Source organism: Pelagicoccus albus, from assembly GCF_014230145.1.
GTDB classification, from domain to species: Bacteria; Verrucomicrobiota; Verrucomicrobiia; order Opitutales; family Opitutaceae; genus Pelagicoccus; species Pelagicoccus albus.
This window is the reverse complement of the sequence record NZ_JACHVC010000001.1, coordinates 1-115,343: the sequence shown is the minus strand read 5'-3', so window position 1 is coordinate 115,343 and position 115,343 is coordinate 1. Positions and strand designations below refer to the sequence as shown.

The following is a 115,343-nucleotide window of genomic DNA, read 5'->3' as shown; positions in this document are numbered from 1 at the left end:
AAAGGGCGAATACGATGGCCAAGCAGCCCCAAGCAGCAGTCAACGCTTTGGAGACAAATACAAAGTGCGCTTCGTCCCGATCTGGCTTGGCAAATTTGCGGTAAAAATCTACCATCGTGGTCGATCCCAAGGCATTCAGTTCCGATGCAGTCGAAGACATGGCGGCGGCAAAGATTACTGCCACTAAAAGTCCGACCAAACCGGCAGGCAGATAGTTGAGGATAAAGGTAATGAAAACGTAATCAGAGTCCTTAGCCTCCAAATCCTCTCCCGCTTTCCCTATCAGAGTCTTCACCTCCTCGCGAATCCCGAGAGCTCGTCCCTCCGATTCCAAAGCATGCTCCTTTGCTAAGTCTACTTCTTCAGAAGTTCCATTGTCTAAGGACTTAGCCAAGTCCCTGACGGCCTCCGCTCTTTGAGATACCGCTTCAGCGTATTCTTTTTCCAATGACTGCAGCTCGTCGGAGTATTCGGATTGGTGTACCGCATCAAGGCTCGCCTGATTGAAAAAGACAGGAGGCTTTTCAAACAGGTAGAAAACAAACACCATCACCCCTACAAACAATATGAAGAACTGCATGGGGATCTTGACCACAGCGTTCAAAAGAAGACCGAAGCGACTAGCGCTAGTGGAAGTTCCCGCTAGATAACGCTGAACCTGAGATTGGTCGGTTCCAAAATAGGATAACATCAGGAAGGTTCCCCCCAGCAGGCCGGTCCACACGGTATAGTCTTCCTTAACATCGGTCGAAAAGCTGACCACCTCCAACTTATCCATCACTCCCGCAACGGACAAAGCAGAGGCAAAGGAGACATCATCGGGCAAGCCTGCGATTATCATGCCGAATGCGATAAACATACCGACCATGATAACAGCCATTTGGTAGCGTTGCGTGATACTTACAGCCTTCGTACCTCCCGAAACGGTATAGACGACGACCAAGGCTCCTACCATGACAATCGTCAGATCCAGATTCCAATCAAGCAAGGTGGATACCACAATAGCCGGTGCATAAATAGTAATTCCTGCGGCTAGCCCCCGCTGTACCAAAAAGAGAAATGCGCCAAGGATTCGTGTCTTAGAATCGAACCGCTGTCCTAAGTATTCATAGGACGTATACACATTGAGCTTCCTATAGATTGGGATAAAAAAGGCGCAGATAATGATGATTGCAAAAGGCATCCCAAAGTAATTCTGCACGAAACCCATTCCATTATCATAGGCGACCCCTGGCGTTGACAGGAAGGTTATCGCACTCGCTTGAGTGGCCATCACCGAGAGACCGATTGTACCCCAGCGTATCGAATCGTCACCTTTCAAGTACCCTCTAAGGCCACCGCCTTCTCGAGTTCTCCAAATCCCATAAAGGGCGATACCTAACAGGGTGCCAACGAGAACGAAATAATCTAAGCCACTCATCTATAAAACCGTGTGAACAGGTAGAACAATACCACTTCTACCGCAAAGAAGATGGTTACAGCCCAATAGACTCGTCTCCAGCTTCCTAGTACAGGAGGAGCTTCCTCCTTCTCTATTCCATTCTTTTCCGGCATAGTGTTTTAAATACCCAGAGTCGCTATTCAGGTTGTCCCAAAGAAAGGATGTTGGCAAAAAGCCGATACGCTCCGGGCACACCCGCAGGCAGCTGTCGGAACCAGGAAATTCCTGAATAGACAAAATAACCATCTCCAAATTCCGCCACTAGTAGAGATCCGTCTCGCGAAGGTTCTCCGATATCGTTCATCCCTAGGATAGGCGTAAATTCCGCTCCCCAAGAATCTGGAAAGTAAAGTCCCCGTTCCTGCGTCCACCCCGAAAAATCGTTTTCTGTGATGTGGTTGGGTTTTGACAGCACTGGATGTTCGGGAGCAAGGAAACGTACCTCTGAATTCTCATCCGTAACTCGGTCCCGTGACAGCTGTAAATCAAAGGGAGCAAGCAGCGAGCCTTTCAGGCCCCGGGTCGTATTGTACTGAGCGACCACCGTGCCACCCGCTTCCGCATAGGAAAACAACCGTTCCAGCAGGGAATCAATCTCATCAACTGTATTGTAAGCGCGAATACCAAGGACAACTGCATCAAAGACTCCGAGATCAATCGCCCCGAGTTCTCCCGGGCTAAGTTCAGTGACTTCGAAGCCAATTTCCCTGATACTCTCTGGCATCGCATCCCCAGCTCCCTGTAGATAGGCTACCTTTTGACCAAGCCGCGCGACTTCGAGGCTTACCCCTTTCGAGCTAGCCGAGCCGAACAATGTCAGCTCCGGGATGTGATCGTAGCGAATCTGTTCCACCGACTTCTGGAAGGTTTCACTCTCCGTTACAAGTCGGGCCTGAATATCGATCTCCTGCGAGACTGAACTGGGCGAAACGCGAAACACATAGCTCTTCGAAGCTCCTTTGAGCAATCTCTCAACCGGCACGCTTTTAGGCACACTACTCCAACCTTCGGGCAACACTAATTCCAAATCACCTTCCGCGCCGTCTAGGAGAGCGGATACTTTAACTTCCACATCCCGCTCCTCAAAATTCGGAAATAACTTAACCGGGGCAGTAAACTCGACCGATGCGGCTGGCAATAGGGTCACGAGATCTATCTCTTCGCCTTTGGCGGGGTTTACTTCTCGGTAGACAACTGGCAAGGTCACTGGAATTTCCGTGCCCATTACCTCGATACTAATCGTCGAAACAAGAGAAGGCTCATTCTCGGGAAGTCCTATTAAAGTTTGATCATCCACCTCAAACATCCCGACAGTTCCCTTCTCTCGCAGCCAATAGGGCTGTCCATCTAAGGTGGTAGGAGCATCGAGCTCGAATCGAACACCTTGCAGGGAATTTTCACCTAGCGGATCGTCTCGTTTCTCAGAGACGGACGCGAATGGGATTTCGACTGAGCTTAGTTTCGCGGGAAGAGCCGAGCGGTTGATGAGCTCGAATGCGAGTTCGAACTTGTCTCCACCTTTTAAATACTTTTTCGAGCTTAGAGCACGAGCGTGGAACCCCATACTTCCCAGAATGATGGAATCGAGCTCCCGCAGCTTCTGACTGCCCCACTCGCCGAGCTCGGGCGAGGTAAGTTCGGTCCGCAACTCCAACATCTTCGCAACCGAGGCAGATGGATCAGATACATCAAACCCGCCCATTAACTCGTTAAGCATCTCCGAAACTTTAGCGGCGCCGCTTACTCTACTCCAAGTGGTGTCGACTCCGTCAAACAAGTCGCCCTTCCATTTATCTCCCGCCAAAAACTTAAAATATTCATTTCGGACTCCACGAGATACAAGAGTTCCAAAACCTTGGCTGCGGTGCATACTCCGACTCAATGAGGCAACTTCGTTGTAGGACTTTCCTAACAATGGGTCATATCCTCCGACTTCCATCTCCAGATAATTTTCCGGTTCAAAAACGACGTCGTTATTTCGGAAAAACCAGGAGCTAGTGTTCCAGGCAATCCGCTTCGCCTGCCAAGGCTCTACCCATTCCAGTTGCTCTGGAAATTTGCTCGGGTCGGCAGCCGCCTCGAAAGCCTCAAGGGCCAACATCGCTGAGGCAGTGTGATGACCATGAGTCGAGCTCGGCTGGGGATTGAAGCGAGTCACTATCACATCTGGTCGAAACTTGCGGATAGCCCAAACCGTGTCGGCCAGTACCGCCTCTCTGTCCCAAATACGGAAGGTTTCCCCAGGCGTTTTGGAATAACCGAAATCTCGTGCCCGGCTGAAGAATTGCTTTCCTCCATCGATAGTGCGAGCCGCTAAAAGCTCTTGAGTTCGGATAAGCCCAAGCTGGTCTCGCAGTTCGGGTCCGATGAGATTTTGCCCTCCATCTCCCCTAGTCAAAGAGAGATAGGCGGTGTCATACTTCCGCCCTAAGGAGAGGTAAGAAACCAGGCTAGTATTCTCGTCATCAGGATGAGCGGCTACATAGAGAACCCGCCCTAAAGTATTCATTTTTTGGATTTTCCAGAGTAGCTCCGATCCGGACACATTGTCCGTGATCTCGACCGGTGAAGAGGCGTAAGCGGAAACCGCTGCAGCGAATCCAAGCATGAGTGTTTTCGAATGTTTGAGAAAGCCTGTAGCCATGGCAAAAGCAGGTTGGGAAAGGAAACGGCAAAAAGAAGAAAGACCTAGAGGCTTTCCAAAATATCTTGAGCTATCTTTTGGTAGTCTGGATTTCCTCCTTCAGTCGCGAGTTTCAAAGTTTTCTCCGCGCTGGCTTTCGCTTCTTTCGTCATTCCAAGGTCCATCTCTATCTGAGCTTTGCGGGCGAGCATCCAGTAAGCAGGCTTCTCACTTTTCTCGCAGGCCGAGCTCACCCATTTCAGTGCAGTTTTTAGGTCCTTACCGGTCTCGTGATAATACGTCCCCGCAGCGAAAAGCGTACGCGGCGAATCGAAGCTGTCGGAGCTCTTGAGCTTCTCGATTTGCGACATGACCTTTTTATCGGTGGGAACAAGGATTGGAATTTCGATGCAGGTGTAATCCCATTCCAAATACAACACGGCTTGGTCGCTTTCGAGATCCTTAATCCCAAAGGACATAGATTCCACCTGTTCGTCAATGGTCATAGGCGTAACGGAAAAACGAACTACATCATTTTTCTCTTCATAGCCAAAGGCTCCCCACAATTCCGTGCTGCCATAGACGATGACCGTCCACTCCGCTTCTCCCGGTATCGTATAGAGGGCGTATTCACCCGCCGGTATCTTCTCTCCGCCAAATACGACGTCATCCGAGAAGCGAATTTTGCTAGGTTGATTCGCTCCTGTCCGCCAAACTTTGCCATAGGGCACAAGCTCGCCAAAAATCTCGCGGTCTTTCACACCGGGACGCGAGTAGTCCATCTCGACTTCCGTCAGACCGACCGTCTGTTTAAAGGAAGCGTGCGGGCTGGCTGCGGGAGTCTTGAGATTGGCGTTGGCGCTGGGAATGGAGCCAACAGCCAACAACGCACTAATTAAGAGTGTGGGCAAAGCAGGGAATAACTTCATGGGACCTAAGATGGGTTGGATAGGAAACGGCAAGGAGCCTACAGCAGTGCAGACCCGCTAGATAGACTCCGGAAGGCTTTGTTTGGCTGCAGATTTTTTGCTCTGACACCCTTCTTGTTGTCAGTCTTTGCCTCGCTTTTTTCCGAACCCCACAGAAACGCGTCGAAGGCGCAGAGCGGCACAGCCTTTGCGCTTGCCTGCCCTATCACCGCCCCTAATAAACGTCGCCCTTGAGCGGAAAACTGGAAAATTCATCGAGCAAAAACCTGTCCTTGGGCGTCATATTCCTGACGATCTTCATAGATCTGGTGGGCTTTAGCGTGATCTTCCCACTCTTTCCGTCCATGCTCGATTACTACTTCGAAGTAGACGGACAGAGCGGTTTGCTGGGCTGGCTGCTGGAGCAGCTAAACCAAGTCTCGCAGCTCGCCGACGGTTCCGAGCGCTTCACGCCTGTATTGTTCGGGGGGGTACTCGGGTCTTTGTACGCGGCGCTGCAGTTTTTCTTCGCGCCCTTCTGGGGAGCCATGTCGGACAGGAAGGGAAGACGCTCCATTCTTGTATACACTAGCTTGGGCACTTGCTTGAGCTACGTCCTTTGGATGTTCGCCGGCAATTTCGCCCTTTTGATTATCGCTCGGCTAATCGGCGGCGCGATGAGCGGAAACCTATCGGTGGCAACCGCTGCGGTCGCGGATGTGACTACCAAAGAAAACCGCTCCAAGGGGATGGGAATGATCGGGGCCGCTTTCGGATTGGGCTTTGTAACCGGCCCAGCCATCGGGGGAGCCTGCGCCCATTTCGTAAATCCAGTCGAGCTTTGGCCAGAGTTGGCCCGATTTGGAATCAACCCATTTTCATTTGTCGCGTTCGTAGCCGTAATACTTTCCCTAGGAAATTTCATCTGGATCCGGGCCCGTTTCGCAGAATCGCTTCCTCCTGAAAAACGAGGCCAGCAGCGGGTCATCATGAATCCGGTCAAAAGGCTCAAGCAGCCCCAGATCACTCCGGTCCGCAGAACCAACTTCGCCTACTTCGTGTACATTCTCGCTTTCGCCGGGATGGAGTTCACCCTTTCGTTCCTCGGCGTTGAGCGTTTCGGATACACGCCTTTAGACATTACCAAAATGATGGTCTTCGTCGGCTTCATCTTGATTTTGGTACAGGGAGGAATCGTTCGCCGGATCGCACCCAAAGTCGGAGAAAAGAAAACAGCATCCACAGGCTTGCTTCTAGTCGCCGTCGCACTCGCTATCCTATCCATGGCTAGCTCAGAGGGAATCCTCTACCTGGGACTCGGCTTCATGGCCTTGGGAGCAGGACTTTGCAGCCCAACTCTCACGTCGCTCATTTCGCTTTACGTGTCTGAGCAAGAGCAAGGTAAAGCTCTAGGCGTCTTCCGCTCTCTAGGATCTCTTGGCCGAGCAATCGGACCACTATCGGCGAGTTTCGTATTTTGGTGGTTTGGCTCCGACAAACTCTACCTCATCGGGTCGCTGATTGTACTTTTCGCCGCCTACCTGAGCATGCGCTTACCGCAACCAGACAAGACTTCATAAAAAGGGGATATACCCTACTACAGTTGAAGACTGTATACCTCGCCGAGGAAAATCCGGGGATTAGTGGGTGGATCAAGGCCTTCCCCAAAACCAAAGATTTAACGGGTGAATGGATTCATCTCGTAAAAAAGAAACGAATCTAACCATTCGGGAATCATATAGCCCCAAATAGGACATAACCCCTAAAAATCCGGAGTCTGGGTCGATACCTAGGAAAGGCGAATACCTAAGAAAACGGCTAGCCTAGAGTCAGCGAGCTACTCGCGGCCTCTCTACAGACCTAGATAAAATGAATCGAAAGACAGTCATCTCAATTGCCGCCGGAGCGGCTTTGGCAGTAAACAGTTTCGCGGCAGGAGACATCTCCTATGGAGGGTTCTTCAGCAACGGCTACCTTCAATCCTCGGCCAACAATTACCTCGTCGACTCGGAGGACGGAGACTTCGACTTCGTCGAGTTGGGCGTGAACGCTAGCTGGTCCCCCATCGAACGCACCACGCTGCGTGGACAGCTCTTTACCTTCGAGCTCGGTCCTTACGGCAACTTTGATCCCATCATCGACTACCTGTTTGTCGAATACAGCCAGTCTCCCGCCTTCAACCTGCGTCTGGGACGTGTGAAAAGACCGCAAGGCTTGTACAACGACATTCAAGACATCGACATCGCCCGTACCTCAATCCTTTTGCCGATGGGTATGTACGACCAGCGTTATCGCGACTTTTCTGCTTCAGCAGATGGGATCTCCATCTCCGGTAACCTCTCCTTCGGCACATTTCAGAGTTTGGACTACACCGCTTACCACGGAGCTTCGAGCCTGGAAATCGACGGCGGAATCGCTGGTTACGCTCACACCATCACAGCGCGTTCACTCCTAAATGGTAAGATTGATACCATCGACGCCGACACGCTATCGGGAATCCAACTTTGGTGGAACACTCCTGTGGCTGGACTCCGCACCGGAGCCGCCTACTCCATTCTGAAAGGGATCGATATCGACACCTCTGGAAATCATCCACTTTACGGAATTCCCATCGTAGTATCAAACCTCACAGAGGCTTCCGAGTGGCGGTTCTCAGGTGAATATTATTGGGAAAACTGGACTTTTACCGGCGAATACAACGTCTTGGCGACCAATGGGCTGGAGCAGCAAACCGTGGCCGGAAACCCAATGGGATGGGCGCCAGTAGCCAATACTGGCCATTCCTGGTACCTGGGAGCTGCGAGACGTTTCCTCGACCGATTTGAGGGCAGCGTCATCTACTCGGAATTCCTCAGCAACAATGACAGCACCGAAACGGCCCTCGACTATCAAGAGGACCTGCAATTTTCGCTTCGCTACGACGCAACCGACTTTTGGACCGTAAAGGGTGAGTTCCACCTCCTGAGCGGACAAAACCGACTGTTCAACCAGTTCGGGCAAAACCCCAGCCCTACTGACGAGAATTGGACCCTATTCGCCCTGAAGAGCACCTTCTTCTTCTAGGGCTTAAGAAACCGAACTCTCGGAACAAAGTTGAAAATGAAAAAGACACTATCTTCCCTCCTCTTGGCCCTGAGCGCGACAAGCTTCGCGTTCTCCTCTCCATCCGTAATCGTCAATTCCGAAAACTCGGACTCCATCGACACCGACACACTTGCCTCCGTCTTGGTCGGCAAACGTAAATTCTGGGAGAATGGAGCCGAAGTCGTCATCGCGGTGCTGAAAGACAATTCCGACTCCAACAACGCTTTGGAGTCGTTCGCCAAAATGAACGATTCACGTTTCAAAAGCCACTGGCAGAGACTTGCCTTCAGTGGACGCGGCACCATGCCAAAGAACTTCTCAGACCCGGCCGCACTTGTCGCATTCGTAAAAGCGAACAAAGGAGCCATCGGCCTAACTTCTGACGGTTCCGACCTCAGCGGGGTAAAACAGGTCAATTAATCGTCCTCCATCGCAATTCCCATTCATCCATGTTCTCGATCAAGAACCTCAACCTAAAGAGTTGCTTTCTCTTCATTAATGGGGCCTTGGCCTTGCTGACCGCTCTCATTGTCATCGAAGGAATTTACATGTTCAGATCCACCCGATCGGGTGGGGAAATCGTGCATTCCTTTCAAAGAGAGAGCGTGCCAAGCCAGCAACTGCTCAACGACCTGAAGCAAACGTCGCTGCAGTTCGAGATCGCGAACCTTGGATACATCTTCGGGCAAAGCGACGAGATAAAGGAGGCCAAGGAAAAGGAAGCTCTCTCGCTGAGCGCTGAAGCTCTCAATTCCATAGACACACTTGCTAGCCTCAGCTCCGATGCTGAAATCCTTCGGGACGTGGAAGAAATTCGGAAGTCTTTCAACGCCTACGCGGACAAAACGGAGGAAATTCGGTCCCTCTTAAAGGACGATATGTTCTTCGAGGCCATCGAGCTTTGGGATCAGGATATCCCCAAGCTCAACCAAGCACTTCGAGCTAGCGTTGCCCTAGGCGAAACCGCCGTCGCGCAGACCTATAACGACTCGGTCGCCACAACCACCAAGAGCTTCCAAAGCCTCTCGTCTAACATATCTCTCTTCAGCATGGTGAACGCAGCCTTGGCCTTGGTGATAATGGTCTTCGCCCTGCTTGCTTCGCAAACGACCAACAAAGTTCTCGCCCACTCGCTTCGGTCTTTGACTGGCAGCGCTAAACGCGTCGCCCAAACCGCCAACGAACTGGTGCACTCCGCCGAAAGGTCTTCCAGCGCCAGCGCAGCGGAAGCCGAAATTCTGTCCTCCACCAAGACGGCGATGAACGAGCAGGCCCACAGAACGCAGACAACTGCAGATAACACCCGATCGGCCGACAGTATTACGACAGAGTGCTTTGATAAGTTCGAAGACACTCGCAACACGATCCTAGATCTGGACAAGTCCATGCAGCAAATTTCCGATTCTGGATTCGAAACGCAAAAGATCATCCAGACCATCAACGAAATCGCCTTCCAGACCAACCTACTCGCCTTGAATGCTGCAGTAGAAGCGGCCCGAGCAGGAGAAGCGGGAGCAGGCTTTGCCATCGTTGCCGATGAGGTACGAAACTTGGCTATCCGATCTGCAGACGCTGCCAGCAACAGCTCCGCTTTGATCGAAAAGTCGGCCGATAACATTGCCAAGGGCACTGCAATCGTACGCCAAACATGCGAATCTTTCGACGAGGTTTCCGGTATGATGCAATCCGCTAGCAGTCACATTCGCGAAATCGCGGACGAAACCGACAAGCAAGCCGAGAACATTCAAAGCATGAACCACTCGATCAACGAGCTCACTGCTAGTACCGAAAACAACAAGCGTTTCGCCAACGAAACGGCGAGCTCCAGCATAGAGCTACAAGAGCAGTCCGGTAAATTGGACGAGGTCGTAAAAGAACTCCTACACTTGGCTGGAAACGGTGCTAGCAATACCGACAACTCCAATTCGGCGCCGAAAGTCCCGCCAGAGCCAAGCCCTTTGCCAAAGCGAGAAGCCTCCCCCACCACCTTGGCTTCAAACTCAAGAACCGAAAGTTTCGACGAGCTTTGGAATTAGGCTCCCGCCTTTTTTCTCAAAACAAAGATACCGGCCCCATCACGGCCCTGCTTCCAAGGCAAGCTGACTTCCGACGTCTCAAGTTCGAAGAGCTTGCCTTTTTCTTTGGCTAGAAAGCCGTCAATGATGCCATCATTTTCTGAGCTATCCACGCTACAGGTGCTGTAAACCAGAGCTCCTCCTTCTGCGACAAATCCGGAAGCCGCATCTAAAAGTTCAGCCTGCAAAGCAAGCAGATCCTCGAGGCCATCTGGGGACTGTCTCCAGCGGGCATCTATCTTATGCTGCAAAACCCCGGAGTTACTGCAGGGAGCATCCAGCAGCACCCCTTCGAACAGACCGAGCTTTTCACTTTCAAGCTTCAAAACATCAGCTGGCAAAGCACGGATTTTCTTTGCTCCATAACGGTGAAAGTTTGACTCCATCCTCTCGAATCGAGGTCCCGGCAAATCGACCGAGATAATTTCGGCCAGATCGGGTCCGCTCAATTGCTCGAGTAACAGCCCCTTCCCTCCCGGTGCGGCGCATAGGTCTAACCAACGTCCGATTGGGGCGGCCTTTGCCAAGCTTTTTGGAGCTAAGCTCGCCGCCGGATTTTGCACATAGAGTCGACCTGCTTCCACAAAAGGAGAAATTTCAGCCCATGCCCCCGGGTCTAGCTTGAAGAAACCTTCTACATTCGGGCAGGGAGACAAAGCCGTCACCTCTTCCGTGTCCCTTTGCCAGCGAGCGAAAACAGCGGACTCTTCCTGGTTCCACTGTAAAAAGGCGACCGTCTCTTCCCAACCAAACTGCTCAAGCCACCGATCAACCAGCCAACGAGGATGGCTGTACCTCCAGCACAAATCGGCAGGTGCAGAAAGGGGCTCATCCAGGAGCTCCGGAATCCGAGCGACAACTTTGCGGAGGACTGCGTTCGCCAAGCCCTTTTCTGCCTTGCTGAACCGTTTCCCGATCTCCCGAACCGCATTGTGCACAATTTTGGGAGAACGCTCGGGCTGCTCCATCAGCTCTCGAGAGGAAACCAGCAAAGCTGCCCAAAGCTGGGGCTTAGGACGCCGCCTGATAAATTCGTCGAGAGCCTTCTCCAACAAAGCTACGTGTCGAACCGTTCCGAAAAGCAGAGACTGGCAGGCCCTCCGCTTGCCTGGGGCCCAATTTTCTGGGATGCGTTCCAGTAGATGGCTCATACGGGCAGGCTTCCGGAGGAAAAATGCCACCAAATCCACTGCTTTACTCCAAGAATTATCACTCATAGTCAGGAAGCGACTTATTGATGATCTGCCTGTCTCATTGACAACTCCATAAAAAGGCTCCTGACTTAATTCTTTAGTCTCTTTACACGACGATGAACGAAGAAGCCGTATTGGAAATCATTTCGAGAAAGCCGGAGCTGAAGGCAGCCAAGGCAAAACTGGAGGCAATGCAGCCGGGCAACTACTGCATTCACCAAAGCTGGGGATTCGGTCAAATCAAAGACTACGACGAGCCAGAAAATAAGCTGATCATCGATTTCGAGGGAAAAGAAGGTCACCGCATGGATCCGGGATTCTGCGTGAACACGATGCAAGTTCTCCTCCCCGACCACCTTCTAGTCCGCAAGGAGCTCGACCCCGCATCAGTCGAAGCATTGATCGCAAATGAGCCAGCAGAGCTAATTGTAGAGCTGTTGAAGCAGTATCCGAACTCGGCCGCCAGCACCGCGGAAATCGAAAGCGTGCTCGCCCGCGTCATTGGGCCAATCAAGTACAAGAAGTGGTGGACCGCGACCAAGAAGCTCTTGGCGAAAGACCCTCGTATCTCTGTTCCTGCCCGCAAAACAGGCATGTACCTGCTCCGCGACGAGCCAGTTACTCTGGAAGAAGAGCTCATCGAGGACTACAATGCCACTCAGTCGGCAAAACGCCGCGTTGCGATCGCCGAAACCTTGCTTGATACGGTTGGTGAAAAGCTGGAAGAACACCGCGACGCACTTGGACTCATCCTTCATACATTGGCGACAGCGGTTCGCGAATCCAACCAGCTCACCTCTGCCGAAAAGCTAAAGGGAGCTTGGATCCGTAACGACGTGGCTCGTCTGCTAGAAATCGACGTAGAAACCTTTGAGCCATCCGTCGTTCAGATCCTTTCCGACATCGACGGCTTGGACCAGCTCATCGACGAGCTTCCAACCAACTCCCAAGGACGCGCACTCAAGGCAATCAAGGCTTCGCATCCAGCCGACTGGAAAGAAATCTGTTTCTCTCTTCTAAAGAACAGTTCCGGCAAGTTCACTACCGACAGCGTAAACTTCCTCGTCGAAAACGGCTTCGCCGAGGAAATCAAAGAGACGTTCACACGCTGGCAGACTGAACAGAACCTCAAGGAACCTGTTTTGCTTTGGATCGTTAAGAACCGTAGCTCCAAAAAGTACTCGGAACTGATTCAAGACATGATTCAGCCACGCCTTCTCAACTCGATCTTCTTCGCGATCGACTACGAAGCGCTGCAATCTTCGACCTCCAAGCGCATCCCTCTCGCCGATATCCTCAGCGAGGACAAGGAGCTCATCCCCGACCTGCTCGCTGAAGCCGACGCGGAAACCGCTCGCGACTTGGCTAACAACCTTCTGCTCAACCAAGGTTTCGAGGAACTGACCAAGAAGTCCCTACTCGCTCGTTTCATCAAGCTCTTCCCAAGTGTTCAGTCCTTGCTCGAAAGCGACGAAACACAAGAGAGCCAAGGCCTCATGGTTTCCAAGGAGAGCTACGAAAAGGCAGTTGCGGAATTCGACGACATCGTCACCAAGAAAATTCCAGAGAACTCCCAAGCCATCGCGGAAGCCCGCGAACTGGGCGACCTCAAGGAAAATTCCGAGTACAAGATGGCGAAGCAAGACCAGCAGATTCTCATGTCTCGCCGCAACCTTTTGGAAGCCGACATCAAGAGAGCGCAGATCACAGACTTCACTTCCGCAACTACCGAAACCGTTGGTATCGGAAATGTCGTTACGCTGAAAGACGACGCGGACGGAACGGAAGTTACCTACACCCTTCTCGGAGCTTGGGACGGCGATCCAGACAACTACATCATCTCTTACCAGACTCCACTGGGCAAGAGCATGCTGGGCAAGCGAATCGGCGACCAAGTATCCGTCACGGTCGGATCCACCGAAAACAAGCTTACCATCACCAACATCGAACGCTACATCGACAAGAAGTAGGAATCGTTCAGAAAAACGGCTTTTCAAGAACGCCACTCCAAGCGAGTGGCGTTTTTTTGTGTCTGAAGTCGGCGTTGGATGGAATTGCTTTGCCCACCTCAGAGATAAGCGATTCCAATTTATGAACATGAAGCCTGCCTGGGATACATTAAAGACGCTCGCTGACCCGACTCGCCTTCGCATCTTGAATCTCATTTCTCAAGACGAACTATCCGTCGCGGAATTGCAGGACGCCCTCGGCATGGCTCAATCCCGCATTTCCTCCCAGCTCGCCGTCTTGCGACAATCCAATTTGGTCGCCGATCGTCGCGAGGGCAAAAAGTCATTCTACTCTTTGAACCCAGAAATCCCCAAGAATGAGCTAGCGCTTATGCAAGCGGCTCTCGTCGCAGCGGCTGAATCTCCGGAACTTCAAGAAGACCTTGAAAACCTGAATCACGTAATCGCGAGGCGTCGCCAACAAGCGGAGGAGTATTTCAACCTTATCGCAGGCCGCCTCGGAAAGAACTATTGCCCTGGACGATCTTGGGAAGGCATCGGCCATTTCCTTCTCTACCTTGTTCCTCACATCCGTGTTGTCGACCTCGGGGCCGGAGAGGGTCTTATCTCTCAATTGCTCGCTCGAAGAGCGGAGCACGTCTATTGCGTGGATAGTTCCACCCGTATGGTGGAAGTGGGTACAGAGCTGGCTAAACGCAATAAGCTAGAGAATCTCGAATACATTCTCGGCGATATAGAAAGCACGCCCCTCGAAGACGAATGCGTCCACCTCGCCTTGCTAAGCCAAGCATTGCACCACGCGTCCCATCCAGAGAAAGCGATCCGAGAAGCCTTCCGCCTGCTCAAGCCGGGAGGGCGACTCGTAATCCTAGACCTGAAGGAGCATAATTTCGAAAAGGCGCACGAACTGTATGCGGACCGATGGCTAGGCTTTTCGGAAAACAAACTCCATGCCTGGTTAAAGGAGGCTGGCTTCGACAAAGTGGAAGTTACCACCATTTCGAAAGAAGAGGAAGAGCCTCAATTCGAAACCGTATTGGCCAGCGGAATACGGCCAGCTCAATAAAGCTGATCCATTCGAGAGGTGTAGAAATCTAAGAGCCGCTCCAAAATGATGGAACCATCCGTCGTCTCGAGAGCCATCTTGGCAATATCCTGAGCCTCGGCCAAATCCATGTTTTGGATGACGAACTTCACGTTCGGAATCAAGGTAGCTGACATGCTGAGGCTTTCCACACCCAGCCCCACCAGAAGCGGAACCATTACCGGATCGCCAGCGACTTCCCCACATATACTTACCCCAATATTTCCTGCCTTTGCGGCCGAAACGATGGAATTAAGAGTCCTGACTACCGCCGGATGAGTTGGCTCGTAGAGGTGGGCAACTCGATCATTCAGACGATCCACCGCTAAAAGGTATTGGATCAGGTCGTTGGTACCTACGCTGAAGAATGAAGATCCTGAGATAAGCGTATCCGCCGCTACGGCAGCACTTGGTATCTCAATCATGGCGCCCGCCTGAATCCCCTCATCGAAAGCGATACCACCTTCTCTCAAGTGACTCTTTGCGGTTTCGAGCATTTCATTCGCTCGATTAAGCTCCAATGCGCCACTGATCATTGGATACATTATCCGAGCTTTGCCAAAGGCGCTAGCTCGCAGAATTGCTCTAAGCTGACTGAGAAAAAGCGCCTCATGATCCAAGCAAAAGCGAATCGCCCTGTATCCAAGGAATGGGTTCGACTCGCGATAGAGAGGCAATTCGGAAGATTCAACGAACTTGTCTCCGCCCAAATCCAAAGTACGGATCGTCACCGGAAGTCCCTCCATACCTTCGATGGCCCGCTTGTAGGCAGTAAACTGCTCCTCCTCGCTAGGCAGCTTGTTGGCATTCATGAAGAGGTACTCCGAGCGGAAAAGCCCTACTCCATCCGCGCCGAGCTCCAGAGCCTTGGAAGCTTCCTCGCCTCTCTCGATATTCGCCATCAGATCGATTCGAACTCCGTCCCGCGTCCTGGAGGTGGTATCGCGGGCGAACTCAATCATCCGCCTTTCGAAGGAAAGCTTCTCGTCCTTGCGCTTGCCGTATTGGAATAGGGTAGAGTCGCTAGGGTTGATTATGACTTTGCCGTCGTAGCCATCTACCAAAACCACCGAATCCGAATGGACCTTGGAAGTTATGGTGCCGAGCCCTACTACTGCGGGAATCCCCATCGATCGGGCAACAATAACCGTGTGGCTCGTCTTGCTACCTCCATCGGTCACAATCGCCAGCAAATTAGACTGGTCCATGGAAGCCGAATCGGAAGGAGTCACGTCACTCGCGACCAGAACGCGGTTCTGAACAATCTGACCGAGATGCTCTAGCTGTTGACCCGTCAGATTGCTCAACAAGCGGCGCATGACATCACGAATGTCGCTGGCTCGCTCTCTCAGATACTCGTCATCGATCTGGTCAAAGGCTTCCACATAACGCTGGCCTACCCGAAAGACTGCGTTCTCGATGTTGCAGCCATGGGAGTGCATTTCGCGTATGGACTCGTCGATCAGGGCCTGATCTTCGAGAACGAGTAGGTGAGCATCGAAAATCCGAGCTTCTTCCTCTCCTATCGACCCAGAGATTTCCTCTTGGATCTTTTGGATCTGCTTGCGGGTTTCGACGATCGCATTGTCCAAGCGATCCTCCTCGGCCTTCAAATCAGACTCTGCTACTGAATACTTGGGGACTTTGATTTCCCTCTCCGCCAGAAGATAGATGTGACCGTGCGCGATGCCGGGTGAGGCCGCGATACCGGTTAACACAAGTTCGGACTTATCTGATTCTTCCATAGACAAAGGTCCGCAAGCGAATGGTAAAATCCGAAGACGAACGTAACATAGGAAACCGGAAAAGCCTAAGCCTCAAGAGGAAATAATTCAATGTTACGAAACATCAGCCTAATACCTTGGCTCGCTTCACGAAAACGCGGTCACCCCAACAGTCTCGGACCACACCTTCAAGAAGAGCAACATTAGAGGACGAAGATAAAAGCGCGAAACAAGAGCTCCCACTGCCCGACATTAGGCATTCTAATGAATAACCCTTCATTTTTCTAAACAATGGGTCAAAGGCAGCGTATTTTGGGAAGGCGACCTTTTCGAAGCTGTTATGCAGCAGCTGACTCAAATCCAAATCCCCGCTAGACCAGGCAGCCAATCGCTCCTCCGCCCATTCCCGTTGGTCATAGGCGCCCTCCGTAGCGGCCAACGTTTTGTAAGCCCATGGCGTACTGATCGAAAAAGACGGCTTAAAAAGCAGAAGCTCGCGTCCCACGAGATCCTCAGCCGCTGCTCCAAATACAGGCGATAAAACCTCCCCACGCCCACGCATCAGCTTGGGCTTTTGGTCTAAAAACAGTGGGCAATCAGATCCTAATTCCGCCGCAAGCTCCAGGGTTTCGCCGCGCGAGAGCCCAAGTTCTCCCGCCTCTTGGGCTAGCTTGCCAAGAGCTGTAAGAACCGCTGAGGCGTTGCTGCTTCCTCCGCCTAGCCCAGCTCCGTGCGGTATTCGTTTTTCCAGACGGATACGAACCCTCCACTTGAGCCCGCTTCGCAGCAGGAAACCCTCCGCCGCAGCGTAAGCCAAATTTCCGGAATCGGTGGGCAAGCTAGGATCGTCACAACTCAACTCCACCGCAGCCGAGTCAGCCGCTTCCCAATCGATGAACAAACGGTCGCCAAAATCGACCTGGGCTACCAAACTGGCAAGTTCGTGAAACCCGTTCTCCATGCGGCCAAGTACCGAGAGAAACAGGTTGATCTTTGCTGGACTGAAAACCTCGATTTGCCCCATAGTCGCCAAAACAAAAACCTACATGTCGAATACCACTCAAAGCAAAAATACCTGTGAACTCATTCTCGCCCTCGATATCGAGGAAAGAGAGGACGCCCTCGCCCTTCTCAAAAAGGCTGGCCCGGAGCTCAAGTGGGCAAAGATCGGCCTGCAAATGTTCACCAAGTATGGTCCCGACTACGTTCGCCAGATCGCCGATCTTGGCAAAAACGTCTTCCTGGACCTGAAGCTACACGACATCCCTAACACGGTCGCAAAGGCGATCGAATCGGTGGGGAAGCTCCCAATCCAAATGCTCACCATCCACACCTGCGGTGGAAAAGAGATGATGGAATGGGCCATCAAGGCTCAGCAGTCCGTTAACCCGGAGCTCCAGCTTCTCGGTGTAACTGTGCTCACTTCCATGGACCAAAATTCGCTAGAACTGCTGGGAATCAAGCAAAGCCCAGCGGACCGCGTTGCCCACTTGGCCAGCCTCGCAAAAGACGCAGGCATGTCGGGACTCGTTTGCTCCACGCATGAGGTGAAAACCATTCGCGAAGCCCACGGTGATCATTTCCAGCTCATCACCCCTGGCGTTCGTCCCGCAGGAGCCGAGGCTGGAGACCAAAAGCGTATTATGACTCCAGCCCAAGCTCGCGAAGTCGGTTCAACCTACATCGTAGTCGGTCGCCCTATCTACGGAGCCGAAAATCCGGCTGCTGCCGTGGCTTCCATCAAGGCTGAACTCGAAGCCTAAGGCTCCCAGTACGCGTCCCAGCTAGTGAGCGTGCCCAAATCAACAGCTATCCTGCTCGCGGGTGGATCCGGAAACCGCATGCAAGGTCAGGTCGAGGACAAGGTCCTCGCCGCATTGGGGAGTCGGGCCGTGATCGCCCACTCCGTGCAAGCCTTTGCAGACTCGAAACAGATTGCCGCCCTAGTCTTGGTTTGCCGAGACGAAGAGCAGCAATCTGCAATCCGCTCAGCGATTGAATCCCTCGTAAATCTCCCCGAAACGACATTCGCTCTGGGTGGAGCAGAGCGGCAAGATTCCGTCTGGGCTGGTTTGAAGGCAGCTCCTTCGGACACGGAAATCGCCCTGATTCACGACTGTGCTCGCCCCTGCGTCACGCCAGAGGCTATTCGGGAATCGATCGCCAAAGTAGTCGAGTTTGGAGCGGCATGTTTAGCTCGCCCAGTGAGCGATACCATAAAGTCGGCCGACTCCTACGATGGAGCTTACCTGCCGACTACTGTCGATCGCTCCAAGCTCTGGGCCATGGAGACTCCGCAAAGTTTCCGCTTCGAAATGATCCGCTCCGCCTACGAGACCGTCATAAGTACCGGACAACGGATCACGGACGATTTGTCGGCAATCGAGGACATCGACCAACCCGTCGCCTTCGTGAGCAATGGGCAACCCAACCCAAAACTCACCACTCCCGACGACCTTCCCTATCTCGAATACCTGCTCGCCAAACGCAGCTAAGCTTTTCTATGGCCACTGAAACTCCCGCCAATCTCCCTCCCTTCCGCATCGGACTCGGCTACGACATTCATCCGTTCAAAGACGGCCGCCCTATGGTGCTGGGTGGCGTGACATTCGACACTCCCTACGGATTAGACGGGCATTCCGACGCCGACGTGCTGACCCACGCGGTTTGTGACGCCTTGCTCGGAGCGGCTGGCCTGCCGGACATCGGACATTTCTTCCCGAACACGGACGAAAAATATAGGGGTATCGACTCACAAAAGCTGCTGGAAGAAGTGGCCCAAACCCTGCGCGAATCTTGCTGGGGTATCGTAAACATCGATATCGCCCTGATCGCCGAAAAACCGAAAATCTATCCACAGCTCGAAGCCATGAAAAAACGTCTGGCCCAATCGGCTGGCGTCTCAGTGGGACAAATCGGAATCAAGGCGACCACCAACGAAAAGATAGGATCGCTTGGACGGGCCGAAGGCATAGCTGCCCATGCAACCGCCCTCATCTATAAATCTTAAGAGTGAACTAGGCCCAAGATACAGAGTCGCCCGTGAAATTGGAAGCGGGCCAGAATCGCAAGCCAACTCGAACCCCTTAGACTCGACCACTTTGAAAACAGTCCATTTCGCAAAACTAGCAATCGCCGTATCCATCCTATTCGGGATGACCTCCTGCGCCAAAAAGGAAGCAGGCTCCGGAATTCGCGACCAGGCAACCCGTGACGGAATTTTCCTTTTCGGCAACGAGAGCGAGCCTCCCAGTATCGACCCGCACATCAATACTTCCAACAACGGCAACAATATCATCACCTCTTTGATGGAGGGGCTCATCTCGTATCATCCCACCAATGACAATTTACCGGAGCCGGGGGTCGCCGAATCTTGGGAAACCGAAGATAGCAAAACATGGATTTTCCACCTCCGCCAAAACGCGAAATGGTCTAACGGGGATCCCGTTACCGCCCATGATTTTCTCTACGCGTACGAGCGTATGCTTTCGCCTGACTTAGGCGCGAAATACGCCCAACTCCTCTACCTTCTGAAAAACGCCCAACCCTTCAACGAAGGCACGCTTACCGACTTTTCTGAAGTCGGAGTGGAGGTCTTGGACGATTACACACTCAAGCTGGAGCTGGAAGGCCCCACTCCCTACTTCCTCAACCTGCTCAAGCATCACTCCTGGTATCCGGTCCATCCGGCGACAATTGAAGCAGCAGGTGGCATGACCAAGCCGGATTCCACCTGGACTCGAGACAACTACATAGGAAACGGTCCCTACGTCCTTAAGGAATGGGTTATTTCAAAAATAATAAAGGTCGCCAAGAATCCGCTCTACTGGGATGCCGACAAGGTATCGATAAAGGAAATACACTTCCTGCCAATCGACGACATCAATACGGAGGACCAGATGTTCAACGCGGGAGCGCTCCACTACCAGAATACGATTCCTACCCATATGTTCCCAGTCTATCTGAAGAACAAGGACCCGTACATGAGAGTCGAGCCATGGATCGGTTCCTACTTCTACCGCGTTAACGTAACAGAGCCGCACCTTCAGGATAAGCGGGTTCGCAAGGCTCTCTCCCTAGCTATTAACAGGCGGGCCATCACCAAGAGAATCCTCAAGGGAGCCCACTTCCCCTCCTACTCGATAACGCCGGACGGTATCGAAGGCTACGAGCCGCCACACTGTGAGGAATTCAACCCCAAAAAAGCAAGAGAGCTCCTAGCCGAAGCTGGCTATCCCAATGGCGAAGGATTCCCCCACTCTGTCCTGCTCTTCAATTCATCGGAACAGCACAAACAGATCGCAGAGGCCATCCAGCAAATGTGGCTAAACATCCTAGGCATCGACGTCACCCTGCGAAATCAGGAATGGAAAACCTATCTCGAAACGCAGCAAAACCTAGACTACGACGTTTCACGCGCCGCGTGGATCGGCGACTACGTTTATCCGGATACATTCCTAACCATGTTCCGAACTGGTGATGGGAACAACATGACAGGCTGGTCCAACGCCCGCTACGACCAGCTCGTCACCGATTCCATGAAAGTGTCGGATTCGACCGAACGCTTGGCCATGCTTCACGACGCGGAGGAAATCCTGATGGAGGAGCTCCCTGTCATCCCGATCTACCACTACGCACGCAACTACCGTATAGATCCCGCTGTGAAAGGCTGGTATCCAAAGCTTTTGGACAACCGTAATTACAAGTACCTCTCCCTCGAGCCGACTAAACCTGAGTCAGCGGAAAACTAAGTTTCATTAGCCCTGGATACTTGTAACGATGAGAGAGAAGAGGCCCATCCGATACGCTCTGCTAGTCGCGTCGGCCTCAGCGTTGCTCGCTTTTACCTCTTCTTGCGTCAGAAAATCCGAGGATAGCTCGGTTCGCGATCGAGCGACACGAGACGGGATACTCCTCTTCGGCAACCAAGGAGAGGCCCCAAGTATCGATCCGCATCTGAATACCACTATCAACGGCATGCAGGTTACCAATGCCTTGATGGAGGGGCTCATCGCTTATCATCCGACCGACCATAACCTACCCGAGCCCGGCGTAGCCAAAAGCTGGACACATGAAAACGCGACCGTATGGACCTTCAATCTGCGAGACGACGCTCGCTGGTCCAATGGGGATCCCGTAACGGCGAAAGACTTTCTCTACTCGGTTCAACGTGTTCTCGAGCCAGATTTCGGTTCGAACAACGCTTACTTTTTCTATATCATAAAAAACGCGAAAGCGTATAACGAGGGGACCTTGACCGACTTTGGCGAAGTCGGCGTCAAAGCTCCAGATGAGCATACTTTGGTTTTCACGCTAAACGGTCCGACTCCCCATTTTCTGAATATCATTAAGCACCAGGCTTGGCAGCCAGTACACCCGCCGACCATTGAAGCCGCGGGCGGCATGACTAAGCCTGACTCCAATTGGACAAGGGAAAACTACGTCGGCAATGGTCCCTACAAACTAAAAGAATGGGTTGTAAACAAGATCATCTCCGTTGAAAAGAATCCCTACTACTGGGATGCCGAAAAAGTATCGATTAAGGAAATACACTTTCTGCCAATCGACGATATCTCCACGGAAGACCAGGTCTTCAATTCGGGAAGACTCCACTACCAAAACTCCGTTCCTCCCTCCCTCATTCCGATCTACCAAAAGGAAGGAGATCCCTACCTGCGAATGGAACCTTGGGTAGGTACCTACTACTACATTCTGAATACAACGATTCCGGCACTTTCGGATTCGCGAGTTCGGCGAGCATTGTCCCTTGCGATCAACCGCAAGGCGATCACTAAGCGAATTCTGATGGGGGCACCCACCCCTGCCCTCGAATTCACGCCCCTTGGCATCGAAGGTTACACGCCTCCTCAGGTTGAAGGCTTCGATCCGAACAAGGCTCGTCGCTTGCTGGCCGAAGCGGGCTATCCAAACGGGGAAGGATTTCCAAGATTGCAGCTCCTTTTCAACTCTTCGGAGACGCACAAGCAAATCGCCGAATCCGTTCTGCAAATGTGGTCCTCCATCCTGAATATAAAGGCGGATCTGCAAAATCAGGAATGGAAAACCTTTCTGGAAACCCGGACCAATCTCGACTTCGACATCGCCCGCTCTGGCTGGATCGGGACTTGGGCCTATCCGGATATTTTCCTGAACATGTTTATCTCTGGAGGCGGAAACAACGATACCGGCTGGGCAAATCCGCGCTACGACGAACTGATCGAACTTTCCAACAACGAGGCGGATCCGACCAAGCGATTGGCGCTACTACACGAAGCGGAGGAGCTATTGCTCGCGGAATCTCCCATTATTCCCCTCTACCACTACAGCCGCGTCTACCGCATCTCGCCCGACGTCAAAGGCTGGTACCCAAAACTCAACGACAACCGGAACTACAAGTACCTTAAACTGGAAGCTGCAAGCCCGAGTCCCTAGACGAAAAACCGAAGAATCGCTTCGAGAACAATTTTATCAACCCGCCACTGTACATCCTTGCCCGAGCATGCTTTCATCGGGCCTAAGTAACTTCGACCTGTGCTCACTTTCATCCTAAAACGACTCGGCCAAGCCATCCCCGTCCTGCTGGCCATCTATACGATAACGTTTTTCATGATCCGGCTCGCGCCGGGCGGTCCCTTCTCCGACGAGAGAAAAGTCGCCGAACACATCCTCGAGCGGCAGATGGAATACTACGGTTATAACGATCCTTTGCCGGTTCAGTATTTCCGCACCTTGGTTCAACACATCAAGTTAGACCTGCCCCCTTTGACCTCCCACATTGGCCTGACCGCTCAGGACATTATTTCGGAGTCCTTCCCGGTTTCTCTCGAACTAGGACTTTGGGCTATGGCCATCGCTTTGATGCTTGGGGTGCCAGCGGGCGTTATGGCCGCTTCCCGCCAAAACACTTGGCTCGACTACACGCCCATGTCGCTCGCTATGACCGGCATTTGCCTGCCGACTTTCGTCGTTGGACCTATTCTTGCGTTGGTATTTGGCATCTGGCTACGCTGGACCTCGGTCGCTGGATGGGCCGGCCCGATTGACCGCATTTTGCCCTCGCTCACGCTTGGCCTCTACTACGCAGCCTACATCGCCCGACTCACCCGCGGCGGCATGCTGGAAATCCTAAATTCCGACTTTATCCGTACCGCTCGAGCCAAGGGAGCATCGGAATTTCGGGCCGTGGTCGTACATGCCTTACGAGGCGGCATCCTGCCCGTGATTTCATTCTTGGGCCCAACCCTGGCTGGATTGGTCACTGGGTCATTCGTAGTAGAGACGATATTTCAGGTTCCCGGCCTCGGACGCCACTTCGTCCTGGCAGCCGTCAATCGCGACCACTCCCTCATCCTCTCCACGGTTCTTTTCTACGCCGGCCTGATCATGTTGGCCAACCTGGCAGTTGATGTTCTGCAAGTCCTGCTCAACCCCAAGCTCCGCTATAAGTAAGCCCAAAACCGAAACGGCAACTTCGAGGAATTTCCAAATGACACTTTCACCCAAACTTGCAGCAGAACAAGAAGCCCCTCGCTCCCTCTGGGTCGACGCCTTCCGGCGTTTGCTGGACAACCGACTCGCCCTATTCGGGCTGGGATTTTTCGTCTTCATCTCCGTCCTCTGCTACCTAGGTCCGATCGTCTATCGATTGTCGCCAGACTCCCAAGTGCTCGCCCTCGAAAGCACCCTTCCCTTTACCAAAGTGAGTCTGGTGGAAGTTCGTTTCGATGCCGATAAAGCCACTCCAGATGAAGTCACCACGTTGGAGGATTTCGCGGACGTCTACGCCATCAATCCGGAGACCGATGTACTGCAGATCGCCAAAAAAGGGACGCTGAATCTCAATGGAATCCGGTTCGATAAAGTGGAGCGCTTCCACATAATGGGAACCGACTCGAAAGGCCGCGACATCCTCGCCCGGATCATGCGTGGCGGACGGATATCCTTGGGCGTAGCCTTTCTGGCTACCATGACCGCTCTCGTAATCGGGGTAAATTACGGTCTCGTATCCGGCTACTTTGGAGGAAGGGTAGACGCCCTGATGATGCGTTTCGTGGACATACTCTACGCCCTGCCATTCCTCATCTTCGTGATTCTGCTCATGATTCTTTTCGACGGATTCCGCTTTAAGATCCTGCTCGTCTTTATGGCGATCGGAGCAGTGGAGTGGCTAACCATGGCACGTATCGTTCGCGGCCAAGTACTCCATCTCAAGGAGCAGGAGTTCATTCTGGCGGCCCGTGCCACGGGAGTCAGGACCTTCTCCATCCTAACCAAGCACCTGGCGCCAAACCTCATCGGACCAGTTATCGTCTATTCAACCCTTCTCATCCCAGCGGTCATGCTGCTGGAGTCCACCCTCAGCTTCCTCGGTCTCGGTATGGGAGCAAGCATGGCCAGTTGGGGTACCTTGATCAAAGACGGACAGGAGTCCATGCGTTCCGCCCCTTGGGAGCTGATTGCTCCTTCCATCTTCTTCTCAGCGACCCTGTTCGCCATGAACTTCTTGGGCGACGGCTTGCGGGACGCTTTGGACGTAAAATCCGCCAAGGACTAGAGTCGCCTACCTAGGGAATTGAGCTTTCCCTAAGGCCATGCCTGACAGCAGCTTGAGTCGACCCTGACATACTTCTGCATTTATTTCTTTACGCATTTTTAGCATAGTGGCGTTCAAACTAACAGGAACATACTATGCAACAGATTGAAACGAACGCCCCCTGCCCCGTTACCGCCCAATCCGTATCGCCAACCGCTAATTGGCCAAAGCCTAACTTCGCGAAGAAGCGGGAAGAAACCAAGGAGGCGCTGAGCCTGAATCCCTTCGCCGACTACGACCCTAGCGTGAAGAGAGAACAGCCCTTGATCAAAACCATACGTCCGGACGCAGCTGCTCTGACATATAGCCGGCGAAAACTATCCGACTACGGCGAGCCGAATCGCTACGACTACTCGAAACGCCTGAATTTTCCCATCATCCTCTAACAGCAGGCTAAAACGGCTGACTACCGAAATCAGCGAACTCTTTAAATCCTTGAGCGATGAGCTGCGAGTGTGGATAACCCTTGCCGGTTTTCCTAACACACTAGCTCGTGCTCAAAGACTTAAAGATTTTCCTCGGACTTTTGTCCGAACATAAAAAGACCGTCGTATTCGCCGTAGCCTTGGGTTCGGTGGCGGGACTTGTAACCGGAGGCGGCCTAACCAACGGGGTCGAGCAGCTCTTCACCCTCATCCTTTCGGACGACCGGGAGCTGTCTACATCGCAAATCCTCGGTGTCGCAGCCAGCTTTCCCATTCTCTTCGTCATTTTAGGTATCTGCGTTTTCGCGAGCGCCTATCTCCTGAACTACGCTGGGCTCGCCTCAATACAGAGCCTGAGATCCCGCGTCTTTTCGCGAATCCAGCTCCTCCCGCTCGCCTACTTCCAAAGCTCGAAAACGGGTGATCTAATCTCCCGAATCACGGCCGACACGACAGTCCTGCAGCAGACGCTCACCTTTATCGCCCGCAACGTCATTACGCAGCCGGCAACTATTATCGGAGCGGTTTTCTACCTGTACTACGTCGCCGCGAAAAACGACGGAGTCTACCAGATTTACCTCTGTCTGATCGCTCTTCCCATCGTCATCTTCCCGATCCGGAAGTTTACCCACAAGATCGAGAGAAAGGCTCGGCAACAGCAGGAAGAACTCGGGGCTCTGACCAACAACCTTGCCCAAAACCTCACCGCAGCTCGTGAAATCCGGGCTTTCAACCTGCAGGAGCGGGAAAATCGCCGCTTCACCGAACGCTTGGCTGACTTGTTCATCTCCCAGATGAAGGTCGTCAAATACCAGTTCGGGCTCGGACCGGTGGTTGAAGTCTGCTCTTCCATGGGTCTGTCCATCGCATTCGTGATTGGCTACTACAACGGCGTCCCCGGCGGCGTATTCACCTCCATTTTCCTCGCCCTCTACCTCACCTACACCGCGGTGAAGAAGCTGGGGACCTTCGCCTCGGAACTCTCCAAGGGAGTCGCCTCCTATCAACGAATCGCCGAAATTCTAGAATCCCCCGTCGATATCGATGACCCCGCCCAGCCAGTCGAACTCCAGAACGTATTGGGCAATATCGAATTTCACTCCGTCTCCTTTTCCTATGGATCTACTCCTGCCCTTAAGGATGCGAGCGCCGTAATCAGCCAAGGAGATATCTGCGCCTTGGTTGGCCCGTCTGGAGCCGGCAAATCGACTTTCGCCAATCTCGTTCCTCGCTTCTACGACGTCAGCGAGGGCCGAATCACTCTAGATGGACATGATCTCCGCGACATGCGGATGAATGATCTACGGGACCAAATCGCCATCGTCTCCCAGGATCCCGTGCTCTTCGACGACACCATCATGGAGAATATCCGACTGGGCCGCCAAGACGCGACCGACGAGGAAGTCATGGAGGCCGCTCGCCAAGCCTTTGCCCACGATTTCATCTCTGACGAAACCAATTGCCCGCAAGGTTACGAAACCGTGGTTGGCGAACGGGGAGCCCGCTTGTCAGGAGGACAAAAGCAACGTATCGCCATAGCTCGGGCCTTCCTGCGCAACGCCCCGATTCTGATTCTCGACGAGGCTACCTCTGCCCTCGACTCCGAGTCCGAAGCCAAAGTACAAGTCGCGCTCGACGCCCTGGTGGCCGGAAAGACGGTGCTCATCATAGCCCACCGTTTCTCTACCATTAAAAACGCCAACAAGATCATCGTCTTCAACGAAGGAAAAATCGCGGATATCGGCGCTCACGAGGAACTCTACTCGCGTTGTCCTCTCTACAAGTCCCTCTTCGATCAGCAGCAAGCCAGCTGAAATTGAAGCGATCCGTCTCCCGGTTCGAGCTGGCCCTTTAATTGCTTTTCGAGGCCACAACTCTTTCGACTCATGAAGTTTCGCTATTTTCCACTCTTGCTCTCCCTAGCAGCCGCTTCTCTCGCGGCAGTCAATTTCGCTCTGGTCCCTATCGCCGAGATCAAACCGAAATCCATTAGCGAATCTTCCGGCATCGCCAAAAGCCGACAGTTCGAAAACGTGTATTGGACCCACAATGACTCGGGCGACTCCAATCGCATCTTCGCCATCACGCTCGACGGAGATCCCATCCAAACAGAATGGGCGGAGGAAAAAGGAATCAAGTATGAGGGAATCGAAGTTGGCGAAGCGACGAATATAGATTGGGAAGACATTTCAACCGATGACCAAGGCAATCTCTTGATAGCGGCTTGCGGAAACAACGACAACGCGCGTCGCGATTTAGCGATCTACATTCTGCCCGAACCTGATCCACGCTACGCATTCAAGGCGAGGGCGAGCAAGCGGGTGGATTTCCATTTTCCGGACCAGAAAAAATTCCCGGATCCGGACAATAAAAACTTCGATTGCGAATCCCTATTTTTCGCCCACGGAAAGCCTTACTTCGTATCCAAAAACCGGAGCGAGGCCCCGGCAAAACTTTATCGTCTCGATCAGATGGATACATCTAAGAGCAATCCGGCAACTCTGATCAGCGACTTTCCGCTCGGCGGGCAAGCCACCGGAGCCGACGCGACCCCGGACGGCAAGAAGTTAGCGATCATCACCTACACCGGCCTCTGGGTATTCATCGCTCCAGAAGGCAGCGACGACTACTTCGCCGGCGAATCCCACTATCGCCCCTTCTTCGCGAAACAGTGCGAAGCGGTCTGCTGGAAGGATGACGAAACCTTGATCGTAACCAACGAGCAAAGAGATATCTTCGAGCTTAGCCTCTCGGACATCCCTGCCTTCACCCCTCCAGGTCTGGAGAGTAAGTAAGCCGCTCTAGCCAGCAGCTTGCCGAGACTCGGCAGTCCCCTTGAGACTGGACTGCAGTTGATACAAGCGGTCGCTCTTGAGCGACGAAGCATTCGGACGAATCGATGCGAGCTCCTCCGGATACTTGGCGAGCAATTGCTCAATCCAATCCTCCAGTGGATAGCGCAGCTGCAGCGTCCCATCGCTCTGCTGGATATCTAATTGTGTGTTATCGTACATTTTCCCTCCTCTAACTAACGTTACGGATTCAAGACCATAATGTATTCATCCAGTTCCGACGAGGGCAGGATTCACAATCGTTTTACAACGACTGATATCGCAGCCACTACAGGCCGCTTTTCGGAAAAGAGCTTCCCTGAACCACTTGTCGAGAGTCCAAGCTTCGCTCTATTTCACGCTGTATTTCCGACTTGCGCAGTCCCCAATCCGGAGCGATCAAATCGTCTTCGTCCGCCACTCCAAACAGCCTTTGCACCACCATATCCGCCCGGAGAGCTGGAAGGAATCGGCACAGAAACTCGGCATAACTTTCTAGCGAGAACAAGGGAAACGGGTTATCCCGGTAACGTTTTGCGAGTATCGAACCTTTCACTACATGCAGATGATGCAGCTTTACAAAGCGAATGGGCAGGCGATTCAATTCCTCCGCCAAAGCCATCCAATTCTCTTCCGTCTCTCCCGGCAGCCCAAAGATAGTATGAGCGCAAACGTCAAATCCGTAGGCCGCAGTCAACTCGACCGCGGATACAAATTCGGCATGTGTAGCCCCCCGGTTGATCGACGCCAAAATATCGTCTCGCGCCGATTCCAATCCGTACTCGATCGTCACATACAAATCGGGGAATGCCCGCTTGAGCATCTCAAGCTTTTCGCGATCGATGCAGTCCGGCCGAGTCCCAATAGTTAGACCCAATATATCATCAGGAGCGACTGAAACGGCTTCCCGATAGATACGCTCCAACTCGCCGACCTCCGCATAGGTGTTGGTATTGGGCTGGAAGTAGACCATGAATTTCTCCGCCCCGTAATTTTTGCGAGCCCTTTCTATTCCAGTGAGAACTTGTTCAGCTACGCTCGCCGAGCGACCGCCGTTTCCTTTGGGCGTAAAAGAATCGACATTGCAATAAGCGCAGCCTCCCCAGCCTTTCTGGCCATCGCGGTTGGGACAGGTAAACCCCGCGTCCACTACGACCTTAAAGACCTTGCAACCGAACTTCTCCCTCAGGAAGCGTCCATAGTAATGATAACGCTTCGGATGAAAGGGGCTCGGCACCGATCGATTAGACTGACTGCATCTTTGCGAATCCACTTGCAGACCTGCTAATGATCCATCCTCAAGAATCGAGCAGAAAAGCCAGCCTTGCATTGCTTATGCCTACGGAGTCCCCTACTTCCCCGAGCCAGAGCTCATGGTGAATTTCCTAATCCTGCTTTCTGGCGTCTTCTTTTGCTCCACTTCGGTGATCCTGATCAAGTCGAGCGAACTGCCTCCTGCCTTGCTGGCCGCTTATCGACTGCTCTTCGCAGTTATAATCCTATCCCCGCTTTTCCTAAGAGCCTGGAAGAGGCACGAGAGCAGAGTCGGGCTTTCCCAACTGAAACGCTGCCTCATGCCGGGAATATTGCTTGGGCTCCACTTTATCTCCTGGGCCGCTGGCGCCCGGCTTACCTATTCCGCCAACGCAACCTTGATCATCAACCTGACTCCCGCGGTGATGCCATTTTTGGCCTTCTTTCTGGTCAAAGAAAAGGTAACCAAAAAGGAGGTTTTTGGCACCCTGATTTCCTTGAGCGGAGTGGTATTGCTTTCCCTAAACGCGTTTTCGATCGATCCGGATTTCCTCTGGGGAAACCTCGTCTGCTTCGGATCGATGACCCTCTTCGCCGCCTACCTCGCCTACGGCCGGCTAAATAAGGACTTCCCGTCTATATGGCTCTATATGATCCCCGTTTACGCGGTCGGATCCGCAGTCTGTTTCCTCTATTCTGCCGCTACTCTACCAAGCCTTTCCATTATGAATTGGAGAGAAGTCGGACTGATGCTGGCCATGGCAATCCTGCCTACCACCCTAGGGCACGTGACCCTCAACCGAAGCCTCAGGCATTTCGCCGCCCAAACTTTGGCTGTAGTCAATCTCCACCAGTTCGTGTTCGCCGGCGTGATGGGCTGGCTCGCTTTTGCGGACATACCGCCCGTCTCCTTCTATCCAGCAGCGATTCTCTGCATAGCTGGAGCCATGGTCGTCATCGCGGAGACCTCCAAGCTCTCCCGTCGAGCCCGTAAAGCCAAGCAAAGCTGACGCCGCCATAAAGGCCCCGCGAGTGGCGCGGCCCATGCACGCGCACAAGCTCCGCGGAAAGCGGAATTTCCTTTATTTCCACAGTGAGTTCCCTAAATGCTCATTTTGATCAATCAAAATCACAACTTCGATCGTTCGTTTACAATAGGTCAATAAATGAAAAAGAAGATAGAGATTGAGGATGCCCTGAAGCACCTGCACGACTGCGACTACCGCGGTCGGGCCTCGAGCATCGAAAGCCTCGCTGGAGCGCTCACTTGCGACTTGGAAAAATCCGCCGAGCTTCTGGCTTCGCTGCGGGCAAAAGACTTGGTGACCTCCCAGGCAAGCGCCTTCCAGCTCACTCCTAAGGGGCTCGAATACGCCCGCGAGGTGGTAAGGGCGCACCGTTTGTACGAGACCTACCTCGCCCGCAAGACGGGCCTCAGCGAGACGGAGTGGCACTTGCAGGCCGAGAAGATGGAGCACCTTTTGTCTGGACGCGAAATCGACGAAATCGCCGAAGAGCTGGGACACCCGCGTTACGATCCACATGGCGACCCGATTCCGACCGCCGACGGAAATTTGCCCCCCAACCAAGCCCTGCCTCTCACGGAATGCCCAATCGGCTGGGAGGGACGCGTGGCCCATTTGGAAGACGAACCTAAAACTATTTTCCAATCTCTGATTGAAGCCGGACTCGCCCCTGGCATGCAAATCAAGGTCGCCCAACGCCAGCCCGAAACCTTGCTGCTTGAACTGGAGGGCCGCCAGACGACGATTCGTCGCTCCGCGGCCGAAAACGTCATGGTCTCCAGCTTCCATGCCGAGGAGTCATACGACCCAGAGGTAGGCCGCCTGTCCGACCTGAAGCTGCACGAGTCCGCCTCGATAGTAGAGCTCTCACCCGCTTGTCGGGGCCCTGAGCGGAACCGCTTGCTCGATTTGGGCATCGTGCCCGGCACCGAGGTCACACTGACCTTAACCAGCCCCTCAGGCTCTCCAAACGCATACTTGATCCGGGGCGCGACCATCGCTCTCCGACGCGAGCAGGCCGATAAGATCATTACCAAAAAAAGAAAGGGAACTACAGATGAGCGGCTGTCCTCCTAGCGCATGCAACACCTGTTCGGCCAAAGTCGGACACCTGGAAAAGCTCGGCCTCCGCATGGAGAAGTGGGACCACGTCATCGCTTTGGCGGGTAATCCCAACACGGGCAAGAGTACTTTGTTCAATGCTTTAACCGGCCTACGCCAACACACCGGCAACTGGCCTGGCAAAACGATTTCCCGAGCGGAAGGGGGCTTCTCCTACGACGAGAAAGCCTACAAGATTGTCGATCTACCCGGCACCTATTCCCTGCTATCCGCTTCCCAGGACGAGGAAGTGGCCCGCGACTTTATTCTCTTCGGGCAACCGGACGTGACTGTCATCGTGATGGATGCCACTCGCTTGGAGCGTAATTTGAACCTCGCCCTCCAGGTGCTGCAGATCACGGATCGAGCTGTGATTTGCCTAAACCTTATGGACGAAGCGAAAGCCCACGGCATCGAAATCGATACCCGCGGCTTGGCCCGCGACTTAGGAGTCCCCGTCATTCCTTGTTCCGCGCGACAAAAGGATGGCATTTCCAGCCTGACCAACGAAATCGCACGCATCGCCTCCGGCGAAACGGTTTGCCGCCCCCGCCAGCTGAAAAGCGATACGCCGGCCCTGAAAACCGCTATGGCCGAACTAGAGGGACTGATAAACGAGGCCTTTCCTCACGTGAATCAGGCACCTTGGATCGCCATGCGTTTGCTTGAGGGCGATCGGCGCATGATAGAAGCGATATCCGAGGGCGAGCTCGACAGCACCGATGGAGATCCGCAGACAGAACGAATCGAGGAAAAGAGAGCTTCCGCAGCTTTGGCTTCGGTTTCAACTCCGGAGCAAAGGGACGCAATCTTATCGGCGGCAGCGAGATTGCATTGGGAAATTCCCAGCAATTCTCGCGATAAATGGGTGGAGAACATCTACGCGGAAGCGGCAAAGCTCTCCGAAAAACATTGCCGAAAAAAGGGCGAATCGAAGCGCTCATCCTGGGAGCACCGATTAGACCGCCTGCTTACTTCGAGGCTGACCGGCATTCCGGTTATGATCCTCTGCCTCGCTATCGTCCTTTGGCTTACCATTACAGGGGCAAACTATCCCTCCTCCATGTTGGCCTCACTTCTCATGGATTCATGGCATCCCGCCTTAAAAGAGTTTTCCGCCCAAATCGGCGTCCCTTTCTGGATAGACGGGCTGCTCATCGACGGAATCTATCTGACCACGGCATGGGTTGTCAGTGTGATGCTGCCACCGATGGCCATCTTCTTCCCGCTATTCACCCTACTGGAGGACTTCGGCTACCTTCCGAGAGTGGCCTTCAACTTGGACCGTTATTTCCAAAAGGCCGGAGCCCACGGCAAGCAAGCCCTGACCATGTGTATGGGCCTTGGCTGCAACGCAGCTGGAGTCATCGCCACCCGCATCATCGAGTCCCCTCGCGAGAAGCTGATCGCCATCCTGACCAACAACTTCTCCCTCTGCAACGGCCGTTGGCCGACGCAAATTTTGATCGCCACCATTTTCATTGGGGCTCTGGCTCCGCCCGCATTGGCCGGACTGACCGCGGCGGCCGCGGTGCTGGCGGTCACTTTATTGGGAGTGGCCTTCACCTTGATCACCTCTTGGGCTCTATCGCGGACGGTACTAAAGGGAGAGGCCTCGACGTTTAGCCTGGAGCTTCCTCCCTACCGACCCCCTAACATCATTCGCACCTTCTACACTTCGCTCATCGATCGTACATTGTTCGTTCTTTGGCGTGCCATCGTTTTCGCAGCTCCGGCAGGAGCCGTAATCTGGCTAATCTCCAACGTCGATTTCGCAGGAGCTTCCACCGCCATCCATTTGGTCAACTGGCTTGAGCCCATTGGTTGGGCGCTAGGCTTGAATGGAGTCATCCTCCTCGCCTACGTGGTAGCGATCCCTGCCAATGAAATTGTTATTCCAACCGTCCTGATGCTAACCGTTCAGGTCACTGGAGTCAGCGGCGTGGGAGAACAGGGAGCAGGCGTAATGTTCGAAGTGGATGGCAGTCCGCTGAGCCAAATCCTTCATGCTGGCGGATGGACCTTGCTGACCGCGATTTGCCTGATGCTTTTCAGCCTCTGCCACAACCCTTGCTCCACGACCATCTACACGATCTACAAGGAAACTCGCAGCGCCAAGTGGACGACCATCGCCACCGCGATGCCCCTAGCCATCGGGTTTATCCTCTGCGCCGGCGTCGCCGCAGCTTGGAGATTCCTTTAAGCGTTACTCCGAACGGATGCAGCCTCCGCTTCCTTCAGCTCTCGGGATTCCTCCCCTGAGCTCGCTGGCAGAGTAAACTTGAAGACAGAACCGACTCCCAATTCGGATTCGACCCAAATTCGGCCGTGATGAGCATCCACCACACGCTGGCAAATAGTGAGCCCTAAACCGACTCCCTCTTCCCCAAACCTTCCGGCTAAACGTTTGAAAGGCTCGAATATCCGGCCAAAAAAGCGCTCGTCTATTCCGCGGCCATTATCTTGAACCGAAATCTCTACCTGGTCACCTCGGTGAACTCCGGTCACCTTGACTACCGGCGGGTCGTCGGAGCGATATTTGATCGCGTTCGCTATTAAGTTTTGCAGTACATGTGCCAGCAAGCCTTCGTCCGCATTGGCTTCCGGCAATTCGTCCACCTCTATCTTCGCTTGGTTCTCTACCGCGACTGCCTTTAAGCTCGAAATGGCTTTGCTGGTGACCTGCCTCACGTCGACCGTTTCCAAACTGACGGATTTTTCGCCTAGCAAACTGAACTGCAACAAGCTATCCACCAAGCTCAAAGCCTGGTCGGCAAACTCGCTTATATAGCCCAAATACTCCCTTCCCTCCGTATCCTCGCTGCCGTTTTTCGGATTTTTCCGCAGCATGTCCGCATAGAGGGCGATCGACTTCACCGGCGACTTGAGGTCGTGAGCAGCGACATGGGCAAAGCTCTTCAAATTGCGCTGCGCCTCGTCTAACTCCAATCGCTGACGCCATCGTTCAAGTCCATAACGGACTGCTCGGGCAAGTTGGTCTGCCCCAATCTCGCCTTTTGGCAAGAAGTCCATGGCCCCCAAGCGAAGCGCCTTCTCGCCGATTCCGTTTCCAGCGGACGCAGTCAAAACGATTACTGGATACTCGCCTCCCCACTCCTTGAAAAAAGAAGTCACTGTCGTGAGTCCTTGAGTCTCGGGCAAACCTAGATCTAAAACCACTAAATCATAGTGTGAGGCCTCCAGCTTAGCGAAACACTCTACCAGACACTCAGCAATCTCGACCTCGTGAGCTTGCTTAAAGGCCTTGCCTAAGGACGCCTTGAAGAAAACTGCATGAGACGGGTTATCTTCAACCAGCAGAATCCGGATCGTTCTGGGAAATTCCATTTCGATAGCGAAAGGTTGCCAGGTATGGGAAAGCCTCAAGCAGCTGAGACGATTTTTCAGTATTTTTGCAGAGATACTAAGGTTAAATCCCTATAGCCGCTTTGCTGGGTAACTCGAAGCTGAAGCAAACGCTGGTTCGTTGAACGTTCTTCAGCTCCAAGGAAACCCCGATCGAGTCGAGCATGTGACTGGCGACTTGGATAGCGCAAGTCGCCTGCCGGTCCTCTGCTTTCCAAACATGATTCTCGGCAAATTCCCTGTTGCACAAAGAGGCAAAATCACCGCTGTCAATCCCTCGCCCTTCACTTAGAAAAGCGATCCTACAATTCGGTCCCCGATTCTCGGCTACAATCGAAATCTTACTGTCCTCGCTGGAATACATCAAAGCCGCCGAAAGCAGATTTCTCATTACGGTGCCGATCACGCGCTCATCGGAGAACGCTTTGAGGTCGTAAATGCCTCTCTGCGAAATGTAGACCCCCTTCTCGTCTGCAACCGTAGTTAGCAGTCGCACTGCGCTATCTACACCGGCCGCCACATCGATCATTTTGAGTTTCGGCGCTACCGCTCCTTTGATGCTGCGACCCCATTCCATCATTTGCTTGGTCGCCATCAAGGCTTCACAGGAGGACTGGTAAGCCGTGTCGATAAGTTCGACCAGCATCTCCTTGGGCATGTAATCCGCATCCTTGACCGCTGAAGAAAGTAGCTTATTAAGGGCGAATAGAGGACTAGCCAAGTCTGTCTCCAGAAGAGACATCAACCAATCTTTCGAAGCGTTTGCCACCTTGAGCGAGGTTTCTCCCTTCTTCCGCTCCAAAGCGTACTGGGCCATGCGATCGAAAATAACTCCGCTGTCGTTGTTTTTCTGAACGAAATTAACTGCACCTGCCTGAATTCCCCGCTTGTAGACCTCTGGATCCTGATTCCCGGTAACAAGTATGAAAGATGAACCGGGGAATCGTGGCGAAAGGCGGCCGATCACCTCTGAGCCTTCCTCCAAACCTAGATTGTAATCCATGGCCACAATCTCGAAGTCGCCGTCCTGCAGTTTCAACTCTGCCTCCTCCGAATTTCGAGCCCACTCGAATTCATAATCATTGTCGGAGTTGTTGCCGATCATCAGGGAAAGAGACCGGAAATCGTGAATGCTATCGTCAACAATCAGAACCTTGACAGCCGATGAACGCTTACGAGTCGATGGGGAATCAATAGAGGTAGTCATGCTTTCTTTTGGGTTGAGCCGGAAGTTGATCTATTTCCGCGGAGTTAGGATATCGCGAGCCACACAGGACTCGACCAGTGTATTCCCCTATTGATCGACTCGAGTTTTCACTGATTCAGAACAAGATCACCCTAGATCTGGTCCATAGGTAACATTAGCGTTTGATTTAAGGGACCTCCTTCAAAGAGGCCGAAATTTGGTAAAAATCAGGCCGGAGGGACAAAAAAAACGCAGAGTGTTAAAGCTCTGCGTCGATGAAAAGGATGCTCTTCTAAATCTAATCAGGCGTAAATCTCTTCGTCCGAAAAGAAGCGCTTAAGTTCTGCCGCCGCAGTATCAGGTCCATCTGATGCGTGAACGACATTGCGCATCATGTCGGTGCCGAAATCGCCACGAATCGTGCCGGCTGGCGCCTTGGTCGAGTCCGTCGGGCCGAGCAGCTCGCGAACGCGTGCGATCACGTTTTCACCCTGCAAGGCTACGAAGATCACAGTGCGCGAACTCATGAACTCCTCGATTTCAGGGAAGAATGGCTTGTCGGCAACGTGAGCGTAGTGCTCGCGCAAGATCTCGGAGCCGAGCTTGGACATCTTGCAAGCGACGATCTCGAAGCCTTCTTTTTCGAAGCGCGAAAGCACTTGGCCAGCGAGGCCTTTCTCCATGCAGTCAGGCTTTAGGATAATGAATGTCTTTTCCATTTGGGTACTTGGTGTTTTACGAGCCTTCGGCTATTCGAAAGCGCGAAAGATCAAGGAAGCGTTTTGTCCTCCGAATCCGAGGCTATTGCTCATGGTGACGCTAAGCTTGGCATCTCGGGCCTCGTTGGGCACATAGTCCAAATCGCAATCGGGGTCAGGATTCTGAAGGTTAATAGTCGGGGCAACTTTGCCCTCTTGCAGCATCTTGGCACAGGCAACGGATTCGACACCACCTGCAGCTCCCAGCAAGTGCCCGGTCATAGACTTGGTGGAGCTGATCATCAGCTTCTTAGCATGGTCGCCGAAGAGGCCTTTAACCGCTGCAGTTTCGAACTTGTCGTTGTAGGGAGTAGACGTGCCGTGAGCGTTGATGTACTCGACCTGGTCCGCGTTGAGATTGGCGGACTTCAGGGCGCGTTTCATAGCGGAAATGAGTCCCTTGCCTTCCGGATGCGGCGCGGTGATGTGGTTCGCATCGCAGGAAGCGCCGTAACCGGCGATTTCGCAGATAATGTTCGCCCCACGCTTTTTGGCGTGCTCCAAAGATTCGATAACAAGAATACCGGCACCCTCGCCCATAACGAAACCATCGCGACCCGCGTCAAATGGACGGCTGGCGTGCTCTGGATCGTCGTTATTGGTCGACATAGCCTTCATGGAGCAGAAGCCCGCATAGGAAAGCGCGGTGATAGTAGCTTCACTGCCTCCGCAGATCATGACGTCTGCTTCGCCGAGTCGGATCGTCTTGACGGATTCGCCGATGGCGTGAGCTCCCGTAGCACAAGCGCTCACGATGGAGAAGTTAGGCCCCATGGCTCCGTATTCGATCGCCAAAACACCCGAAGCCATGTTGGAGATCAGGGCGGGAATCAGGAAAGGGGAAACCTTGCGAGGACCGCTTTCGAGCAGCTTCTGGCAGTTTTTCTCCATGGTATCCATACCGCCAATGCCGGATCCGACGAAGACTCCAATTCGCTCCGGATCTTCAGAACCGAAATCGAGCCCGGACTGCGTAACGGCTTCCTTGGCCGCAGCAAAGGCGAACTGGACGAAGCGGTCGTTGCGACGCGCTTCCTTAGGATCCATAGTTGCCGTAGGATCGAAATCGCGAATCTGTCCGCCGATTTTGCAGGTAAAGGCCGAAGTGTCGAAGGCGTCGACAAGGCTGATACCATTTTTGCCTGACATCAGGCCATTGAAGAAGCTTTCGGTGTCGAGACCGATAGGCGTGATGGCTCCCAGCCCAGTCACAACGATTCTTTGATTATCCGGCAATTCGCTCATAGGGTACTGCTTTTCTTGTACGAAAAAGTCGCTTGAAGCAAAGACTTCCAAGCGACTCTTGTCGAAATAGGGTTAGTCGGAAGGTAAACGCTTAGGCGCCTGCCTTACCGTTGATGTAGCTGATCACATCGCCAACAGTCTGAAGCTTTTCAGCGTCGGACTCTGGAATTTCACCATTGATCTCATCCTTGAACTCTTCTTCGAAGGCCATGATGAGCTCGACTGTATCGAGTGAGTCAGCACCCAAGTCATCAAGGAAAGAAGCGCCTGGAGTGATCTGCTCTTCATTAACGTTGAGCTGGTTTACGATGATCTCGGAGACCCGTTGTTCGATTGTTTTTTCGTCAGCCATTTTCGGTCAAAAAATAAGTTATAAAGAGCACGAGGGATCACATCGCCATGCCGCCGTCAACGGTAAAAACTTGGCCCGTGATATAATTAGCTTCCTCTGATGCTAGGTAGGTAACCATGTTGGCAATATCCGCAGCTTCACCCATACGCTTGAGAGGAATCTGGGGTAGGATCATGTCAAGTGCCGCATCTGCCAGCTTGGAGGTCATGTCCGTCTTGATGAAACCGGGAGCCACCGCATTTACCGTCACGCTGCGGGAGGCGAGTTCACGAGCTAGACTCTTGGTAAACCCAATCATACCTGCCTTGGCGGAGGAGTAGTTGGTCTGGCCCGCGTTGCCCATAATACCGGATACGGATGTGATATTGATGACGCGGCCAAAACGCTTGCGGGTCATCGGACGAGCCAAGCCCTTCACCCAATAAAAGACACTGTTTAGATTGGTCGAAATCACGTCTTCCCAATCTTCCTCGGACATGCGGAAAAGCAGGTTGTCGCGAGTAATGCCGGCATTGTTGACGAGGATGTCGATATTGCCGAATTCCGCGAGAAGCTCTTCGCAGGCTTTCGCCACTGCTACCTTGTCGCCCACATCCACGGCACGAGCTACTGCCTTGCCGCCGGCGGCATTGATCTCTTCAGCCGCAGAGCCGCATGAAGACTCGGATTGGGAAACGCAGATGACGGTAACGCCTTCCTTCGCCAAAGTCAGGGCGATTTCGCGACCGATGCCACGGCCTGCTCCAGTTACAAGGGCAACTTTATTGTCGAAAGTAAGATTCATGATTGGGAAGGGTTGCGGATTTGTGGCGATCCCGTCAGGGTTTCGCTCAATCAAGGGAGAGTAGAAGTAGGGCTCGCTTCGCTCTTGGCAACGAAAGTTTTAGCGAAAGCGTCCCTGCTGGGATAAGAAACATTGCCACCGAAACTTTCCCCTGCACGATTCGACCCTTTTTCCAATGGACTCGCCACAGCTGATCAGAACTCAAAAACTACTCGCCGATGCCGGACTTTGCTCACGCCGCGTGGCGGAAGAGTATATAAAAAATGGCGAAGTCACCATAAATGGTAAAACCGCAGAGCTGGGCTCCAAAGTGCAACCCGGCGTCGACGATGTCCGACTCAACGGCCGCAGAGTCAAAGTACCAGTTCAAAAGACGCAGCTCGTGATCGCGATGAACAAGCCGAAGGGCTTCATCTGCAGCAACGACGATCCGCACAACGAAAGGACCGTGTTCGATCTGCTGCCCAAAGACTTTCAAGGGGAACGGCTTTTTTGCGCCGGCCGCTTGGACAAAGACAGCGAAGGCCTTCTCATTTTGACTAACGACGGCGATCTGGCCAACCGCTTGATGCACCCGTCCAACCTCATCACCAAGCGCTACCACGTTTCCCTAAAACAGCCCTTCCCCAGAGCCAAGCTGTATAAACTAACCCGTGGGGTTACCGTGGAAGGCGAGAAGCTGAAGGTCGAGAAAGCAGTCTTCGCCGGGGACAAAAACAAGGAGCAAGCGACCGAATTGGATGTCGCAATGCACCATGGAAAGAAACGTGAAATCAGACGCCTTTTCCAAGCCCTCCATTACGACGTGAAAAAACTGAAACGGTACCAAATCGGTCGATACAGTATCAAAGGGATGCCCAAAGGTGCCGGCATCGCATTGACCTCACGCGAAATCAGCCTGCTATTCAAAGCAGACACAAATCTTTAAGCCTCTTAACAACCGATCAAAATGAAGCGACTCATTGCACTTCTCTTTGCCGTCTCGGCTACATTGGCGGCTACCGCCAAACCCATCGCCATCCATTTGGATCCCGATGCCGAAACACCTCAAATCGGAAGCCTGGAAGCCATTTCTCTCGCGGTTCCAGCAGAATGGCCTCAGGGGGTTGAGCCAGTGAGCGGCTGGCAGCCAATCTACTACCGCGGGGTGTTCCAAGTGTATTTGGACAACAATGACATCAGCAAGGACCTAAGCCCCAAACCGGGCAGTCTCTACTACCTCTCTCCCGATAAGAACTCCCCTTCCCTCGCGATCGCCACCGAGAAGGACAAGGCCGACATTCTCAGCGTCAACACCTGGTTCTGCAAGCTGCAGCTCGAAACCATCGTGCTCGGCTACATTCAAAACACTTCGATCGATGCGGGAAGTATCGTGACCAGTCTGCCAGACTCGAGTCAATCGACAGGCGACGCCACAGAGGCAGCAGTCCAGCAGACTCCCACTGAAATGGCGGGTCGATTGGTAAAGACAGGACTAATCGGAAAGAAGAGAACCGGTGCATCCTACAAGCTAACAACCGACAACGGAAAGACCTTGGCCTTTATCGACGCGACAAAAGTTCCGGATCGGGTCAGAATAGACGAACTCCTCTCTCAACCCGTTCGCGTATCCGGTTTCCTTGGACAGGTCGAAGATGGTTCGGACGTGATCATCCTAGCAAACTCCATAAAGAGATCGAACTAACCCCTTTTTCCACTCCCTAGCCATTTTCCGAAAATGCAACTCATCGACGGCAAGAAAATCTCCAGCGACATCGTCGCCGAACTTACAGAGAGCGTAGCCAAGCTCGAAGGCCCCAAACCGTGCATCGCCTTTATTCGCGTGGGCGAGGATCCCGCTTCTGTTTCATACGTTCGCCAAAAAAACCGCACCGCGGAGAAGATCGGAATCACTCCTTTGCTTTTCGAAATGTCCGAGTCGATCACTCAGGACGAGCTCTTCGCCAAAGTGGACGAACTAAACGCGGACAAGTCCGTACACGGGATTCTGATACAGTCTCCCCTTCCCTCCCACCTCGACGAGCAGTCGGCCTTCAACCGAATAGACCCAAACAAAGACGTAGACGGGTTTCACGTGCAAAACGCGGGTCGAGTCGTGCAAGAGGATCCTGCCGGATTCGCTTCATGCACGCCTGCAGGAATCATTGAAATCTGCCAACGCGAAGGCATCAGTCTCGAAGGCAAGCATGTCGTCGTAATTGGACGGAGCCTAATCGTCGGCAAAACCTTCGCCCTACTTGCCATGCAAAAAGGCCCACACGCCAATGCCACGGTCACGGTTTGCCACTCCCGCACCAAGAACTTGCCCGAGGTTGTCAGAGCTGGAGACGTAGTAGTCGCAGCCATAGGCCGAGCTAATTTCGTGACCGCAGACATGGTCAAAGAAGGAGCCGTCGTCATCGATGTGGGCATAAACCGAGTCGAAGACAGCTCCAAGAAATCAGGTTACCGCCTCGTTGGAGACGTGGATTTCGAAGCGGTAAAAGAGAAGGCTTCCCGTATCACGCCTGTTCCAGGCGGCGTCGGCCCCATGACTGTCGCAATGCTGATGAAAAACACTTTCAAAGCGTACGATATTCAGTCAGCTTCATAGATACCGTACCTGAAACGCTTCACTGCTTTCTGAATGAGCGAATTTCCTCCAACTCAAGTCCTCCCTCAAGCTAAGCGTACCGTGCTCGTAGTAGACGACGAGCCGATCAATATCCAGTTGCTGCAACGCAAGCTTGAATGGGATGGCATCACAGTGTTAACCGCCACAAACGGCGAATCCTGCTTGGAAGTAGCTCAAAACGAACGGCCAGACTTGATACTGCTGGACGTCATGATGCCTGGTATGGACGGATTCGCGGTCTGCGCGAAGCTGCGAGAGGATAAACGTACCAACGCAATTCCAGTCATTTTTGTAACCGCGCACAATTCGAAGAAGGGCAAGCTCGAAGGTTTGGAAGCCGGAGCGGTCGACTACATCACCAAACCAATCGACCTCGACGAAACCATCGCTCGCGTCAGGACTCAGCTAAGCTATCTCGCGATCAACAAGGCGAATATCGAACTGACAAGGCGTCTGGGCGAATCGAGAAGGTCTGCTGCGATTGGTGCTCTGACTCAAGGGATCGCCCACAATTTGAACAACCTCCTTGGCGTTGTGATGGGTTATCTCGAGCTCGCAAAGGTGAACTACAAGGATCCAGACAAGGTTCTTAAAAACATCGCCCGCGTCGAATCGGCATCCAACAGAATTGTGGGAATCATCAAGCAATTGAGCACCGTGGCGTTCACCACTCGACTGCCTTTGCATGAGATGTCTTTGGAGCGATTGATAAGCGGCAGCCTCAGACGGGCCAAGGAAGATACCAACCGCGACTACGGAGTGGATATCAATAACGATCATCCGGACCTTTATATCCAGACCAACATCGAAGCCTTCGAAGACGCCCTCTCCAAATTGATAATCAATGCGTGGGAAAGCTACGGCACCGAGCATGCTGGCGGGCGTCCCATCACCCTCGATATCTCGAAAGCTGGGGAGGAGATCGAATTCAAAGTCATCGACCGGGGTGCAGGACTCGATCCTGAGATCGAGGAGAACATGTTCGAACCTTTCATCAGCACCAAAAACACAGTCGGAGTGGGAATGGGACTCACAGTTGCCCGCCACGCCATTCGGACTTTGGGCGGCGAAATCTATATCAAACCGAATGTAGATGGTCCTGGTGTAACCGCGGAATTCTCCCACCCGATCGCCCGCGAAGAAGGCTAAGCCAAGCGAGCAATAACTTTCGTAACTAGTCGCCCTTTCCCTAACCGGATGGGCGTTTTTTTAAGCAAAAAAAAGCCGCCCATTTCCGGACGGCTTTTAGAAATAAAAAAGTCTATCGGGTTGAGTAGCCTAGAAATGCTCGGAAAGCTCGTCCGCGGTCCAAGTGCCGCGGCTTCCGATAGCCCCACGAATTTCCGCAACCTGATCTGCGGTGACTTCGGAAGCTCCATTGTCCCAGGAAGTACGGACGTAATTCACGACCGCTGCGATTTCCGCATCGTCAAACACAGCGCCAAACGCAGGCATAGCTCCATTATAAGTGGCGCCTTTAACTTCGATTTCTCCGCCAAGACCAGCTAGCAAAATTTTGATTGGTAGTTCCGGAACTCCGGTAACCCATTCAGATCCAGCAAGCGGAGGGAACGCTCCTGCCAAGCCTTGCCCCGTGGCTTGGTGACAAGCCACACACTGCTGAGCATACAAGGCGCCGCCATCGATAACAACTGGCCCCGCAGGCTCTTGAGGGCGTTCGGCCCAAGCCTGCATCGCGGCAATGTCCCCTCTGTCGTAAAGGACAGCATTCGAGTCGAAGTCCGCGAAATAGCGGCGAACATAGAACCAGCCAAATACGAAAACGATGACTAAGGCCGTTACTGTGAAGAAAGCCACTGGAGAGCCTTCAATGTGCTTGCGACGCAATTGGGCGTGTACGCGGAGTACACTCTCGTCACTCGCCTTACTGGCGTCGACCCCTGGCAAATTAGGTTGTTCTTGATCGTCTTGCATCACTTGTAGGCGAGCTTTTCAGGGGTTGGAGCCGCTTCGATTTCGTAAGCCTGGCTCAAGCCGAGCATGTAGGCAACGAGTGCGTCTGCTTCACGGGAAGGTACCACTTCGTAACCAGGCTCCGGACGGTATTCCGCAGGAAGCTCAAGAGCTCGATTAGAGGGCTCTCCAATAATTTCGCGCACCTCGTAGAGAAATGCGAAAGAAGGCATATTGCTTCCGGGAGACGTGATTTGCGGATTGTAGAAATGCAAGTAGTGCCAGTTGGCATCGGTGCGGCGTTCGCCGACATTTGCCAAATCAGGTCCCACACGGTTGGTGCCAGTCAAAACAGGAGTCTGTTCGATGTAGTCCAAAGGCATCGACTGACGAGTCGCCCACTCACGCGCAATATCGCTTCCAACGATTCCAATCGTTTGCTGAGTATGGCAATTAACGCATCCTTGCTCTTGGTATATTTCTTTGCCCTGACTGGCTAGTCCGGGAAGCAATGTTGGAACTCGATCCGTTCCCAAGCCCTGCGGACTCAACCGTCCCGCTTCTTGAATCGGCTTTACCAGCGTGAACGCCCAAGAGAGCGACACGATGATGAGAACGCCGATAAAAATGAAAGGTCCCCTATTCATGAATGCGTGTACTCGAGTTCAGGAGCAGACTCAATCAAGTCGGCTGATTTTTCCTTTTCGGTTCTTGGAGAAAGAATGATCCAAACAAACGAAACGGCATATGCGAAATTACCAAATGAGAAGATGACGAAGCCGAGCGATGTGAGGAAAAGATAGGTCTTGGTATTTTCCAAGATCGCCACCGTGTCAGCTGTGCTCTGGTTCAGGAGTGATCCGTGAACATAACCTCCGTAAACGAGACCAACTGTAATCAGGAAAATGCCAAGTCCTTGCACCCAGAACTGAAGATCAGCCAAAGATGTGTTGGGCAACTCCTTGTTAACCAATCGCGGCAGGATGTAATAGATGACGCCCGTGAATGACATTCCGGCAAAACCTACTAGGACGAGAAAACGTACGCCGTCATAATATTGGCTAAACTGGGTAACCTCCTGAACGCCGCGAAGAGCGCCAAGGATCGTGAAAATGGTTCCAACCATAAAGGCTACCACCGCGTAGAATACGAAACGAATGGAGATCGTGTCCCAGATCTTGGAGAAACTAGCCAGCAAGCTCGACAGAAACTGCATCGAAAAGATCGAAAGCGGGAGCAGAAGTCCAAAGCTCGCTACAACTCCAACTGAAACCACCCAAGCTGGAAACGGTCCATTGCCAAGTGATGCAAGGCCTGCGCAGCTCGAAAACAGAATCCAACTCCAAAAAGCGATGTTAGACTGACGGTAGCCAACGATCGGCTGACCTAGAACCTTAGGAATCGCATAGTATACAGCCGCCAAGGCAAATGGGATTACAACGAGCCCAACCAAATTTCCACCAAACCAAGCGGCAACGACGCTCTGGAAAACACCCTGAGCAGGGCTGCAGAAAATCATCCCTTGGGCCACTGTGTAAATCCAGACGAAGCTGAAAACACCAGCGAGGGCGTACCACTGAGACGCGAATGAAGAGCGGTAGACGCGGGATTTGAAAGCGAGCAAGATCCAAATTCCTATCCCAATGAAGGATGCGAAAAGCAGAGGCGCTACATAAGTTGGAAATTCCAACATGCGGAATGGAGTCTGGTCACCCTTGAAAATTCCCAAAAGCCCAAGCAGGACAGAAACATTCCACGCACCGCTGGCTATGATCAACAAACCGCTGTTTCCACTAGGACGTCCACCCAGGCGAGAAACTATCCAAACCACGCAAGCCAGGCCCGCGTTGAATAGCCAACCGTAGATTAGCGCATTCCAGAAAGCAGGGTACGCCTTGCCATAGGTCAGCCAAGAATACTCAGACAGGTAATTTGGTGAGTGAAGCTTAACCGAAACGATTAGGCCAAGAAGGGACGACACGAGAAGCCAGAAAACTGAGCCCTTGATCAAGCCAAGCGTCGCAAAACGCATGGAGGCGTCGATCCCTTGCTCCCGGTCACGTTTCGATCCATCGCCCTCAAGCGTTGGAAAAACCGAAGAAAAGAGGTTGCAGATCAGATTCATAGCGTGTCGTCGAACTTTCGGAAGCGGTTCACTCTATTTCGAGTTTTCAGCAACCACGAGATCCTTAGCCCGCTCGATAGAAAGACGGACCTTGCCACTGGCAGCGTCGAGCACCGCTGGGCTCGCCAACACCGAGTTAGCGGCACCATCGTGTTCGGCCAAAGTCTTGTCCGGAACGGTGAAGTTAGAAACTGGAACAACCTCGGGCTGATCCATGTAGACCTTGCTGGTCAAAAACCAAAACAGAAGGAAGAGACCGATAATCGCTACGACGACCGGAAATGAACTACGCGAGGGTGTGTGCGCTTGCGTCATCTTGAAAACTAGTGGTTGTGGTTCAAACACTCTCCGATGCGTGGATCGCGGATCGGAATGATCTTAACCTTGTGGAAGCTCGTCCAGTAAGCCCAGAGCAAGACGCCGACTCCACCAAGAACCGAGCTGGCCAACCAGAGGAAACCAACTGGATGATGGAAAAGTTGAGCGGTCTGACCATGGATCTTCAGAGATGGCAGGACGTTGAATATGATATCGAAGAGCTGCATGAACAAGATCCAGCAAGCCATGAAAACCATGGGAGCGTACTTGGTCTTTAGCGGGTACTGCAGCATGAAAAGGAACGGGAAGAGAAAGTGACCGAATATCAGAAACATCGATACTCCGTACCACATCCCCTCTTCGCGGAAGTTGTACCAGAAAGTTTCTTCAGGAATGTTGCCGTTCCAGATCAGGAAGTACTGGGAAAAGCTGATATAAGCCCAGAACACAGTGAACGCGAAACAGAGCGTGCTCAAATCGTGCAGATGCTTGGTATTGAAGATACCTTTAAGAGGCCCCTTTGCGACGAGGAAAGCCGCTACCAAAACGAGCACTGCGAGTGCCGCACGCATGGCATTCGCGAAGAACCAGACGCCGAACATGGTAGAAAACCAGTGGTATTCCAAACTCATGATCCAGTCGAAACCAGCCATGGACCAAGTCAATGCCACGACCACAAGACCACCCGCCGCATGCTTACGGCTGGAGAAAGTGTGGTTCGGGGAGCCGTCAGAATCCTGAGAGATCGAATTCCTACGGAAAGTACGTGCGAAGTAGATCCAAGCTCCGAAACAGATCACGGCACGAGCCCAGAAGAAGGGTTCGCTCAACCACCAGGTCTTCTTTTGGTAGAGAATATCCTCGGCGACAGTTCCATGGCCGTGAAGTTCATGGGCCTCGTTCATCCAAATCCAAAGCGTATCCTGCTTGTACAGATAGGTAATCAGGAAAACGGGAATGAAAAGAACAGCCATCCAAGGTAGGGCGGCTAGGAAGTTCTCAGCTTGGCGGCGAATTATGGTCGACCAGTAAGCATCGAAAATGTGGTGGATCATCACCAAAAACAGCATTCCGATCGTGATCGATGTGGTGAAAATCATGCCGATCAGGTAGCAAAAAGCAGCCATCCGCGTATCGACAAAGAAACCGATAAACGAGATGATCAGGCCAACGGCGCCGATCATGAGCCACTTAGTTGGGTTCGGAAGCGAAGCGTCGCGTTCAGCACTCATAGTCCTAGTCCCTCCTTGTCAGCAGGAGTTAAATCTTCGATGGAGCCGTTTGCCGCTCGCTGTAGAGCGCGAACGTATAAGACGACCTTCCAACGGTCTTCGACCGAAAGCTTTTCCTTATAGCCGAACATCCGGCCACTGCGGCTGCCATGGCCGATGTAGTGAAAAATCTCACCATCAGCCATATCTGTATATGGAGCGTTAGTTAAGTTAGCGATGGCTGCCATTCCAAACGCAGCGGTTCGACCTTGGCCGTCCCCTGCAGCGCCGTGGCAGACTTTACAGTAAATGTTGTAACGCTCTTCTCCGCGCTCTATAGCGGCTTGGTTCACTTCAATCGGAAAACCATTACCGTAAGCATCGCCTTGTTTTCCACTGGCCATGTAGGTATCTTCGATAAAGGTACCACGTGCGACTGTCCCAGCGACCGGTAGTCGATCGGTGCGTCCATCCGCAAAAAACGAGCTTTCTGCCTGCGGATGATATTTCGGCATGCGGTCCATGTCCGGAAATATCTCCAAAGGATTCTTAGTAGTTTTAGTGCCTCGGAAGCCGAGTACACTCACAGTCGCTATCACAGCGAATATAAATATCAGGTATACGTAACGCATCGGGCTATTCCTCCATGTCGGATACTTCGACCGGGTGCAGGCCTTCGATAAAGCTGCGGGTCTTAGCTTCGTCGAACTGCGGATCGTTCGCCTCAATGTAGAGGAAGAACTTGTCGTCGGAGGCTTCGTTGACCTTGTCGATCTTGAGCGCCGGATGATAGTGCATCGGCAGCTTGTTTAGAATGAACATGCCTGCAATGGATGCGAAGGCAGAAAAGAGAATTGTCAGCTCGTAGGAGACTGGGAAGGCAAAGTACGGGCTGAAAAGCGGCTTACCACCGATCAGGATCTGGTAGCCGTCACTTAGGAACGGGATTCCGAAGTCCGTTGCCGACGTGTAGAAGATCATGCTCATACCAGTCAGGAAGCCGATCGTACCGCCACAGATTGTAAAGCGTGGCACCCAAGAGCGCTTAAGCCCCATAGCCCCATCCATTCCGTGAATTGGGAAAGGCGTAATCACGTCCCAATTCTTGAAGCCTGCGTCCCTCACCTTTTCCGCTGCATGCATAATGTCAGCCGGGGTGTCGAACTTAGCGAGTATTCCAAATTTGTCCGCCATTTTTAGAGGAGTCGACGATTAGAGATTAATGGTGGTGAGCGTCAGCCTGGGGAGTAACCGCCTTGATTTCCGCCATTGCCATCAGAGGCACGAAACGGAGGAACAAGAGGAACAGCACAGAGAAGAGACCGAAGGTTCCGAGATAAGTGAAGATATCCACAACCGTTGGGGAATAGTAGCCCCAGCTGGATGGAAGGAAGTCACGCGAGAGTGAAGTAACAGTGATTACGAAACGCTCGAACCACATACCGACGTTGACGAAGAGCGTGATAACCCAGACCAAGGTCGTGTTCTCGCGAATCTTCTTAAACCAGAAGAACTGTGGAGAGATAACGTTACAGGAAATCATGATCCAGTAGGCCCACGCGTAGTTGCCGAAAGCGCGGTTAACGAAGGCGAATACTTCAAATCCGTTCGCGCCGTAAGCCGCGATGAAAAACTCCATACCATAGGCGTAACCAACCATCGTACCAGTCGCCAAAATGATCTTGGTCATACAGTCGATGTGGTACTGAGTGATCAAATCGTCCAATCCGTAGATCGCTCGGAGTGGCAGCATCAAAGTGAGTACCATACCGAAACCGGAGAAGATCGCCCCTGCCACGAAGTACGGCGGGAAGATCGTTGTGTGCCAACCTGGGACCAAAGAGATCGCAAAGTCGAAGGATACGATCGTGTGAACCGAGAGTACCAGTGGAGTAGATAGACCCGCCAAAATCAGATAGAGCATTTCATAGTTGCTCCAGTGGCGGTTGGATCCTCGCCATCCCATGGCGACGATGCCGTAGGCGATCTTGCGAATCTTAGTCTTCGCACGGTCACGAACGGTCGCAAAGTCGGGAATCAAGCCGATGTACCAGAAGAGAACCGATACGGTACCGTAAGTCGAAACCGCGAATACGTCCCAAAGAAGCGCCGAACGGAAGTTAGGCCAGATGGCGTTCGCGTTCGGGAAAGGGAAAAGATAACCAGGGTAGACCGCAAACCAGACACGCCCCACGTGGAAGACGGGGAAAAGTCCCGCACAGACAACGGCGAAAATCGTCATCGCTTCCGCAGCGCGGTTGATCGAGGTACGCCATTTCTGTCGAAGCAAGCAGAGGATCGCCGAAATCAGCGTACCCGCGTGACCGATACCGATCCAGAATACGAAGTTTACGATCGCCCAACCCCAGTTGACTGGATTGGCAAGACCCCAAACACCCACACCCGTTACGGCGAGATAGATGAGACCAACGAAAGTGAAACTCGCGGTGCAGCATGCGATGATGAAGCAGACCCACCACCATGTGGGAGTCTTTTCCTCTACGATGCCGCAGATCTTCTCAGTGATCCAATTGAAGCTTCGGTCGTTCGCCACACAAGCTTGGCGGGGGATATCGACCGGATTTACTTCATCAAGAATCGCGGGTCTCACTGCGTTTGAATGGGAGCTAGCGCTGGCCATTAGTGGTTTCCTCCTTCAGGTTCGGAGTGTGAATCAGAGTGGTCGTCATGCGAGCCATGGGAATCATGTGAGTCATGCGATCCGTGGGACGCATTGTTATATTCTACCGTGGATAGTGGCAGATCTCCATAGTCCGGCATCTTTGGATTAGGATTGCGGATGCGAGCCATGAAAGTGGTGCGAGGACGCGTATTGAGGTATCCAAGCAGCGAATACGTGCGTTCGTTGTCGAAAAGATCGGATACGCGGCTATCGGGATCCTTAAGATCACCGAACACGATCGCATCAGTCGGACAAGCCTGCTCACAGGCGACCTTGATGGCTCCGTCGCGAACGCGAACATCGTCGCTGTCGCCAGCCTTGGCCTGTTGAGCAATCTTGGCTTGGTTGATACGCTGCACGCAGAAAGTACACTTTTCCATTACGCCACGCATGCGAACCGAGACGTCTGGGTTTTGCGCCATCTGTACGAGCTCTGGCATTCCCTTTGGAGCGAGTGGTCCAAGGTAGAGCTTGTCGAGTTGGCGTTGCTGGTAATCGAAGAAGTTAAAGCGGCGAACCTTGTATGGACAGTTGTTCGCGCAGTAGCGGGTTCCGATACAACGGTTGTAGGCCATCGCGTTGAGTCCCTCTTCGTCGTGTACAGTCGCGTTTACTGGACAAACTGTTTCGCAAGGTGCCGTTTCACACTGCATACAGGCGATTGGCTGCACGGAAACCTGTGGGTCTTCAGGGATTTCGGTCTTATCAGTTGCTCCGGAAGAGAAGTAACGGTCTAGACGAATCCAGTGCATTTCACGTCCACGGCGAACCTGGTCACGACCTACGATTGGAATGTTGTTCTCGCTCTGACAGGCGATCACACAGGAGTTACAACCCGTACAAACGTTCAGGTCGATGCTCATCCCCCACTGGTGAACACCAGTTAGGTCCGGATGTTCGTAGATCGAGCCGCCACGTGGAGTCTTGGTGATCTTTTCCTGAGTGGACATATCAGCCGCGTCGCCGTAGATCGCTGGGGAATGCGACTCCATACCCATGGCATGAACGAATGATGGATCCGCTGCGTAATCGTCGAGATTACCTTCGCGGACAATCGCGCGTCCTTCCATGGACCAGTGCTCTTGCGTTTCAGCCAACTGGTATTCCGCTCCAGTCAAAGCGAGCGTCGCGTTGGTAACAAAAGCGGTCGCAGTGCGGATGGCGTAAGCGCTGAAACCGGAGCCGGTTCCTACACGTCCAGTCTTTTCGCGACCGTAACCGAGCGGAAGCACTACGGTGTAGTTGTCCAGACCGGGCTGAATGTGGATCGCTCCCGTAACTTCGCGGCCATCGACTGTGATAGTTGCCACCGACGCAAACTGAATACCGTCGCGAACCTTGTTCGGGTTCTTGTGAGCGATTTGATTGGCAGAGTCTGGAGCAACAATTCCGAGGTCTTTCGCAAAGCGTGGGCTGACGATAATCGCATTGTCCCATGTCAACTTAGTCATGGGATCAGGACATTCCTGCAACCAGCCGTTGTTGATGAAGCGGCCATCGTCCACAGACGGGTCGTTGACGAAGCGAACTTCGAGATGATCTTTGCTTGGAGCGGATGGAGCGGAATAGTCCGAAAGAAGTTCCGCCAACTCGATTCCAGAAATGTTGTTGTTCGCTACGGCGTAAGCGGAGGCGGAGAAACCTTCATTCAGGAAGCCATCAAATGCGTGCTTACCAGCGTCGGCGTTCGCACCTTGGAACGTTGCGTAAACCAAGCTGTAGCCATCGGCGTTAGCTTCACCCAAAATACGGGCCAAAACTTCGATTTCAGATAATCCATCGAACAATGGGAGAATCATTGGCTGCTGAGCTACAACATCACCGCCATAGGTGCGGCCATCTCCCCAAGCTTCGAGGAAGTGAGCCTGCAGTATGTTGTAGGAAGCCTTTTCAGAAGTTTCATCGCTATAGTAGCCGAGTCGTACCACTTCCTCAACACTGTCGAGTAGTGAGGCAAAGTCCAAGCCAGCCGGCGCGTTGTAGACTGGGTTACCTCCCAAGATGACTAGAGAGCTTACCGAACCAGATTCGATGCTTGCTGCGAGGTCCTGAATGGATGCAGTCGCTCCGTTGTCTACCGCGACTAGAGAAACTGTCTTCTTGAGGTTTCCGAGCTTTTCGTTGATCAGCAACCCGAGTCCATGAGCCTCAGGCGACAGGTGCTGCCCTACGAAGACAAGACTTTCACCCTTGTGGCTGGAAAGGTCTTCCGCGCACTTGGCTGCCCACTCTTGCGTGTCGGCGTCCAAAGTCGAAGCGAGCGGAGTCAAAACTGAACCGAGAGCGTTGCCTTCAACACCCAGATCCAACTCCAAAGCGATGGCAGCAAGGAACGAAACCATCTGGCTAGATGCTAAACGCTTGCGGTGGTCGGCCATCGCACCGGTCAAAGAGAAGTTACTCTCGACCGAGTAAAGTCGGTTCATCGAGTCCTTGCTGGAGCGAACCTTACGACCAGCAGAGAACTGCTTGGAGAACTGAACAGAGCCCTCTTCTTCATCGAGGAAGTCGGCGTCTACCGCTAATATTCGAGCGGCCTTGGAAAGATCGTATTTTGGCTTGAGCTGCTCGTTACCGGTGAGCTTGGCCGCAGCGACTGCAGCGTTGCTTGAGTCGATCGCGTCAAACTCCGCCCAAGTAGCCTCTGGGAAAGCGGCAAGGAATGCCTTTTTCAAGCGGAGGCGCGTTGGAGAGGAAGAGCTTTCAGCCAATACCGCAGCGCCTGCTCCACTTGTTCCGGCATACTTTTTGCCGAGGCTAGCGAGAAGATCGTCTACGTCCGCGTTACTGATCTTGGAGCTTCCCTTAGTGTGGGAGGTGGCACGATCGGGATCGTACAAGTCCAAGATCGCCGCTTGAGCCTTGCGAGTGGTACCGCCCTTATATCCAGGATGCTCGGCATTTCCTTCTACCTTGGTAGGACGTCCAGTGTGCGTCTCGATGAGAAGCGGAAGCGTTTCACCGCGGAGCGGAAAACCTGTTGCATAATAGAGAGCCTGACCTGGGATCTGATGCTCCGGCATCTTGGAATGCGGGAGGATGTGGGCGTCGGGACGACGACATCCGGCAAATCCGAGACCGCCGATAGCGAAAGACGCAGCCATGATTTTGAAGAAGTGGCGACGATCCACTTCGTTCATTTCGGAGGCTTCCGGACCGAACTCGCGCTCTACCTGAGCGAGGAATTCTGGGGATTGAGACAGGTCGTCGAGACTACGCCAGTAGCGTGGGCCGGACTGCGCTGCTGTTTCTGGGTGATTGTAAGGTGCGCGTTTCATCGGTGGCAGCCTGTGCAGCTTTGTGGAGGAGTGATGTTGCGTTCTTCGACAAACTTGAGGCCGTCAGCGATCTGGCCCTGCTTGCCGCCTGGATGTGTCCAGTCGAGATTGAAGACTTCGTCAGTAGGGCGAAGGACTTCTTCCGGATGACGGTGGCAGTCCAAGCACCAGCTCATGCTCATTGGCTCGGCGTGGGAAACGACCGCCATTTCGTTGACCTGACCGTGACATTCTACGCAGGAAACTCCACGCGTTACGTGGGCTTGGTGGCTGAAGTAGACATAGTCGGGAACCTGATGAACGCGCTTCCATGCTACCGGCTCGCCAGTGGCATAGCTCTCGCGGATCGGAGCAAGCAGATCGCTGTCCGTCTTGATCATGCTGTGACACTTCATACAAGTGTCAGCGGCTGGGATGTTGGCCACGTCGGACTGGTCCACCTTGTCGTGACAATAACGACAGTCGAGACCGAGTTCCCCAACGTGGAAGCTGTGGTCATAAGGGACCGGCTGCGTTGGCTCGTAGCCCACTCGCACATATTTCGGCGTCACATAGTACGTAATGCCAGCTAGGAGCGTAGTCACGAAGACGAAGAGAAATACGACGATCTTCAGTGGTAACGCGTTTGACCACTTAGGAAACACTTTAGACATAGCGGAGAAAGGTTAGCCGTTCCTGTCAGGGATAGCTGTTAAGCGAAACGCGAATCCTCTCGATTCACAGCGCGAGGATCATGTCGCAACTTCATGGGAGAAGCGGACTTAGATTGCACCCCCTTAGCCTTAGGGCGGGCAAGAAATTTGGGCAATGCGAACACGCCGGCCACGATGGCCGCGATCGCAATCAGAAACGATTTGCGGGAATTTTCGGAATTCACTGAGCAGTAGGTTAGGCTTAAGAGGAAAAGGCAGTGAAAGAGAGCTTAATCGAAAAGCAAATAAAATGTTGGAGACTTTAGAGCAGCTTCAAGGCGTTATAAGGAAATGTGTTCCTCATTAATCAATCTTCTAATAGCTATCATTAAGCAGCTTGCAAGCTAGGGCACAAAAAGTCCGTCCTCCATTCTCAAGATTCGATCGCACCTTTCAGCGAGGTCGGGATTGTGAGTTACGATCAAAACGGCCTGCCGGTATTCCTTGGCGAGCCGTGTCAGAAGATCGAATACCATCATGGAATTGGCAACGTCGAGATTGCCCGTCGGCTCGTCAGCGAGAAGCACACTGGGTCGGTTGGAGAGCGAGCGGGCAATGGCCACTCTTTGCTGCTCGCCTCCTGACAGCTGGGAGGGACGGCGGCCGATCTTCTGGCCCAGGCCAACCTCATGGAGTAGCTCGCTCGCCCGAGAGCGCATTTCCTGTTCGGAGAGTCTTCCGAGCTTACGCATCGGCAGCATGACGTTTTCCAGAGCGGAAAACTCTGGCAGGAGGAAGTGGAACTGAAATACGAAGCCGATGTGTTCGCCGCGCAGCCTCGTATGGGCCCCGTCTTTATTGGGTGGAACGTCCTCTCCGCCCACTGAGATCTGACCTCCATCCTGCTGATCGAGCAAACCAAGTAGGTAGAGCAAGGTAGACTTGCCACAGCCAGACGGGCCAACCACTGCGGAAACCTCTCCGCGGCGTAGCTGCAAGTCCACACCCTTGAGGACGTGAACACGCATTTCACCCTCTCCTAGATACTTATGTAGACCACGGCATTCCATAGCCACGTCTTCTTCGGTGATGAACTGGCTCATGAGGCAGTCCCCCGAATCACATCGCCTGGAACGAGCTTAGCCGCCCTTCGAGCAGGAGCAAAACTGGCAAACATTACAATAAAGGAGGCAGTGATGGCGGCCCAAAGGTAATGGAAGGCCGACCATTCGACCACGTAGCTGTCAGTGGAAAAAATGCCCCGAACACGCAGCGGCAAGTGAGACACCCCGTAAGTCACTCCAGCGCCTAGCAAAAACCCAAGAATCACTCCCAGCACTAGGACGATAGCCCCCTGCCACAAAAAGATGGAGGAAATATCAGCCCGGCTGTAACCCATCGACCGGAGGATAGCGATCTCCCGAGTCTTCTCCATCACGATCATCACCAGAGTATTAAACATACCGAGACCAGAGATCAGGATAATGGTGGAAACCGTGATAACTGCGGACACTTGAAGAGCCTTGAACACATCCAACCAGACCTTTTCGCGATCCTGCCAAGGGGCCGCGGAGTGCTGTACCAAGTTTTCAATTACCACCGAATCGTACTCCGCCCGATCGCGGTCAAACAGGCTCACCTGCACAAATGTCACTCCATGCGGGCGTTTGAGGAGCGAGCGGGCCTGATCTAAATGCATAAAAATCCGCACCCGATCGATATCGGATACACCAGTTTCGTATACCGCACAGACTCGGTAGCGGTCCTGGTCTCCACGATTGTCGATCAAAATGGAATCCCCTACCCGAGCCTGCAAACGGTCTGCCAATTTCCTACCCAGTAGAATCCCGGTCGGGGTTTCTCGGAAGCTCTCTAAACTTCCAAATACGATCTGATCTTCCAAATCCGACACTGAAATGTGGTCGTTAAGGACGATTCCATAAACTTGTCCGGGTTCTGCCCGAAGCGGACTTTGCACTTCGACCCTACCTTTTAGGACTGCGGAGGTGGAGGAAACGTTGGGCAACTTCTGTACCGCCTCCCGAAGATCATCCGGATACTCGACACCCTGAATATAACGGCGATTCCCCCTGTCGGCCACAAAAAAGGATGTGCTCTGCTCCGAGGAGGAAGCTGCTTCCACCTGAGACAAAGTATTTTGGAACTTGTCCTCGATGCGAATGGCTCCGTCCGTTCCCAGAATGGTACGGATAAAAAACTCCTCGAATCCGCTCAATTGGGCCTGGGTAACGATAAAAAAGCCGACTCCAAAGGCGATACCGCAGAGGCTCATAAACATGGAGCGTTTTTTCGCTATCAGAAACCGGATCGCTATTTGAATATTGGGACTCATCGACGTTATGACGCAAGCTAGGGGACTTTGTTCTCCCGCTTCAACCACAACTTTGACTAAACGCGAACTCCGGACCGAGTTCTCCGCCCTTAAGCCAGCTGCAGTTGCTCGATTGCCGAACGCAAGGATCCTTGCGTAAACGGCTTGGCTATGAAGCCGTTAGCACCGAGTTCCTCGGACCTCCGCCGCTCCGCTTCCATCACATGGGCAGTCTGCATAAGCACGGGGATACTGGTATTCACAGAGCGGATATGGCTCAAAACCTCGTATCCATTCATCAAGGGCATTTTAACGTCAAGCAGCACTAGATCGAATTCCTCTTCGTCAAAACGGGCCACCGCTTCCACCCCGTTTTTGGCCCACACCACGATAGCCTTAGCCTTCTCCAGGTACTTGCCCAAAACGATGAAATTTGGCTCCTCGTCTTCGACTACCAAAACCCGCTTCCCGGCAAGGTAGGCCTCCTCGTCATGCTTGGTCTCCAAGTAGGAATCCACAGCAGCGGACCTTTCAAGATCCTTGGGAGACTCCTTTTCCCGTTCGAATTCGACTCGAAACGTAGTCCCCACCCCCAACTCAGACTCGACCGAGATCGTTCCTCCCATGAGCTCGGTAAGCTTCTTGGAGATAGTCAGACCCAAGCCAGCTCCCCGATAAACGCGGCCATTGGGTTTCTCGAGCTTGTGAAACCGATCGAAAACGAGATGCAACTGCTCGGGAGCGATGCCGATCCCCGAATCGGTAACAAAAAACCTAATACCGGAGCGAGTCTCATCCGACCAAGAATCGTAGCCGAACAGAATCTGCCCGCTATCGGTAAACTTGATGGCATTCGAGAGCAGATTGGTAAGAACCTGCTTCAGTCGAATCGGGTCCAGCCCAGACAAAACAAAGTCAGAGTCTAGGTCCGGCTTCTCCCCTTCCATATCATCACGCACCAGTTTCAACTCCACCTTTCCTTCCGAGGAACCAGCGGCGAGGTGGCGAAACAGGGCAAAAAGCTCTTCGCAGACCTCGTCGCAATTGCAAAGTTCGAGCTGGATGTTCGCTTCGCCGGACTCGATTCGCGACAAGTCCAGAATGTCATCGATCAAGGTCATGAGCGTTTCGCTACTTTGCTTGATCACCGCGGAATAATGCTCTCGTTCAGCATCGGTTAGCGTATCGATCTGCAGCACGTCTAGGAGGCCGATGATCGCATTCATGGGAGTCCTGATTTCGTGAGACATATTCGCCAGAAACGCGGTTTTCAGCCGATCCGAACGCTCCGCTTTCTCCACAGCCTTTTCCAGTTCCTTGGTCCGCTGCGAAACCATTGCCTCCAGATTTGTTCGGTGCTTCATCAGCTCCCGATTTTGCTCTTGGATCTTGCTTTGCGTTTCCTCGTAGCGGGAGTTGGCGACCTCGAGCTCCTGGTTGGCATTTCTCAGCTGCTCAGTCCTTCTGCTTACGTTCGCCGCGAGAACCTCCCGTTGACGCCTAAAGTCATTGAGTCGCCAGAAAATAATTACAGAGCAAATGACGAGCAAAAGGATCGTCACCCCGAGCCTGAAAATCAAGGTGTCCCAAAACGGGGGCATCACCACGATCTGCAACTGGCGAGGACTTACGCTCCAATATCCGTCACCGTTGCTCGCCTTGACTTCGAAAGTGTAATTCCCCGGACTAAGGTTTGTGTAGGTTACCTCGCCGATTCCCTTCCCTTGAGTCCATTTTCGATCAAAGCCAAGCAAGCGGTACGCGTATTCGCTCTGCGAGGACCGGGTAAAATCCAGAGCGACAAAACTCACCGAAAAAACTTTTTGATCGTAGTCCAATTGAACGCGATCGGTGAGAAGGATGCTTTTGGACAAGACGCCCGGCCCTTCTTCGCCCGGTCGCAGTTCGATGGATCTATTGAAAACCTTGAAATCGCTGATCCACACAGTTGGCGGGGTGACGTCATCTACAATCTCGGAAGGCAAAAAGTAACTCAGCCCGTCTCTAGTGCCGAAATAAAGGCTGTCGTCCCTGCCCTGCTCCACTGCTCTCGCTGAAAACGTATCGGAGGAGAGCCCATCGGACCTGCGATAGACGCGCATCGATGAGTCCGTTGGATTAAATCGAACCAGTCCCCGATTGGTCCCCAGCCACATCTGTCCATCCGCATCTTGAACCACCGATTGAACCACTCGACTCGGCAAGCCATCCTTCACACCCCAGGATCTAAACTCCTTCGAGCTTGGATCGAATAATTCCACTCCACCAGAAGTCGCTATCCAGATTCTACCTTGGGAATCCTCTTTCAGATCGTTTACGACCGAATTCGAGAGACCGCCCTTTTCCTCCGGGTTGGCAATATAGTTTTGTACTTCGCCAGTTAGGGTGTCGACTACACTCAAACCAATATCCGTGCCGTAGTACAACGTACCGTCCGAGGCGTAAAGGAGCGCGGTCCCCCAATCACTGACCAATGTCGAATCCTCTTTTGCAGGGTCCCGGCTGTAATTCTGGAATGTGCCCGACTCAGGATCGAAATGGGATAGGCCATGGCCATGAACAAGGAGCCATAGCTTTCCCGTATCATCCTCCTGAATACCTCTAATGTCATTGCCGGACAAGCTGTTCGGGTTCCCTTCTTCGTGAAGGAAGAACTCGAAATCCATTGACTCCGGCCGGTACCGAGCCAACCCGCAGCGGAAAACGCCCACCCAAATCGTTTCCCTCGAATCTTGGAATATGGAGAAGACTGTACCATCAGGCAGGCTTGAAGCCGCCCCTGCCTGATAGTCTAGGAGAGTCGGCAAGCCTCCATTTTCAGGGAAAACATCGATTCCCGAGGTATTCCGGCCTACCCACAGATTTCCGGAACTGTCCTCCATAACAGCGGAAACTACCGTTTCCAATCCGTCAGGACGACCCAGATACTCTGCCAATCTGCCAAACGGCTTCGTTTTATTAGCTACGAAAACACCATGCAGCGAGGAGCCTACCCAAACGTTGCCGCGATCATCCTGCATCAACGACCGGATTTCGCTGGAAGGAAAATCCCCATCCACCCTTCCCGCATGGTAACGGGCAACCTCCCCCGTTAATTCGTCCCGAATCGTCAAGCCCCCGGAATGCCCGAGCCAAACGTTTCCAAACTCGTCGATCTTCACCAGATGCCCGTAGCCTTCTCCTCTCAATTGCCTCGGACTCTCTACCGCTTCCTCGCTCAGGCTGTTGAAAACAATAGCGCCCTGAGTTGCAGTGGCCACCCAGATTTCCTCATCCGAAACGTAGGCGATGCTCTCCACAAAATTCGTAGCGTCCTGCAGGCTTTGGAAAGGCTCGGAAAACTGGACGATTTCACCCATCAGAGGATCAAATCGAAATACGCTTCCATTGACCCCGATCCAAAGGCGGCCTCGCGGATCGATATCCAGCGACTTGACGATACCGAGCGATTCGTCGTTCAGAGCATGAAAAACAGATTCCGTCTCGCTGAAACCATAGATGATGCCGGACTCCGCTACGGCGTAAACCTGCCCTTCGCTATCCGATTCGATTCCGGCCACGCGATCTAGCAGCCCTTTTTGCCTCGCATCCGAGTCCAAAGGGAAATTCCTAAACGACTCGATCTCCGGCAAATAGACCGAAACGCCGCGCTCCGTTCCCATCCAAAGCCGGTTTTGTCCATCCAGGTGAAACAATTCGACAGAGCTACTGGCGATAGACCTGGGATCCTCGTTATCATGCACGAAGGACTTGATATTGTGGCCATCGTAACGATGGGCCCCTTCATCCGTCGCAAACCAGATAAATCCCTGCGGACCTTGGATGATGTCGTTTACGGAGCCACTAAACTGTGTGTCGTCTTCCAGTTTCAGGGCCCGGAAACGGAGATGCCTCAAATCGCTCGTTTCCGCGAAGAGGGATGATCCGAGCACGCAGCAAAGGATAAACGCAAGCGCCACACGGAACTTGAAACTAGGCTGTAAGAGGAGAGCGGTCAAAAGGGGACGCAATTAGGAGGTCTTCCCCAATATTATCCCTAATACCCTAAAAAACTCAAATCCGATTCAGCGTCTTTTCGATTTATCCTGAAAGGCTGCCGCTAAGCTGAAAAACAGCGGAGATGATCCCGAGGGCCACAAGCCCCACGAAGACGAACACAAACAGCAACACTCCAATAGAAGTGACGCCGATAAACGATTTGATGGCCTTGTCCACTCGCTCGGTGTACTGACGGGCCAACTGCTTTAAGCCGGGCACCACGTTTCCGGTGTTCTCTCCCACCGTGAAAATATCGAGCGCCATACCTTCGAAATAGCCAGTCTGCTTGAACGCTCCGGACAAGGAGGACCCTTCCGTTACCCGGGCCCGAGACTCCGCGAACTTCTCACGCATGGCGAAATTGGTGACCGAGCGTTCGGACATGTGCAAAGATTGCACCATGGTGATCCCATTTTCTAGGAGCAGAGACAAAACCTGAGTCATCCTCAAAACCTGCACGTCCCTCAGGAACGGACCGAGCAAAGGGATGCTAAGCAGCAATTCGTCAAAACGGATTCTCCCTGCATTAGTCTTTCTCCAAGACAACAAAGAAACCACGCCAATGGCTCCCAACAAAATAACCAGCCACCCATAGGAAAGCGCAAGTTCCGCCATCCCGATCAAAAGCTTCGTGGACCAAGGAAGATTGCCTCCCAGCGAGGTAAGCAATCCTTCAATACGCGGCAGAAGGAAAAAGAGAAACATCAAGACAAGCCCGAATGCGACCACCATCAGAAAGGCCGGATACGCCATCGCCGCGCTCAGCTTCGATTTTATCTCCTTGGTTTCCTCCAAATTAGAAACCAGCCGTCCGAGCACATTGTTCAGATTACCGGTCGCCTCGCCCGCCTCGATCAGGCTAACCATGCTGTCGTCAAAGACCGCTGTTTGCTTGCGGCACGCTTCCGACAGAGAACGCCCCTGCCTCACGTCGTCCCAGAGCAAAGAGGCAAGTCGCTTTTGGGAAGGATCATTCAAGCGGGCGCTCATTAGCTGCAAGGCATCGCCAGCCTGCACGCCACAAGAGACCAGCTCCTTCAAAGCCGTCAGAAACGGAAGCGTAACGCGCGTATCAAGTTTCCGAGCACGAGCTTCCCGAGATCCAGAAAAAAGCGAACCGAGCTTCGATCCCGATTTCCCTTCTTCTTGAACGAGCCCGCTTTCGCTTACGGAAATGGGCCGCAATTTCATGCCGCTCAACTTACGAAGGGCGAGCTTGCGGGAGGGAGCGTCAAGCTCGCCTCTCACCGAAGAACCTCCGGCATCTCTAGCGCTGTATTTGAATATCGGCACAGTCCTGCGTTTCCCTCCGCTACTCGCCTTCCTTCACGGAAATGGTTCGAACCACTTCTTCGAGAGTCGTTAATCGCTTTTCCACAAGATTCCAACCGGATTTCCCTAGCGTCACCATCCCTGCCTCCAAACCGAGATGGCGTATCACGGGAGCAGCCTCCCGCCTGACTATCGGATCGTGCATCTTCTCGGTCACGCGTAGAATTTCGTAAATACCGATTCGGCCCTTGTATCCAATGCCTCGACACGTTTCGCAACCTCTCGGATCAGGTAGCCCCTTGACTCCCTCCGCAAGGGCGGGATCCAAATCCAAAACACGCAACGCGTCCTCGACTTCCATCGGTTCCGCAGGACGAACACTGGTACAGGATGGACATGAGCGTCTCAAGAGACGTTGGGCGATCACCATCTCCACACTCGAAGCGATCAGGAACGGCTCAACTCCCATATCGATCAAGCGTGTAATCGCTCCCGCTGAATCGTTTGTATGCAAGGTCGAAAAAACAAGGTGACCGGTTAGCGATGCCTGTACGGCGATGTTCGCCGTTTCGCGGTCGCGAATCTCACCCACCATGATCACATTGGGATCCTGACGCAGCACGTGTCGAAGGGCTTCGGGGAAACCAAAGCCGATGTCTGGCTTTACCTGGATCTGGTTGACTCCCGCCACCTCGTATTCGATCGGATCCTCCACCGTGATGATTCGACGATCATCGGAATTGATGGAGCGAATAAAGGCGTTGAGCGAAGTTGATTTACCGGATCCGGTCGGGCCCGTAACGAGAATGATTCCGTGCGGCAGGTTCAGCACACGATTCACCACTTGGGTATCGCGTTCCGACATGCCGAGCTGGGCAAGGCTAAGCGGTTTGTCCTTCTTATTGAGAAGTCGCAAACTGATGCTTTCCCCGTACATGACCGGCATGGTGGAGAGACGAATATCCAAGGTCGTGTTCCCGACTCGGTGATTAATACGGCCGTCCTGAGGCAAACGTCGCTCTGAGATATTGAGCTTCGCCATGATCTTGAGACGGGAGACGATGGCGTCTTGGAAACGTCTCAAGTTTTCGGGCACAGGAACTGGCACCAGCAAACCGTCGATACGGTAGCGGATACGCAGATGATCCTCCATCGGCTCGAAGTGGATATCTGTAGCCCCGCCACTAATGGCCTGGTTGAAGACTTCATTCACAAAACGAATGATCGCGGCATCTTCGTCCTCATCCTCTTCCTCTTCGGCGACCATTTCAGCCTCCATTTCGAAAGAGTCATCCAAGCTCTCAGCTCCAACCCCCAAGTTTTGCGTAATAAAATTCGTGATACGCTCCGGATGGCTTACCACCCAATGGGGTCGCTCTCCGCAAGCCGCATAAACCCAGTCATCCATCTCCCGACTGATAGGCCATGCAGTGGCCAAGTTGAATGGAAAGTCAGACGCATCGTCTTCCTCCGTCTCCGCAGGCTTGATCGGCACACAGTGGAACTCGTGCAAAATTCGAACTGGCACCTTTTGCAAGGCTCGCAAATCGAAACGGTCCGCCTCCACTCGCTCCAGTTCCGCATAGTTCGCCAATTCACCTACGAGTTCATTTAAACTGAGTCCCGCGTATCCAGCGATCTTGCCAAGCCTTTCCGCCCGTCGAGAGGAAAGCACATCCTCAAGCTGCTCCTCATTCAGGCCATAACGGGTTTCAAATCCAGTATTCAGGACGTCCATACCTTACTTATCCCCTCCATTCTCCAACTTCTGCCGACGCTCCGCTCGCCGACGCCGAATCTCTTCCGCGACTCGTTGGATTCGAGCCCGAGCTTCTTCATCGGACTCCACTTTAGCCGGACCTTGTGGACGATTGCTGACCATGCGAGTGGAAGCAGGCTGGGTCGCCGGAGTTGCATTGCCCGTCAGTTTGAGAGGCTCGATCTTTACCTTGTTCAACGAGAGTTTCTTCTTCTCGCTGCCCTTGGAAATGACCACGGTTTCATTCTTTTCATCCAAGCGGCGAAATTCGATGCCAACATCGTTCATCTCCCCCTCGCTTAGCCAATAATTCCGGTTCTCCTTTGCATCGAAAACACTGATACGAACCGTACCACCCATACGCATGATCCCATTGAACTGGAAACTATCCAAGGTGGTCACAGGAGGCGGAGTTTCCTTGTTGGCATTCGGGTCCGCAGCAGGGGTCAGAAACGGATTGAAGTCCGTCTGCCCATAAACGATGCCCGCTATCGAAAGCGCAAGTAGTGTCGTGAGTCCCCGAACCATGCCCAAATCCTCCGTTTAGTGTTTGCCCTTTGGCAGAAGTCGACGCTTCTTCTCTGGCTGCTCTTCTTCCGTATCGTCTTCGTGTATCTCGACCTTCCCGGTCTCGAGGAAACCGCCAATCGTATTGGTCGACTCCAACTCGCCGATCTTCTTCATGGCGTCCTCGTTTACGTCATCCGTAGTGCGGATAATCTTGGGTCGCAGAAAAACCATCAATTCGCTTTTGGTCGCTTCTTCCGTCTTGGTGCGGAAAAGCCCACCTAGGATAGGCACTCCTCCCAGGAAGTGTGCGCGTGTCTTTTCGAAATCGAGCTTGTTCTTCTGCAGACCGCCGAGGATTACCATCTCGCCATCTGAAACGCTCACATAGGAGGTTGCCTGTCGTTTACTGATAATCGGCTGCTCGTTTCCGCCAATCGTCACGCTTCCAGAAATGTCGTCGATGGTTTGGTCGATCTCCAACTGGATCACATCATTAGGGCCAATCAATGGTGTAACCACCATTTCAATACCGATATTTTGATACTGCACCGATTGCCTGTAGGTATCCGAAACGGAGGAATTCTGCGAACTGGTAATGATCGGATAGGAAACCGCTTCGATGATCTTCGCTTCCTTGTTGTGAGTCGTAACGAGAGTTGGAACCGAAAGCAGCTTCACGTCCGAATCGGAACGGGCTTGATTGAGGATAGCGGTCAAAGTCAGATCCGAGATTACTCCATCGTCGTAGTTAAACGTGCCGCTGCCGCCCAAGCCCAACAGATTGAAGCTCGGAATTTCGATGTTGGCAGACCCATCGTCCTGATCCTCGTACGTTACCGTGAAGGCATCCATACCGCGGTTGAGCCCACGATTCTTGTTTAGGGTTACTTCCGCGATAAGCACTTCGATGCGAACTTGAGGAAGCAAAACGTCGATCTTTTCCACCAAGGCGCTCATCAGAGACAAATCGCTGCGCGTACCGGAAATGACGAGTGCGTTGCTTCGCTCGTCGGCCAGGATCGTCATGAAGCTGCTGAACTGGCTGTCCCTATCTTCCCAAGCAGAGTTGGCAAGGTTGGCCATCATCGTTTCCCGAGCCGTCGTAGTGCTCGTCTCGTTATTGCGGAAAGTCGCATTCCCCGCAGAGGTGTCGCGATTATTGCTATCGCTGTAGCTCCGATCATTTCCGTCCGTATCCGTCTTTCCGGATACGAATTGGCTCAGCAAATCGCGAACTTCAGAAGCGTCCGCATGCTTGAGCGATATCACTTCGATGCGAGTCGATGGATCCGCTTTAATATCCAGTTTCTGGATAATGCCCTCGAAAAACTCCAAGTTGCTCGGGGCGGTCATGATGATGATCTGGTTCGTGCGGTCGTCGGAGGAAATCGCCGTATTGGAGCCGAAGAGAATTTGGCTGATCGATGCCGATCCGGTATCACTCACGGTTTGCGGCGTGTCGCTGTCCTGATTCCGTTCGTTGCGGCGGTTGGTGCGCGTGGCCGAATTCCCAGCTCCACTACCCTCTTCACCAAAACGGCTGCGTGCATCCTCGATCATCTGCTGGATTTGGTTCGCCACCTCGCTCGCTTGGGCGAACTGCAGCGTGTAGAAGACAGGCTCGATGTTCAGGCGGGAAGGCTTGTCCACCTCGCTAACCACATATTCCAATCGCTGCAGGTTACTGATGGTGTCGGTCACAATCACCGCATTGGAATTCTCGAATGGGATAATGGTGCTGAATCCTGGACTCAAGAAAGGCGTGATCTGCTGCTGAAAGGTTTGCGAATCCAAATGTTGGAGACGGAACAGCTTGCTCACTACTTGCCCGCTCGCTTGGCGTTCGCTCAAACTGTCGACAACCAACTCGGGGGCTTCGGTGCGAATCTCGTTAAGCGGCACCACCTTGAGAAAACGCTCACCGAGCGGGGACACGCCGATGTCATTTAGGCTAAGCAAACTCTCCAAAGCCAGGATTAGCTCGCCGGTGGTGATCGGCCCACCGCTATCGAAAGTAATCTTAGGAGTCGGCAAGGCTTGCGGACGAAGAATGGAGCGGCCGGTCATCTCCGAGAGAATCTGCAGAACCCCTTCCAACTCCTGGTCTATGATGCGGTAGCCGTCGACGATCGTGCTCGGATCCGGAGCCTCGCGGACCGTGCTGGTTTGTTGGGCGTTGAGCAGGCTGGCGAGCCCGCAGGCTATGGCTAGGGACGCTGTCTTTAGTGTTGGGACCCAGTTTCTCATTTTATGTATTCAATTGACTTAAAGACGTAGCGCACGTCCTGGAAATTATCGTCTCTGGTTTGGGCTTGGATTACGATCCGCTCGAGACTGACGAAAGGAAGCTCCGTCTTGACCGCTTCGGTAAAGGATTTGATCCGGCTGTAAGGAGCTTTGTTAACGACAAGCTGGAAGGTATGAAACTTGAGGTCCGCCCCCTCTTCCGTACGTGCTTCGCTCAAATCGAACGGATCAAATCCGAAACGTCGCACCAAGGCGTCGATTTGGCCGCTGACTTCCTCCTTGGACGGAAGGGACTCCAGATCGATCTGCGAAATCTGGTTGGCGTAGGTCTCGCGGGTATTCGGACCCTCGGCGAGCTGCATGCTTTGCATGTTCTCCGTTCTTCGAGCCGTCGTATGCATCTCCGAAAGCCGGGAATGGCGGTCCGCCTGCCAAGAGAACCAAAGGGCAGCCAAGGCAAAGCCGAACAAGAGCGCCAGGACCTTCTCCCGCATGGACATTTTGAAGAAGGAACGCTTTGCCTTCACGATGGAGAAAGCGGCGCGGGAAGAGAGCGACTGTGAATTGGAAGCAGCCATGTTAGAGATTAGCCTCCGCGAGTTGGTAGAACGCTCCGAACTTGAAGCGGATCGTCATGGTGAAAGTAGACCCTGAGGTATTGTTGTCGGAACGGGTCAGCTCGACCGACGAAACCTTGTCGAAGCGTTCCAGCCTCCGTTTGAATTCCGTCACCAAGCTTTGGCGGGATGCCCGACCATCCAAAATCAACACGTCCGGACCATTGGTTTCGAACTTCCGATAAAGGATATCCGGGTAATTTTGATAGGGCCGCAAAGCTTCGATCATCGCGAACGGAGCAAGATCCGATTCCTGGAAATCACGCAAAGTCACGCTGGTCTGACTGAGGCTTTCGATCTCCTGCACTTCGGGAGCTCGCTTCACGATTCCCGCATCCCTCCAGGCCAGATAGGCTTTGCTGCCGCCCCAGTAGAGCTCGCCCAAAAGTAGCAGAGCAAACAAGGCCGCCAAGACACCCACTGCCTTCCAAAGAACACCGTTCTGTCGCTCGTCTTTCTTGGCAAGCTCCAGCATTTCCGGATCACGCAGGTCCGCCTTCCAAATCTGGCTTCGATTGAAGCCGAGGCGGAAATGATCGGAATCGCTGGCATCCACCGCTCCAAACCATGCGGCTCGGCCTTCCCACTTGCGGTCGTCCTCGAGATACCAAGTTCGCAAATGCCCGATTTGAAGCGAGGCCTTTGCTCGCACTGCGAAACCGGATAACTGCTTCTCCAGCGAAAGCTCCTCACCCTCTTTCGAGGTAACTCGAGCTTCGGCATAAAAATCGGCCGGCAGGTTTGAGCGCTCGTCAAAAGAGAAAGCCATGAGCGAAGTCTCGGACACAAGCATCAGGCCTGAACTCGCCTTCGCCATCTCGTTGAGGCCGATCAAGAAGTCGGGCAACACCGCGTCGATCCGGCGCCAATCCGAGGAGTCAACCCGTTCGAATCTCCGTTTATAAGCCGCATAGACGAAGGCGAACGAGCCCGCGTTATCCAAAACATAACCGTAGTGCAGATGCTCGAGCGGAAACGGCGACAGCGCCTCGAGCTCCAAAAGAGCAAACCCTTCTTCCTCGCCTTTCTGCAAATCCGTCGGGATTTCGATGCGACGACAGAAGAACCAATGCCCTGGCACGACGAAGGCATCCAGTTCGTAAACTTGGGATTTCGGTTTAAATTTTGAGAGGGCTGTCACGAGGTGGAAATAACTCTAGGCAAAAATCATAGGGGTCGAGCATTATCAAAGCCGGGTTGTTCCCTTAATTCGAGGAAATCGAACGGATAACGCAAATTTGAGCCGCTTTGTTCCATAGCTGGCGCTTCGGAAGTAGTGCTCATTGTTCCCCAAAGGGTGAAACTGTAGCCTGCTTCCGACACGGTAACTTTTACGGTCAAGACCGATATCTGGTTTCCCAGCGGAGCGCCGTCGGGGATATCGACCAATACTGCCGTCACGTCATCCTCGCTCGCGAAGTAATTGTCGTCGCTGGTTCCCACGATTCCGTCGAGCCCGCGGAGGAATTCATCGATGGCCTGCTTGTCGTATTCGTCCAAATCGGCTATCGCTCTCAAGGCGAGCGAGGTGGCGGAGTTGACATTCAAGGAGGACACCTCCTGCACCGTGACCGCGTCTTTGAGTTGTTGGAAAATTGGCAAGGGAGAGCCATTCTCGTCAAAAAACAGATCCCGAAATCCAAACAGGTAGCGAAGCTCGTCCAGAGATTTGAGCGGTTGATTGGCAGGGTGGGCATCCAACTCCAGCGTGCTGTACTCGCGTGATTCAGCTCCCTCGATTCGCGTCTCGTCATCCTCGTCGATCCAATCGAGCAGCACGTCGCTCAGGCCGGACGAAATCTCCAAGTCGAAACCGAGCTCGTCGAAAAGCAGGATAAGCGAATCGCGATCCAAATTGTTGATGTCCACCTTCCCGCTCTCGTCGATGAACTCGAACTGGACATTCAGCCCCTCGCGAGGGGTGACTTGGGCATACTCGAGCGGGTCACGCCAACCTTGGGCTGGAGCGTAGAGCGAGCCGTCGATCGCTTTCACGTCGGCCAACACAGCGACCGCGACCTCGAGCATGGACCAAGCGTCTCGACGCAGCTCCGAGCGTTTTACGAAATAGCCTTCCCCTTTGATCTCCACTTCCGCCTTTTCGATAAACATCGTCAGGGCAAAGGAAACCACCACGATAAGGACGAGGACCATCAGGAGAATCGAGCCCCGCTTTCCGGCATCTCTTCGAAGGCTCATAGGATTGGGGTCCCCTCCATGATGGTTGGCAGAATGAGCTGTCGCTTTACTTCGTCCTCCTTGAAACGGAATACGAGCTCGATGCGTTCGGGCATGATATAGGTCCCGTCCGCTTCCTGCTGGGGCAGCGTCTCGATCTCCCACTCCGGATTTTCCTCTTCGTATTCGATATAGTGATACCGGATTTCCGAAACGAAGGGAGAAATCAAAGTGCGTCTGGGAGGATCGTCATCAAAGGTTTCTTCCAAACGGGAACGCCAAAGCATGAAGAGCCCTTCTCCCTCTTCGAATTCGAGCGAACAAACCACGTGCGGCAATGGCTCGTCCGGCCAGATCAAAGCGCCCGGACTTTCCTCCAGTTCGAAACTCAGATAGGAAATCGATTCCGAATCGTCGCCCTCCCAATTCATCCAAAAGACCGGATCCGTATCCTCACCCGTGGCGTCGTAAGGAGGAGACGCCTTAAGAAAACTGTTCTCCAAAAAGCGGGCCACTCCGCGAGCGTGCTTCTGGAACAGGCGTTCGTTCGAACCTACGCCCCAAAGCTCCGCCATGCTAAAAAGGAAAGTAGTGATCGCAGTCATTATGAAAGCCCCGAGCGCCACCGCCAAAAGGACTTCGAGCAAAGTAAAACCGGAACGCCGCCCCGACCGGCTGAATCTATGCGCCCCCTTCCTCACTGGTTGATATTAAGTTGCCGATTGAGCAACTTCTCCTTGGTGCGGGCCCGCAGCTCTTCGCGAGCCGTTGCTTCGGACCAGCTTGGACGGGTCAGGTAAAACGTTTCAGTCGCCTGCCTAACTCCGTTCTCCTCGTCATCGGGATCGAGTTCCACCGACAGGGTTACCTCAAACAGGTCCGCGACTTCCGTAGGCTCGTATTCAACTCTCCATGTCGCCAAGCCATGCTCACCGGTAACGACCTGGCCGCCCTGCTCGATCTCCTCGACATCCCCAAGAACTAAAACCTGGCGCCGAATGGCGGCCATGTCTTGTTCAAGGCCTTGGTTTACTCGCATGCCTTCCACCGCCATCAGGGTGTTCAAATAGGTCATGGAGAAAAAAGTTACCGCCATAAAAAACAGGGCCATCGCAACCATGACCTCAAGCAGCGTGAACCCTGCTCCTGCCTTGTTGAAACTAACTTCCCCCTCCGTATCCATGTCTTGGATGCTAGATTGCAGACTCCTCTCCGGAATGAGGATTCACCAATTCAACCCCCGTCCAGGGATCCATCTGGAAACGCGTAACAAAATCCTCCACTTGCAGCGAAACAGTGTAAGGAGAGCAGGTCCCATCCGGGAAAAAGCCCACCGTTACGATTTCTCGAACCGCCACCAACTCACCGCGAATTAGCAAGTAACTATTTTCCGCGGCGACCTCTTCGAAAAGGACGTCGATCTCGTAGTTTCCGGAACTATCCAAGGACACCGGGAAGGACTCTACCGAGCTTCCCGCCTTGACCAGAAACTGGCTTTCGTCGGCATCCCACTCCAGGAAGTGCGCTTGCTGTTTGAATACAGCTCCAGCGCGGGCCGACTCGACCGCCCGCCAGTATTCACGCTCCAGAGTCTCCAGTTCTCCGTCTCGAAGAAGCGAGCCGATGTTGAGCACAAAAAGCGAGGAAAGGAGCCCGATCAAAGCCAGAACGAGCAGGATCTCAAACAGAGTGAAACCACTCCGGCTGACATTGATCACGCGCCTCATTCGCTAAAGAACCGGAGTCCAGCCCGCCGACGATAGCTCACGCTACCAATTGCCGATGTCGTCTCCAGATTCAGTTCCGTCCGCGCCGAGCGAATACAAGTCGTAGCTTCCTGGGTTCTGCGTCCCAGGGAAGCGGTACTTGAGCTCCTGATTCCAAGCGTCGAGAAGGGATTCTTCGCTTTTGACGTATGGTCCGCGCCAGCGTCCGCGATCATTGGAAGGCTTCGTTAGCAAAGCTTGCAGGCCTTGTTCCGTGGTCGGGTAGTTGCCAGTGTCGGTCTTGTACTTGAAAAGGGGAGCCGAGAGGGATTCGTTGATCTTCATCTTGGTCATCTCTTCCTGCTGGCCACCGAAGATGCCATCCACATTGACGACCACTACGCCCATCAAAAGGGCAATCAGGCCTAGCACCAACAGGATTTCGACCAAGGTAAAACCGCTCTTCTTGCCGCGTAGGCTATTTCTCCTTCTCATAATAAATACAAACGTTCTAAATTTCTGGGACCAGTCGGGGAAGAGTTCCAATGGGAAGCTCGAGTCGTGTAAAGTGTTTAGAGACTATACCCTTTGCAACAATGTTGCGCCCAATGCGAGCTTCGTCACCCTCTTGCTGGCTAAATGACAGAAATGTAATCGAAACCCCATAAACATCAGGATTCTTCGGCCATGAGCGAAACCGCAACTACAGACCCATCCCCCCTCTCCCTCGTCGAAACTCGCATCCTCGGATGCCTGATCGAAAAGGAAGCAACCACCCCAGACCTTTACCCGCTCACGCTCAACTCTTTGGTCAATGCCTGCAACCAGAAGAGCAACCGTCTCCCTCAATTACAGCTCGACGATCAGACCGTGTCCACCGGGCTAGAGTCCTTGCGGTTGAAAAAACTGGTTCTGCTGGTCACCCAGTCCGAAGCTCGCGTCGCCAAATACCGACACAGCCTGGACAACGTCTACCCGATTCCCAAACCGCAAGTCGCTATCCTCGCCGAGCTCCTGCTACGCGGACCGCAAACCGCAGGTGAGCTTCGCACTCGTTGCGAGCGCATGTGCCACTTCGAAAGCCTGGACGAAATGAAATCCGAATTGGCGGAGTTGGCCCAGCGGAGTTCCCCTCTCGTGATTGAACTTCCCCGCCAGCCGGGCAAAAAGGACAGCCGCTTCGCCCACCTGCTCTCTGGCGAGCCGGAATTCGAAGCCTCTGAACTCACCTCGGCGACTCCGGACCAAGCTTTGAAAGTGGATTTGGCCATGACCCTGTCCCCCGAAGTGGAAGAGCGAATCTCAAACTTGGAACAAACCGTGTCGGATCAGGCGGACGCTATCAAAGCGCTACAGGCGGAATTGGCAGAATTCCGGGCCCAATTCGAATAGACGCGGGCCGTTTGCGAGGCCTAGCCAAGAGTTGGCTGGGAACTCTTGGGCCCAGCTCCCCATAAACCCTAGGCAAAAAGTACCCCCGAGCGGGGCGACTAGGGATAATCTGCCGGTATCTAAGGAGGCAGCTTTTTCCTTAAAATTATTAAACATTGTCCATCAATGACTTAGTGCTTTTGGCACACGAGACGCTAAGTTTGGCGACGTAATTAAAATGATCGCCTCGATGAAAGTGACAAACCGCGCACAGGACCGATGGGACGCCATAGTAGGCCGTTTCCGCGTAGCCTGCATTCTCCACCGTGACGGTAAGGAGTGGGAGTCGCGTCGCATCATCAAGGAAGAACTCCCTCCTCTCATAAAGCAGTGGATGCAGATGCTCCCCACCGGCTTGAAAGAGGATGCCAAGGCGGACTTGCGCGACATGTTCACTCGGGAGCAAAGCATCGTAGACCAAGGGCACAAGCTGCAGAAGCTCTTCAAGGAAACCTTGGTCAAGCGCATCATCCCCCAAGTCGAGGAACGCATCGCCGCCAAGTACCGCTCCCTCTACGTCGCCAAGCTGGAGCAAGAGAAAGCGAAACGCCAAAACGAAATGTCCGGATCCTGGGTGCGCCCCTCCTACGTGGAGAAGGATCCTAAACCGCCCGCCGACTTCAATACCGGCGGACGCCGCATAAAGCTCGGCGATGTCAGCGACATGATCGACGCCCTGCAAGCTGCCGACTCCGAGGCTCTCGCCGACGAAATACTCTCACTAAACGAAATCGTCGAAGGCATGAACGACGCGCAAATAGACCCTATCCTTAAAGGATAATGCCTCAGCAGACGATACCTGCATCATCTAAACGAAATCTAACTGACCACCCAAAATGAGTATCACCACATCCAAATCCGCACCAAAAAAAGCGAAAGCGAAGCAGAACACGAATGAACTGCTTCTTGTCGGGCTCGACCTCGGCACCAACCAGACCTGCATCCAAGTAGCAAAGCCAACCACCGGCAAAGTTGTCAGCTCCGAACTGATCCCCTCCATCGTGGGATACACTACGGAAGGCATCCTGCCAGGCATCATCCCAGGCGACGCCACCACCTTGTTCGGCCAACTCGCCCTCAAGTACAAGCTACACCTCAATCTCATTCAACCGCTCCGCGACGGCATCATCGCCGACATGGACGCAGCTCGCGACTTTCTCGTACACCTCAAGGAAACCGCTGGCATCTCCCCCGACGCGGAAGCCCGCGCAGTGATCGGCATGCCTGCCAACGCTGACTCAGCCGCTCGCGAAAACACTCGCCTCGCGGTAACAGGCATCTTCGACAAGGTAATCCTTATCCCAGAACCATTCCTCGCCGCTCTCGGCAGCCGAGAAGAAGCCGAGCTCGTCAAGAGCGAGTACGTAGACCCTGTCTGCAACTCCCTCTTCGTCGACATCGGAGCAGGTTCCACCGACGTTTGTCTCATCCAAGGGTACTACCCATCCGCAGAGGACCAAATCTCCTTCGCTTTCGCGGGAGACGCCGTCGACGAAGCCATCCAAGACTCTTTGATCAACAAGTACCCAGATAGCCAGATCTCCATCGCCAAGTGCCGCGAGATCAAGGAGAAGCACTCCTTCGTGCAGGGCAACACCCAGCAGGCTACTCATCCGGTCATGATCAGCGGTAAGATAAAGCAGCTCGAAGTGGCCGACGCAGTCGGTTCCGCTTGCGACACCCTGCTCAAGAAGATCTTCGAAGCAGTTCGCGCTCTTATCATCAAGGCCGACCCAGACAGCATCCCAGATCTCCTGCAAAACATCATCATCACCGGTGGTGGCAGCATGATCAAGGGACTCGACGCAGCCCTACAGAAGCTTCTCACCGAAGAAGGCTTCGAAGGCTGCAAGGTCACCAGCATTGGAGAAGACTACAAGACTCGCGTGGCGGGCGGCGCCATCAAAGCGGCTTTCCAAGCGAAAGAGCGCCAATGGCAAACCCTTCTCCGATAGAATTTTCAGGTAATAGACAGGTAGTAGGAATACCGCCCCACTCACTTTTTGTGGTGCAGGAATAGGATGGCGGGCTCTGGGAAACCAGGGCCCGTCTTTTTTTTACACAAAATATTCACAGTACCCCGATACCCTGAAAAGAAGGCCTCTCACCGCTGGCTCCTCCCCTAGCTGGACGACTGCCTAAAAACCGTACCCTCCTGCGGTTTACTAAGCACGGGGCCACACGCCGCGGTCAAACGAGTCAGCTAGAAACCCCACCGCTCGATCCACATGAGAGGGCGCCGAAATAGCCTAGTTCATCGAGGATACTGCGGATTGACGCTTAAGAAAAGGTTCCCAAGTCCGTAACTCAAGGGAGCAAAAGGAAATCACTAACATGAAAAGCGTCGTTATAATCGAAGATCAAACAGCAATCCGAGAAATGGTTTCTGAGTTCATCTCAATGCTTCCAGGCTATGAGATAGTGGGCTCGTTCGGAACCGGAGAAGAAGGATTGCAAGGGTGCATCAAGCTAAAACCCGAGACTGTTATCCTCGACGTCGGCCTTCCTGAACTCAGCGGGACAGAAGTCCTGCGTGGCCTCACCCTTCACGTTCCCGGTGTCAAAGTCCTCGTATTCTCAGGAAGAGCGAGCTCGGCGAACATTCGTGAACTGCTGTCAGCCGGAGCTCAGGGATACGTCGATAAGATGGACGGATTCGACGAGTTCAAAAAGGCTCTCGATATCATCTCTGGCGGAGGCACTTTCATCGGGCCAAAAATGGCAAGCGTCATGCGCTCGCTCATTCTCAACCCAGATGCAGCTTCCAGCGAAATCCCCCTTTCAGACCGCGAGAAGCAGATCCTGCAGCTCGTAGCCGAGTCCTTCTCCACCAAGGAGATCGCGTCTCGTTTGAATATCTCAGTTCGCACCGTGGACAACCACCGCACGAACATCATGCGTAAGCTCAACCTCCATGACGTGGCAGCCCTAACCCGCTACGCCATCAAGCACGAGCTCATCTCGCTCGCCTAATCGAGCGCGAAGATACGCAAGAAAAACCTATTCCACAAATGCATCAGCGAACGGAGAGCTCCAACGCCTCCGTCCGATGAACCTTCCAAGCCGCGTCCGGAAAAACTCCGACCGCGGCAAAGGGCTAAAAGGATTTAGCCCTCCCCAAAACACCACAAGCGCTTTCCAAGGACGGACCGCATGCTTAGCGAGAGCAATAAGAACAATACCAAAAGCCGCATCGAATCGGGCCACGACGCCCTATCCGAGAAGAAGAGCGGCAACAGACTGCCAGAAGAGACGAAGTCGGATCCCTGTTCGGGCTTGGGTCTGGACTGGTCCTTTTTCGCTAAGCTGAGCACCCCGGGCGAAAATACCGCCTACTCGCTGCACGACGGTCACCTTTCATTCATTGAGACTGATTCCAATTGCGAAAAGATCTGGGGTCTCAGCACAGGGCAAAGCAGACACGCCAACCTAGCCCTCCTGGTCTCCGACGCTCCCGCCCTCAAAAGCTGGCTTGTCAATCTAGACCCATCTAGCTCCGGACAAGATTTTAGAGTAAACCTCAGCAGTCCAACCAACTCGGCAAGAGGGCTTCTCTTGAAAGCCTTCCCTCTCTTTATCTCTTCCGAACCGGCAAAGACCCGTATCGTTCTTAAGGCCGTACCGGCCATAGACACCCCTGCCGCAGGCAAGGTCTTTCCGGTTAACCTAAACCTAAACTCCACTCATGAGTTCGATGGAAGCTTCGTCAAAGCATCCAACTCTTGGGCTGAGCTACTAGGCATTTCCATCGATCAACTTCCAAAGCTCAACCTTAGGGAAATCGTCGATCGTGCAGACGCGGAGCGTTTGGAGAAGCTGCTCCTGGAAACGCAGCAAGACAATTACGTGAAGTCCTGCATCCTTCGCTTCAGATCGGAGTCCGGCACCACCAAATCCGTTCTGCTGTCGGCGAGACGTGACTTAGGGCAAGACAAGCTGGTCATCGAAGGAAAGAACATGACGGTCGAAGGTGGAAACCCAGCCATGGACCTGCTCAAGACAAGCGTGGAACTGGTTAATGAATCCGTGCTCCTGCTCATGCGAGTAGGCTCCAGCATGCGAATCTGCTACGCCAATCGGGCCTTCGAGCATATGACTGGTTACCGCTATTCACGCGTGGCTGGCTCCTCTCTCGCCCAACTGCACGGACCGCAGACCAACGCCCAAGCGATTCTGGATATTGAGGAATGTCTACAGAATCAGGAAGAGCATACTTGCAACCTGCTTTTGTATCGAAAAAACGGTGACTCCTTCTGGGCCAACGCCTACCTTACTCCCCTTCGTAACGAATCCGGGGAAGCTGATTATTTCGCTGTCATTCTGGAAGACGCCACCGAAGTGCGAAACGTCTCCAACGAGCTAGCCAAGAAGAACGTCGAGCTAAACGACGCTCTAGCGAACCTCAAGGAAACCCAAAAAAACCTAATCCAGCAGGAAAGTTTGCGCGTACTAGGGCAGATGGCTTCTGGTATCGCTCATGATTTTAACAACCTGCTAGCGCCTATTCTCGGTTTCTCCGAACTGCTCCTCACCGTTCCCAAAACGATGCAGGACAAGGGCAAGCTGACTTCCTATTTGAAAAAAATCCAGGTCGCCGCTCAGGACGGGGCCGCAGTAGTCAGTCGCTTAAGAGAGTTTTATCGCTCCCAGAACAGCCCCGAAGAATTCATCCAAATCCTACCGGATGAACTACTCTGGCAGGTGAAGGAACTCACCCGCCATCGCTGGAAAAACCAGGCGGAAGCACGCGGTGTGAATATCGACTTCCAGATGAGCATGTCTTCCGGACGCCCCATCATGGGTAACGAGCCGGAACTGCGTCAGGTTTTCACCAACCTGATCATCAACGCCGTCGACGCCATGCAGAAAAACGGAGCCATCAACATCAGCGTTTCTGACCAAGATGGTAGCGTTCGTATCGTAATTTCCGATACTGGCACTGGGATGAACGAGGAAACACGAACCAAGTGTCTCGAACCTTTCTACACCACCAAGGGAAAACTGGGCACGGGACTGGGTCTCTCCATCGTGTTTGGCGTCGTTCAACGTCACCATGGTACCTTCAACATCGAATCGGAAGAAGGTGTCGGCACCCGCATCATCATGGAGTTCCCTGCCGTCAAACAGGAATACAAAGAGGAAATCGATCTCGACGAATCCGGAGAGATGCGTTCCTTGCGCATCATGCTGGTTGACGACGAAGAGGTCCTCCTCGAAGTCATTTCTGAATTGTTGGCCAGCGGCGGACACACTGTCGACGTCTTCGGAGATCCGAACAGTGCCTTGGAATCGTTCCGCCACAAGGAATACGACCTGGTCATCACCGACCGAGCCATGCCGCTAATGAGTGGAGACCAGCTCGCAGCCGCCATCAAGAAGATCGCCCCCACTACACCGGTGTTCATGATCACTGGATTCGGAGACCTTATCAAAGACTCTGGAGAAATGCCGGAGTGTGTTGACGAGGTACTTGGAAAGCCAGTCCCCTTGGATGTGCTGAACCGCAAGCTTGCCGAAATCGCGGCCAAGAAATAGCGGATTCAAAAAGAATTTAACTTCCTCGACGCGAACCCATCTGGGTTCGCGTTTTTTGCACCCTAAATCGACCCCTGTTCAACCCGTTTTTAACCCCTTTAATCCCCATATCCAAACATCGGATACGCTCATCAGAAAGAACGATTAAATCCATTACATTAATGTAATGGAAAAGTAGTATCCAAACTGCATCTAAGCGCCGTAAACGAAAAGCGCGATACCCTATCCGCCCCACGGCCCCAACGATCGCGAAGCTAGAATTTCCCCCTACCAAACACACACTATAAGATGACTAAAACCACCCCACCCAAGGGAACAGGTTACCTATTGAGAACCTGCCTGTACGCGACCCTAGGCGTATCGGCATTGCTAGCCCGCGTGTCCTACGCCCAAGAGGAGGATGAGGAAGATCCGGAAGAGATCTTCGAACTCAGTCCCTTCGAAGTTACGGCGGATAGCGAACAGGGCTACCAGGCCACTACCACTCTGGCAGGTACCCGCATTCGAACCGACCTAAGAGATATCGCCTCCTCCATTAGTGTTGTCACCAAGGATTTCCTTGAGGACACCGGATCCAAAAATACGGAAGACCTGCTGGTCTACACCGCGAATACGGAAGTCGGCGGGCTCAACGGAAACTTCGGCGGGATGGGAAATGCCAACGGAATCTCCGAAACGGCAGCCCTCCTCCGTCCAAGTAACAACACGCGCGTCCGCGGATTGGATTCCGCTGACAACACAAGAGACTACTTCCAGAGTGAAATTCCTTGGGATGGATACATCGTTGATCGCGTCGACCTGCAGCGGGGTCCAAATTCCATTCTTTTCGGGGTGGGCAGCCCAGCGGGGATCATCAACGCCGGCCTACAAACAGCCTCCCTTTCCGGCGACGAAAAGACCTACGAGAACCGGGTCGATGGGTTCGGTTCCTTCCGCAATAGCCTCAACGTAAATACGGTTGTGCTGGAAGACGTGCTCGCGGTCCGAGTTGCGGCCTTGGACGACGATACTAACTACCGTCAAGAGGAGGCTTACAACAACGACAACCGTTTCTACGCGGCTATCCGTTACCAGCCGAACCTGTTCAAGGCAGACGGAGCTCAAACGATCATCACCGCCAATTTCGAACACGGCGACATCCAGTCAAACCGTCCTCGCACCTTGGCTCCCATCGACAAGATTTCCGCCTACTTCGACGAGGACGCGATCGCCCAACAATCATGGGATATGTACGAAGCCTGGGATACAGTGGTCCCTGACAACGATACAGGCGAATGGAATAGCTGGGTCGACTACTACATGGCCCGCCTCGGCAGCTCGAATCCAGTTTTCTGGTACGACCAAAGCACCGAAGCCTACAAGGTTATCCAATCCAATGCATCGACGCTCCAAGGCATCGGGACCGATGGTACGGTTGACGCAAGCATCGGCGGCATTCCCTTCGGTAGAAACATCGGTATCGCTGGATACAACCAATATTCCATATCAGCCGACCTAGATGGAGCGATTTACAACGTCTACAAAGACGTCAGCCTCACCGATGCCTCTGTATTCGATTTCTACAATCACCTGATCGACGGCAACAACAAGAAGGAGTGGCAAGAGTGGGAAAGCTACAACGCATCCTTCACTCAAAGCTTCTTCAACAATCGCTTGGCATTCCGTTTGGACTACGACCATCAGGACTACCAAAACGGCCAGCAGGGCATCTTCCTGGGTTCCTCTCCTTACATCAGCGTGGACATCAACGCCTACACCGCCGAGTACCCCGCTGCTTACACTGACCTTGCGGTAGAGAATGAAGGAGTTGGCCAAGCCTACATCGGCAGTTCCTCCCACTACGGAAATTCGACCAACCATATCATTCGTGATAGTCTGCGTTTCACCGCTGCTGGGGAAATCGATTTCACCGAGTTCATGGAAGACTCCGCCCTGTCGGACTTTCTTGGATACCACAACATCACCGGCCTTTGGGAGCGTAGCGAAAAGTTCACCGACTCCCGCAGCTACGTGCTTTACGCGACGGATCCGGAATGGGCTGAAATGCAAGGCCTATCAACCTCCATCTCAGACGGAGCCCGCCAGATCGATTGGATCTACTACTTGAGCGACGACTTGAGCGAGCTCGACTCCGCCTCTGGTCAGTTGTCCTACCTCACGGATACGATCACCATTCCGACTTCCACCACAGTCACCTACTTCGACTCGACTTGGAAATGGTCGCTCGATCCCACTGCATCGGACTACGTCGATCCCGCCGCCTACTGGGAAAACCCAACCGACGCGGACAACCCAGATTCCACCCAATCGGAAAACCCGGAGAACTACGTCGGCTGGACCACCACCGAAGTGGACATCCTGAGCGCGGACAATGGAGACATCGACCAGCTCTACACCAATGGCAGCAAGACCGACAAGACCATCGACTCATACGGTTTCACCTGGCAGGGGCACATGCTCGACAACATGATCGTACCCGTCTTTTCGTGGCGTCATGATAAAGTCACTACACAAAGCGCGAACGCCCCCCTTGGCGAATACAGTGTAGCTCAGATGGACTACACTTCCAGCGATGGGGATACTCCTGTCTACTTGGTCAGCGAAGGCGATACACGAAGCTACGGCGTCGTCGTTCATATGCCAGACAGCTTCCGCAACTCCCTTCCTTGGGGCACGGACTTGAGCCTAACCTACAACAACTCCAGCAACTTCAACACCGAGCAACGCGTCGGCTTCGACGGCAGCCTGCTGCCTAACTCGCAGGGCGAGTCGGAAGACTACGGCTTCGTGATGGAGACTGCCAACGGACGTCTATCCATGCGGGCCAACTGGTACAAAACCAAGGTCTTCAATGCCAACCTGAGTGGCGACTCCGCTTCCAGCACCTTGGGATCCAACACCTACTATCTCTACTTGCTAGAGGGCTGGGGTACAGCTTCCGCGGTTACCAACAACCTTGGAAACCTAGGTGAAGCAAGCGGACTGGAGTGGTACTGGAACTGGGCCTACGTCGATGGTGGCTGGGACTGGGACACTTACGCAGACCCAACCAGCGAGGCTTACTTGACCAGCGAGTCAACCATCGCCCAGCAGGAAGCCTCCGCCGCCTGGATCGCCAGCATGCAAAGCCAAGCCTGGTACGATGCCTATGGGATTGATGTGGACGTCGCGGCCATCCAAGCGGGCGATTACGCAACCGGCATGGGAGACTGGAGCGTCTACAACGGTGTCGGAGCTCTGCAAGCCGCAGGAGCGGGCAAGATCGGCGGGCTCTATCCAGTCGCAACCGTGGATACGGAATCGAAAGGCTTCGAGTTGGAGATGACCGCGCGTCCCACCGACAACTGGAACGTGAGCTTCAATATGTCCAAGACCACTGCCACTCGCACTAACTTGGATGCGGCCTTCATCTCCTACATCGAGGACGTCTACGACCGCTTCAACAACACCGCGGCCGGCGACCTTCGTCTCTGGTGGGCGGGCGACAAGACCATCCGCGAGTACTTCAATACCAACGTCTATGCAGCCTACCTCTTCCAGCTGGATCAGGATGGATCGCAAGCCGCGGAAATCCGTCCTTGGAAGTTCAGTCTCGTGCAAAACTACGACTTCACGGAAGGTCGCATGAAAGGGGCAAAGGTCGGGATGGCCTACCGCTGGGCAGATGCTCAAATCCTGGGTTACGGCTTGGCTGAAATCTACGACGAAGCGACTGGCCTGACCGAGCATCGCTTGGACGTCGACCAGCCATTCTACGGCGAAGAGGAAAGCGCCTTCGACGCTTGGGTCGGCTACTCGAAACCGTTCGAGAACTTCGATTGGAGCATTCAGCTGAACATGAAAAACATCGGAGAAAACCCTCACTTGGTCGCCATCAGCGCCAATCCCGACGGTACCGCCGCAGCGATGCGCATCGTCGAGGGCATGACCTGGCAGTTGACCAATACCTTCAAGTTCTAACGCCAAGCGAAACCTTTTGCCGATTGACGTTCGAGGCGGATCCCCAGCGGGTCCGCCTTTTTTCGCGTCTACTCAAATAGTTAGACCAAGGAAAGACTGCGTGCTTTGGGCATGGCCTGTATTTAAGTGGAAGGAAACCCCGACTCTCCGGAGTTAAATACACCATGGATCAGCGTACCCCCTTGCTCGCCACCCTGGCCCTCATCGGCCTGCCCTACTCTCTCGCCCAAGCAGACATCTCCCACCGAAAGGCGGATTTGACCGTCCAAGTCCAGACTGTGTCTGGAACGCCCTTGGAAGGAGCTACCATTCAGATCGAGATGCTCAACCACGCTTTCCGCTTCGGCTGCGCCGTGGAGCACCACCGCATCGATCCGGAATCCTCGGGCTACGATCCCTTCACCGTCGAACAGCTACAAAAGCACTTCAACTCCATGACCTACGGAAATGTCATGAAGTGGACCTACTACGAAGCTCGCTCGGAAGAGGAAAACCTAGCTCTAGCCGCCCTGCCAAAAACCTTGGCCGCCTTCGACAGTCCAGACGCTCTGCGCCTGCGGGGACACGTCACCGTCTGGGGTTCGTCTTACCAAGTTCCCACCCGAGTCAGGAACTCGTCCGATGGCGATTACATCCAACAACAAATCCTCGAGCACGTCAGCGACTATCACGCCACCTTCAAGGACTCGGGCATCGACAACTTCGACTTGTACAACGAGCACTTCCACGTGCCGGAACTTCTCATCGACAAGATCGCCGACTCGAGCGACACCACGGCGCAAGCGGCCAAAGTTGCCGAATGGTTCAACCAAGCCAAAGCCTCCGATCCGGAAGCGGTCCTCTTTATCAACGACTACAACATCCTCAACTACTGGACGGATCAGGACGAGGATGTCATTGCCTATAAAGCCTTCATCGACGCCGTCCGCGACGCCGGGGGACAGATCGACGGGATCGGCCTACAAGCTCACATGGACCGACCCACGACCACCAAAGAGCGCGTCACCCGCCGGCTAGACATTCTCGCCGCTCCCATGGAGCCGACTGCCAATCATCCGAATGGCCTGCCGGGCTTGCGACTGGAAATTACGGAGCTGGATATGTCGGTGCAAAACCGTTTCTTCGACAATTCCTGGGGCTGGCCAAATCCCACCATGGAAGAACAAGTCTCCGTTACTCAAGCGGTGCTGGAGGCCGCCTTCGAGCACCCCTCCGTCGACGGCCTAACCATTTGGGGCTTGAACGACTTCGATCACTGGCGGGGAAATTCCATCATGTACGACGACCTATCCGACGACGATAGCGGAACCACTCGAACCCAAATCGAGCCGGAACTCAAGGCCACCGGACAACTCTGGATCGACAAAGTAGAAGGAGAATGGTGGGAGGACCACGAAGGCCTCTCCTCGTCTTCCGGCTCATTCGCAGCCAATACCTTCAAAGGCTCACATCGCGTGACCGTGACCTACCAAGGCGAATCCCAAGAAGCCATCGTCCGTATCGACTCCGAGGATACCGTAACTTTCGAATTCTCAATCGACGCCCTGGACGCGACCACCTACGACGAATGGAGTGATCGCATCGATTGGCTGGAAAGCTCGAGCGAGCGGGACGCCGATCCGGACGCGGATGGAGTGGACAACTTTTCGGAATTCGCCTTCGGCACTGATCCGCTGGCCTTCGATTCCCCGCAATCCCCTCAGTTCGTGACAAGCGACGGAGTCAATTATTCGATTCGCTACGCCCTTCGGGCCGCCGACTCCGGTATAATCGCAGACGTCATGCAATCGAGCGACTTGGTAAACTGGGAATATGCTCCCCGCTTCGAACGAGTCTACTTCCCAACCATTATCGACGGCTTCGCCAATTACACAGTCCACCTCCCCTTATTCGAAACGGACCTTTTTTACCGGATCGCTACCAAAGAACGATGAGCGAAGCGGCCCGGGCCGCGGCCGAACGCTTTAGAGGAAATAACGGCTTTGCTTGTCGCTGATCGGAAGCCCGATCTTTTCCATCACCTTTAGCCAATCCTCCCATGCGCCACGCTTGTCGCGCTTCGTGTCATTGCGGAGCAAATACGATGGGTGGTAGGTGGGCATCACGGGGATTCCTTCGAATTCTTGCCAGCTGCCCTTTACCTCACGCAAGGCTCGAAACGAGTCCGCCCCCAAGAGCCCTTTGGCTGCCGTTGCTCCCAAGGCCACAATCACCTTGGGCTGCACGATCTCGAGCTGAGCTTTGAGAAAGGGCATGCAATACGCCATTTCCTCAGCTGTCGGCGGACGATTTCCCCTCGGACCAGGCATCTCGGGACGCCAGTTCATGATGTTTCCGATGTAGGCATCCGCTCGCTTGATACCCATAGCGGCAATCATCTTGTCCAGAAGTTGACCGGCTGGACCGACGAAGGGTTCGCCTTGGGTTTCCTCATCCGCTCCGGGAGCCTCGCCACAGAAGAAGATGTCGGCATCGAGATTGCCGATGCCAAAAACGACCTTTTTCCCGGGCTTCACATGCTCGTTGCAAGTAGACGAAGTTAAGACCTTTTCCTTGAGGTAGTCCCAGCGCGTCTGCTTGTCCCCTTCCGGCAAGTGCACTCGCGGCGGACGGGGAAGCTTCGCTCCATAGCTGCGGGAAGCCGCCGCCTTTTTCGTTTCCGTCTTAGTCTCAGTCAGGACCTTGTCGAAATCCCTTCCGTCGGCGGAACGAACCTTGTCGGGAATGGATTCGAGCACCGCGGCCCTCGTCTTCGCATCTAGGGTCGGAGCCTTGGCATGCCGCTTCAAGGCCTGTATAGCCGCGTCGGATACGTTAACACGCGACACGCCTGCCTTGCGCAAACGCTTCAACTCTTCGACTAGCGCTTCGACTTCCGCCTTCATGCCTAGCGATGGGTTAGGACCTTTTCCTGAACAATTCCGGTGACCATAAAACCGGACCAACATGCCAAGCGGCTGTCGCTTGTCCAAGCTCAATCAGAAACAAAAACCCAATCCCCTCAGGTGAACACCCATAAACCTTTTTACATTTATAATGTTTATTTAAACCTTTTTATGTTTACTTTTCTATAATAAACCTTTTTATATTTATCTGTGATCAGCATTCTAACTGGAGACATAGTCGGCTCTCAGGAGTTGGACGCCCGCCAACGCAAGTCGCTCCACTCCGGCCTCATGGAGATGGTGGAGGCCCACCCTTCGGCCGCCCATTTCGAGGTCTTTGCAGGGGACAGCTGGCAATGTCTCTGTAAGCCCACATCGGCCGCCTTGCAGCTAGCGGTCCAGCTGCGGGCAGCCTTGCTCGCGAAACTGGAGATCGATACGCGGGTAAGCATCGGGATCGGCAGCTACGAAAGCCTGAACCCAGAGAAGATTTCCCTCTCGCAAGGGGAAGCCTTCGTGCTCTCCGGGCGGGCCTTGAAATCGATGCCGGAAGAGCGGCGCCTTTCCCTGCAGCTGAGCCCAGAACTTCCCACTTCCAGTCATGAGCTCGGGGGAGCAGCCGTCTCTCTCTTGGACGCCCTTACCTCCGGTTGGACCTCCAAACAAGCCCAAGCGGTGTCCCTCGCCTTCTCGGAAGAGAACCAGTACGAACTGGCCAAACGCTTCCAGCCGCCAATTTCCGCCCAAGCCTTCGGCAAGCACCTTGCCAGCGCCCAATGGAAGCTCGTAAAGTCCGCCCTTCACTCCATTTCCCTCGGACTCGAAAACACGCTCGCCGACTCGAAGCCAGAAGTCTAGTAATTCGCCCGATCCGACCGACCCATTCCCCTTATCCATGCCCACCTTCGATCTAGCGATTTTTGTTCCCCTCCTCGCAGCTCACATGCTGTCCGACTTCGCCCTGCAGACCGATTCCATTGCTCGCAGCAAAGGCCGGCCCCTGACTCTGCTGCTCCACCTTCTCATCACTGGCCTTTGCGCCTATCTGTTGCTGGGCGACTTCTCGGAATGGCGGCTTCCCCTACTCGTAACCGCAAGCCACGGCCTAATCGATCTGCTGAAAACGCGCTTGTCGACAGCTCGCGTTTCCGAGGCCGGCGCCTTCGTCGCGGATCAGGCCGCCCACCTTGCGGTTATCTTTGCCCTGAGTTCCCTCGATTGGAGCCGGCTTAAGATTTTCGATCCTTGGTGGTTCGAGCAAAACCCAGTCTCCTACCTGCATCTCCTTGTGATCATATCAGGCATCATCGCCAACACGCTCGCCGCTGGTCACTTCATCGCCAAAGCCCTGCCGGCTATGATTTCATCCGACCCCAAGGAGCTTCCCGTCGATTCCGGACTTTACCGGGCCGGCCGCTACATCGGACACCTCGAGCGTCTACTCCTGCTCATTTTCGTATACAGTGGCCAGCTGGCTGCAGCCGGTTTTCTCATCGCGGCCAAGTCCGTTCTTCGTTTCCAGAAGGCCAACGAGAGCCGACGCGAAACCGAGTATATCCTCGTCGGCACATTGCTCAGCTTCACACTCGGCATCGCCCTCGCTTTCGCGACAAAATTGCTCCTCGGGTAAGGTTAGCAGGCTAATCGGGCTGCGAGGCTGACCCGACTCCGGAGTGCCGAATTTTACGTATTCACAATGTAACCACATGTATATGTAATACTGTCATAGAATCGACACGCCCCCGACTCGGTAATGTTACAATGGGTACATTGAAAACGGTTTAGCATGGTGAAAGGGTTCACGGACGGAGCAAAACGCTCCGGGTCTCGTACCTCAACATACACCAACCAAAAACCATGAGCCTACTGAACATGTCTCGTTCTTCCAGAACGGCATCATCCTCCGCGGCGAAAGGATTGTCCCTCCTATTCGGACTCGCCTTCCTCCTCGCTCTCCTACTCCTTCCTCTCCTCAATCCAGAGCCAAATCCTGGCACTCCACCTACCGACGGCGGCCCCGGCGGAAAACCAGGAAAGCCCGGCAAGCCAGGACCTGACAAACCGGCGTCCACAGAAACCTACTTCCATCGAATCGCCACTTTTCCGGTTTTTCTAAATTCGAGCATCGAGGAGGATACCGTATCCGAAATCATCGCCGCGACCAAAGACGGCAAAACCCTCGTCTACACAGACGCTGAGCTTGAAGCCCTAGGCTTCGTCGATATCACCGATCCCTACGAGCCCATGCCTCTTGGCACAGTGGATCTGGGCGGAGAACCAACCTCTGTCAAAGTACACAAAAACTACGCCCTCGCATGCGTTAACACCAGTGAGGATTTTGTGAATACAAGCGGAAAGCTAGTAGTCATCGATATCGATAGCCAAGTAGAAATCGCGAGCTTCGAGCTTGGCGGCCAACCGGACGCCATCGCTATCAGCCCGGACGGACGTTTTGCCGCTGTGGCGATCGAAAACGAACGGGATGAAGATCTCGGCGACGGAACTCCTCCGCAAGCTCCCGCTGGCTTCCTCGCCATCGTCGACCTCACAGGAAATCCCACCATGTGGGAAGTTCGCCCTGTAGACTTGACCGGCATCTGCGATCTTTTCCCAGAAGATCCGGAGCCTGAATTCGTCGACATCAACAAGCATAACCAAGTTGTTATCACCCTACAGGAAAACAATCACCTGATCATCGTGGACCTGCCCAGTGGGGCAGTGCTTAACGACTTCTCGGCCGGCACCGTTGACCTCACTCTCGTGGACACCAACGAAAACGACCTTATCGAGCTGAAGGACAATCTCTATGATGTCCCTCGCGAAGCGGACGCGGTCGCTTGGATCGACGAGGACCGATTCGTAACCGCCGACGAGGGTGACCTCGACGGTGGATCTCGCGGCTTCACTATCTACCACAAAGATGGCAGCGTCCTCTTCAGCTCTGGCTACGCCGACGACCACATAACCGCCATGGTTGGGCATTACCCAGAAGGTCGTTCCGAAAACAAGGGCAACGAACCGGAAGGCGTAACCGTAGCAAAATACGGTAAGGACCAACTTATCTTCATTGGCTCCGAGCGTTCCAGCGTCGTATCCGTCTATAAATTACCAAAGGGCTCTGACGAACCGGAATTCCTCCAAGTTCTTGCCGGCGGAATGGGTCCGGAAGGTCTGCTCGCTATTCCAGGAAGAGACCTCTTCGTTACCGCGAGTGAAGAAGATTCACGCGGGGATAAATTCCGAGCCGCCGTTACCCTCTACAAGTATGACGCCGACGAGCCAGACTACCCAACCATCGCATCCGAAGATCGTGCCGATGGAACCCCAATTCCCTGGGCAGCATTGTCCGCTCTGGCCGCCGATCCTAGCGACGCGTCTCAAGCATGGACAGTCTACGACAGCTTCTATAAGAAGAGCCGTATCTTCAGTGTGGATACCTCCGGCTTCCCCGCCCTCATTGACGAGGAAATCGTCCTAGTCGATAGCTACAACGCCTTCGCAACAGCAATCGAAAACGCGATCCTCGCCGCCACCACTCCCGGCAACCCTTACTACGACGCCATCAACGCTTGGGGTCTAGAATACTTCGAAATGAGCGAAGACAGCCTCATCAACGAAGACGGCACCATAAACGTCGATCCCGAGGGGCTTGCGCGTCGAGCTGACGGAGGATTTTGGCTGGCCTCTGAAGGAGCTGGCACTGTGGGCGACTCCGGCCGCCCTATCGAATCCCTAGACTGGCTCTACAAAGTCGCCGAAGATGGCAGCATCGAAGAAGTCGTAAGCATGCCGCTTGCAACCAACGCTAAGCAGGTTCGCTTCGGATTTGAAGGTGTTACCTCGGTCGGATCCGGCAGCAGTGAAGTGCTGTATGTAGCGATCCAACGTAAATGGGCCGGCGATCCTCATCCCCGTATCGGACGCTATGATACCGCTACCGGCGAGTGGACCTTTGCGTTCTATCCTCTGGATACGCCTACCTCCCCCGCGGGTGGTTGGGTTGGCTTGTCCGAAATCGTTGCCATCAATGACTCAAACTTCGTAGTGGTCGAGCGCGACAACCAAGGAAACTTGGATGCGACGATCAAGAAGATCTACCAATTCTCCATCGACGGAGTGAACTTTAAGCCGGAGGACATGTCCGACTCCTTCGAAACACTCGCCAAGCTTGAAGTTGTCGATCTGCTGCCTCACCTCGAATCCGCCAACGGCTATGTAATCGAAAAGGTCGAAGGCCTCGCGGTTCTCGCCGATGGCGAAGCGGTAATCGTGACGGACAACGACGGCGTGGACGACAGCAGTGGCGAAACACAGTTCATAAAGATTGGCCCCCTCCCTCTCAATTAGCCCCCGCTTGTAACACAAAGCCTGACATTGCCGCTCGGTTCCACCGAGCGGCTTTTTCGTTCCCAAAGACAAGCCCACGCACAATTTTCAGTACAGATCTGTCTACCCTTGATTCCTGACAATATCGCCTTCACTGTGGCTCCCATGTCCGAAGTCGTCTACCCCCGCAAACGCCGCAAGTCCCCCAAACGCGACCATCTTCTCGATACCGCCTTGCAGCTTTTCTACGCCGGCGGATTTCACGCCATTGGCATCGACACCCTTTTGGCCGAGGCGGGCGTAGCCAAGATGACTCTCTACAATCACTTCGAATCGAAGGACGATCTCATCGTGGCCGCCCTCGAGCGACACGCGGCCAAACGGTTTACCAAACTCTCCGAAGCCCTGGGCTCTGGTGGCGAGGATCCCTCCGACAGGTTGGAGGCTTTTTTCGATTTCCACCAAAACTGGTTTGCGGAAAAGGATTTCAAGGGCTGCCCCTTTCAACGCGCGATTGCTGAGTATCCTGACCAGAGTTCGCCCGTCCTCCAAGCCGTTCGGAAACACAAGCAGGACATCCTCGAGAAGCTGGTTGAGATTGCCAACGATCTGGATGCTTCCGATTCAAAGGAACTTGCCGAACAGTTTTATTTCCTAGCCGAAGGAGCCATCACCAAAGCCCATTTGTTCAAAGATCCCGCAGCCGCGGCGAAGGCCAAAGCTGCCGCCTTGGAATTGGCGGAACCGAGCTCCGACACGCGTTTTTCTCCGCTGCCGACCCACCTTCTCTGAGCTTAGTTAAGCCCGGCGAAAGAAAGGGCTTCTCCGAATCGAGTCAGAAAATCTTTCTGGAATTCGTATTGCTCGGGCTTCATATCGAACTTGAACGCCTCCATGTTTTCGAGTCGTTGATCGATCAAGCTGCCAAAGGGAAAGTTTGGTCGGGCGTAAGGATTATTTGCCTCTGAGCGTTCGACTCGGACCACCTGCCCATTCACCTCGTCGAGCCTGATCATGGAGGGCAAAAACATCCCTTGAGCCAGCATCTTCTCGGATTCGCTCATACCTTCGGTGGCCTGCTCCCATGCGTCGTGCACCGATTGTGAGGCATTCACCGGAGGAAAGCTCCAACCCACTCCGTGACCTCTTTCCACAAACCCGTCGTTGTCGATGTCCTGGCGTTCGCTGGCGGGCAAAATTAGATTCAAAGCTCCCTCCTTTGTCATCGTCGACGGATCTAAGTCTCCCGTGGAATGAATCGCCTTCAGAGTCGCCAGCTCCCCGCGGGAAAGGCTTTGCACGAAGGCCAAGGGATCCGAGTAGCCGTCTACAACCACTGCCTTTTCCACGATGGACAAAAAGTCTTCAGTGCTCCCGACCACCTGCTGGTAGCGGGGCAAATTCAGCGGATGAGTCGTGTCTAGCCCGTCTCGCCATTCGTAGAACGAATTTTCCAGTTCGGAAAAACGCTCCGCCTGGGCGGCAGTTTTTTCCGTCTCCGCTCCTTGCAGCTGGGGCTCGAATCCCGGCGAGCAGACTTCCGAGGCCCTGTGGTTCAAGCTTGCAACAGAGGTGGATTGGCTAGGCAAAATTGGTTCGAAATTCATAAGTTGCCCCTACATAGCAAAGCCCTTGCCAGCCTCGTTTTCGAAGCCTCCGACCAGCGCGTTTGGAGGTGCCGCCAAGCGAAGGAATTCACGCGGAAGCCTTATCCGTTTGGCCCCGTCATTTAACCCTTCACTCTTCCCTAAAAATCCCCAACATCCGTCCCCTTTTCCGAACCACTAGCAATCATGGCAAAGAGCGCAGACTACAATTTCAGCGAAATAGAGCCGGCCTGGCAGAAATTCTGGGACGAGAACAAGACCTTCGCGGCCTCCAACGATTCCGAAAAGGAAAAGTACTTCGTGATGGACATGTTCCCATATCCGTCCGGAGCGGGCCTGCACATCGGCCACCCGCTGGGCTACACTGGTTCAGACATCCTCGCTCGCTACCAGCGCGCCAAGGGCAAGAACGTGCTGCACCCGATCGGCTGGGACGCCTTCGGCCTCGCCACCGAACAGTACGCCATCAAGACCGGCAAGCACCCGCGCGTCACTTCCGTCGAGCGTATCGGCCACTTCCGCAACCAGCTCAAATCGGTCGGCTTCTCCTTCGACTACGACCGCGAAGTCGATACCACCGACCCGAAATACTACCGCTGGACCCAGTGGATCTTCCTTCAACTCTTCAAACGCGGCCTTGCCTACGTCGACATGCGTCCTGTCTGGTGGTGCGACGAGCTGAAGACCGTATTGGCCAATGAGGAAGTGATCGACGGCAAGTCGGAACGCGGCAACCACCCAGTCGTTCGCCGCAATCTGCGTCAGGTCGTTCTCAAGATCACAGAATACGCGGATCGCCTCATCGAAGACTTGGAGCTCGTCGACTGGCCTGCCTCTACCAAGAAGATGCAGCAGGAGTGGATCGGCAAGTCCACCGGAGCCACCGTACGCTTCGGTCTGGACGGCTTGGAAGAATCGCTGGAAATCTACACCACTCGTCCGGACACCTTGATGGGCGTGACCTACATGGTCGTTTCTCCGGAGCATCCTCTTCTAGGCAAGCTCACCGTAGCGGACAAGAAGGAGGCGGTCGACGCCTACGTGACCGCCGCAGCCGGCAAGTCCGACCTCGAACGCACCGACCTGGCCAAGGAAAAGACCGGCGTCTTCACCGGCTCCTACGCCATCCATCCCATCACCGGCGAAAAGATCCCGGTCTGGGTAGCGGACTACGTTCTCATTTCCTACGGCACCGGAGCCATCATGGCGGTACCGGCCCACGACACGCGTGACTTCGAGTTCGCGGAGCAATTCGATTTGCCGATCACCCCCGTCATCAAGGGCAGCGACGAAGATGTCCTCCCCTACATTGGCGACGGCGTTTTGGTAAACTCCGGCGAATTCGATGGCCTCCCATGGGAAGAAGCCAAGGAAAAGATCACCGCTCAGCTCAAAGCCAAGGGCACAGGCGAGGAATCCACCCAATACAAGCTGCGCGACTGGCTCTTCTCCCGTCAACGCTACTGGGGCGAGCCATTCCCGATCGCTTGGGTTTCCCAAGCGGACTACGAAGCGGCCGCCGCTAGCGGAGCTATCTCCGATTGGTTGCCCGAAGAGCCCGTCACCTACGAAGATGAAGACGGCAAGGTCTACGCCCTGCCCGTTCCTCCCGCCGCCCTGCCGCTCGAGCTTCCCTACGTGGAATCCTACGAGCCAGCTGGCACTGGCGAAAGTCCGCTCAAGAAAGCGGAAGACTGGATGGAGATCTGGTACAACTACGCGACCGGCGAATTCGTTCCTGCCTCACAGGAAAAGCCGGAAGGCGCCGAGTGGGTACGCGCTTCCCGCGAAACCAACACCATGCCGCAATGGGCCGGCTCTTGCTGGTACTACCTTCGCTACATGGATCCTCACAACGAGGAGCTCCTCGCCTCTCCAGAAGCTCTAGAGTATTGGAAAACTCCCGACATGTACGTGGGCGGAGCGGAGCACGCGGTGCTTCACCTTCTCTACGCACGTTTCTGGCACAAGGTGCTCTACGATGCAGGCGTAGTCCCCACCAAGGAACCATTTGGCAAGCTCTTCCACCAAGGCATGCTCCTAGGCGAAGACGGAAAGAAGATTTCCAAGTCTGCCGGAAACGGTGTCGATCCCGTGTCAGTGGTTAATGAATACGGAGCGGATACCCTGCGTACCTACCTGATGTTCCTCGGACCACTCGAGGCCCGCAAGCCTTGGAACTCCAAGGGCATCGGCGGAGTTAGCCGTTTCCTCAACAAGATCTGGCGTGAAATCGTCGGCAAGGACGGCGAAGTCAGCTCCAAGATCCAAGACGGATTCCAAGATTCCAAGGAAACCGAAAAGCTCCTTCACGAAACCATCAAAAAGGTCAGCGAAGACATCGAAGGCATGAGTTTCAACACCGCCATTTCGCAACTGATGATCTTCGTCAATCATCTGCAAGGCGTGGAAACCATCAGCCTCGCCACCGCGAAAGCGTTGGTGCAAATGGTATCTCCCATGGCTCCGCACATTGGTGAAGAGCTCTGGAATCGTCTCGGTGAAACGACATCGGTTGGCCTCGGCCCTTGGCCCAAGCTCGACGAGTCAAAACTGGTTTCCGACGAAGTTAAGATCGTTTTCCAGGTCAACGGGAAGTTCCGCGGTCAAGCGATGGTATCCAAGACTTCCACACAAGACGAAGTCCTCGCTCTCGCCCAAGCCGACGAACGCGTAGCCGCCCACACGGAAGGCAAAACCATCCGCAAAGTCATCTACGTCCCCGGCAAGATCCTAAACATCGTCGCCAACTAGACGGCAAAATATCGGAACCACAAAGAACACTGAAGCACGGAGAGTTTAGGAAACCACAAAAAGCACAAGAGGCACAAAATGTAACCTTTGTGAATTTTGTGCCTCTTGTGGTTCAAACAAAATTCTAATACGATACCGGTGCGCATTCGCGGTCATTTGCGGTAAAACAAAACCATGTCCCAATTCCTACCACCAGATTTCGATAAATCCGCGCCCGTCGTCCTAATTGCCGGTCGCGGCGAATACCCGAAGCTGGTGGCGGAGAAGGCCTTGGCTGCGGGCGTGAACCTGAGGCTGATGGCCTTCGAAGGTGAAGCCGCTCAAGAGACCATCGACCTCTTTCCGGAAAACCATCGGGTCGTTATCAACGTCGGTAAGATCGGAGCCTGGCTCAAAGCCATCAAAGCCTTCGGCTGCCGCTACGCCATCGCGGCCGGCCAAGTCAAACCAGGCAAGCTCTTCAAGGATCTGAAACCGGACATCAAGGCGGCAACCTTGCTCGTTAAGCTCAAACGCAAAAACGCTCATACCATTTTCGGAGCCATCGCCGACGAACTGCTTGCCAACGGCCAAGTCGCCCTCGATGCCCGTTGCTTTCTCGACGACCAGCTAGCCACTCCCGGCTACATGACCAAGGCCTACGAGAAAATCGAAGACACCTACATCCAGCACGGTATCGAGATTGCTCAAGAGATGGCCCGCCTCGACGTCGGCCAAGGCGTAGTAGTCCGCAAAGGCACTGTCCTCGCCGTAGAAGCCTTTGAAGGGACCGACCCCATGCTCAAGCGAGCCGGCAGCTTCAAGACCGAGCAGCTCGTTTTCGTCAAAACGATCAAGCCGGAACAGGACTACCGCTTCGACGTACCCGTTTTTGGACTACGTACCCTGGAAGTCATGGCCGAGCACAATATCGGCACCGCGGTCCTAAAAGCCGGTAGTGTCATCATGGTGCAAAAGGAACAGATCCTAGCCGAAGCCAAACGCCACAAGATCCAGCTAATCGGCTTCTAAAGCGTCATTCACCTGCCTGCCGAGGTCCCAGCACTGTAACTACTGGGAAATCTGACAACTGGGCATGCAACTCAGCCTCGATTTTTCTCCGAATCGTTCGTCTCGACTAAAACGATGCAATTACGGATCTCTAGTCCTGATTTACATAGGATATTCGCCGGAACGGGATCCGAACTATTTTTGACTTTCAACAATCCGAGACAGATCGAAGGCTCGCTCCTCTTTCACAATGTGAACCACGTAAGCGACTTCATCTTCAATCCGATAGTAGATCAAAACCGGCTTGGAAATCAGCCTCCGGTATGGGGTTCCTCTCAACAACTTCGGAACAGAGCCCGACTCAGGAAAATCTATCAGTTGATCAGTCTTCTCGAAAACACGTCTAACCACGCGTTTTGCTGCAGTCGGATCCTCCAACTCGATATACTCAGCTATCGATTCCAGATCCCTGAGGGCGGTTTCCGCCCAGATTACGCGAGCCATTTACTCATTCGCTCTTTCGCACCAACTTGAGATACAACCCGCCCCTGCTCGATGGCTGACTCTCCACGAGCTAAGCCTTCCAGCAGTTCATTCCTCTTCATAATCTCTTGGAACGATTGAACATCTATCAAATAAGCTGCAGGCTTTCCGTGCTCGGTGATCAGGACGGGGTCGCGCTTTTGATTCAATTCGCGAATGATCTCAGTTGCACGCCTCTTCAGACTTGTGACAAGTTCGATTCTCATAAAGTATCACTAAAGTGATACTTACATTAAAGGCAAACCTTCCTTTCGGATACAGCTAAGACTCACTCAAGCCCTAGAAAGAAAGGGCACTACTCCACCTAAAAGTGAACTTGAGCCCGACCCCAACCACGCCACGCTGGCGAGTTTTCGGAATCTGAAATATAAACATGACGAGCGATAACGAACCCAAAAGTCTTCTTTGGCCGTCGCTCTATCTTTGTATTTGGCTCTTGTTGGGTCTCTTGCACGCCGGGAAATCCATCATCTTTTCCGGGGGCCAAGAATTCCCCGGGGACCTCGGTGATGGCAGACTAAACAACCTCCAACTGGAGCACGTCTACCAGTCCATAGCGGGCGAAGCATCCTTCAAAAGCCCGAGTCAATTCTACCCTGTCGAGGGCACCATTTCCCACTCCGACATCCACCTCGGCACAGTTGGGTTTTACGCAATAGCCCGAATGCTAGGGGCAAGCGTCGAAGGAGCCTTCCAAATCTGGTGCCTCACGATCGTCGCCCTAAACTTGCTGAGCTCGGCCTATCTACTGCGAGTCCTGAAACTACCTTGGCTTTTCATCGGCCCGCTTGCTTTTGCCATGGGAAGCCCCTCCATCCTAGTTCACTTCATAGGCCAGCATATCCAGGTTTCTCCCGTATTCCCCTTCATCTTCGCTCTCGCGATCGTCGCTTGCCTCTCAGCGAGCCCGTCATGGCTAAAATGGATACAACTGGCGGGGTGCCTTGCATGGCTCCACCTTTGTTCTCCCTACCTTGGCTTTTTCGGAACACTTGGCATCGCCCCGTTCTGCCTCGTTCCATTTTTTGGAGACAGATCACCTTCCACCGTTTCACTCAAGGGGCTCTCCTGGCTTTCCCTCATCGCCAGTCTGGCGGCGATTCTTCTCTGCTTCTACATGTATTGGCTCTATTTCGCCGAGGCTCAAAGCGGGACGAGGTCATGGAGCGAAGTGCAAGCCTTGTCGCCAACTCCTACGGACTGGCTGCTGCCCGCCAAAGGGCAATGGCTGTACTCCTGGCTCTACCACACCACTGCTCCTGTCAATCGCTCTGAGTTCGCCCTCTTCTCCGGATTCATCCCCTGGATCGGCATTCTGGCAGCCGTTGCTACGCTTTGGATTCCCACAGACAAGAAACGCATCAAAACCATCGCCATCGTCAGCGCTCTTTCCGCCTTTGGCCTGATCCTCCTATTCACGCGGTTTGGAAATAGCGGCCTCTACTTGTGGCTGGCTGAGCATTTAGAGAGCTTACGAACCTTCAGAGCGCCGAACCGCTCTATCCTGATTATCCATATCTTGCAGCTATCCGCCCTCGCCGCCGTAATTAGCGTCTTGATACAACAGGTTCATCGGAAACCACTCCGTTGGATTCTCCTCTCGGTCATTCTTTTCTCCTGCTTGGAATCACTCACCTTATTCCAAAACTCCTTCCCAAAGGAAATAGCGGTCGCCCGTCGGGAAGCGATTATCGAGCAATGGACCCAAGCGGGAGATCGCCCTGTGCTGGCGCTAGCTCCGGGCCCAACCAATCAGTTTTTGCCCAACGTACATCTCGACGCATGGGCCGCCGCCCTCGAGACCGGCAGAGCAACCATCAACGGCTACTCAGGTCGCGTCCCCAACGGCTATCTTAATTTCATCCAAGCCCCGACCGAGGACAATCTCCAGAAGCTTATCGCACATAGAGACCTCCGTCCCGCCGACATATCCGTAGTTAATAATTGGGGACAGGCCGAAGCTTCGCTCAACATCGTACACTTCGATCGTCGCCCCATCCCGAATCTAGCCAATTTCCAAGTCCAACCCAGCGGTTGGGATCTGGCCTACGAAGTGCAATCCTACGAGATCGATGGGAAACGCTTCTACATGTTCCATCCTCCCGCCCATTTGGATTTCCCTGTCCCGGATAGCAGTCAGCGTTTTCAATGCGATATAGCGATGCTGGAAGGAGCTTACAGCAAAGGCGGCAATACCGATGGCGTCGGGATCACATGGACTCTGATCATCGGCGGAGAGGAACAGCTGCTCGATTCCCAGCATCTCAATCCAAGGGACGTCCCAGGCGACCGAGGACCGCAAACGGTATCACTCCCACTTCCCGCCGCGAGTGGACGGACCCTACGCCTCACCGTAGACAAAGGGCCCAAGAACAGCTCCTACGATTGGGCAGTTTTCTCCGAACTTCGCTTCGAATAAAGTACAGGTAGGAGCGACCTCGGTCGCGATCCAACCGAAACGAATAAAACCGCGGTATGTGCTGGAGACGCGATCAGATAAGCGAGCGATACATCACAACCACACGACCAAACACTCAGAAGCTCCTCAAACGAAGCCCTACAGGGTCCAACATCTACTTGTGTTTTTTGTGCCTCATGTGGTTAACACAAATCACAAACGGATACCCCCACCACCGCCCGATACATGCTTGATAAACACGAGCAACCCCATCCGTGCTTCACAGCGATATCACCCGGCGCGCATGTTGCTGCCCAGACAGCATGACCCCTATCGATTGGATAATCGTAACCCTGTACATTCTAAGCATGGTCGGACTTAGCCTTTACCTCGGGGCCCGACAAAAAGAGCAGAGCGACTACTATCTGGCGGGCAATAAACTGGGGGCCTGGTCCATCGCCGGATCCATGATCGCCACCCAGTGTAGCGCCATCAGCCTCATTGGAGCTCCCGCCTTCATTGCCATCAAGGAAGGCGGCGGCTTGAAATGGCTGCAGTACGAGCTCGCCGTTCCGCTGGCCGCCATCGGCATTCTCTATTTGGTCGGAGTCTACAAAAAGGCAGGTACGGTAACGATCTTCTCAACGGTAGAGAACCGACTGGGCACACCCGCCCGTAAAACCTTGAGCCTGCTCTTTCTTTCCGGCCGCGGCTTGGCCACCGGAGTCGCTCTCTATGCCATGTCGGTAGTGGTTTCCGTTTGTCTTGGGATTTCCATTACAAACTCCATTATCCTAGTCGGCGGTCTTTCCATGCTCTACACTTCGATCGGCGGCATCGAAGCGGATATCTATTCGGACATCATTCAGCTCATCATTCTTTGGCTGAGCGCCTTGGCCTGCGCAGTAATCCTTTTTAACCTAATCGAATCGCCCGGCGAGGCTCTGACGAGTTTCGATACGCAGCGATTGACCACCATTGAATTCTCGGGATTCGGGCTGAGCGAAGGCGACTCCTATACCTTTTGGCCCATGTTGATCGGCGGCTTCTTCCTCTACCTCGCTTACTACGGCTGCGACCAAAGCCAAGCCCAACGACTCCTCTCCGCCCGCGACATGGCAACTGCACAGAAGGCGATTCTGCTCAACGGCTGCCTTCGCTTTCCACTAGTTCTGACCTACTGCGCCTTTGGCTTATTGCTGGGGCTTTTTTATCAGGAATCGTCCTGGCTGCAGGAGCGAATGGTCGGACAAAACCCGGACTTCATCGCTCCGTACTTTATTATCGAATACATGCCGACAGGCCTGCGGGGGTTGATTGTGGCGGGTATTCTGGCAGCCGCAATGTCGAGCCTCGATTCCAATATCAATTCCATGAGCGCCGCCTTGGAGAACGATTTCCTGAAAGACCGAAAGATCAATCTGCCCGGCTTCAGCACCCCTCTCAAACGCGCCCGAATCCTCACCGTGGGATTCGGCATACTTTGCTGTATTCTAGCCCTTCTGTTCAGCGACTCGCAGGCCACGGTACTGGTCCTCGTCAACGCCGTGAGCTCCGCCTTCAACGGCCCCATTCTGGCCTGCTTCGTCTTCGTGCTCTTCGCCAGACGCCCCTCCAGCCCCAAGGCTTCGGTCGCCGCTCTCCTCGCCGGAATCGCCGCCAATGGCGCCCTCTGGCTCGGAGCCCCACAAGTCAGTTGGCTTTGGTGGAACCTCGTTGGATTCGTCGTCAGCTTCGTTCTCTTGCTAGCCCTTTCCAATTCGAACGCTACCGCCCGAGAGGAAATCGAACGTCCTCCCTTGAAACCCGTCTTCGTACTCCTTGCGGTCGGCCTCATCATATTCTGCTCGATCATAGGTATCGAAGCCGTCCTTTAAACGCTTCGAGGAAGGCAACCTCGTTAGATTCGGGTCCAACTGGACAACTTTTGAACCCCAAGCAAAGTCTCCGAAACCCAATCACTTTGTCCAAGCCTTCGTCATCCTCCACATAGCAGGTTCAAAACGAATCCATGCTAAACCCGAAAATTGGAGGAAAAATGACACTCAGAAAATCAATCAAACTCTTGATCGCAACTTTGGCCGGGACGGTGGCCATGAGCTTCGCTTCCGCCGACCACCATGGCAGCAAAAAGGCCGAGAAGGATCTCGTCGGCGTAGCCGCTTCGGCTGAAGATTTCAGCACCCTCGTAGCCGCGGTGAAGGCGGCCGACCTCGTGGACGTCCTACAAGGCGACGGACCATACACCGTCTTCGCTCCCACCGATGAAGCCTTTGCCGCCCTCCCCGAAGGAACACTCGAGATGCTCCTTAAGCCAGAGAACAAAGACAAGCTCACCGCAATCCTCACCTACCACGTTGTGCCAGCCAAGGTTATGGCAGAAGACGTGAGCGAAGGAGCGGTTGCCACCGCCAACGGCGCCAAGGTCGACATCTCCATCGAAGGCGGGACAGTACTCGTCGACGACGCCGAAGTCATCGCCACCGACATCCTCGCCAGCAACGGAGTCATCCACGTCATCGACAAGGTCATCCTTCCCGAAGCCTAACACTTCACTCCAAAGCTAACTTGAATGAGAGCCGAGCTACCCAGCTCGGCTCTTTCGTTTTCCAAGGTAGGAGCGACCTCGGTCGCGATCCCAAAAGGCAAGATATCAACCACAGGACGCACAGAAAACACACAAGGACTCTCACATCTTTGTGACTCTTGGGCCTCTTGTGGTTACCCAAACAATCCAACCAGTAATTTCGACATCGCTCTTGCATCGCTGAATCGCCTACGGCGGCATGTTCGAATCCGGCCATCCGAATCGCGAGCAAGCTCGCTCCTACAATTAAACACCAACCACAGGAGGCACAGAATGAAGAATACACTGCACTCAATTTTTGTGAATTTTGTGCCTTGTGTGGTTAAAACCACAACACCACTCATTCGATCCTCCTCGGAAGTCTTCACTCCGGCCCGAGAAGCAAATCACGTTGACTCCGAGAAAGGATCCTTCTTAAGCCAAGCGACGATGCTCGAACGTATAAAAGCCAAACTTTTCGGACAAACCACAGATGAGAAAAACGATTCTGAGGAGAAGCCTGTCGCGAAAGTCGAAAATAAGAGCATCCCCGGATGGATCGGAGTAGACCTCGACGGAACCTTGGCTGAGTACACCGGCTGGAAGGGCATTGACCATATTGGCAAACCCGTACCGCTAATGGCTCGCCGCGTTGAGCAATGGGTCGAAGCGGGCTACACCGTTAAGATAATGACCGCTCGGGCCAGTGTTCCCGGAGGGAAGAAACCGGTTTCCGCTTGGTTGGAAAAACACAAACTTCCCGATTTGGAGGTTACCAACGAAAAGGACTTCGACATGATCGAACTCTGGGACGACCGAGCGGTGCAAGTAGTGGCGAACACCGGCAACCCCGTGCTGCGCATGAATCATCTTGCTCGTCCCAAAGCCCCCCTACTGAAAGAAGAGCGGGGTGACGAGACCTGCGAAATCTCCAAGTAAGCACCCAAAACTCCTTGAGGAATTCGTGAAATTGGGAAATTCGCCGGAACACTAGCGAAAAGCGCCTATGGGGCAACTAGTGCATTCCCCCATTAACGCCTCCCACCCCATTTGCTCCTTGTGAGTATTGCCTAACCCTCTAGGAGATAGGCTCTAGATCGGGAGTACTCTCTACGGAAACCGTCGTCGTTGATCCACAATTTACAAACTTAGAACTCCAACAACTGTTCAACCGAATGAAATCCATCAAAACCCTATTCGCCGCGGCTGCAGCATTGGCTATCACTGCAGTGGGCTTCTCCATCGAGACACCTTTCAGCGTAACCTACAGCTTCGACACCAACACTACTCCTGTAGTTGACGACGTTTCTGGAGCGCTCACCGCAGACGATGCTACTGGCGGTACGGTTAATCTCGATGTCCTATTCGCTCCCGTGGACGAATTCAACCCAGCCGTTTTCGATTTCGGGCTCGGGCTTACGGATCCAGCTAATTTTTCAATGTCTGTGGCTGAAGTAGCTTATACGATCATATTCAAAAGCACCAGCCTCGGACTAACAAGCGACAATAGCATTTTGATTCCAGGTACCGCGGTTCCATTCACTCTGTCTGTCGGCCTAACAGGACTCGAGAGCTATGCGTACCAACTCGCAGTCGTTAGCCGCGGCGTGGGAACCGCAATCCTCACGGAGCTATCCATCACAGGGACCATCACTGGCCCCGACACGCCTGTTGAGACTGTCCCAGACAGCAGCGTCAGCCTACTCGGTCTATTCGCCATCGTCGGACTCGTAGCCGCCAGCAAGCGCCTTCGCAAGTAAGCGATCGACGTATCCAATTTTCAGAGCCAGTCGCAGAAACGCGGCTGGCTTTTTTTGCGTCCAGGTAGGAGCGACCTTGGTCGAGACCCCGACTTTGAAATAAAAACTACTACCGTAGCAAAGCGACATGAATACACAGGCCCAAGCGCTAAAGACACATAAGTCGCAGCCACACTTTTGTGAATTCTATGCCACTTGTGGTTACACAAACAACCCAACTAGCAAATTAACATCGCCTACGGCCGCAGGGTCACTCTTGCAGAGCGGCCTGTTCGAAACCGGCCTTATCAAAATACTGCTCTGAATTTAATAACCACACGAGGCACAAGTGACGCGAATTAAAGAATACAGTATAAACATCCTCTGTGAATTGTGTGCTTTATGTGGTTAAAACAAACAGGCAACCCGATCAATCCTGCCCGCGAAGCGGATGATGCCCGAGCAACGCTCGGATCCAGAGAGCGCCAGCGAACGATGTTTAAACCCAACTAGTAAATTAACATCGCGACTGTGTCACTGTATCACCTGCTCCGGCAATACCGAGGAGCTTTAGCGACGACACCTGACGAAACATCTCAGCAAAGCTGAGGCAGGCTGATCCGGCCATCCGATATCGCTAGCAAGCACGCTCCTACAAACAATAAAAAGGACGCAAACCCAATACCCCCTCCGCGATTCAGGCCCCTCCGCTCCCCCGTCCAATTAAATAGCACCAAAAAGGGCGCCCCTAACAGAGCGCCCTTTTCAGGTTTGGATCTCACATACAAAAGGCAGGTCCTGCTTGTCTAAACGCACATACCGAACTCAGGCCCCGCCTCAAAAAATTCTATCAATCGAGAGAGGCTGAAACTTGCCGCCGACGTTTACGGAATCCCCACAAGGCCACGCCTGCTCCCAACAGTCCTACAAAAACCGTTCCCGGCTCCGGCACCGCCGAGACGGTAATGGCCTCCAAGTAAAACTCCCCCTCCTCGAATTCGACGGTAAACAGCTCATTGGCAGCCAAGTCCCACCCGAGGCTCGTCGAGCCCGCTCTACTCAAATTGCTGTCTCCAAACAAACCGCTGTCATCATCGCTAGAGAGCGTCACTTCATCCGCGGTACCAAAACTTTTGAAATCGATCCACTCGATCGTCACTGGAGAATTAAAGCTGAACTTGATCGTATCGCCCGATTCATCGAAGGCGTAAGGAGATCCATCTCCTAAGCCCTGACTTCCAAAGTTAATTTTGTTCTCAGCTAACACAGTCAGGCCAGTCAGGCTCTCTCCTGGAAACAACTCGAAAAACACCGAGCCCGAGCCAGCGTTATCCAGACCACTATCATCCTCCCAATCTGAGACTACACCCCCAGTCGAAGTGAATACTCCAAGCTGCGGATCGCTGGCAGAACTAGTGAAATCAAAGGTGAATTCCTGTGCCTCAGAAATCGCTGCGGAGATTAACAGCAAGGGCACGCCAAAAGAGAGGAGCTTGGGCAGGGGTAAGGGTAACATGTCTTAAAACTACGTAGTTATAGTAGGTAGTTTCAACACTTTTCTGGGATATTTCATTCACCCCCACAAAACCCTACGGATCCCAAAAAGGAAATGCTAACAATACCCACAAAAAGCCCTGATTAGTGCCAGGTAGGAGCAACCTTGGTCGCGATCCCAAAGCTCTGCAATGGAAGAGAGAACCACATAACGCACAGAAGAAACAGAACTCTTGATAATAGACTCACATCCCTTGTGATTTTTGTGCCTCTTGAGGTTTAAAACAAAACACAACCCGATCAATCCTGCCCGCGAAGCGGATATTGCCCGAGCAACGCTCGGATCCAGAGAGCGCTAGCGAACGATGTTTAAAAAACGCACAACCCGATCACTTTGTGATACTTGTGCTTTATGTGGTTAAAACCCAACACAACCCGATCAGCCTCCTCTATCTCTCCGCAAAGACTAGGGAGTGAACTTCTTATAATCCAAATCCGGTATCGTTTTGAAATGCTTAGCGTTCGATGAAACCAAGGTAAGGTTGTTCTCCACTGCAGTGGAAGCGATCAAAGCGTCCCCCGCTCTCACTGCATGGGAAAGCGAAAACTGTTCGACATAGACGGACGCCCGGTGACCGATGTTTTCAGTGAGCGGCAAAGTCACGAAGCCCAAGTCCGCCAGGAACGACTTGGTCAGTTTCAATTGATTCCGGTTCTGAGCGCACTGCATGAGCTCCATGTAGGTCTGGATTGAGAGAAAACGCTCGTTGCTCTTAGTACGATCCACCAAGCGGGCAGCTTTCGCATTCCCCCGCTGAATCCAGATGAAAATATCGGTATCAAAAAGCATGCGGCTCAGTATCGATCACCTCGCAGGCAATCCATCAGCTCATCCACAGACTCCTCTTCCTTCGCAGATGCGAAAAAAGCGTGCTCGCTAACTTTCGCTTGAACTGTGTCTACCGCCTCAACCGGATAAATCCTCCCCTTTTCCTTTCCTCGATAAGAAATTGAGACCGTTTCGTTTCGCTCCAGGGCCTTGAGAACATCCTTAGTCTTGTAGCGCAGATCCAGAATCGAAGCCTTCATAATGACTAGATTGAAGTAGACACTTTGGAGAGTCAATTTCAATGGATAAAGCTCCCACCTTGCGAGTCCGAAACAGGTAGGAGCGACCTAGGTCGCGATCCCAATGCCCTGCAGTGAAAGAACTAACCACATAACGCACAGAAGTCACAGAAAACAGACTCACATCTCTTGTAATTTTTGTGCCTCATGTGGTTAAAACCCAACACAACCAGATCAATCCTGCCCGCGAAGCGGATATTGCCCGAGCAACGCTCGGATCCAGAGAGCGCTAGCGAACGATGTTTAAACCCAAACCAGATCGATTAACATCGCTCCTGCGTCGCTGGATCGCCTACGGCGGCAGGATCTCAGCAAAGCTGAGGCAGGTTGATCCGACCATCCAAATCGCGAGCAAGCTCGCTCCTACCTGAAACAACAAGCCGCTTTATAGAGCGGCAGATACAACCTGATTCTTAGTGGCCATAAAAACACACAACCCGATCACTTTGTGATACTTGTGCCTCCTGTGGTTAAACACCCCCACATCCAGATCATAAAATATTCGCGTCCATCTGCGGCCATTAGCGGTAAAAAAATCACTCCACGTGAAACTCAAAGACCACCCTGGTCTGGCTCGCGATAGCATCATCGCTGACCGCCACCACTGACAGACGATGCTCGCCCTTGGACAACTCCTCTTTTTCGAAGCTCCAGAGCCCGCCGACCGGGCAACGCCCCACGAATCGGCCATCGATGGCGAAAGTGAAATAGGCCACCTCACCCGCATCCACCCACGGAGCAAGCCGCACGTGCTCTTTCGAGGCCAACTCCGCCTCAAAACCTTCCTGTAGCCGCAGATCCAGTTTATTCGCATAAGGCTGACAAAGCGGATCCCCCACCAGCAGGAGATTGTAAGGACTGGCCACGGATCTATAATAGGCCTCGCCCAGGCTCAGCCCACTTGCGTAGTTCACAAACAAATACGGAGTGGGAAACTTGAACTGCAAGGCATAGGGTTCACTCACCGCACCTGAGGCAGCCGCAGCTCCGCTACGGATAAACTCACTTATCACCGTTTGAGAATTCCCAGCCGAGAAACGGGCTCCAAAGCTAGTCAGGTTATCGAAAAAGGCTCCCCGCAAAAGCTCCCCTTGCCAGCTCTCCAGATCGAGTTGAGCGCTGCCCGACATCACCCCCGCAATCGCTTCTTCGCCTGAGGGCAAACTCCCCTTCTCGGCAATCGCGTTCAGTCCCATCCCGCGAAGTCGCTCCGCCGCTTCCTCAAATCCCCAGCTTCTCGTCTTGGTACGCACATCTCCATTATCCATGAAATAGAAGACTCCTTCCGGCTGACTATAATCCGCTCTGACCGAACGGCTCAGCGACTCAAGAACCTCTTCAACAGAATTACCTTTTTCCTCATCCACCACTCCGAGCATGGCGGAGATCAGGTAACGCGGACCGGCTTGCCCCGCCAATCGTCCACCGCCCTGCCCCCAAGCATAGGCTGCCCGAAAATGAAAGGGCTCCCGAAAGTCCGAGCCACCCGATGCATCCAAGGCCACTCGCCCAGCTTCATCCTTAGTCCGCCGCATCTCGCCGCCAAAGTACAGGTTGCTATTCGGCGACAAAAAGAGCTGCTTCTCGTCGTCAAGAAACTGATACAGGTAGGTCATGCCCGTGAGCGACCCTTCGTTGTTCGCCACCCAAGTATGCTCGGTCGCCTTGCTGTCAAAGCTCACCCGAGTCGGGAAGCCCACCGAGTAGACCAAGTAGTCAATCTGCCCCGCGATTCCCCGCTCCGCTAGAGCAGTGAAAACCGGCTGCAGAATCCTCTCTTTCAATTCAGCGATCGAGACCACATCGCCCAGCGGAACAGATTCCAAGTGAACCACGTTGCTCTCAGGAATGCCCCTTAACTCCGCGTAATGCTCCGCCACCCGAATCGAGCTCGCATCGTCCCTATTGACAATTAGAGCAACCCCTTCCGGCCCTCCTCCCGCCAGCACGCGAAAGCCAGCGGAGCCCAGGAAGCACACTAGGAAAAGTAAACGGATACGGGCTAAAACAAACACGCCCTCATTCCAGCCAAGCCCGAACAGGAAACAAGCCCCAATGCCAGGTAGGAGCGACCTTGGTCGCGATCAACATCCTGCACTGGAGAAATTAACCACAAGAGGCACAGAATACACAAGGTTAAGAATACAGAATAAACACACTTTGTGAATTGTGTGCTTTATGTGGTTCTACAAACACACAACCCGATCAAAAAAACCATTCGCGTCCATCTGCGGCCATTAGCGGTTAAAAACAAAGCTCAACCCGATCACTCTGTGAATCTTGTGCCTTATGTGGTTAAAACCCAACGCAAGCCGATCATCACGTTCCCCATATCCACATCCCCCTCGGTTTAAATCTCTCTGTCCGATCAAACTCCATATCAACCCCCTCAATCAAACCACAGCTTCTTTGAGGATTGAAAAATGCAAGGAATTAAATCAATTTGTAAGGATGATAGCCACAGTGACCTCCAAAGGACAAATCACCTTACCTTCTGAGATCAGAAAGGCACTCAATGTGAAAAGCGGCGACCAGCTAGATTTCTACCTGGGGAAAGACGGCGAGCTGAGAGCGAGACGAGTCGACAGCAGCTTGAATTCACTGGTTGGCATCCTTCCCAAACCGAGCAAACGACTCAGCCTCGAACAGATGGATCAAGTGATTCAAAACCGAAAGGTCTAAGCGAGGTCATGGTCGGGATAGATACCAACGTCTTGGTTCGTTTCGTAACTCAGGACGACGAGACACAGTTCCTTAAAGTCTCCCAATTCCTGAATCAGAACTGCACCGAAGAGTCACCCGGCTGGATCTCTTCGATTGTGCTATGCGAACTCGTTTGGGTACTGTCTAGCGGGTATGGCTACAAAAGAAGCCAGATCGGGAAGCTTTTAAACCAACTACTGGTCGTAACCTCTCTTCGCTTCGAGAACCGTACGTGCGTAAGAACGGCAGTCGAAGATTTCGTTGAGGGAAACGCGGACTTTTCCGACTACCTCATCGCTGCGAGCAACCAGAAACACGGCTGTTCGACCACGGTCACCCTAGATAAAAAGGCAGGTAAGCACCCAGGCTTTCATTTGCTCTAGCCGAAGGCATACTTCCCTCCTGCACTGGAGAAATTAACCACACAACGCACACAAGACACATAAAACAGAACTCACCCTCTTGTGGTAAGAAACGAAACACAATCAGGTCATAAAAAAATTCACGTCCATTAGTGGCCATTAGCGGTTAAAAGCAAAACACAACCCGATCAATTCTGCCCGCGAAGCGGATCATGCCCGAGCAACGCTCGGATCCAGGGAGTGCTAGCGACCGATGTTCATTGCCACACAACCCGATCATCCAAACTTATTAGAGTTCATTGGCGTCCTTGTTTCTTCGTTTCACTCCTCTTGTAACCTATGTGCCTCTTGTGGTTAAAAACCAAACCAGTAAATTCAACATCGCGACTGCGTCGCTGGATTGCCTACGGAGGCATGATCTCAGCGAAGCTGAGGCAGGTTCGAACTCCTGCAATGAAAGAGAGAACCACACAACGCACATAAACCACATAAACCCAAATCCACCCTCTTGTGATTTTTGTGCCTTATGTGGTTAAAAAAACCACAACCCTACCATCAAAATCCATCCGCGTACATCCGTATCAATCCGTGGTTAAAATCCACACCTCTGGCCTCCAGCGGACACAAAAAAGCCGCTCCCTTATTACGAGGAAGCGGCGGAAGTTGTCTAGCTGCTTGGTTTGAAGCTTAGGCGGCAGCCTTTATCGCAGAGCGACGGCGGCGAGCGACCATGAAGGCGAAGAAGCCGGCTATCCCCGAGAAGAGAACCGTCGATACTTCAGGAACGGCCGAAATCACACCAGTGATAAAAACATAATCCATTGATACCGAACCTTCAGTCGCAACGGTGTCGAAAGAGATCGTTCCATCGGTTGCTGGCCCGGAAGAGAGCGAAGGGGCACCGTAGTACGTGTCACCCGCGAAGAGCACTGTGTCTCCACTGTCGTAACCGAAGCTGGTAGTGACACCAGTGATAATCGGATTCGTGCCTGTGTTAGAAATGGCGTACTGAAAGCCAGTGATGGTTGCAGCGTAACCGTCGACCACATCAAAGTCAAAAGAGAAGACTGCGGGATCGTAGAGGTCGAAGTCATCGGAGATCGTCCCTCCAGAAACAGTGCCCCCCTCAAACGCACTCACGCTATCGAAAACATTTGGTGGAGCGATGAGTGTTGGCTCAGCGGTGCTGAAGTCGAAATAGATGGTGAACGACGACCCATCTTGAGCGAAGAGGCCCGTGGCGGCTCCAGCGAAAACGGCGAGCGCGGCTAGTTTTTTCAAGAGTTTCATGGTGATGCGGAAGTTGGCGAGTTGTTTGGAAGTCTGCTTACCCGAGGAGGGAGCATAGCTCATACCATCGTAGGTATTCGGATAATTGTGCTAAGTATTGACCGCAAAAGGCCCCGGCGCCAAGCGAGATGTGTAGGTACTAGCGAAAATGGTGCGCAATTTTACGGTCTAGCGGGCCTTCCCCAGCCTCCACCACAAGCTTTCCCTAATCCCGAGCTAGGGTTTGGGGAAAAGTCCCCAAAATCCACCTGCTCAAAAACGGGCAAACCCTTACAATTTCAGCTTCAGGACCCAATTTCGGTTCTCCTGATACCAGTCCACCAGCGTTTTCAGCCCTTTTTCGAAGCCAATTTCCGGTTTCCAGGCCAAAAGTTTTCCCGCTTTTTCGATATTCGCCCAAGTATGCAGCATGTCCGACTTGTTGAAGGGCTTGTGCTCGATGACCGCCTTTTTGCCCAGAAGCCCTTCAAACACCTCGATCATGCGGTTAATGGAGATCGGATTGTTCCCGCCCCCGAGATTGATTATCTCATAGCCAAGCGGCTTCAGTGCCGCTATCGTCCCCCTCGCGATATCGTCCACATGAGTAAAGTCGCGCGACTGGGTTCCATCACCGAATAAGGTGATAGGCGTGCCCTCGTCGATCCAGCGCAAGAAGCGCAGCGGACTCATGTCCGGTCGACAAGCCGGTCCATAAACCGTGAAATAGCGCAAAATGGATACATCAAAATCGTAAAGGTAGTGGTAAGTGTAGGCCATCACCTCCGCTGCCTTCTTGGAAGCCGCATAAGGCGAGATCGGTTCATTCACCGGCAGCGTCTCCACAAAAGGCATCTGCTGCCCCGCGTAGAGGGAAGAAGTCGAAGCCAGCACCAGCTTCTTGATTCCCTTGCGCCGCATGCACTCCAGCAAGTTGAGGGTGCCTTCCGCATTGGACCCCAGATAGACGTGCGGATTCTCCATGCTATAACGCACCCCAGCCCGAGCCGCTAGGTTGATCACCGCATCGAACTTATGGTTATCGAACAAGTAGTTCAGCAGCCCCATATTTTCGATATCCGCCTTCACGAATTCGAAACCTGGATACTTGGCCAAGTCAGCCAGTCGCCACTCCTTCATGCGCACGTCATAGTAGTCGTTGATCACATCCATGCCGACCACCTCGGCCCCCTGCTCCAAAAGCAATGAGCAAGTCCTCCAACCCACGAATCCTGCACACCCTGTAACCAGCACCTTCATTGTCGCCACAAAAAGGGGTCAAACATCAAACTGCAACCTCGAAAGGGCTTTCCAGTACCCGCAACGAACGCAACGCTTGGAGTAAGCCGACACGTTCGAGCTCAGCGCCCTAGGGCTGCCCATTTCCAGACGTTTGCTCAACCACGCATTCGTGACACTCGTCCTCGCCTTCATAGCCTTGGCGATGGAGAGCTTCCAGTCCGCGGATTTCAGGGCAACCTTCGCCGAAGCCTCGGTCTCTCCGAGAGCCTCCAGGCATTTTTCAAGAGCAAGGGCCCAGTGGCTTTCGTTCAGGTCAGCGAGAGCCTCACCCTCCAGGCGAAGCGTATCCTTTTTCGCAAGAAACTCAGCAGCGTAGGCATGCTTGAACGACGCCCGCCCTATGCACCAACCACGGCACATCCGCTTTTCCAGCTTTTCGATTTCGTCCGGATCCTCCGAAACCAGCATCTGCAAAGACGTAGCGTAGCGCCTCCAGCTCGACGAGCTGTCGGAGAGCGTCTCGCGATAGTCCAGCCAGCTCACATCCAAGACGCTCGGCCGGGTCTTGACCTTAGGCAACCAATACAGGCTACTCCAGCGATAGGACCCAGCTTGGGCAGCAGGAACCAGCCGCGCCCGCACCGGATTCAAATGGATGTAGTCCACCAGATCGCACAAGTGCTCGCCCGGCTCAACCAGCAAGGACTTGAATCGCCCCTGGAACAAGTGGCCCTTCTCCTTGCGGAAGCGGTTGTATCGTGCCGCGTAGGTGCTCTGCAGCCAACGCATCCCCTCCGAGAGATTGCCCCGAGGAGTGGCGAGGCACAAATGGAAATGGTTGCTCATGATGCAGTACGCCAACACTCGCCATCCAGACCGTTCAGCCGCCTCCAAAAGGCAGGTCTCGAAGGCGCCTTTCGCCCCGTCGTCCTCGAAGACGTAGGAACGATAGTTTCCCCGGTTTATAACGTGGAATATACCTTCGTTCGTCTCGATCCGCTTAGGTCGTGGCATATCTGAAGATACAAAGCGCACAACGCATGCAAGTCAACTTGCGCTTTGACGTTTGACCCCTTCCGCGGTTCAGCAGAAAGGAATCGACAATAACGTCCTGTCCAACATCTTGGACAACATGAACGCGATAACATACTCTCACGCCAGAGAAAACCTAGCGAAAACCATAGCTGAGGTTTGCAGAAACCACGATCCCGTGATCATCACGAAAAAAGGCACCGACGCTGTCGTTATGATGTCACTGGAAGACTTTGAATCAATGCAGGAGACCACTTACTTGCTTCGAAGCCCCAAGAACGCAAAGCGACTCATCGAGTCCATTGAGCAGTTGAACGCAGGAAACGGGACAGAGCGGGAACTAGCCGAATGAAGAAAGTGTTCTCAGACCGTGCGTGGGAGGACTACCTCTACTGGTTGAAAACAGACAAGCGGATGCTGAAGAAGATCAACGAACTCGTAAAGGATATCGATAGAAATCAGTACGAAGGTATCGGAAAGCCAGAACCATTGAAACACACCCTATCGGGATTCTGGTCACGAAGGATAAACGAGGAGCATCGATTGGTCTATCGTATTGAAGACGACGAGATCCAGATCGCGCAAATAAGGCATCACTACTAGGCCGAACAAGAAGTCGGTCGACACAAGTCAGGTAAGCGATCCGTTATTCCATGTCACCCAAGACACTTCCAACCCCAACTCGACGTGGAGTCTCTAACCCGACCCTCGCTTATCAACTCTGCGTCAACTGACACTATCACCCCTTTCCAAAAGGATGACAAAGCTCGATTGCGGCCATACCTAACACCTTGACGTTTGACCCCTTCGGCTGTCCCCTGACCCCTTCGGCTGTCCCGCGCCGTCCCCTTAGGCTGACCCCCACTAAAGTCTAAAATCTCTAAGCTAACTAATATCTTTCCACCTTAAACGTGCGATCCGAGGCATGCCTTCGAGCATCCAACCCAATTTCATTTTGTGCATCAACTCCGAACTGACGACACTGAAAGCAATAGCCAGAGGAGTAGCAACTAGCGGGAACACGAAACCGATAAACCAATGTAAGCCGCTGATGTCCATTTGCATCAATCCCAGTCGCAATAAGCCCAAGAAAAACCAGTGCAATAAATATACACTTAACGTCAGCTTGCCAAGCATGGAGAAGACACGCACAAATGCAGACTGTTCGAATCTAACGAACAGTATAATACTAGTGAAAATCATCAACAAAGGGGATAATATAACACGACCAACGTCTCCATAATACTGCAGTGAACCGCCAGCCAAGAATCCTACGACAGCCAAAACCACAAGAAACGAACCCGATTTTGGCACGGAACGGAACAAATTTAGTAAGTGTTCGCGAAAGACAATTCCAATTAGAAACCAAAAGAAACTCCGCAATGTATCCTCAGGATGCAAAGCACCTCCTCTTCCAGTTGCCAAACCTCCCCACAACTCTCCGATCCAAGAGGAATACCAAGAAAGCACTAAAGTTGCAATTAAGACAAACGGAATCGCGGGCTTAAATCGAAAGACAAACCTAACGAGTAAGAACCCGAATAAATAATATAAAGACAACGCCATGAAATACCAATAAAACCCAGGAATAAAAAGCCAATCGGCTATATCGTAAAAACTAAAGGAACTAACACCTAGAATAAATACATCCTTCGCATACACTACAAACGTCCACAACAGATAAGTAGTGTAGAGCGATAGTGAAACTCTCAATGGTCGACAACCAGACATTCCGAAAGAGCGACTTGCCAAAATTCCCGAAACCAAAAAGAATGCTGGCATTCTAAAAGGGAAAAGAAACAAACTAATGTCTAACCATACAGTATCTCCAAAGCTATACCTTTCTTCATACCAACCAGAGACATGAAGAATCACTACCAAAACGATTGACCAGCCTTTTAGAGCGTCGATCCAGAGGTACCTCTGCTTGATCATAAATTAATCAAATTCCGAGTTTGCGTTTTTTCGGCCTCTACTTGAACAGCTGGCGCAGATAGTTCGCGTAGCTCGTCTTGCCCAGGAACGCGATGCGCTCCTCCAGAGCCTCGCGAGTCAGCCAGCCCTTCTCGTAGCCGATCCCCTCCAGACAGGCCATCTTGAGGCCTTGACGCTCCTCGAGGACCTGCACGAACTGTCCGGCCTCCATCAGGTTCTTGTGGGTACCGGTATCAAGCCAGGCGGTTCCTCGCCCCAAAAGCTCCACGTTCAAGTCGCCGATTTCCAGGTAGGCCTGGTTCAGGTCGGTGATCTCGAGCTCCCCGCGGGGGGAAGGCTTTATCTTCTTGGCGAACTCCACAACCCGCTCGTCGTAGAAGTAGAGCCCGGGAACCGCGTAGTTGGATTTTGGATTCTCGGGCTTCTCCTCGATCGAGACGACTTTGCCGTCCGGGTCGAACTCGACCACGCCGTAGGCTTTCGGGTCGGCCACGTTGTAGCCGAAAATGGTAGATCCCTCCGACCGCTGGTCCGCGGCCTTGAGGGTGCGCACGAGATCGTGGCCGTAGAAGAGGTTGTCTCCAAGGACAAGGGCCGCCGGAGCGCCGTCGAGGAATTCCTCGCCGATTAGGAATGCCTGGGCCAGACCGTCCGGGCTAGGCTGGACCTCGTAGCTGAAACTCACCCCAAAGGCGGAGCCGTCGCCGAGCAGGCGCTCGAAAAGCGGCGTGTCCTGTGGGGTGGAAATGATGAGGATCTCGCGGATCCCGGCCAGCATCAGCAGCGAGATCGGATAGTAGATCATCGGCTTGTCGTAGATCGGCATCAGCTGCTTGGATACCGCGATCGTGCAAGGATAGAGTCTGGTTCCGGATCCGCCCGCAAGGACGATCCCTTTTCTTGGCTTTGCGCTCATAAGCTAGGGTTTTGGAGAATTGGGTCCGGCTAGGCCTGGCCGAGGCGCTCGCGGGCGTACTTCTTCTCGGCGATGTCCTTGCACCAGTCCTGGTTGTCCAGGTACCACTGCACGGTCTTGCGGATGCCGCTGTCGAAGGTCTCGGCAGGCACCCAGCCGCACTCCTTCTCGCTGCGTTCGCAGTTGATGGCGTAGCGGCGGTCGTGGCCGGGACGGTCCTTCACGTAGGTGATCAGGTCCTCGTACTTGGCGATGCCCGCCTTTTGGGCGGACTCGTTGGCCGAAACGGGAGCCAGCTCGTCGAGCAAGGAGCAGATGCGCTTCACGATCTGGATGTTCTCCATCTCGCTGCGGCCGCCGATGCAGTAGGTCTCGCCGAGAGCCCCCTTTTCGAGAGCGGCGAGAATGCCGGTGCAGTGGTCCTCCACGAAGAGCCAGTCGCGGATCTGCTTGCCGTCGCCATAGATGGGAAGGGGCTTGGCCTCCAAAGCGTTCAAGGTGACGAGCGGGATCAGCTTCTCCGGGAACTGGAACGGGCCGTAGTTGTTGGAGCAGTTGGTGGTGACCACCGGCATGCCGTAGGTATGGAAGTAGGCGCGCACCAGGAAGTCGCTGGACGCCTTGGACGCCGAGTAAGGGCTGTTCGGGGCATAAGGCGTGGTCTCGCAGAAGGCGGGGTCGTTGGGACCGAGAGTGCCGAACACCTCGTCGGTAGAGACGTGGAGGAAGCGGAAGCCTGACTTGGCTTCGCCTTCAAGGCCGGACCAGAAGTGGCGGGCCGCCTCCAGCATGCGAAGCGTGCCGGTAACGTTGGTTTCCACGAAAGGTTCAGGAGTGTCGATGGAGCGGTCCACGTGGCTTTCCGCCGCGAAGTGGACGATCGAGCCAACCGAATACTCCTCCAGCAGGGAGGATATCTTGGCCTGGTCCAGAATGCTGGTCTCGGAAAAGACGTACTCCGGAGAGTCTGCCAGGTCGCTCAGGTTGGCGGGATTGCCGGCGTAGGTGAGCGAGTCGACATTGACGATCCGGTCGTAGCCGGACGCCTTGAGCAGGGCCGCGCCGTCCCGAAGCAGCACGCGCACGAAATTTGAACCAATGAAGCCGCAGCCTCCTGTTACAAGTATAGATTTCATAGGGAAATGCTCCGTTTAGGCCTTCTTCCAGTTCTTGAGCGACCACTCCAAGGCTTCCTCCACAGGGCGCATGACCACTCCCGCGGCCTTGAGCTTGGAATCGTCGAGTATGCAGTTCGAACGCGGCGTCTTGGCGGCCTTGGACATGAAGTCGTCCTCCGATTCGAAGAACTTGAACTCCTTGCCGTTCACGCCGGAACTCTTGATCAGGTCGACCACCTGCGAAGTGGTTACCGCTCCGGGGTTGGTCACGTTATAGATGCCCTTGGGCACGTCCTGCTCGTAGCACGCGAAACAGGCGGTCACGAAATCCTCCAGCTGGCTGAGCGAGTTGGTGGCCTGAAGCAGGCAGGCGTAGCTCTGCATCTTGGTAAGGTAGTTGCGGGGATTGTCGATCTCGTTGAACGGGATGCGCAGGCGCCAGACGTAGCCCTCGGGAGAAGACTCATGTTCCCAAGCCGGCCATTCCCCTTCCCCGCGGTCGGTTTCACGGTAGCCGAGCACCTCTTCGCCCAAGGCCTTGGTGCCGCTGTAGAAGGAGCAGGGAGGCTTGCGGAAGGAGAAGTTGGGAGCGTCGTCCTCGCGCCAGCCTCCGCCGCCGGGACGCTCGCCGCCGAAGATGCAGCCGCTGGAGACGTGGCCCCAGCCAATGGAAAGGTCGCCGCAGACTTCGCGTATCAAGCCTGGCAATACGGCGTTGCCGTCAAGGCAATTGCCCTTGTCCAGCTCGCAGGCGTCCACGTTGGGCTTGCCGGTGTAGCCCGCGCAGTTGACCAGGAACTTCGCCCCGGTCGCCTTGAGGGCGTCCGCGAATTCGGCTTTGGAGCCATTTGCGATATCACGCCCGCTCAGGGAAGTGAAATCGACGCCTTTGGTTTCGAGCAATTGCCGAAACGCGGTTCCGACGTAGCCAGTAGATCCTACGAGTGCTATCAT

The 115,343-nt window shown here is 53.6% G+C and carries 100 protein-coding genes (1 of these 100 running past the window's edge); 46 read left to right on the top strand and 54 right to left on the bottom strand.

All coding sequences use genetic code 11. The annotated features are described in order from the left end of the window. The 3 genes from H5P27_RS00495 to H5P27_RS00485 form a co-directional block, all read right to left on the bottom strand. On the bottom strand, nucleotides 1-1,420 hold the 5' portion of the coding sequence (locus H5P27_RS00495) for a sodium:solute symporter family protein (RefSeq protein ID WP_185658422.1). It extends 287 nt beyond the left edge of the window; 1,420 of the gene's 1,707 nt are visible here — the first part of the coding sequence; it begins with the start codon at nucleotides 1,418-1,420; the stop codon falls past the left edge of the window. A gap of 157 nt (nucleotides 1,421-1,577) precedes the next feature. After that, nucleotides 1,578-4,085 (bottom strand): PIG-L family deacetylase, encoded by a 2,508-nt coding sequence (locus H5P27_RS00490; RefSeq protein WP_185658421.1) that lies wholly within the window; start codon nucleotides 4,083-4,085, stop codon nucleotides 1,578-1,580. A gap of 44 nt (nucleotides 4,086-4,129) precedes the next feature. Continuing rightward, nucleotides 4,130-4,993 carry a DUF2911 domain-containing protein gene (locus H5P27_RS00485; RefSeq protein ID WP_185658420.1) on the bottom strand — a complete coding sequence of 288 codons (864 nt, stop codon included), beginning with the start codon at nucleotides 4,991-4,993 and terminating at the stop codon, nucleotides 4,130-4,132. A gap of 230 nt (nucleotides 4,994-5,223) precedes the next feature. On the opposite strand from H5P27_RS00485, the gene H5P27_RS00480 reads away from it, so the two are divergent. From H5P27_RS00480 to H5P27_RS00465, 4 genes are all read left to right on the top strand, one after another. Continuing rightward, nucleotides 5,224-6,552, top strand: coding sequence for an MFS transporter (locus H5P27_RS00480; RefSeq protein WP_185658419.1), 1,329 nt, complete (start codon nucleotides 5,224-5,226; stop codon nucleotides 6,550-6,552). Nucleotides 6,553-6,841: 289 nt separating this feature from the next. Beyond that, nucleotides 6,842-8,035: a hypothetical protein gene (locus tag H5P27_RS00475; protein WP_185658418.1), complete on the top strand. Its 1,194-nt coding sequence runs from the start codon at nucleotides 6,842-6,844 to the stop codon at nucleotides 8,033-8,035. Between the two features lie 36 nt (nucleotides 8,036-8,071). Further along, on the top strand, nucleotides 8,072-8,476 hold the full coding sequence (locus H5P27_RS00470; protein WP_185658417.1) for a hypothetical protein: 405 nt from the start codon (nucleotides 8,072-8,074) through the stop codon (nucleotides 8,474-8,476). A gap of 29 nt (nucleotides 8,477-8,505) precedes the next feature. Continuing rightward, the gene (locus H5P27_RS00465; protein ID WP_185658416.1) at nucleotides 8,506-10,092 is read left to right on the top strand and encodes a methyl-accepting chemotaxis protein; all 1,587 of its coding nucleotides are present in this window, start codon (nucleotides 8,506-8,508) and stop codon (nucleotides 10,090-10,092) included. Here H5P27_RS00465 and H5P27_RS00460 read toward each other — a convergent pair. Next, the gene (locus H5P27_RS00460) at nucleotides 10,089-11,348 is read right to left on the bottom strand and encodes an RsmB/NOP family class I SAM-dependent RNA methyltransferase (RefSeq protein ID WP_185658415.1); all 1,260 of its coding nucleotides are present in this window, start codon (nucleotides 11,346-11,348) and stop codon (nucleotides 10,089-10,091) included. The genes H5P27_RS00465 and H5P27_RS00460 overlap by 4 nt on opposite strands. A gap of 92 nt (nucleotides 11,349-11,440) precedes the next feature. On the opposite strand from H5P27_RS00460, the gene greA reads away from it, so the two are divergent. Then, complete coding sequence (greA, locus tag H5P27_RS00455) at nucleotides 11,441-13,294, top strand: transcription elongation factor GreA (RefSeq protein WP_185658414.1); 1,854 nt, start codon at nucleotides 11,441-11,443, stop codon at nucleotides 13,292-13,294. A gap of 127 nt (nucleotides 13,295-13,421) precedes the next feature. Then, a complete protein-coding gene (locus tag H5P27_RS00450) occupies nucleotides 13,422-14,360 on the top strand; it encodes a metalloregulator ArsR/SmtB family transcription factor (RefSeq protein WP_185658701.1) in 939 nt (312 codons plus the stop codon). On the opposite strand, the gene ptsP is transcribed toward H5P27_RS00450, so the two are convergent. Together ptsP and ispE are read right to left on the bottom strand one after the other, a co-directional pair. Next, nucleotides 14,354-16,123, bottom strand: a complete 1,770-nt coding sequence (gene ptsP / locus H5P27_RS00445) for a phosphoenolpyruvate--protein phosphotransferase (RefSeq protein WP_185658413.1) — start codon at nucleotides 16,121-16,123, stop codon at nucleotides 14,354-14,356. The two genes, H5P27_RS00450 and ptsP, sit on opposite strands and share 7 nt — an antisense overlap. Nucleotides 16,124-16,226: 103 nt before the next feature. Next, nucleotides 16,227-17,126, bottom strand: a complete 900-nt coding sequence (ispE, locus tag H5P27_RS00440; RefSeq protein WP_185658412.1) for a 4-(cytidine 5'-diphospho)-2-C-methyl-D-erythritol kinase — start codon at nucleotides 17,124-17,126, stop codon at nucleotides 16,227-16,229. Nucleotides 17,127-17,148: 22 nt separating this feature from the next. Here ispE and pyrF point away from each other — a divergent pair, with 22 nt between their 5' ends. The 10 genes from pyrF to H5P27_RS00390 all read left to right on the top strand — a co-directional run bounded on the left by pyrF (nucleotide 17,149) and on the right by H5P27_RS00390 (nucleotide 27,915). Next, the gene (gene pyrF / locus H5P27_RS00435; protein WP_185658411.1) at nucleotides 17,149-17,865 is read left to right on the top strand and encodes an orotidine-5'-phosphate decarboxylase; all 717 of its coding nucleotides are present in this window, start codon (nucleotides 17,149-17,151) and stop codon (nucleotides 17,863-17,865) included. Nucleotides 17,866-17,895: 30 nt separating this feature from the next. Then, the gene (gene ispD / locus H5P27_RS00430; RefSeq protein ID WP_185658410.1) at nucleotides 17,896-18,597 is read left to right on the top strand and encodes a 2-C-methyl-D-erythritol 4-phosphate cytidylyltransferase; all 702 of its coding nucleotides are present in this window, start codon (nucleotides 17,896-17,898) and stop codon (nucleotides 18,595-18,597) included. 8 nt (nucleotides 18,598-18,605) lie between these two features. Continuing rightward, nucleotides 18,606-19,112 (top strand): 2-C-methyl-D-erythritol 2,4-cyclodiphosphate synthase, encoded by a 507-nt coding sequence (gene ispF / locus H5P27_RS00425; RefSeq protein WP_185658409.1) that lies wholly within the window; start codon nucleotides 18,606-18,608, stop codon nucleotides 19,110-19,112. 91 nt (nucleotides 19,113-19,203) lie between these two features. Then, the gene (locus H5P27_RS00420; RefSeq protein WP_221774554.1) at nucleotides 19,204-20,853 is read left to right on the top strand and encodes a peptide ABC transporter substrate-binding protein; all 1,650 of its coding nucleotides are present in this window, start codon (nucleotides 19,204-19,206) and stop codon (nucleotides 20,851-20,853) included. Between the two features lie 28 nt (nucleotides 20,854-20,881). Further along, entirely contained in the window at nucleotides 20,882-22,534 is a 1,653-nt protein-coding gene (locus tag H5P27_RS00415; RefSeq protein ID WP_185658408.1) for a peptide ABC transporter substrate-binding protein, read from the top strand. Nucleotides 22,535-22,633: 99 nt separating this feature from the next. Continuing rightward, nucleotides 22,634-23,551 (top strand): ABC transporter permease subunit, encoded by a 918-nt coding sequence (locus H5P27_RS00410; protein ID WP_185658407.1) that lies wholly within the window; start codon nucleotides 22,634-22,636, stop codon nucleotides 23,549-23,551. Between the two features lie 37 nt (nucleotides 23,552-23,588). Next, nucleotides 23,589-24,656 (top strand): ABC transporter permease, encoded by a 1,068-nt coding sequence (locus H5P27_RS00405; protein ID WP_185658406.1) that lies wholly within the window; start codon nucleotides 23,589-23,591, stop codon nucleotides 24,654-24,656. Nucleotides 24,657-24,790: 134 nt separating this feature from the next. Next, the gene (locus H5P27_RS00400) at nucleotides 24,791-25,081 is read left to right on the top strand and encodes a hypothetical protein (RefSeq protein ID WP_185658405.1); all 291 of its coding nucleotides are present in this window, start codon (nucleotides 24,791-24,793) and stop codon (nucleotides 25,079-25,081) included. Between the two features lie 107 nt (nucleotides 25,082-25,188). Further along, nucleotides 25,189-26,934 (top strand): ATP-binding cassette domain-containing protein, encoded by a 1,746-nt coding sequence (locus H5P27_RS00395; protein ID WP_185658404.1) that lies wholly within the window; start codon nucleotides 25,189-25,191, stop codon nucleotides 26,932-26,934. 72 nt (nucleotides 26,935-27,006) lie between these two features. Then, on the top strand, nucleotides 27,007-27,915 hold the full coding sequence (locus H5P27_RS00390) for a hypothetical protein (protein WP_185658403.1): 909 nt from the start codon (nucleotides 27,007-27,009) through the stop codon (nucleotides 27,913-27,915). A gap of 6 nt (nucleotides 27,916-27,921) precedes the next feature. Here H5P27_RS00390 and H5P27_RS00385 read toward each other — a convergent pair whose 3' ends face one another. Both H5P27_RS00385 and mnmL read right to left on the bottom strand, forming a co-directional pair. Next, on the bottom strand, nucleotides 27,922-28,134 hold the full coding sequence (locus tag H5P27_RS00385; RefSeq protein WP_185658402.1) for a hypothetical protein: 213 nt from the start codon (nucleotides 28,132-28,134) through the stop codon (nucleotides 27,922-27,924). Between the two features lie 106 nt (nucleotides 28,135-28,240). Further along, entirely contained in the window at nucleotides 28,241-29,281 is a 1,041-nt protein-coding gene (mnmL, locus tag H5P27_RS00380) for a tRNA modification radical SAM protein MnmL/YtqA (RefSeq protein ID WP_185658401.1), read from the bottom strand. A 43-nt stretch (nucleotides 29,282-29,324) separates the two neighbouring features. Here mnmL and H5P27_RS00375 point away from each other — a divergent pair, with 43 nt between their 5' ends. The 3 genes from H5P27_RS00375 to feoB all read left to right on the top strand — a co-directional run bounded on the left by H5P27_RS00375 (nucleotide 29,325) and on the right by feoB (nucleotide 33,534). Continuing rightward, the gene (locus H5P27_RS00375) at nucleotides 29,325-30,215 is read left to right on the top strand and encodes a DMT family transporter (protein WP_185658400.1); all 891 of its coding nucleotides are present in this window, start codon (nucleotides 29,325-29,327) and stop codon (nucleotides 30,213-30,215) included. A 156-nt stretch (nucleotides 30,216-30,371) separates the two neighbouring features. After that, the gene (locus H5P27_RS00370; protein ID WP_185658399.1) at nucleotides 30,372-31,307 is read left to right on the top strand and encodes a metal-dependent transcriptional regulator; all 936 of its coding nucleotides are present in this window, start codon (nucleotides 30,372-30,374) and stop codon (nucleotides 31,305-31,307) included. Beyond that, entirely contained in the window at nucleotides 31,288-33,534 is a 2,247-nt protein-coding gene (feoB, locus tag H5P27_RS00365; protein ID WP_185658398.1) for a ferrous iron transport protein B, read from the top strand. The genes H5P27_RS00370 and feoB overlap by 20 nt, the downstream gene beginning before the upstream one ends. Here feoB and H5P27_RS00360 read toward each other — a convergent pair. The 6 genes from H5P27_RS00360 to fabG form a co-directional block, all read right to left on the bottom strand. Then, nucleotides 33,531-34,679: a sensor histidine kinase gene (locus H5P27_RS00360; protein WP_185658397.1), complete on the bottom strand. Its 1,149-nt coding sequence runs from the start codon at nucleotides 34,677-34,679 to the stop codon at nucleotides 33,531-33,533. The two genes, feoB and H5P27_RS00360, sit on opposite strands and share 4 nt — an antisense overlap. 82 nt (nucleotides 34,680-34,761) lie before the next feature. Then, nucleotides 34,762-35,904 (bottom strand): response regulator, encoded by a 1,143-nt coding sequence (locus tag H5P27_RS00355; protein ID WP_185658396.1) that lies wholly within the window; start codon nucleotides 35,902-35,904, stop codon nucleotides 34,762-34,764. 281 nt (nucleotides 35,905-36,185) lie between these two features. After that, entirely contained in the window at nucleotides 36,186-36,602 is a 417-nt protein-coding gene (gene ndk, locus H5P27_RS00350; protein ID WP_185658395.1) for a nucleoside-diphosphate kinase, read from the bottom strand. Between the two features lie 30 nt (nucleotides 36,603-36,632). Continuing rightward, nucleotides 36,633-37,886 (bottom strand): beta-ketoacyl-ACP synthase II, encoded by a 1,254-nt coding sequence (gene fabF / locus H5P27_RS00345; protein WP_185658394.1) that lies wholly within the window; start codon nucleotides 37,884-37,886, stop codon nucleotides 36,633-36,635. Nucleotides 37,887-37,977: 91 nt separating this feature from the next. After that, complete coding sequence (gene acpP / locus H5P27_RS00340; RefSeq protein ID WP_185658393.1) at nucleotides 37,978-38,238, bottom strand: acyl carrier protein; 261 nt, start codon at nucleotides 38,236-38,238, stop codon at nucleotides 37,978-37,980. Nucleotides 38,239-38,275: 37 nt separating this feature from the next. After that, complete coding sequence (gene fabG / locus H5P27_RS00335) at nucleotides 38,276-39,022, bottom strand: 3-oxoacyl-[acyl-carrier-protein] reductase (protein WP_185658392.1); 747 nt, start codon at nucleotides 39,020-39,022, stop codon at nucleotides 38,276-38,278. A gap of 175 nt (nucleotides 39,023-39,197) precedes the next feature. Here fabG and H5P27_RS00330 point away from each other — a divergent pair, with 175 nt between their 5' ends. The 4 genes from H5P27_RS00330 to H5P27_RS00315 are packed head-to-tail and all read left to right on the top strand — an operon-like array spanning nucleotide 39,198 to nucleotide 42,785. After that, on the top strand, nucleotides 39,198-39,950 hold the full coding sequence (locus H5P27_RS00330) for a pseudouridine synthase (RefSeq protein ID WP_185658391.1): 753 nt from the start codon (nucleotides 39,198-39,200) through the stop codon (nucleotides 39,948-39,950). A gap of 21 nt (nucleotides 39,951-39,971) precedes the next feature. Then, nucleotides 39,972-40,706, top strand: coding sequence for a hypothetical protein (locus H5P27_RS00325; protein WP_185658390.1), 735 nt, complete (start codon nucleotides 39,972-39,974; stop codon nucleotides 40,704-40,706). A 33-nt stretch (nucleotides 40,707-40,739) separates the two neighbouring features. Further along, nucleotides 40,740-41,615: a bifunctional methylenetetrahydrofolate dehydrogenase/methenyltetrahydrofolate cyclohydrolase FolD gene (gene folD / locus H5P27_RS00320; RefSeq protein ID WP_185658389.1), complete on the top strand. Its 876-nt coding sequence runs from the start codon at nucleotides 40,740-40,742 to the stop codon at nucleotides 41,613-41,615. Nucleotides 41,616-41,648: 33 nt separating this feature from the next. Further along, complete coding sequence (locus tag H5P27_RS00315; RefSeq protein WP_185658388.1) at nucleotides 41,649-42,785, top strand: hybrid sensor histidine kinase/response regulator; 1,137 nt, start codon at nucleotides 41,649-41,651, stop codon at nucleotides 42,783-42,785. Nucleotides 42,786-42,914: 129 nt separating this feature from the next. On the opposite strand, the gene H5P27_RS19610 is transcribed toward H5P27_RS00315, so the two are convergent. The 25 genes from H5P27_RS19610 to gspG form a co-directional block, all read right to left on the bottom strand. Continuing rightward, nucleotides 42,915-43,571: a c-type cytochrome gene (locus H5P27_RS19610; protein WP_246462412.1), complete on the bottom strand. Its 657-nt coding sequence runs from the start codon at nucleotides 43,569-43,571 to the stop codon at nucleotides 42,915-42,917. Further along, nucleotides 43,571-44,197 (bottom strand): cbb3-type cytochrome c oxidase subunit II, encoded by a 627-nt coding sequence (locus H5P27_RS00305; RefSeq protein WP_185658387.1) that lies wholly within the window; start codon nucleotides 44,195-44,197, stop codon nucleotides 43,571-43,573. Before H5P27_RS00305 ends, H5P27_RS19610 begins: the two co-directional genes overlap by 1 nt. Then, nucleotides 44,194-45,675 carry a cbb3-type cytochrome c oxidase subunit I gene (locus H5P27_RS00300; RefSeq protein WP_185658386.1) on the bottom strand — a complete coding sequence of 494 codons (1,482 nt, stop codon included), beginning with the start codon at nucleotides 45,673-45,675 and terminating at the stop codon, nucleotides 44,194-44,196. The genes H5P27_RS00305 and H5P27_RS00300 overlap by 4 nt, the downstream gene beginning before the upstream one ends. Nucleotides 45,676-45,708: 33 nt before the next feature. Then, entirely contained in the window at nucleotides 45,709-45,990 is a 282-nt protein-coding gene (locus H5P27_RS00295; protein ID WP_185658385.1) for a hypothetical protein, read from the bottom strand. Between the two features lie 8 nt (nucleotides 45,991-45,998). Beyond that, complete coding sequence (locus tag H5P27_RS00290; protein ID WP_185658384.1) at nucleotides 45,999-47,225, bottom strand: hypothetical protein; 1,227 nt, start codon at nucleotides 47,223-47,225, stop codon at nucleotides 45,999-46,001. Beyond that, entirely contained in the window at nucleotides 47,222-47,836 is a 615-nt protein-coding gene (locus H5P27_RS00285; protein WP_185658383.1) for a c-type cytochrome, read from the bottom strand. The genes H5P27_RS00290 and H5P27_RS00285 overlap by 4 nt, the downstream gene beginning before the upstream one ends. Nucleotides 47,837-47,840: 4 nt before the next feature. Further along, the gene (locus H5P27_RS00280; RefSeq protein WP_185658382.1) at nucleotides 47,841-48,398 is read right to left on the bottom strand and encodes a DUF3341 domain-containing protein; all 558 of its coding nucleotides are present in this window, start codon (nucleotides 48,396-48,398) and stop codon (nucleotides 47,841-47,843) included. A 25-nt stretch (nucleotides 48,399-48,423) separates the two neighbouring features. Next, nucleotides 48,424-49,845, bottom strand: a complete 1,422-nt coding sequence (nrfD, locus tag H5P27_RS00275; protein WP_185658381.1) for an NrfD/PsrC family molybdoenzyme membrane anchor subunit — start codon at nucleotides 49,843-49,845, stop codon at nucleotides 48,424-48,426. After that, nucleotides 49,845-53,165, bottom strand: coding sequence for a TAT-variant-translocated molybdopterin oxidoreductase (locus tag H5P27_RS00270; RefSeq protein WP_185658380.1), 3,321 nt, complete (start codon nucleotides 53,163-53,165; stop codon nucleotides 49,845-49,847). The genes nrfD and H5P27_RS00270 overlap by 1 nt, the downstream gene beginning before the upstream one ends. After that, the gene (locus H5P27_RS00265) at nucleotides 53,162-53,818 is read right to left on the bottom strand and encodes a cytochrome c3 family protein (protein WP_185658379.1); all 657 of its coding nucleotides are present in this window, start codon (nucleotides 53,816-53,818) and stop codon (nucleotides 53,162-53,164) included. Before H5P27_RS00265 ends, H5P27_RS00270 begins: the two co-directional genes overlap by 4 nt. 38 nt (nucleotides 53,819-53,856) lie before the next feature. Continuing rightward, nucleotides 53,857-54,042 carry a hypothetical protein gene (locus tag H5P27_RS00260; RefSeq protein WP_185658378.1) on the bottom strand — a complete coding sequence of 62 codons (186 nt, stop codon included), beginning with the start codon at nucleotides 54,040-54,042 and terminating at the stop codon, nucleotides 53,857-53,859. 159 nt (nucleotides 54,043-54,201) lie between these two features. Next, nucleotides 54,202-54,900: an ABC transporter ATP-binding protein gene (locus H5P27_RS00255; RefSeq protein WP_185658377.1), complete on the bottom strand. Its 699-nt coding sequence runs from the start codon at nucleotides 54,898-54,900 to the stop codon at nucleotides 54,202-54,204. Next, nucleotides 54,897-56,150 carry an ABC transporter permease gene (locus tag H5P27_RS00250; RefSeq protein ID WP_221774552.1) on the bottom strand — a complete coding sequence of 418 codons (1,254 nt, stop codon included), beginning with the start codon at nucleotides 56,148-56,150 and terminating at the stop codon, nucleotides 54,897-54,899. Before H5P27_RS00250 ends, H5P27_RS00255 begins: the two co-directional genes overlap by 4 nt. 89 nt (nucleotides 56,151-56,239) lie before the next feature. Then, nucleotides 56,240-60,061: a two-component regulator propeller domain-containing protein gene (locus tag H5P27_RS00245; RefSeq protein WP_185658376.1), complete on the bottom strand. Its 3,822-nt coding sequence runs from the start codon at nucleotides 60,059-60,061 to the stop codon at nucleotides 56,240-56,242. Nucleotides 60,062-60,209: 148 nt separating this feature from the next. Continuing rightward, nucleotides 60,210-61,460, bottom strand: a complete 1,251-nt coding sequence (locus H5P27_RS00240; protein WP_185658375.1) for a type II secretion system F family protein — start codon at nucleotides 61,458-61,460, stop codon at nucleotides 60,210-60,212. 19 nt (nucleotides 61,461-61,479) lie between these two features. Then, a complete protein-coding gene (locus H5P27_RS00235) occupies nucleotides 61,480-63,177 on the bottom strand; it encodes a GspE/PulE family protein (protein ID WP_185658374.1) in 1,698 nt (565 codons plus the stop codon). A gap of 3 nt (nucleotides 63,178-63,180) precedes the next feature. Next, nucleotides 63,181-63,726, bottom strand: a complete 546-nt coding sequence (locus H5P27_RS00230) for a hypothetical protein (protein ID WP_185658373.1) — start codon at nucleotides 63,724-63,726, stop codon at nucleotides 63,181-63,183. Between the two features lie 15 nt (nucleotides 63,727-63,741). Further along, entirely contained in the window at nucleotides 63,742-65,955 is a 2,214-nt protein-coding gene (locus H5P27_RS00225) for a secretin N-terminal domain-containing protein (RefSeq protein WP_185658372.1), read from the bottom strand. Beyond that, a complete protein-coding gene (locus H5P27_RS00220; protein WP_185658371.1) occupies nucleotides 65,952-66,533 on the bottom strand; it encodes a hypothetical protein in 582 nt (193 codons plus the stop codon). The genes H5P27_RS00225 and H5P27_RS00220 overlap by 4 nt, the downstream gene beginning before the upstream one ends. Nucleotide 66,534: 1 nt before the next feature. Beyond that, on the bottom strand, nucleotides 66,535-67,713 hold the full coding sequence (locus H5P27_RS00215) for a type IV pilus biogenesis protein PilM (protein ID WP_185658370.1): 1,179 nt from the start codon (nucleotides 67,711-67,713) through the stop codon (nucleotides 66,535-66,537). Between the two features lie 26 nt (nucleotides 67,714-67,739). Next, nucleotides 67,740-68,771: a type II secretion system minor pseudopilin gene (locus H5P27_RS00210; RefSeq protein WP_185658369.1), complete on the bottom strand. Its 1,032-nt coding sequence runs from the start codon at nucleotides 68,769-68,771 to the stop codon at nucleotides 67,740-67,742. Further along, nucleotides 68,768-69,451: a prepilin-type N-terminal cleavage/methylation domain-containing protein gene (locus H5P27_RS00205; protein WP_339382535.1), complete on the bottom strand. Its 684-nt coding sequence runs from the start codon at nucleotides 69,449-69,451 to the stop codon at nucleotides 68,768-68,770. Before H5P27_RS00205 ends, H5P27_RS00210 begins: the two co-directional genes overlap by 4 nt. Then, nucleotides 69,448-69,933, bottom strand: coding sequence for a PulJ/GspJ family protein (locus tag H5P27_RS00200; protein ID WP_185658367.1), 486 nt, complete (start codon nucleotides 69,931-69,933; stop codon nucleotides 69,448-69,450). Before H5P27_RS00200 ends, H5P27_RS00205 begins: the two co-directional genes overlap by 4 nt. A gap of 10 nt (nucleotides 69,934-69,943) precedes the next feature. Beyond that, complete coding sequence (locus H5P27_RS00195; protein ID WP_185658366.1) at nucleotides 69,944-70,477, bottom strand: prepilin-type N-terminal cleavage/methylation domain-containing protein; 534 nt, start codon at nucleotides 70,475-70,477, stop codon at nucleotides 69,944-69,946. Nucleotides 70,478-70,519: 42 nt separating this feature from the next. Continuing rightward, the gene (gene gspG, locus H5P27_RS00190) at nucleotides 70,520-70,951 is read right to left on the bottom strand and encodes a type II secretion system major pseudopilin GspG (RefSeq protein ID WP_185658365.1); all 432 of its coding nucleotides are present in this window, start codon (nucleotides 70,949-70,951) and stop codon (nucleotides 70,520-70,522) included. Nucleotides 70,952-71,143: 192 nt separating this feature from the next. On the opposite strand from gspG, the gene H5P27_RS00185 reads away from it, so the two are divergent. The 7 genes from H5P27_RS00185 (at nucleotide 71,144) to H5P27_RS00155 (ending at nucleotide 83,316) form a co-directional block, all read left to right on the top strand. Next, nucleotides 71,144-71,848, top strand: a complete 705-nt coding sequence (locus H5P27_RS00185) for a YceH family protein (protein WP_185658364.1) — start codon at nucleotides 71,144-71,146, stop codon at nucleotides 71,846-71,848. 229 nt (nucleotides 71,849-72,077) lie between these two features. Further along, on the top strand, nucleotides 72,078-72,668 hold the full coding sequence (locus tag H5P27_RS00180; RefSeq protein ID WP_185658363.1) for a hypothetical protein: 591 nt from the start codon (nucleotides 72,078-72,080) through the stop codon (nucleotides 72,666-72,668). 55 nt (nucleotides 72,669-72,723) lie between these two features. Next, nucleotides 72,724-73,842, top strand: coding sequence for a BeeR family actin-like protein (beeR, locus tag H5P27_RS00175; protein ID WP_185658362.1), 1,119 nt, complete (start codon nucleotides 72,724-72,726; stop codon nucleotides 73,840-73,842). Between the two features lie 379 nt (nucleotides 73,843-74,221). Beyond that, nucleotides 74,222-74,860, top strand: coding sequence for a LuxR C-terminal-related transcriptional regulator (locus H5P27_RS00170; RefSeq protein WP_185658361.1), 639 nt, complete (start codon nucleotides 74,222-74,224; stop codon nucleotides 74,858-74,860). Nucleotides 74,861-75,040: 180 nt separating this feature from the next. After that, nucleotides 75,041-77,422, top strand: a complete 2,382-nt coding sequence (locus tag H5P27_RS00165) for a hybrid sensor histidine kinase/response regulator (RefSeq protein WP_185658360.1) — start codon at nucleotides 75,041-75,043, stop codon at nucleotides 77,420-77,422. Between the two features lie 288 nt (nucleotides 77,423-77,710). After that, nucleotides 77,711-81,382: a TonB-dependent receptor plug domain-containing protein gene (locus H5P27_RS00160; RefSeq protein ID WP_185658359.1), complete on the top strand. Its 3,672-nt coding sequence runs from the start codon at nucleotides 77,711-77,713 to the stop codon at nucleotides 81,380-81,382. A 164-nt stretch (nucleotides 81,383-81,546) separates the two neighbouring features. Continuing rightward, the gene (locus H5P27_RS00155) at nucleotides 81,547-83,316 is read left to right on the top strand and encodes an endo-1,4-beta-xylanase (protein WP_185658358.1); all 1,770 of its coding nucleotides are present in this window, start codon (nucleotides 81,547-81,549) and stop codon (nucleotides 83,314-83,316) included. Nucleotides 83,317-83,346: 30 nt separating this feature from the next. On the opposite strand, the gene H5P27_RS00150 is transcribed toward H5P27_RS00155, so the two are convergent. Further along, nucleotides 83,347-84,267, bottom strand: a complete 921-nt coding sequence (locus H5P27_RS00150) for a uracil-DNA glycosylase (RefSeq protein ID WP_185658357.1) — start codon at nucleotides 84,265-84,267, stop codon at nucleotides 83,347-83,349. A 210-nt stretch (nucleotides 84,268-84,477) separates the two neighbouring features. On the opposite strand from H5P27_RS00150, the gene H5P27_RS00145 reads away from it, so the two are divergent. The 4 genes from H5P27_RS00145 to H5P27_RS00130 all read left to right on the top strand — a co-directional run bounded on the left by H5P27_RS00145 (nucleotide 84,478) and on the right by H5P27_RS00130 (nucleotide 89,385). Continuing rightward, on the top strand, nucleotides 84,478-85,125 hold the full coding sequence (locus H5P27_RS00145) for a hypothetical protein (RefSeq protein ID WP_185658356.1): 648 nt from the start codon (nucleotides 84,478-84,480) through the stop codon (nucleotides 85,123-85,125). A 37-nt stretch (nucleotides 85,126-85,162) separates the two neighbouring features. Then, nucleotides 85,163-85,897: a DUF3307 domain-containing protein gene (locus H5P27_RS00140; protein ID WP_185658355.1), complete on the top strand. Its 735-nt coding sequence runs from the start codon at nucleotides 85,163-85,165 to the stop codon at nucleotides 85,895-85,897. A gap of 227 nt (nucleotides 85,898-86,124) precedes the next feature. Next, a complete protein-coding gene (locus H5P27_RS00135) occupies nucleotides 86,125-88,614 on the top strand; it encodes an esterase-like activity of phytase family protein (protein WP_185658354.1) in 2,490 nt (829 codons plus the stop codon). A gap of 108 nt (nucleotides 88,615-88,722) precedes the next feature. After that, entirely contained in the window at nucleotides 88,723-89,385 is a 663-nt protein-coding gene (locus H5P27_RS00130; RefSeq protein WP_185658353.1) for a TetR/AcrR family transcriptional regulator, read from the top strand. Nucleotides 89,386-89,387: 2 nt separating this feature from the next. Here the strand turns inward: H5P27_RS00130 and H5P27_RS00125 are convergent, their stop codons facing one another. Continuing rightward, entirely contained in the window at nucleotides 89,388-90,200 is an 813-nt protein-coding gene (locus H5P27_RS00125) for a hypothetical protein (protein WP_185658352.1), read from the bottom strand. Between the two features lie 186 nt (nucleotides 90,201-90,386). Between H5P27_RS00125 and leuS the strand changes: the two genes are divergently transcribed. Together leuS and H5P27_RS00115 are read left to right on the top strand one after the other, a co-directional pair. Next, a complete protein-coding gene (leuS, locus tag H5P27_RS00120) occupies nucleotides 90,387-92,954 on the top strand; it encodes a leucine--tRNA ligase (RefSeq protein ID WP_185658351.1) in 2,568 nt (855 codons plus the stop codon). A 174-nt stretch (nucleotides 92,955-93,128) separates the two neighbouring features. After that, nucleotides 93,129-93,965, top strand: coding sequence for an LpxI family protein (locus tag H5P27_RS00115; RefSeq protein WP_185658350.1), 837 nt, complete (start codon nucleotides 93,129-93,131; stop codon nucleotides 93,963-93,965). A gap of 174 nt (nucleotides 93,966-94,139) precedes the next feature. Here the strand turns inward: H5P27_RS00115 and H5P27_RS00110 are convergent, their stop codons facing one another. Then, nucleotides 94,140-94,448: a type II toxin-antitoxin system RelE/ParE family toxin gene (locus tag H5P27_RS00110; RefSeq protein WP_185658349.1), complete on the bottom strand. Its 309-nt coding sequence runs from the start codon at nucleotides 94,446-94,448 to the stop codon at nucleotides 94,140-94,142. Beyond that, complete coding sequence (locus tag H5P27_RS00105; RefSeq protein WP_185658348.1) at nucleotides 94,436-94,693, bottom strand: type II toxin-antitoxin system Phd/YefM family antitoxin; 258 nt, start codon at nucleotides 94,691-94,693, stop codon at nucleotides 94,436-94,438. The genes H5P27_RS00110 and H5P27_RS00105 overlap by 13 nt, the downstream gene beginning before the upstream one ends. A 167-nt stretch (nucleotides 94,694-94,860) precedes the next feature. Between H5P27_RS00105 and H5P27_RS00100 the strand changes: the two genes are divergently transcribed. The 5 genes from H5P27_RS00100 (at nucleotide 94,861) to H5P27_RS00080 (ending at nucleotide 101,211) form a co-directional block, all read left to right on the top strand. Further along, complete coding sequence (locus H5P27_RS00100) at nucleotides 94,861-96,906, top strand: hypothetical protein (RefSeq protein ID WP_185658347.1); 2,046 nt, start codon at nucleotides 94,861-94,863, stop codon at nucleotides 96,904-96,906. Nucleotides 96,907-97,208: 302 nt separating this feature from the next. Then, complete coding sequence (locus H5P27_RS00095) at nucleotides 97,209-98,762, top strand: sodium:solute symporter family transporter (protein WP_185658346.1); 1,554 nt, start codon at nucleotides 97,209-97,211, stop codon at nucleotides 98,760-98,762. Between the two features lie 161 nt (nucleotides 98,763-98,923). Continuing rightward, the gene (locus tag H5P27_RS00090) at nucleotides 98,924-99,433 is read left to right on the top strand and encodes a fasciclin domain-containing protein (protein WP_185658697.1); all 510 of its coding nucleotides are present in this window, start codon (nucleotides 98,924-98,926) and stop codon (nucleotides 99,431-99,433) included. 468 nt (nucleotides 99,434-99,901) lie between these two features. Next, nucleotides 99,902-100,390, top strand: coding sequence for a hypothetical protein (locus H5P27_RS00085; protein ID WP_221774550.1), 489 nt, complete (start codon nucleotides 99,902-99,904; stop codon nucleotides 100,388-100,390). Between the two features lie 236 nt (nucleotides 100,391-100,626). After that, a complete protein-coding gene (locus tag H5P27_RS00080; protein WP_185658344.1) occupies nucleotides 100,627-101,211 on the top strand; it encodes a hypothetical protein in 585 nt (194 codons plus the stop codon). Nucleotides 101,212-102,040: 829 nt separating this feature from the next. Here H5P27_RS00080 and H5P27_RS00075 read toward each other — a convergent pair. The 3 genes from H5P27_RS00075 to H5P27_RS00065 form a co-directional block, all read right to left on the bottom strand. Further along, nucleotides 102,041-102,706, bottom strand: a complete 666-nt coding sequence (locus H5P27_RS00075) for a PEP-CTERM sorting domain-containing protein (RefSeq protein WP_185658343.1) — start codon at nucleotides 102,704-102,706, stop codon at nucleotides 102,041-102,043. A 444-nt stretch (nucleotides 102,707-103,150) separates the two neighbouring features. Further along, complete coding sequence (locus tag H5P27_RS00070) at nucleotides 103,151-103,534, bottom strand: type II toxin-antitoxin system VapC family toxin (protein WP_185658342.1); 384 nt, start codon at nucleotides 103,532-103,534, stop codon at nucleotides 103,151-103,153. Between the two features lie 5 nt (nucleotides 103,535-103,539). After that, nucleotides 103,540-103,815: a hypothetical protein gene (locus H5P27_RS00065; protein ID WP_221774549.1), complete on the bottom strand. Its 276-nt coding sequence runs from the start codon at nucleotides 103,813-103,815 to the stop codon at nucleotides 103,540-103,542. A gap of 236 nt (nucleotides 103,816-104,051) precedes the next feature. Between H5P27_RS00065 and H5P27_RS19885 the strand changes: the two genes are divergently transcribed. Continuing rightward, entirely contained in the window at nucleotides 104,052-104,183 is a 132-nt protein-coding gene (locus tag H5P27_RS19885) for a hypothetical protein (protein ID WP_281384105.1), read from the top strand. 165 nt (nucleotides 104,184-104,348) lie between these two features. Here H5P27_RS19885 and H5P27_RS00060 read toward each other — a convergent pair whose 3' ends face one another. Beyond that, entirely contained in the window at nucleotides 104,349-105,791 is a 1,443-nt protein-coding gene (locus H5P27_RS00060; RefSeq protein WP_185658341.1) for a hypothetical protein, read from the bottom strand. 472 nt (nucleotides 105,792-106,263) lie between these two features. On the opposite strand from H5P27_RS00060, the gene H5P27_RS00055 reads away from it, so the two are divergent. Both H5P27_RS00055 and H5P27_RS00050 read left to right on the top strand, forming a co-directional pair. Continuing rightward, nucleotides 106,264-106,494, top strand: a complete 231-nt coding sequence (locus H5P27_RS00055) for an AbrB/MazE/SpoVT family DNA-binding domain-containing protein (protein WP_185658340.1) — start codon at nucleotides 106,264-106,266, stop codon at nucleotides 106,492-106,494. Between the two features lie 8 nt (nucleotides 106,495-106,502). After that, the gene (locus H5P27_RS00050; protein ID WP_185658339.1) at nucleotides 106,503-106,898 is read left to right on the top strand and encodes a type II toxin-antitoxin system VapC family toxin; all 396 of its coding nucleotides are present in this window, start codon (nucleotides 106,503-106,505) and stop codon (nucleotides 106,896-106,898) included. Nucleotides 106,899-107,564: 666 nt separating this feature from the next. Here H5P27_RS00050 and H5P27_RS00045 read toward each other — a convergent pair. From H5P27_RS00045 to H5P27_RS00035, 3 genes are all read right to left on the bottom strand, one after another. Beyond that, a complete protein-coding gene (locus H5P27_RS00045; protein ID WP_185658338.1) occupies nucleotides 107,565-108,230 on the bottom strand; it encodes a hypothetical protein in 666 nt (221 codons plus the stop codon). Between the two features lie 207 nt (nucleotides 108,231-108,437). Then, a complete protein-coding gene (locus H5P27_RS00040) occupies nucleotides 108,438-109,406 on the bottom strand; it encodes an NAD-dependent epimerase/dehydratase family protein (protein ID WP_185658695.1) in 969 nt (322 codons plus the stop codon). 18 nt (nucleotides 109,407-109,424) lie between these two features. Continuing rightward, complete coding sequence (locus H5P27_RS00035) at nucleotides 109,425-110,402, bottom strand: transposase (protein WP_185658337.1); 978 nt, start codon at nucleotides 110,400-110,402, stop codon at nucleotides 109,425-109,427. Nucleotides 110,403-110,520: 118 nt separating this feature from the next. Here H5P27_RS00035 and H5P27_RS00030 point away from each other — a divergent pair, with 118 nt between their 5' ends. Together H5P27_RS00030 and H5P27_RS00025 are read left to right on the top strand one after the other, a co-directional pair. Then, nucleotides 110,521-110,772: a type II toxin-antitoxin system Phd/YefM family antitoxin gene (locus H5P27_RS00030; protein WP_185658336.1), complete on the top strand. Its 252-nt coding sequence runs from the start codon at nucleotides 110,521-110,523 to the stop codon at nucleotides 110,770-110,772. Then, complete coding sequence (locus H5P27_RS00025; protein WP_185658335.1) at nucleotides 110,769-111,023, top strand: Txe/YoeB family addiction module toxin; 255 nt, start codon at nucleotides 110,769-110,771, stop codon at nucleotides 111,021-111,023. The genes H5P27_RS00030 and H5P27_RS00025 overlap by 4 nt, the downstream gene beginning before the upstream one ends. Before the next feature lie 282 nt (nucleotides 111,024-111,305). Here the strand turns inward: H5P27_RS00025 and H5P27_RS00020 are convergent, their stop codons facing one another. The 4 genes from H5P27_RS00020 to H5P27_RS00005 all read right to left on the bottom strand — a co-directional run. Next, complete coding sequence (locus H5P27_RS00020) at nucleotides 111,306-112,355, bottom strand: acyltransferase family protein (RefSeq protein WP_185658334.1); 1,050 nt, start codon at nucleotides 112,353-112,355, stop codon at nucleotides 111,306-111,308. Between the two features lie 37 nt (nucleotides 112,356-112,392). Further along, entirely contained in the window at nucleotides 112,393-113,271 is an 879-nt protein-coding gene (gene rfbA, locus H5P27_RS00015) for a glucose-1-phosphate thymidylyltransferase RfbA (RefSeq protein ID WP_185658333.1), read from the bottom strand. A 29-nt stretch (nucleotides 113,272-113,300) separates the two neighbouring features. Beyond that, nucleotides 113,301-114,407: a dTDP-glucose 4,6-dehydratase gene (gene rfbB / locus H5P27_RS00010; protein WP_185658332.1), complete on the bottom strand. Its 1,107-nt coding sequence runs from the start codon at nucleotides 114,405-114,407 to the stop codon at nucleotides 113,301-113,303. Nucleotides 114,408-114,422: 15 nt separating this feature from the next. Further along, nucleotides 114,423-115,343 (bottom strand): sugar nucleotide-binding protein (locus tag H5P27_RS00005; RefSeq protein ID WP_185658331.1); only part of this gene is annotated, 921 nt, incomplete at its 5' end.

Excerpts from the sequence above, each read along its gene's own strand:
- H5P27_RS00490 (WP_185658421.1), bottom strand. The coding sequence starts at position 4,085 with ATGGCTACAGGCTTTCTCAAACATTCGAAAACACTCATGCTTGGATTC.
- H5P27_RS00485 (WP_185658420.1), bottom strand. The coding sequence starts at position 4,993 with ATGAAGTTATTCCCTGCTTTGCCCACACTCTTAATTAGTGCGTTGTTG.
- H5P27_RS00475 (WP_185658418.1), top strand. The coding sequence starts at position 6,842 with ATGAATCGAAAGACAGTCATCTCAATTGCCGCCGGAGCGGCTTTGGCA.
- H5P27_RS00470 (WP_185658417.1), top strand. The coding sequence starts at position 8,072 with ATGAAAAAGACACTATCTTCCCTCCTCTTGGCCCTGAGCGCGACAAGC.
- H5P27_RS00465 (WP_185658416.1), top strand. The coding sequence starts at position 8,506 with ATGTTCTCGATCAAGAACCTCAACCTAAAGAGTTGCTTTCTCTTCATT.
- H5P27_RS00460 (WP_185658415.1), bottom strand. The coding sequence starts at position 11,348 with ATGAGTGATAATTCTTGGAGTAAAGCAGTGGATTTGGTGGCATTTTTC.
- greA (WP_185658414.1), top strand. The coding sequence starts at position 11,441 with ATGAACGAAGAAGCCGTATTGGAAATCATTTCGAGAAAGCCGGAGCTG.
- H5P27_RS00450 (WP_185658701.1), top strand. The coding sequence starts at position 13,422 with ATGAAGCCTGCCTGGGATACATTAAAGACGCTCGCTGACCCGACTCGC.
- ptsP (WP_185658413.1), bottom strand. The coding sequence starts at position 16,123 with ATGGAAGAATCAGATAAGTCCGAACTTGTGTTAACCGGTATCGCGGCC.
- ispE (WP_185658412.1), bottom strand. The coding sequence starts at position 17,126 with ATGGGGCAAATCGAGGTTTTCAGTCCAGCAAAGATCAACCTGTTTCTC.
- pyrF (WP_185658411.1), top strand. The coding sequence starts at position 17,149 with ATGTCGAATACCACTCAAAGCAAAAATACCTGTGAACTCATTCTCGCC.
- ispF (WP_185658409.1), top strand. The coding sequence starts at position 18,606 with ATGGCCACTGAAACTCCCGCCAATCTCCCTCCCTTCCGCATCGGACTC.
- H5P27_RS00415 (WP_185658408.1), top strand. The coding sequence starts at position 20,882 with ATGAGAGAGAAGAGGCCCATCCGATACGCTCTGCTAGTCGCGTCGGCC.
- H5P27_RS00405 (WP_185658406.1), top strand. The coding sequence starts at position 23,589 with ATGACACTTTCACCCAAACTTGCAGCAGAACAAGAAGCCCCTCGCTCC.
- H5P27_RS00400 (WP_185658405.1), top strand. The coding sequence starts at position 24,791 with ATGCAACAGATTGAAACGAACGCCCCCTGCCCCGTTACCGCCCAATCC.
- H5P27_RS00390 (WP_185658403.1), top strand. The coding sequence starts at position 27,007 with ATGAAGTTTCGCTATTTTCCACTCTTGCTCTCCCTAGCAGCCGCTTCT.
- H5P27_RS00385 (WP_185658402.1), bottom strand. The coding sequence starts at position 28,134 with ATGTACGATAACACACAATTAGATATCCAGCAGAGCGATGGGACGCTG.
- mnmL (WP_185658401.1), bottom strand. The coding sequence starts at position 29,281 with ATGCAAGGCTGGCTTTTCTGCTCGATTCTTGAGGATGGATCATTAGCA.
- H5P27_RS00375 (WP_185658400.1), top strand. The coding sequence starts at position 29,325 with ATGGTGAATTTCCTAATCCTGCTTTCTGGCGTCTTCTTTTGCTCCACT.
- H5P27_RS00370 (WP_185658399.1), top strand. The coding sequence starts at position 30,372 with ATGAAAAAGAAGATAGAGATTGAGGATGCCCTGAAGCACCTGCACGAC.
- feoB (WP_185658398.1), top strand. The coding sequence starts at position 31,288 with ATGAGCGGCTGTCCTCCTAGCGCATGCAACACCTGTTCGGCCAAAGTC.
- H5P27_RS00360 (WP_185658397.1), bottom strand. The coding sequence starts at position 34,679 with ATGGAATTTCCCAGAACGATCCGGATTCTGCTGGTTGAAGATAACCCG.
- H5P27_RS00355 (WP_185658396.1), bottom strand. The coding sequence starts at position 35,904 with ATGACTACCTCTATTGATTCCCCATCGACTCGTAAGCGTTCATCGGCT.
- ndk (WP_185658395.1), bottom strand. The coding sequence starts at position 36,602 with ATGGAAAAGACATTCATTATCCTAAAGCCTGACTGCATGGAGAAAGGC.
- fabF (WP_185658394.1), bottom strand. The coding sequence starts at position 37,886 with ATGAGCGAATTGCCGGATAATCAAAGAATCGTTGTGACTGGGCTGGGA.
- acpP (WP_185658393.1), bottom strand. The coding sequence starts at position 38,238 with ATGGCTGACGAAAAAACAATCGAACAACGGGTCTCCGAGATCATCGTA.
- fabG (WP_185658392.1), bottom strand. The coding sequence starts at position 39,022 with ATGAATCTTACTTTCGACAATAAAGTTGCCCTTGTAACTGGAGCAGGC.
- H5P27_RS00330 (WP_185658391.1), top strand. The coding sequence starts at position 39,198 with ATGGACTCGCCACAGCTGATCAGAACTCAAAAACTACTCGCCGATGCC.
- H5P27_RS00325 (WP_185658390.1), top strand. The coding sequence starts at position 39,972 with ATGAAGCGACTCATTGCACTTCTCTTTGCCGTCTCGGCTACATTGGCG.
- folD (WP_185658389.1), top strand. The coding sequence starts at position 40,740 with ATGCAACTCATCGACGGCAAGAAAATCTCCAGCGACATCGTCGCCGAA.
- H5P27_RS00315 (WP_185658388.1), top strand. The coding sequence starts at position 41,649 with ATGAGCGAATTTCCTCCAACTCAAGTCCTCCCTCAAGCTAAGCGTACC.
- H5P27_RS19610 (WP_246462412.1), bottom strand. The coding sequence starts at position 43,571 with ATGCAAGACGATCAAGAACAACCTAATTTGCCAGGGGTCGACGCCAGT.
- H5P27_RS00305 (WP_185658387.1), bottom strand. The coding sequence starts at position 44,197 with ATGAATAGGGGACCTTTCATTTTTATCGGCGTTCTCATCATCGTGTCG.
- H5P27_RS00300 (WP_185658386.1), bottom strand. The coding sequence starts at position 45,675 with ATGAATCTGATCTGCAACCTCTTTTCTTCGGTTTTTCCAACGCTTGAG.
- H5P27_RS00295 (WP_185658385.1), bottom strand. The coding sequence starts at position 45,990 with ATGACGCAAGCGCACACACCCTCGCGTAGTTCATTTCCGGTCGTCGTA.
- H5P27_RS00290 (WP_185658384.1), bottom strand. The coding sequence starts at position 47,225 with ATGAGTGCTGAACGCGACGCTTCGCTTCCGAACCCAACTAAGTGGCTC.
- H5P27_RS00285 (WP_185658383.1), bottom strand. The coding sequence starts at position 47,836 with ATGCGTTACGTATACCTGATATTTATATTCGCTGTGATAGCGACTGTG.
- H5P27_RS00280 (WP_185658382.1), bottom strand. The coding sequence starts at position 48,398 with ATGGCGGACAAATTTGGAATACTCGCTAAGTTCGACACCCCGGCTGAC.
- nrfD (WP_185658381.1), bottom strand. The coding sequence starts at position 49,845 with ATGGCCAGCGCTAGCTCCCATTCAAACGCAGTGAGACCCGCGATTCTT.
- H5P27_RS00270 (WP_185658380.1), bottom strand. The coding sequence starts at position 53,165 with ATGAAACGCGCACCTTACAATCACCCAGAAACAGCAGCGCAGTCCGGC.
- H5P27_RS00265 (WP_185658379.1), bottom strand. The coding sequence starts at position 53,818 with ATGTCTAAAGTGTTTCCTAAGTGGTCAAACGCGTTACCACTGAAGATC.
- H5P27_RS00255 (WP_185658377.1), bottom strand. The coding sequence starts at position 54,900 with ATGAGCCAGTTCATCACCGAAGAAGACGTGGCTATGGAATGCCGTGGT.
- H5P27_RS00250 (WP_221774552.1), bottom strand. The coding sequence starts at position 56,150 with ATGAGTCCCAATATTCAAATAGCGATCCGGTTTCTGATAGCGAAAAAA.
- H5P27_RS00235 (WP_185658374.1), bottom strand. The coding sequence starts at position 63,177 with ATGGACGTCCTGAATACTGGATTTGAAACCCGTTATGGCCTGAATGAG.
- H5P27_RS00230 (WP_185658373.1), bottom strand. The coding sequence starts at position 63,726 with ATGGTTCGGGGACTCACGACACTACTTGCGCTTTCGATAGCGGGCATC.
- H5P27_RS00225 (WP_185658372.1), bottom strand. The coding sequence starts at position 65,955 with ATGAGAAACTGGGTCCCAACACTAAAGACAGCGTCCCTAGCCATAGCC.
- H5P27_RS00220 (WP_185658371.1), bottom strand. The coding sequence starts at position 66,533 with ATGGCTGCTTCCAATTCACAGTCGCTCTCTTCCCGCGCCGCTTTCTCC.
- H5P27_RS00210 (WP_185658369.1), bottom strand. The coding sequence starts at position 68,771 with ATGAGCCTTCGAAGAGATGCCGGAAAGCGGGGCTCGATTCTCCTGATG.
- H5P27_RS00200 (WP_185658367.1), bottom strand. The coding sequence starts at position 69,933 with ATGGATACGGAGGGGGAAGTTAGTTTCAACAAGGCAGGAGCAGGGTTC.
- H5P27_RS00195 (WP_185658366.1), bottom strand. The coding sequence starts at position 70,477 with ATGAGGCGCGTGATCAATGTCAGCCGGAGTGGTTTCACTCTGTTTGAG.
- gspG (WP_185658365.1), bottom strand. The coding sequence starts at position 70,951 with ATGAGAAGGAGAAATAGCCTACGCGGCAAGAAGAGCGGTTTTACCTTG.
- H5P27_RS00185 (WP_185658364.1), top strand. The coding sequence starts at position 71,144 with ATGAGCGAAACCGCAACTACAGACCCATCCCCCCTCTCCCTCGTCGAA.
- H5P27_RS00180 (WP_185658363.1), top strand. The coding sequence starts at position 72,078 with ATGAAAGTGACAAACCGCGCACAGGACCGATGGGACGCCATAGTAGGC.
- beeR (WP_185658362.1), top strand. The coding sequence starts at position 72,724 with ATGAGTATCACCACATCCAAATCCGCACCAAAAAAAGCGAAAGCGAAG.
- H5P27_RS00170 (WP_185658361.1), top strand. The coding sequence starts at position 74,222 with ATGAAAAGCGTCGTTATAATCGAAGATCAAACAGCAATCCGAGAAATG.
- H5P27_RS00165 (WP_185658360.1), top strand. The coding sequence starts at position 75,041 with ATGCTTAGCGAGAGCAATAAGAACAATACCAAAAGCCGCATCGAATCG.
- H5P27_RS00160 (WP_185658359.1), top strand. The coding sequence starts at position 77,711 with ATGACTAAAACCACCCCACCCAAGGGAACAGGTTACCTATTGAGAACC.
- H5P27_RS00155 (WP_185658358.1), top strand. The coding sequence starts at position 81,547 with ATGGATCAGCGTACCCCCTTGCTCGCCACCCTGGCCCTCATCGGCCTG.
- H5P27_RS00150 (WP_185658357.1), bottom strand. The coding sequence starts at position 84,267 with ATGAAGGCGGAAGTCGAAGCGCTAGTCGAAGAGTTGAAGCGTTTGCGC.
- H5P27_RS00140 (WP_185658355.1), top strand. The coding sequence starts at position 85,163 with ATGCCCACCTTCGATCTAGCGATTTTTGTTCCCCTCCTCGCAGCTCAC.
- H5P27_RS00135 (WP_185658354.1), top strand. The coding sequence starts at position 86,125 with ATGAGCCTACTGAACATGTCTCGTTCTTCCAGAACGGCATCATCCTCC.
- H5P27_RS00125 (WP_185658352.1), bottom strand. The coding sequence starts at position 90,200 with ATGAATTTCGAACCAATTTTGCCTAGCCAATCCACCTCTGTTGCAAGC.
- leuS (WP_185658351.1), top strand. The coding sequence starts at position 90,387 with ATGGCAAAGAGCGCAGACTACAATTTCAGCGAAATAGAGCCGGCCTGG.
- H5P27_RS00115 (WP_185658350.1), top strand. The coding sequence starts at position 93,129 with ATGTCCCAATTCCTACCACCAGATTTCGATAAATCCGCGCCCGTCGTC.
- H5P27_RS00110 (WP_185658349.1), bottom strand. The coding sequence starts at position 94,448 with ATGGCTCGCGTAATCTGGGCGGAAACCGCCCTCAGGGATCTGGAATCG.
- H5P27_RS00105 (WP_185658348.1), bottom strand. The coding sequence starts at position 94,693 with ATGAGAATCGAACTTGTCACAAGTCTGAAGAGGCGTGCAACTGAGATC.
- H5P27_RS00100 (WP_185658347.1), top strand. The coding sequence starts at position 94,861 with ATGACGAGCGATAACGAACCCAAAAGTCTTCTTTGGCCGTCGCTCTAT.
- H5P27_RS00095 (WP_185658346.1), top strand. The coding sequence starts at position 97,209 with ATGACCCCTATCGATTGGATAATCGTAACCCTGTACATTCTAAGCATG.
- H5P27_RS00090 (WP_185658697.1), top strand. The coding sequence starts at position 98,924 with ATGACACTCAGAAAATCAATCAAACTCTTGATCGCAACTTTGGCCGGG.
- H5P27_RS00085 (WP_221774550.1), top strand. The coding sequence starts at position 99,902 with ATGCTCGAACGTATAAAAGCCAAACTTTTCGGACAAACCACAGATGAG.
- H5P27_RS00080 (WP_185658344.1), top strand. The coding sequence starts at position 100,627 with ATGAAATCCATCAAAACCCTATTCGCCGCGGCTGCAGCATTGGCTATC.
- H5P27_RS00075 (WP_185658343.1), bottom strand. The coding sequence starts at position 102,706 with ATGTTACCCTTACCCCTGCCCAAGCTCCTCTCTTTTGGCGTGCCCTTG.
- H5P27_RS00070 (WP_185658342.1), bottom strand. The coding sequence starts at position 103,534 with ATGCTTTTTGATACCGATATTTTCATCTGGATTCAGCGGGGGAATGCG.
- H5P27_RS19885 (WP_281384105.1), top strand. The coding sequence starts at position 104,052 with ATGTTTAAACCCAAACCAGATCGATTAACATCGCTCCTGCGTCGCTGG.
- H5P27_RS00055 (WP_185658340.1), top strand. The coding sequence starts at position 106,264 with ATGATAGCCACAGTGACCTCCAAAGGACAAATCACCTTACCTTCTGAG.
- H5P27_RS00050 (WP_185658339.1), top strand. The coding sequence starts at position 106,503 with ATGGTCGGGATAGATACCAACGTCTTGGTTCGTTTCGTAACTCAGGAC.
- H5P27_RS00045 (WP_185658338.1), bottom strand. The coding sequence starts at position 108,230 with ATGAGCTATGCTCCCTCCTCGGGTAAGCAGACTTCCAAACAACTCGCC.
- H5P27_RS00040 (WP_185658695.1), bottom strand. The coding sequence starts at position 109,406 with ATGAAGGTGCTGGTTACAGGGTGTGCAGGATTCGTGGGTTGGAGGACT.
- H5P27_RS00035 (WP_185658337.1), bottom strand. The coding sequence starts at position 110,402 with ATGCCACGACCTAAGCGGATCGAGACGAACGAAGGTATATTCCACGTT.
- H5P27_RS00030 (WP_185658336.1), top strand. The coding sequence starts at position 110,521 with ATGAACGCGATAACATACTCTCACGCCAGAGAAAACCTAGCGAAAACC.
- H5P27_RS00025 (WP_185658335.1), top strand. The coding sequence starts at position 110,769 with ATGAAGAAAGTGTTCTCAGACCGTGCGTGGGAGGACTACCTCTACTGG.
- H5P27_RS00020 (WP_185658334.1), bottom strand. The coding sequence starts at position 112,355 with ATGATCAAGCAGAGGTACCTCTGGATCGACGCTCTAAAAGGCTGGTCA.
- rfbA (WP_185658333.1), bottom strand. The coding sequence starts at position 113,271 with ATGAGCGCAAAGCCAAGAAAAGGGATCGTCCTTGCGGGCGGATCCGGA.
- rfbB (WP_185658332.1), bottom strand. The coding sequence starts at position 114,407 with ATGAAATCTATACTTGTAACAGGAGGCTGCGGCTTCATTGGTTCAAAT.